Genomic DNA, 115,343 nt, shown 5'->3' on the forward strand with positions numbered 1-115,343 from the left:
TTCTCTGTTCGCAAGAATCCCCCAACTCAGCGCCATTTGCGCAGGTGGTGGGAGTGTTCAATGGTTTTCTTTGCCAGATTTCATTTGGGGGGGTAGAGTATAACAAGAGATGAGAAAATGACGGAAATTTGAAGTGTTTTGGTTTTTGCTTGGGGAGTATTCTAATAAAAATCTACTTCAAGGACGTATACAAAATGAAAAATAAAACAATTTCTATTGCTTCGATTCTATTTGTACTATTCATTTTATATTTTAACAAAGGTTGGATTCTAACAAATCTTTCAACACCAACGAACAACGAAGCTGAAAGTGCAGTTGTACTGAATTTTCCATCGGACCGTTATCCGGAGACTGCCGCCCACATAAAAGCGGCGATCGAGCATGGGAAATCCTCCATTTGTACAATCGATAGAAAAGGCGCTGAAGCCAATCGAAAAGAATCACTAAAAGGCGTGCCCGTAAAGCCTAATTTGGATCGAGACGAGTTTCCCATGGCCATGTGCGCAGAAGGCGGCAAAGGAGCCGATATCATGTATATTAGCCCTTCCGACAATCGAGGAGCCGGATCTTGGGTGAGCAATCAATTAGAAAAGTACCCCGATGGGACGCGAGTAAAGATTGTTGTGAAATGAAGTACTTCTATGGCGAAAGTGCCAATGGCTCAAGTCCATTGGCACCCGCATAAAAGAAACAAATGAATAGCAGCTCTTACTATTCGTTTATTTTGCTAATCGCTACTGTGTTTGTTAACTTATGAATAGAGTAACCATTCAACATAAATTGAACAATACTATCGTTAAATTTTACTTCGGAACCTTCTTCGAATGTAAACTTATAGGCTTCTACAGGATTATCGGTATGCTTAAGATTACGCATTAGTTCGAATATGGCATGAACCGGGTCAACAAATAAGTAGCCGCGATCAGGATGATGCAGTAAATAATTCACGCTTTGCTCAATAATCTTATGCATTTTTACTCACTCGCTCCAATCAATAAGCAATTTATTTTTTGCGGTAAGAATGAAAGCACAAAAAGTATATCACAATTTTTGGAATTGGTCATTAGACATTTTGATGATTATTACATTAGTACGCAATAAATTCATCTTTTCACGAAAAAAATATGAGTTTTTCTTGGCATCTGTAACAAACAAGCCGCAGTATTTTAATAAATTAATATTTTATTCGGTCATATATTCAATCAGACATTTTTCAATGTACTCCTTGTAATTGGGTAATTCTTCGCACAGCCACACTTTCCCTAATTCTGACGGCACGTACATGGCATTCTGAAGTTGGGCAAAATAAGCCGCCCAATTCAGGATCTCCTCCGAATTCTCGTATCCCAAGTAGTAAACCGGCTCAATTGCCTTCTTTAATAACGGTTCGATTAATGTTGGTTTGTATTTTGCAATCGATGAAAGAAACGAGAAGTACCCTTCTGCGGCTGATTCACAATTGTAGCTGGGATTCCAAGAATTAAATTTTTCAACAAGATCGGCATCAGCCACAGCCATAGAAGTATCTCCGTCTTCAATCCCTCGTTGAATCCGTTCCATTTCACGATATGTTGACATGAATTTATCTCTCCTAACAAAATTCCATTTATACCAATCGACGAATTTATCGTGCTATCTTTCGCCTCAAATCAACCTTCATTTCGATTTCCCTATCATTATAATCGACAAACCTCGATTCCGTTGACAACATAAAATGTTCATTTTTTGTTTAGATCGCCCTTGTATATTAACTTAAGTCTTAAATATACAGGAGGAGGAAAAAAGATGTATCCGTCACGGAAGAAATATGCGGCCGAATTCATTGGGACTTTGGTGCTCGTGCTGATTGGCTGCGGAAGTGCAGCTACGGCAGGGGGCGAGTTGGGTTATCTTGGAATCGCCTTCGCATTTGGTCTGTCCATCGTTGCGATGGCCTATGTGATCGGTCCAATCTCAGGATGCCATATTAATCCTGCCGTTTCGTTGGCAATGCTTATACGCGGGAGGATGCCCCGAAAGGAATTTCTGGGTTATGTGATTGCTCAGACAGCCGGAGCCGTTACGGGTTCGGCGCTGCTATACGCGATTATCCAATCAACAGGCAAGACCGTATCCAGCCTGGGACAGAACGGATTTGGCGAAGGGTACGGGATCGGGATAACCGGGACGATGGCATTCATTGTGGAAATCGTCTTGACGTTCATCTTCATTTACACCATTCTGGGAGTCACGTCGGATGCTGCTAATAGTCATGTTGCAGGTCTTGTTATCGGATTATCGCTAGTGCTGGTTCACATTCTGGGCATCGGCCTTACCGGCACTTCCGTTAATCCGGCCAGAAGCTTCGGACCGGCAGTCCTATTGGGCGGAGAAGCGTTAGCGGAACTATGGGTATTTATTGTGGCTCCTCTAATCGGAGCGGTACTGGCCGCCATTGTGTACAGGCGATTGAATGTCAACGTAGAGACGTGATTCGGGAGGTGCTGAGTAAAATCGGCGCCTCGGTTTCATTTATTGAGCTGAAGATTTTCTAACATCCCCCTTCCGATACAAGGCCGGGGGTATTTGGCGTTCCCTTTGTACCATTGACATTGTTGTGTATATTGTATATTCTGTGTATGTAATAGATGCACAGTTGTGATTTGTGGAGGCCACATGAAAATTATTATTTCCAACGCGTCCGACCCGCCGATCTATCAGCAAATCAAAGACCAAATCAAAGATGCCATTATTCGCGGTGAATTATCGGAAGGGGAAATGCTGCCTTCGATACGTGCCTTGGCCAACGATCTGCGCGTCAGCGTCCTTACAACCCGAAGAGTATACGACGAGCTTGAATCGGAAGGATTTATTACGACCAAAGCAGGCAAAGGGTCGTTTGTCGCCAAGGAAAACTTTGAGCTGCTAATGGAATCGAAACGGCATATGGTTGAAGTTAAGCTCACGGAAGCGTGGAAAACTGCCCGTTCGTTAGGCATCAGCAAAAGCGAGTTATATGCCATGATGGATTTGCTGTTTGAGGAGGAGGAAGAATGAAGCCCATTTTAGAGGTAGCAGGACTGAAAAAAGATTTGGGGAATTTCAGGCTGGACGATGTCGGTTTTTCTTTGATCGAGGGCTGTATTACAGGATTCATCGGGGTGAACGGCGCCGGAAAAACGACGACCATCAAACTGATTCTCGGATTAATGTTGAAGGACGAGGGAAAGATACAATTTTTCGGGAAAGATGTTCAAAAAAACGAGCGGGAATTCAAAGACCGTATTGGAATTGTTCTAGACGAAGGTTATTTCTATGACGAGTTAACCATGCTAGATATGAAAAACATTGTCGCCCCGGCCTATTCCAATTGGGATAACGCCTCGTTTAACCGGCATATGGAACGATTCGGGTTACCGCTGCATCAAAAAATAGGGACCCTTTCTAAAGGCATGCGCATGAAATATGCCATCGCATTGGCGATTTCCCATCAGGCGGACTTATTAATTATGGATGAGCCGACGAGCGGTCTCGATCCGCAGGTGAGATTGGAATTAATGGACATCCTGCTTGACTATGTGAAGGACGGAAAAAGCGTCTTTTTATCTTCGCACATCACTTCGGATTTGGATAAAGTTGCGGACGCGCTAATTTTAATTGATAACGGTCGAATCGTTTTCAGTGAAGAGAAAGATATCTTGTTGGACAGACATGGATTCGTGAAAGGCGATCCTAACGAGCTGAATGAGGCTACAAGAAAAATGTTTTTAACTTTGCACGAAACCGAGTACGGATTTTCCGGCGTGACGAACGATAAAGCGGCGGTGCGTCAGCACATGAAACATGCGCTCATTGAAAGGCCGACCATTGAAGATATTATGTTAGGCTACATTAGGAGGTGACCCTGATGCTTTTTCATCTTGTGAAAAAGGATTTCCTGCTCGCGAAAAAATATTGGATCATCATGCTGCTTGCAGCAATGGTGCTGCCGGTCTTTATGCATACGAAGCTCGACTTCATTGCAGGGGAGTTTCTGCCTTTTTTTCTGAGTACGCTGTATATTATTTTTTTGCTGTACAGTACGGTTTCCATGATGGAATATAAATATAAAGGCTCATCGCTTCTTTGTGCGACCCCGTATACAAGAAAGACGATCGTGATGTCAAAGTATTTTTTTGTCGTTGCCATTTTTATCGGTTGCTGCGGCTTGTACACCGTTGCGGCTCTGATCAGTCCGGTGAAAGTCGGGTTGCTTGCTCTATCTGAGGTAGGCCGAACATTCTTCTTGATCAGTGTCATTTTCGGAGTCATGATCCCGGTTCAATATCGTTTTGGTTACGAAAAATCAAGATATATATTCTTTTTTCTGATCTTCCTGACGCCTTTCGTATTGCCGAACCTCATGAAAGCATTACAACATAATGGAGCCGTGTTCCCGGTTTCGCTGCCTTTTTCACCATTCGTGCTGGATTTGCTCTTTGTTTTACTGGCGTTAGTTATCGGGGGAATATCAATGGTCCTATCCATTCGGATTTTTTCTAACAAAAATCTGTGATACTCTAGGGGAGCATAGCGATGAACTTCAACCGAAAAAAAATGGTTTACTGTTTGTTGGGGACTATTCTTGCGGCGAGCGCTTTGAGCCAAGTTATAAATAAGAGTTACCTTGCTATATTTCCAATCTTCGGTTCCGTTGCTTTTTATGTAAATGCCTGGCGAGCGAATAATAAGTAATTCATACTAATCAAATACGCATTGATATCATATACTTCGGAAGGGGAGTGTAGCTTGTGCGCGATACCTGTGTTCCGACTGGCGTGAAACTAAAAGACACCGGCTTTGGATATACGTTGTCCTTAATAGACGGTAAATATAAAATGATTATTATCTATTGGCTGGCTGAAAATAAGGTGATGCGGCATAACGAGCTGAAGCGAAGTATCGGTTCCATTTCCTTTAAAACGTTAAGCATCATGTTAAAAGAGCTGGAGACCGATGGCCTGATCATACGCAAGGAGTTTCCCCAAGTACCTCCAAAAGTGGAATATTCATTATCTGAACGCGGTCTTTCTCTCATTCCCTTGTTAAATATGATGTGCGAGTGGGGAGAGAAAAATTTTTTGTCGGCTCAGGAGGTTTAAAATCAAAAGAAGTATTTCCTAAACAAGGAAATACTTGAGCTTGTTGAGAAACCCGCTTCGCGTAGAAATTCTCTGCATACGCCGGTGGGGTATATCCCTCCAGCCGCTGCCCTCCCCCAGAAAGTGAAGTAACACTTGGAAGCTTATTCCGATTACTTTCCGGGGACCCCCAATCTACCCGTGAATTTGATTAGAATTAGCGGTATTTTCACGGGTTTCAAAGGCGGATCTTAACTCTTACGGGACATACCCATATTTATCTGAGATTTTCTACTTTTAGGGTTTCTCAACAGCCTGAAGTATCTCCGTAAAACAATGAAATACTTCTATTTTAGCTTAATAAAGCTGCCGCTTACAGGTTGTCGATAAAATTCACATAATCTTGCGCGCTCTTTTCTAATTCGCTTACAGAAGACTCGATTTCTTCACCAGGCACACTTTCGCCAGGCTCACTTTCCTTTCCGTAAAACGCAAAGAATGAACGATAATCTGCATTGCAGTATCGGAAAGTAGTTTCAAAAGGAGATAATAAATGGTCAAGCGTATAGCGATATCTACCCGCTTCACTATAATCTTCTTTTTTAATTCCGGCCGATACGGCTAAAGCAGCTTTGCGATGCTTTAATTTGTCGCCTTTCGAACCATAAGCCCAGCCATAAGTCAACACTTCGTCAAGCCATTTTTTCAGGAGAGGCGGGCAATTAAACCAATAAATGGGGAACTGTAAAACAAGATTGCCATGCGATTCGATGAGCTGCTGTTCTTTTTCCGCATCGATGTTTCCGTCAGGGTAAACCTTATGCAATTCGTGGACCGTATACTTTTCCGGATATTTTTTGAGTTCTTCGACCCATCGCTTATTGATAACGGATGTTTCTATGCTTGGGTGCGCTACGATAACAAGAGTTTTCACTGCTTTGTCCTCCTTGGTATGATTTACTTCTTGAGTATAAAGTGCACGTTGCAAATATGTAAGTATGCACTTTTAGTACAGGTACTTACCAAAAGGAGAGTGTCAGACGATAAAGTAGATTCTGTAGGTGAAACAGCGAAAAGAAAATTTGTTTATATCCAATAATTCTACGGATCATTGCGGCCTAGTACTATATAATGGAATTTAACTACTTATAGTGAATGGACTGATGCAAAGTGAATTACATCGTGTTTGATTTAGAGGCCACTTGTTGGGAAGATGATCGATCGAAACAAAACGAAATTATTGAAATCGGTGCCGTGAAAATCAATGATAAACTAGAAACTGTCGATGAATTTCAAACGTTTATTAAGCCGGTATTAAATCCTTGGTTATCTGATTTTTGCAAAAAACTAACTACCATTACACAAGAGGATGTTAATCAAGCGCAATACTTTCCGCAAGCTATTCAACAATTTCAAGATTGGATTGGCAAAGAAGATTATTTCTTATGTTCTTGGGGTTTTTATGATAAAAGTCAACTAACGAAGGATTGTGAACTAAACAGATTAGATACACATTGGCTTGCTAATCATATCAGCATTAAACATCAACATGGCAAGATGATTGGCAAAGAGCGGGGAGTAGGTATGGAAAGGGCGCTCGATATGCTTAAGCTGCCGCTGGAAGGTACTCACCATCGGGGAATTGACGATGCCCGGAATATTGCAAAGATCTTTGTAAGGATTTTTGACAAGCTGGAATTTCGGTAATAATCATCTTTGGGTTGGAAAAAAAGAGCCGTTTTTTCGGCTCTTGAAATCAATCGTTTATTACCAGTCAGCTTGTTTATAATCCTTTAAAAATACACCAGTCAATGGTCTTTCTACATCTTTTCCTTCATATATTGGATCGCAGATTCTAGCGGCAGCATCATCAAAATCCAATGGCAACTGAATCATTCGATTATTTTTTACTTGTTCCGGGAACTGGTTCGAGACCCAACCAGGATCTACACTAGTAATGAATATTCGATGTTTCTTATACTCTTTAGACATGGTTAGGGTCATCATATTGAGAGAAGCTTTTGCCATGTTGGTGTGGATATGATAGCCGCCCTTTCTTTTCATATTAAATCTACCTTCTGATGCGGATACATTTACGATAAAGCGATTCTGGCGCGGACTTCTCAACATAGCATCTTTCAACTTTGTATTTATCAAAAACGGAGCAGTAACGTTGATTAATTGTACTTCGAGCATTTCAACAACAGATATTTGATGAGATTGTGCTGTCCACGAATTTTGTAAAAGTGGATTGTGATTCATAACTACTTGAGTTATAAAATCTATAATTCATTTGTATCTGTAGAAGAAGGTAGCAAATATATCGATGTAACATCTAATCGCGACAGTGGTTATACTAAAGTTAAAGCAGTAAAACCAGGGAAGGCATTAATTCGTGATACCGACAATAATGTAATTTATGAATTTACGATTCTTAGGTAAGCATTTGGGGCAGACAAAAGTCTGTCCCTTCTTATGTACATTTTAAGCGAGTTATTCCAACAAGCCGCTATTAAATAGTGGTTATTTTGATTTTGTTTAATAAATATGAATCTTTTATCAGGCAAAAGGAGTATGTAATATTGTAATTGAATTTATTTTCCGAATTATCGTTTCGTATCCCGATGATTCCATTACCATTATGGCTGATGAAGCAAATATTGCAGTCAGAACTTATCAAGTCTTGTATAATAAATTGGTAATTGGCGGATAGAAGGGAGTTACATTATTGCGTTATGACACTGAAATTGCTTGCACATCTTATTTGACACTTCACGAACAAAAACTACGGGTCAAGTCGTTTTTGGTAGAGTATTTTGGCACAGCTCACTTCTTTCTTGTTGAAACGGGTTTTTCTATAACAGCTGTACAAGAGGAAACAGCTTTTTTCGAATGGATCAATGCAGGTAGACCTAACCGAACGACTAAAGAATTGTTTCTTTTTAAATGGATGGAGCAAGAGAGACGGAGTGGGCATTTTTTAGTGAAATGTAGCTTTTTTAATCGTTCGGAAGATAACAGCAGACAAAAGCAATTCGAGAAAATCGTCTTGCAAATGAAAGAGCACATGGAGCATCCGATTTTGACACTTGATATCACCCAAAAAGAAAAGATCATCGAGGTAAGGCAATTTCATCATCGTGCTGATGGGAAAATTGGTTATGGTTTGTACCCTTATGCCGAAGACGAGAATGGGCATTGGCGTGAAAATCTGGGTGTTGGCTTATGGATATATCGTGAGGATTTTCATCTTTTATACGAAGGAATCAAGGAGGTATATCCACGTAAAGAGTCAGGCTTTGAGGATTTTGATGATACTGGCATGAATTTCATTAGTAAGTCGGAATGGAAAGTGATCCTGAACCATTGGTCTAAACTAGCAATCAGTAACCCATCCAGCCTTGAATTTCTTGATTATGTCAGTCGCTGGGTGATAGCAGCACTAGAGCAGGTGGATGAAATTGCGATTGAAGGGAATTTGTAATTAGGTGAATTCCTGTTTCATCTAGTGGGAGAAGGAGGTACAATATATTCATGGATCTTTTCCAAGATTTATTTAGTACATCTGAAGTGGAAAGGAGTGTCCAAGTGGATTAAGGAGGCTATATAGAACAGAAGTTTTATTAAAGGAAAGTAAGGAGGCCTGTAATTGAGAAACCTACTCAACTTACTTGTTACATTTCTTGTTTTCTGGTGTGGGAATCATTACTTTAACCAGTATATATCCATATCAGATACCAAAACGTTAATAATTGCAACAGTGCTTATGTTTGTTATCAGTTTAATCTATGGCTTCCTATTGACGATTTCCTTCATTTCCATTGTAGTTGGGATTGGGTGTTTAACAACGCCATTATTAATCGTAGCTTCACTTGTGTTAACACCGATTAAGTTATGGTTGCTGGATAGATATCTCACCGGATTTGAAATTCATGGTTTTTGGACATATGTGATTCTAACCATCGTATTAAGCATTTTTACTGTGAAAGTAAGTGACAAAAAAAGGAATTGATTAAAAAAGATTGTATTATACTAGTGTCGGATAACGAGAATATAGGCCGATTTAAATGCCGCGTACATCGCGGTTTTTTTTATTTTATCGGAACAAATTTTTGTCAAAACGCTGTGTCAGGAACCTATCCGTGGGTTCTATTTTTTTTATAGTTTCATAGATCGCTAGCACGGTTTGGGGAGAGGGCGGGGGGCATTTGCGCCTATCCATATCCCGTTTCACTTCATCATGGCCAGCCACGTCGCCAAAAAAAGAAAGAAATGTTAACCATTTTGTGATATATTTCCTAATTTAATATCAAAAAATATGATAATATGTTAAATATATTCAAATATATTATTTAAATGAAAAAAACGGAGGTAATTATGAAAAAGTCGATTCCTGTACTTTCTTCTTTGGCTGCTGCGCTGCTGCTTTCCTCTCAAGTTGCTTTTGCCCATGAATCTCTTCCTGAAGCCTCAAGTCAGGTGCCTGTCAAAAATGCAGAGGTCAAGGTCACCAATCTACTCAGCCAAAACAAAAACGTAGATGGGAAAAATTCGCTTTCCACACCTCAGTCATTGGCAAGCCTTGTTCCTCCAGTGCTCCAAAAAGGCACTACATTCAACTTCTCGCAGCGCGATTTCGGCGAATCCGTCGTGCAGACAAGCGACGGCGGCTATGTGTTCGTAGGCTCTACCACGGTTAATGGAAACGAGGATATCCTGTTTGCCAAGACGGACGCATCTCTGGCGCTTCAATGGGCATATGCGCTGGGCGGGCCCGCAGAAGAAACGGGTGCCGAGGTTCGGCAAACGAGCGACGGCGGGTATATCATCGCCGGGACAAGCAATGCGAGTGGTTCTAAAGATATCTACTTGGCGAAGACAGATGCTAACGGAGCGATACAATGGGCAAAAACATATGGTGGACCAGGTCAAGAAGAGGCTGCAGCGATGGAAATCGGGCATGACGGCGGCTACGTCATTGTCGGCGCCAAAGGAGACAGCCAGTTTACGACTGATGCTTACATGCTTAAAGTGGATGCCAGCGGCAATGTTCAATGGAGCCGGACATACGGTCAGGAGAATCTGGAAGACCGCTTTTACGGCGTAAGCGTAACACCGGATGGCGGCTATGTGGGCGCCGGATATAAAACTATCAAGCAAACCATTCCAGGAGGAACGGAACAAGCGATGTACGGGCTGATGGCAAAAGTATCTGGTTCCGGAGCGCCGGTATTCGAATCTACGTTAGACAAATATTCCATGCTAAAAGGTGTTGCCGCAACGAGCAGCGGCTATGTGGCTGCAGGGTCCATCAACAACTTTGGTCAACCGAACAGTTCTCAGGGGTATAACATCTTTGTAACCAAGGTCGGCACTACGGGAGCCAAGTTGTGGACGAACCAGTTTCATTCAACGAATGGCGATTTTGCCAATGATGTCAAAGCGGCCAAGGACGGCAATTATATCGTGACCGGGTTGACGAGTCCGCAAGTGGGTAAAGAAGATTTGGTGCTGATGAAAATCAACAACGCGGGAAATGCATTATGGTCGAACACGTATGATTTTGGCAACACAGGCGAAATAGGCAAGCGTGTGGCAACGACCAATGACGGCGGTTATGTGGTTACGGGTTCGTTCCAAGCCGACAGCTCCAACGGAAATTATGACGTCCTTTTGGCGAAATTTGGTAGCGATTAAGCATCCGCGAGAAAGTTTTGGAGTAAAGGGGCTGTCCCAAACTAACATGGCCTGACGGCCACTATGAATGAAAATGTATTTGGCCTGTGAATCTGGATGTTCCTTACTGGAACTGCAGTTCACGGGCCAATGCTTTTTTTTGATAGGACAAATATTCTAAGTTCCCATCCTGAAAAGGTTACCGTAACTGAAAAAGTGGAAATTAGATCGAATTTTGTCGTATTATGAGATATGTAGTTCACTACTAAAGGAATAGAGTGTGATTCTCAATGAAAAAGAAAGTGTTGGCTTTATCTCTAGTCTTAATGCTTTCCGTAAGTCAAATGACTGCATTTGCCGCCACTACATCAGGTAGGAGTAGTACAAGTACGCCGTCATCTTCGACAAAGTCATCAACGAGCACGGCGCCGTCAACATCATCGCGGACAGGCTCATTCACAACTCCTTCGTCAGCAAATTCAAGCACCAATTCAAGTTCAAGCAAGCCATCAACCAGTACTTCAACCAGTACTTCAACCAGTCCATCAACTAGTCCATCAACCAGTCCTTCAAGCGGCTTTAGTGGGGGATCAAGCAGTAAACAGAGTCCGACGGGTACAAGTTCTCAGACGGGCACTTCAACGCCAGCACAAAGCAGTACATCGGGTTCCGGGTTCAGCGGAGGCGCCTCAAACAAAACCAATGTGCCGAGCACTCCAAGTACGTCCAATAGCACGGTTACAAAAGATGGAACAACCTACAGTACAGGGAATCAAAAACCATCTTCAAATGTTTCTGGAGCCTCGCAGACACCGCCAAGTAACGGCTCCATAACCAATCCAAACACAGGAAGAACGTATTATGGCGGAGGAACGTATTACAACTCTTTGCCGGCAGGCCAAAAACAAAACAGCAGCATTTGGCCTATGGTAGGAGCATTTGCAGCAGGAACATTCTTAGGATCGATGCTTCATCCATCAGGCGGTTACTATCCTTCCGCTGGCGGTGGATATGTGCATCAGCCGTTTTCATTTATGGCTCTAATCTTAGACTTGGCCATTGCAGCTTTGGTTATTTGGCTTGTGGTAATTATTTTTAGATCTCTGAGAGGAAGAAGAGCATGAGAATTCAATTTGACGAACAAGACATCATCGATTCCGTTTGTGTAGCCATTGCAGCCAGAGTCAATAGAGGGCAAGTTGAAGGTAGCGAGCCACAACATGTAAATGATATAAGTTTATTTTTTGAAGAGACAAAAGGCTTCTCTGCTCGCGGGAGATTGCATTATCAAGAGTACTTTTTGAACCAGCAAGAACTTATTGATGCGGTCGCACTTTATTTGTCTGCTTATTATTCATTTAATGCAGGAAGGCTACTCATTAATTTATCGTGGGATGAAGTTGCGAAAAAGTTTAGTGGAGAGATCACAGTAGAACGATAAATGGATTGTGGGCCAAAACCAAAGATAAGAGTAAGCCGTTATGCGTGAAAACGCGTAGCGGCTTATCTTTTCTAAGAAATAGAATTCATTTGGAGAAACCTTGACGTTTGGATCTCAAATATAGAGTCGACACCAATAATGAACAAATGATTAAAATAGATAAGCCAATAAATATGCTCTGAAATCTTACTTCTGGAAGATCGTGATCTCGCCATACGAGGACTGCCGCGGACAAAGCGATCCCAAAAGCACTTCCGGAAAGCTGGATTAATTGGCTTATTCCTAATCCCATGCCAACATCTTCTTTGTTGAAGATACCGGATATTTCATTGGCTATACTTGCAGTAAAAAAAGAGAAACCTATACTCATAAAAATATAAGAAATGACAATAGCTAACTGTGTAGTGGTAGCCAAAATAAAAAATAATAGGGTTGAAACAAGCAGCAGTAATTGTCCTAAAAGGATCAATCGAATATTCCCGACCCGATTCATGATCCGTCCAATAAACGGAGCTGCTATAGCCGAAAATATGGCTCCAGGAAATATTTTCATTCCTATGGTGGAAGCTTCGTTGTGAAACAAAGTAGAGAGCATGATCGGGATTAAGAAAAGAGTTGAAAAGTGAACAATAAATGCACAAAAACTCATAAATAATAATTTTGCAAATTTATCGTTTTTTAACAATATTGGTTTTATGAAAGGGTGACTGGCAGTACGAATATGTCTCCACCATAGGACCATCGATAAAATACTTAGAATTAAAATATAGGTAGAATGGGTGGAGATCAACAACAAAACTCCTGTAACAGATGCTCCTGTTAGAATGCCCCCCACCACATCAAATTTACCTGTTTTTAAATCTTCGGTTGTCAGCATTTTATGGAAAAGCGGTAAAAACAATATGATTGATCCTGCAATGGTGAACATGTAGCGCCAACCCAAAAACTCAGTGATGATACCTCCAAGTAACGGTCCAAGACCAAATCCAAATGAAGTGGCGGAAGCAATGAATGCCATGTATTTACCTTTTCTTGATTCCTCCACGTATCTTCCTGCATATACCATGGCAAGGCCGGGAACTGCTCCTGCACCTAAGGCTTGAAGTATTCTTGCTATAATTAATAGATAGAAATGATCGGCAATCATCATAATAAATGAGCCTAAGCTTAATAGGATTAAGCCGATCGTTAAAAGCCTTTTAATCGAGATGAAATCAGATAAACTACTATACGATAAGGTTGAAATGGCAAAGACAATGTTATAACTGGATAAAAGCCATGAAGCCTTTGCCGATGACAACATCATTTCACTAAGCAAACTGAGCAGAGCGACATTTAACATCGTTGCATTTACAACAACGATACATATCGACAAACTCCAAAGTAGAAGTATCTTATTCTCTTGCAGCATGCGACTTGGTCTATGAATTGTGATACTCTTATCGAGAGTTGACATGCTACCACTGCTTTCTCCCCGCAGAATCAAAAAGAGAATGATTCCCCATCGTTAGGTACTAGTATGCTGTTGGAGAGACCTTTTTCATCGATGAAAGCTTTTAATTCCTGTCTTGTTAATAAGCAGTGGTTGAGAGCCTCCATATGAGATACGATGATAGTCGACTGAGGGGCTTCCAAGTGTGTTTGATAGATGTCCTCTTTGTTCATAATAATCGCATCGCCTTGAAGAAACTGAGCAGCGCCTCCATTTACAACAATCACTTCAGGATTGTGCTGATTGAGGGCATCCTTAACGTCGCTACACCATATGGTATCTCCTGCAATATAGAGCGTCTTTTCATCCGGATGTTGAAAAACAACCCCTGAAACTTCACCCATAAATTCCCCAATTTCGCCTATTCCATGTTTCCCGTTTGTTCGAGTGATGCTAATGCCTTCAATATTTGGAACATTGGATAGAAAGTCTACATTTTGAAAACCTTCTTTTCGAATGACCGCTGCATCTTTTTCAGACTGAGCAATGATTCTAATATGTTTAGGCAATACTTCGATTGCAGCAGGATCAAAATGATCAGGGTGTAAATGAGTGACAATGACGACATCAGCCTCAATGATCTCTTCAACAGGGATGGGTAAATCAACGGTTGGATTAAATTGGTCCTGGTTTAAAGTATTTGGAAAAGGAGGATAAGCTCCCTTTTTCGCTAAGAAGGGATCAATTAAAAATCTCTTTTCCCCATAGTTCAAAGTTATCGTTGCGTTGCGTATTTGTCTGATATTCATTCTGTGTTTCCTCCTTTAATTATCTTCTCTTATACGATAATATTTAGGGGGGATACTGTACATAAATAAAATCAAGTGTATTTGGAATACGGCTTGATTTATGAAAGAGGTTGTTGTTTTGTTAGATCAAACGGATATAAGAATCCTTGAGGAATTAATAAATAATGGTCGGATCACCATGAAGGAATTAGGTAAGAAAGTTCATTTGACGGGTCAGGCAGCAGCATCCAGAGTGATTAAATTAGAGGAATATGGGGTAATCGAAGGATACACGATTAAACTAAACCAAGTAAAAGCAGGATATGCAATACACGCATTCATAAATATTTATACAAAAAGTATGGATCATAATCCCTTTCTAACCTTTTTAGAAAAACAACGACAATTCATCATGAACAATTATAAGATTAGTGGCGACGGCTGTTATCTTTTGGAATGCAGATTTCCATCTAATAATGAATTGGATGTATTCTTAACCCAATTAAACCAATACGTTAATTATAAGTTGACGATCGTCATTAAAAAATCAAACGAAGCATAAAAAAGGGAAATGATGCCCATGGTGACAAGCAATAAACCCAATAGATTAGCCAAGTAAAAATCGCCTTATTTGCTGCAACATGCTTATAACCCAGTCGACTAGTTTCCTTGGTGTGATGAGGCTTTCAACAAAGCAAGTAGCGAAAACAAGCCCATCTTCCTATCGATTGGCTATAGCACCTGCCATTGGTGGCAGGGAGTAATTATCACAAAGAAAAAATAATGAACAGGTTAGTTGAGGATAGCATTTACTCTTAACAGGGCGTTAGATCAAGAAGTTCATTAACGTGACCGTGGGGGGCAATAACCCCAAAATCCGGCGTCAATTTTTGACAGAAAATATAGCAAAATAAGAGAAATCACAGTTCATTTTGTATGTTATTCTATGTGTGCGATGACATCAATTAATTAGTTTGAAAGAGGTAATTTTTATGGAAAAACACATTTTTTTTGTCCATAGCGGTGGAGCACAAGGGAGCCCGGGTCAAGGAAGTTTTAACTTGGTTGAGTGGTTACGATGTTCACTTGAAGAGGAGTATAGAATACATTATCCGATCATTGAAAAGCCGGAAGAACCCACTTATGCTATGTGGAAAGCAATGTTTGACAAGGAGTTTCCAAATTTAGTGGGGGAAGTCATTCTAATCGGTCACTCTTTAGGTGGGTCTATGCTTTTGAAATATCTCTCCGAAGTAAAGATCGAGTTTCAGATAAAGGCGCTCTTTCTAATTGCTATTCCATTTTGGGGTGAAAGTGGCTGGAGTATGGACGATTTTGACTTGAAGAACCATTTTTCAAAACATCTGCCTGTGTTACCGACGGTTCACTTCTTTCATAGCTTTGACGATAAAATTGTCCCTTTTCAACACGTGGAATTATACAAAAGTCATTTTCCGAATGCTATCATTCATAAAATAAACGGTAATGACCACGCCTTTGTTGATGGATTACCAAAACTTGTTGAGCAAATCAATATAGTACATCTCAATTCTGAAATAATCGAGACAAAAAAAGAATTATTACAAGTCATATCATTGTTTAACGATTATGATATAAATACGATTCCTGCCTTTGGGGGGTGGAGTGCTGGGCAAATATTGGAACATATAACAAAAGCCGTTTCACCGGAAATACTGTATGGTATGGTGAAAAAATCCGATAGGCGGCATAACGAAAAACTAAAAGCTATTAAAAGAGATTTCTTAGATTTTAATTCGAAAATGAAATCCCCGGACTTTATTGAACCAACGGAGTCCATACACTATGTTGAAGATATGATTTTAAAAATTGAAAAGAAGTTTGAAACCCTTATTGAAGCTTCAAATACACTTGACTTGTCAGAAATCTGTATAGAGTTTACTTTACCAGTATACGGTGAATTTACCAGACTAGAATGGATATATTTTTTTATGTACCATATTCAACGTCATATATACCAATTAAAAAAAGTGTCAGAATTAAAAAGAAAATTTAATGGGAATCCATAAAGCGGAATACTATTTCAGTTGGCAAATGAAGAAACAAACAACCTAAGCCTGAAGGTTTTGATGGGCGTATGAACTGGAGCCTACACATAATGTGTAGGTTTTTACTTTTCTTTGGGTATGATAGGATGAATATAAAATATTCCAAAATACAAGGAGGTGGTGCCCCATGACAACGAACAGCAAGCCCAATAGATTAACCAACGAAAAGTCACCGTATTTGCTGCAACATGCTTACAATCCGGTCGACTGGTTCCCTTGGTCGGAAGAAGCTTTTAACAAAGCGAAACAGGAAAACAAACCTGTCTTCTTATCTATTGGGTATAGCTAACGATTTGTTACCTACACGTACTTGCCATTGGTGCCACGTGATGGAAAGAGAATCCTTCGAGGATGAAGAGGTCGCGGCGCTGCTGAACCGCGATTACATAGCGGTCAAGGTGGACCGCGAGGAGCGGCCGGACGTGGACAATCTGTACATGTCCGTCTGCCAGGCGATGACGGGGAGGGGCGGATGGCCGCTCACGGTCGTCATGACGCCCGAGAAGAAGCCGTTCTTCGCGGGGACGTATTTTCCGAAGGCGCGCAAGCATGGGCGGCACGGCCTCATGGATGTTTTACCGCAGCTTGCGGGCAAATGGCGGGAGGACCCGGCGAAGGTCGCGGAGATCGGAGAACAGATCGTCGAAGACACGCAGAGTCGGATGATCGCCAATATGGAAGGCGAGCTGTCGGACGATATATTGGCCCGCGCATACCGCTTTTACGAAGAGGTGTACGATCCGGCCCACGGCGGCTTCGGAGACGCGCCGAAATTCCCGACGAGCCACAACTTATCGTTTCTGCTATGGTATTGGAAGCGCACTGGGGAAGCGAAAGCATTGGATATGGTCGAGAATACGCTGGACTGGATGCACCGCGGCGGCTTGTACGATCATATCGGGTACGGTTTTGCGCGGTATTCGACAGACGAGCGGTGGTTGGTGCCGCATTTCGAGAAAATGCTCTACGACAATGCGCTGCTGACGATGACGTATATGGAAGCATACCAAGCGACCGGCAAGCGGAAGTACGCGGATATCGCCGAGCAGGTTATCGCCTATGTGCTGCGCGATATGACCGATCCGGAGGGAGGATTTTATTCGGCGGAGGATGCCGACTCCGAAGGCGAGGAAGGCAAATTTTATGTGTGGACGCCGGATGAGGTGGTGCAGTTGCTCGGCGAAGAAGAGGGCGAGCTGTACTGCCAGGTGTACGACATTACCGGTGCGGGCAATTTTGAAGGGCGCAGCATCCCGAATCTGATCGATGCAACGGTAGATACGTCCGCGCGGCGGATGCAATTGGACGTAACGGAGCTGAAGATGCGGCTCGAAGCGTCCCGCCGGAAGCTGTTCGACCACCGGGAACAGCGGATTCATCCGCATAAGGACGACAAGATTTTGACCTCCTGGAACGGGCTGATGATCATGGCGCTGGCGAAGGCGGCCAAGGCGCTGCATAAGCCGGAATATGCCCAGGCGGCACGCAAAGCGGCCGATTTCATCCTGACGAAGCTGCGCCGCGAAGATGGAAGGCTGCTGGCGCGCTACCGCGACGGCGAGGCGGCTTACCTCGGATACGTCGACGATTACGCGTTCCTCGTCTGGGGCCTGATCGAGCTGTACGAAGCTTCGTTCGATCATTCGCTGCTGCAGCAGGCGGTAGAGCTGAACAGGGATATGCTGCGCTTGTTTTGGGACGAGGAAAAGGGCGGCTTGTTCTTCTACGGAGAGGACGGGGAGCGATTGTTTATGCGCCCGAAGGAGATTTACGACGGCGCGATGCCATCGGGCAACTCCGCTGCGGCGCTTAACCTGCACAAGCTGGCACGCTACACGTACGACGCGGCTTTGTCTCAGAAAGCGGAGGAGCAGTTAAAAGCGTTCGCCGGATCGGTGGAAAGGTATCCGTCCGGGCACGCGTTGTTCTTGATGGCTGTCGACTTGGCATTCGGTGCGCCGTCGGAAATCGTCATTGCCGGGGACCCGGCGAAGGAAGAAACGCATGCGATGATCCGCGAGGTGCACCGCGCTTTTCTGCCGCATGCGCTGACGATTCTGCATCCGGTCGGCGGCGCCGGGGCGGAGGAGGTCGGGCGCTTGATCCCGCTCGTACAGGACAAGCGGCCGCTCGGTGGTCGTGCGACGGCTTACGTCTGCGAGAATTATGCCTGCCAGTCGCCCGTGAGCGACTTGGAGGAGCTGCGCGAGCTGCTGCAGGGCGGCAGCGATGAGAGTGATTTTTAATAAAGCAGAGAGGTGGTAAAATAGAGGTAACTGACAAAAAGGACTGACTCTCATGCAAGATCTGAAAAGGATTGTACACAAGCTTAACCAAGCGGTGGAACAAGACAAACATATTATAGGCGCAGCCGTCGGTTGTGGCCTTTTTGCCAAATATGCCGAAACGGGCGGCGCAGACCTTATCCTGGTCCTGAATGCGGGGCGGTTTCGCTTAATGGGGTACAGCTCGACGGCCAGCCTGCTTCCTTTCGGCAACAGTAACGAGATGGTCATGGAAACAGGCATCCAAGAGGTGCTTCGCAATGTAAGCTCCATTCCCTGTATTTTTGGCTTATGCGCCACCGATCCGGGGATTGTACTGGACGATTATTTGGACGAGATCCAAGACGCGGGATTTGCAGGAATTACCAATTATCCGACGGTCGGACTGATCGACGGCGTGTTTGGCGAAGCGCTGCAGGAAGCGGGCATATCCTTCGACATGGAAGTCGCCGCGATACGTAAAGCCAGCGAGAAGGGCCTGTTTACGATTGCGTTCGTTTTTAATGAAGAACAGGCTGCTCAGATGGCTGCCGCCGGGGCACATATCATTTGTGCACACCTTGGATTTACCAAAGGCGGAAGCTCGGGAGTCAAGCTCGCCATAAGCTTGGAAGAGAGTGCAGCTCTATCCGACAAAATCTTTAAAGCCGCCGAAACGGTCAATCCGGATATTTTCAAGCTGGTGTACGGAGGGCCTGTCAATTCACCGGAAAATGCGGAGTACATATACAACCATACGGAAGCGATGGGCTACATCGGCGGGTCCAGCTTCGAAAGAATTCCGACAGAGGCAAGCATCATCCGGGTGACGGAGCTGTTCAAAAAATACCAGGAAGTCAAGTCGGAAAACAAACAGCTCAGACAGCAGTTGGATCTGCACACGGCGATCAAGCAAGCCGACTATGTCCGCTATATCACCTCGTATGTGACCATGCACCTTCAAGAGCCGATCACATTCGATCATTTGTCCAAAGAGCTTCATCTAAACCGCAACTATTTGAGCCAGCTCTTCAGAAAGAAAATGGGGATCAGCTTCTCCGAATGGCTGATTCAGACGCGAATCGGCACCGCCAAAGATTTGCTGCAAAAGGAACACGGTAACATTCAAGACATCGCCCGGCAGGTCGGTTATGAGGACGCGTCTTATTTTAGCAGGCTGTTCAAAAAGGAAACCGGCATGACGCCAAGCGAATGGAAAGAAATCTCCCATAAAAATAACAATATCCCAAGGAGTTGATCCTTGGGATATTGCTGTTTCTTAATGTCTGCGCAAGCTGACAAAACGCTGCGTTTGTTCGCGGATCGCACGTTCGGTAGGCAAACGTTCCATGGAGCTTGCCCCGTAAAACCCGTGAATTTCCGGGCATCTTTCCAGCACGTAGGCGGCATCCTCCGGCTCGGCAATCGGACCGCCATGACACAGAATGAGAATGTCCGGTCTTACTTGGATAGCCGCAGCCGCAATGGAGCGAATCTCTTCGACACATTGGTCCAGCGTCTTGGCGGTTTGGGCCCCGATCGTTCCCGAGGTCGTCAAGCCTAAATGAATGACAAGAATATCCGCGCCGGCATTCGTCATTTTGACCGCATCCTGCTCAGAAAACACATAAGGCGTCGTGAGCAAATCCGCTTCATGCGCCAGACGGATCATCTCGACTTCTTTATCGTAGCCCATGTTCGTTTCTTCCAGATTCATGCGGAAGTTCCCATCGATCAATCCGACCGTAGGGAAGTTTTGGACGCCGACAAAGCCTTCGTCTTTGATCTGCTTCAAGAACCGGCTCATGACCCGCATCGGGTCCGTTCCGCATACTCCCGCAATAACCGGCGTTTTCTTCACAACCGGCAGCACTTCGCTTGCCATTTCCAATACGATTGAGTTGGCATCCCCATACGGCATAAGACCGGCTAAAGAACCGTGTCCGGCCATCCGGAACCTTCCCGAGTTATAAATGACGATCAGATCGATCCCGCCGTCTTCTTCGAACTTGGCGCTAATTCCGGTTCCGGCCCCGCCGCCGATGATGTAGCCGCCTTGCTTGACCTTTTCCTGCAGGTCCGCCAGTATACGTTGTCTTGTCGAAAGCATGATATCGTCTCCATTTCTCAAGATAAGTATGAGTCCGTACTGACAGTATGGCCGAATCCGCAGCGCGAAACCATAGATTATTGTAATTTCAATTAGTATTATGGTAGGGTCTAATCGAAAACCATATCATAATCCTACTTGATGTTACCTAAATCTATTCTTTTGTCCGCCCGATTCTGCGATAGTAGAGATATGAAAGCGTCGCCAATCACACAAATAATAATAGAGGAGGCACATCGATGAAAGGGAAAATTATCATTATCGGTACCCTCGATACGAAGGGAAAAGAAATTTTATTTATTAAAAATATTATCGAAGGCACGGGTGTATCCACGATTGTCATGAACACGGGAGTCATCGGCAGCGCAAGCTGGGATGCCGACATTTCGAACGAGACGGTCGCGCGTGCAGGAGGGGCGTCGCTTCAGGAACTGGTCGCGAAGGATGACCGGGGCTATGCGATGGATGTGATGATGAAAGGTGCTGCGGCTCTTGTGGCAGAGCTGTACCGGAACAAGGAAGTTGCCGGTGTGATCAGTCTGGGAGGATCGGCGGGTACGACGATCGGTACGTATGCGATGCAAGCGCTCCCGGTTGGCGTTCCAAAGCTGATGGTCTCCACGGTCGCATCCGGAAATACGAGACCCTATGTCGGGGAAAAAGATATTACGATGATGTATTCGGTCGTCGATATTTCGGGCATCAATCGGTTGTCCGCCAACATCCTTGCCAACGCTGCTTATGCCATTGCCGGAATGGCAAAGGGCGTTCCGCCGCAATTGGAAAACAAGCCTTTGATCGCGGCGACCATGTTCGGGGTGACGACGCCTTGCGTGAATAAAGCAAGAGAATACCTGGAGCAGCAAGGGTATGAAGTGCTAGTTTTCCACGCTACCGGCAGCGGCGGCATGGCGATGGAGACGTTGATTGAAAGCGGGTTTATCGAAGGAGTATTGGATGTCACCACAACGGAGTGGTGCGACGAGCTGGCCGGCGGAGTGCTTTCGGCCGGAGCAAGCCGTTTGGAGGCCGCCGCCAAGGCAGGCATTCCGCAGGTCGTATCGACCGGAGCTTTGGACATGGTGAATTTCGGTGCCATGGATACGGTTCCAGAGAAGTATGCAGGCCGAAATCTATACAAGCATAATGCGACCATAACGCTGATGAGAACAAATGTGGAAGAAAACCGGAAATTAGGCCAAATCATCGCCTCCAAACTGAACCGCTCGACAGGTCCTTGCGCGTTATTCCTGCCTCTAAAAGGGGTTTCGTTGATTGATGACGAGGGTCAGCCCTTTTATGGCCCGGAAGAGGACGCAGCGTTGTTTGATGCCCTAAGAACGAATCTTGACCGGGAACGTGTCGAATTGGTTGAACTGGAGCACAACATCAATGACGAAGCCTTTGCTCTGGCCATGGCGAAAAAACTGATAGAATTGATGAAACAATAAAGTCAGGTAAAATGAAAAAGACCAGAAGCGGCGTTTTCCGGAGGCTCCAGGCCCGGGAAAGGCCGCTTTTTAAATTGCGATCAACCGCAGCCGTTCGCTCGGATTGCAAGACATTGTTCCTTAGGACATGGTGCATGGGCATGGTACGGCTTCTTACTTTACTGTGACAGTTATCCAAAACTTGCTTGAAAGTCTGGACGGAAATGGATATTGCATGTATAATCATTTACTGATAATGATTATCAGTATCATGGCGCAGAGGCAACAACCTCTTCATTCCAGCAAAGATAAGGATGGTTTTCATGAGCGTACATACGGAGGCTGCGCCCCAATCCACACCGAAGCTGCGGTCCCGGCCGGTAACGGCAACGATTGTTTTGTTTGCGGGACTTGCTGTTTTGCTAGTGGGGCTGGCCTTATCGATTTCCGTCGGTGCGGCGGATATCCAGCTTTCCACCGTATGGGAAGCCGTGTTTCAGTTTAATCCGGACATTACCCAGCATCAGATCATTCAGGAGCTGCGCCTTCCGCGGGCGCTTGCCGGGGCGCTGGTCGGCGCCTGCTTCGCCGTGGCCGGAGCGATTATGCAGGGGATGACCCGCAATCCGCTTGCCGATTCGGGGCTGCTCGGCCTGAATGCGGGGGCGGGGTTCGTGCTTGCTCTCTGCTTCGCCTTTTTCCCAGGGATGCCGTTTATGCAGTTGATTCTGTACTCGTTCCTCGGTGCTGCGGTCGGGGCGATTATGGTGTACGGGGTCGGTTCCATGTCCAAAAACGGTCTGACGCCGGTCCGGCTTGCTCTGGCTGGCGCTGCTGTCACTGCCCTTCTTGTTGCGGTCAGCGAGGGCGTGGCGATTTATTTCAACATCGGGCAGGATCTCGCTTTCTGGTATGCCGGCGGGGTAGCCGGGACGAAGTGGTTCCAGCTCAAAATCATGACTCCATGGGTCGTTGCCGCCCTAATCGCAGCATTGCTGCTTTCCCGGTCCATTACGCTGTTGAGTCTTGGCGACGAGGTGGCGACGGGGCTGGGCCAGCGTACGGGCTGGGTGAAGCTGGCTTGCGCTATTGTCGTGCTGGTGCTCGCAGGTACGGCTGTTTCGGCGGTCGGCGCGATCGGCTTCGTGGGGCTCGTCATTCCGCATATTGCCCGGTCGCTGGTCGGCGTCGATTACCGCTGGATTATTCCTTGCTCCGCGGTGCTGGGCAGCTTGCTCATGGTCATTGCCGACATCGGGGCGAGAATGATCAATCCGCCCTATGAGACGCCGATCGGCACATTGATCGCCTTGATCGGGGTTCCGTTCTTCCTTTACTTGGCGCGCAAGCAGAGGAGGGAGCTGTAGATGGAAGCAGTGAAAATGGGAGCGACGGAACGCCGCAAAAAAATTCAAGCCGTCACGGTGATATCCATTCTGGGCGTATTGATTGTGCTTGCTTTTCTCATCAGCATGAACACCGGATACACCCGGCTGTCGCCGCTCGATGTTATCCGAACGCTGTTCGGTGGGGGGACGGCGAAGCAGGAGCTCATTTTGTTCGATTTCCGGCTGCCCCGCATCGTTATCTCGGTGCTGATCGGAGCGGGCTTGGCCGTTTCGGGGTGCATTTTGCAGGGGTTGTCCCGCAATCCACTGGCTGATCCGGGCATTCTGGGGATCAATGCCGGCGCAGGCTTGATGGTCGTGCTCTTCATCTCGTTTTTCCCGTCGAAGACGGCGGCGCCGGTTTTATTACTGCCCATTCTTGCCTTCGTCGGGGCGGGCGTCACCGCGGCCATCATCTACGGACTGGCTTACAAGAAGCACGAAGGCTTGTCGCCGACAAGTATGGTTCTTACCGGGATTGCCGTCGCAGCGGGCATCAGCGCTTTAATGGTAGTGCTAACGCTGCGGTTGAACCCGCAAAATTACCAGTTCGTCGCCGTCTGGCTGGCGGGAAGTATCTGGGGTTCGAACTGGAAATTTGTCATTTCTCTTCTGCCGTGGTTGATCGTGCTGCTGCCTTATGTGTTTTACAAAGCCCGAGTACTTAATGTAATCAATCTCGGAGAGCAGATGGCGACCGGCTTGGGCGCTCCCGTGGAAAAGGAACGGCTCGGTCTGCTTGCCGCCTCCGTCGGGATTGCGGGTGCTTGCGTCGCGGTAGGGGGAGGCATCGGTTTTGTAGGCTTGATCGGTCCGCATCTGGCCCGGCGTCTGATCGGTCCGAAGCACGAAATCCTGCTTCCGGCCTCGGCCTTGGTCGGCGGGCTGCTGATGATCGTCGCCGATACGATTGCCCGAGTCGTTATCCAGCCTACGGAGATTCCTACCGGAATTGTCGTCGCAATCATCGGCGCACCGTATTTTCTTTATTTGCTTGCCAGAGCGAGATAAATCAAGAGTATTCGAGTAATGGTTCGGAGGGGAGTCATTAAAATGAGAAAATCAAAGTTTACCTACATTGCCGTGTTTTTACTGATCCTGGTGATCGCAGGCTGCGGGGCCAATTCATCCGATTCCAAGCAGGCCGCTTCCGCCGATAGCACCGGCGCGAAGCCGGCGTCGGAGCGCGTCTACAAGCACGCGATGGGAGAGGCGAAAATTCCCGTCAAGCCGGAAAAGGTCGTCACGCTCCAATATGTCAGCCAGCTCCTGTCCATTGGCGTCAAGCCTCTCGGTGGCCCGTCCAATCTCCTTAAGGATCTGGCAGAGAAATCGGGGGGGATTGAAAATATCGGCGAAGCCGGGAGGTACAATTACGAAAAAATATTGGAGCTCCAGCCGGAGCTGATCATCACCGGGGATGTCGACCAGGAGACGTACGATAAATTATCCAAAATCGCTCCGACGGTCGTTATTCCGTGGAACGAATACGATGTGTTCGGTCATGTCAAGGTCATGGGCGACATCATGAACCGCCAGAGCGAAGCCGAAGCTTGGAGCACGGCGTTCCGGGCTAAATTCCAAGCGGCGCGGGAGCAGATTCAGAGCGTCATCGAACCGGGAAAAACAGCGGCGATCTATAACATTCGCCCGAAGGAAATTTATGTATACGGGGTGCGGAATTTCGGCTTTACCATCTACAAAGCGCTGGAGCTGACGCCTCCGGCACCGGTGAAGAAGGAAATTGAGAAGAATCTGAACTTCTGGGCTGTTCCGGTGTCCTTGGAGCTGCTTCCGGAATACGCTTCCGATTATTTGTTCGTGTCGGTATTCGGCGATGACGACTCCAAGAAGCGGCTGGATGAAATTTCGCAAACCGCGCTATGGGCGAACCTGCCTGCCGTCAAAAACAATCGGGTATACATGCTGAATCTCGATACATGGTTCGGCTACACGCCGCATGATATCGAGAAGCAGCTGCAGGAGATTGTGACTATGCTCAAGAAATCTTAAGTCTCATATCATAGAAAAGACCGCTGAATGATCAAGTTCAGCGGTCTTTTGCGTATTTATTTCTGCTGGATCATCGTATTCCATAATTCCTTCGTATCGTAACCGAGGCGCCAAGCGGACACGCCGGCCAATTCGTACTTTTTGGCGATGTCGATCCGCGCTTTGACGGTTTCTTCGTTTTCCAGCCAGAAGACGTTCTTGAAGCCGTCCTGCTCATACTCGACCTTGTACTGATTGAAGCGGCTGTCCCAGCTGAGATTCGCTTGCTTGGAGGAGATGAGGCCGGTCAAGTCCTTCATCAGCAGCGCGCGGTTGCTGTCCAGCTTGCCGGATTTGTCAACCTTCCACTCCCGTGCATAGAACGGAATCCCCATGATCAGCTTGTCGCGCGGAATGCCGTAGGCTAGAAATTCCTGCACGCCCTGTTCAACCCAAGGCAGACCGGCCACGGAACCCGGTTCGGTGCTGCCTTTCCAATATTGGTCGTAGGTCATCGTGATGACGTAGTCGACAATCTGGCCGAGCTTCTCGTGCTCAAACGCGGTTTTCGCATTCCATGCGGCGCTTCCTCTTGGCAGATCGACCGAGATGACAAGTCCTTTTTGATGGGCCGCATCTGTGATTTCCTTCATGAACGTCGTGAAGGCGGAGCGGTCCGTGCCTGCGACGCTCTCGAAGTCGATGTTCAGCCCGTCCGCACCGATGGCGACGGCTTTATCGACCAGCGCGGAAATGAACTTGCTGCGGGCTTGCGCCGAGGCGAGAAATTGCGTCGTCATTGCCGTATCGAACTGGTTGTTGACAAGCGGATGGACGGAATACCCCTGTTTTTTCAGCCAAGCGACGGTTTCTTTGTTCGAGCTGTCGGTCACATTGCCCGAGCCGTCGGCGAGCTGAAAGTAGGTGGGGGAGACGACATCCAGCCCCGAGGTGTTGCTCACCTGACTGCGGATTGTGGCGTCGCTGGAGCTTCCGTTCCAGCCCCAGAACTGCAGACCGCGAAGGTTGTTCCAGATGCTGGACCCGTCGTCGTACAGCCGAATGGAGGTGTTGGAATAACCCATGGCGTAGGATAACGCGCCGCCAATCGTAGAAAAGTCCGCAATCCATTTGTCTTTTTGAAACACTCGATAATAAGGATAATTATTCCATATGACGCGCGCGGTGCCGTCAAGTCCCGCCGCTTCATCATCGGTGATCCGGGTATGATCGAACTGCTTGGCGTAGGCTATCGCCTCGTCAATGCTAAGGAACGAATTCAGCAGCGTTTCGAACTGGTACACTTTATACGGTTTGACGTTGGAGTATACGACTTTGCCCGTTTCGGTGTTCACAATCTTCGAATTGCCCCAATTGAGCGATTCGTTCACGGCATCCTCTAAGTAAGCAAACTTCCAATTCTCAGCGGAATATGTACCTTGATAGATTTGATAAATTTTGCTGCCGCTGCGCAGCTCCGTCTTGCGGCTGGCCGGAATGTTGTCCCATACCCAGCGGTGCGTGCCGAGCTCGACGATATGGGCATTGCCCCATTTTTTCGCTTCGGCGATCGCTTGGTTCAACGTTTCGAAGTTCCAGGAATCCATCGTAATGTCGTCGCCTTGGTAGACGCGGTACTTCGGGTAATTACTCCACACCCAGCCGCCGGATTGCAGGTCGCGTACGCTGGCATGTCCCCAATTGGACGCTTCGCGTATCGCCTGATCCAAGCTGGCGTATTCCCATTTGGACGAGCTGTAGCCGTTCTGGAATACCTTGTAGCGGGGGTAATTATGCCATACCCATTTACGGGTACCGATCTCTTCGACGTGGCTGTCCGCGAACTGCTTGGCATAATTTTCGGCGGACTTGTAATCGGACGTCTCCAGCAGCATGGTGGTATCCTGATAGACGCGGAACTTGGATGTCTTGTCGGCTGCCATAACGGAGCCCGCGGAGGAGAGGAAGAGCGTCATAACGGACAACGTCAGCAGGGTGTTGCGCTTCAACATACATCAGCCTCTTTCTGGTCAGTCTACTCTATTAAACGTTAGAAGAGGCCTTGAAGTTGCGAGGAAAATAATAGAATCCTGAATGAGGCGGCCATTGGATGCAAAAAAATAACCCTCCAAGCCATCGCTTGAAGGGTCGTTCGGAAGGTCAGCCGATATCGGCGACGATTTCATCTTCCAGCACGAGCTGGATTTGATCCCGGAACACGCGGATATTTTGCTCCTTGAGCAGGTAACGCTCGATCGCTTCCAGCATGTTGGCGGCGATCAGGATCTGGCTGCGGCCTTCGGCGTGCACTTCGGCGGAGAAGCCATGGTCCTCGTCCCACATGAGCTCCACTTCGACCTGTGTCGGATGAATCTGCTTTCGTTCGGCGATATTCAGGCATATCGCATTGATAATATCTTGCTCCGATAGTCGCATATCCCGGTAACCTCTTTATCCTTAAATTTAGAAACGCTTCGGTTCATCGTTGAACTTCTTGCGGTCACGGAAGTAGACGAAAATTTTGCGGATGACGACGAACAATACGACAATCGCTAGCACGTTCACCATCAGACCCAGCAAGTCGCCGAGGAAGCCCATGCCACCGAACAGGCTTCCGAAGAGAAGACCCGCCAGACCGCCGATCATCAGGCCTTTCATCAGACCGCCGCTGAAAAAGCCGGGTTTCTTTGCCGGCGTTGCCGCCGTGCCTGTCGGCGATTTGGAAGCGGCAGGCTCGGTTTTATTGATGCCGTTGTTCGGCGTTTGCGTGGTGTTGGAACTGCTGGGCGTGTAGCTTTTTTTCGAGGACTTGTACCCTTTGGCGTCGACCATACCGGGTGCGGTGAACGAAAACACCAGCATACAAGCCATCAAAATGAGAGACAACTTTTTCAACATCTTTTTGCATCCTCCATCAAATAGAATAAACTTCCTGTCTTAGCTTACTACGTATAATGTGGGCGACGGTTTCAGAATTTAAACGAACTTGCTACAATAGAAGATGAAAAGATCATTTTTATGAACAGAGGGACGTTGTGATGCCTAACTATACCGAAGCGTATATCCAATATTTGATGCACTTCCATGCGGAGCGCGATTATTTCGAATGCCACGAGGTGATGGAAGAATACTGGAAGGAGCATCCGGAAGATCCTTGCAGCGAGGCTTGCGTCGGGCTGATCCAAGTGGCCGTATCGCTCTACCATCAGCGGCGGGGGAATCGGGCCGGGGCGGTCAAAATGCTTGCGAGCTCGCTCCAACGATTCAAAGACGAGCAGTTGGAGCAGCTCGGCATCGACGCGGCCGAATTCCGGCTGCGTTTGCAATCGCGTCTGCGTGAACTGGATAAGGACGATTTCGTCTATACCGATCTGGATATTCCGCTGCAGGACGAGGCACTGACCGCCTTATGCCGGGATGCCGCCGCTCAAGCGCAAGCCGAGTGGGGACAGCCGAGCAACTTGAACGATACGTATCTCATTCATAAGCATACGCTTCGCGATCGCAGCGGCGTCGTAGCGGAGCGTGAGCTGCAGAGGCAGCGCAGGATGGAGCGCAGGGCGACGGGGGACGGCGTATGAGCCGGATGTCCGTAAGCGGCGAGCCGCAAAAAATTATGGTTGTGGACGACGAGCCGCATATCGTCGAGGTCATTCGGCTTTATCTGGAGCATGCGGGCTATGTTCCCATTCTGCACTTCCGGGGCGGAGAGGTGCTGGAGCGGGTGAAGGCCGAAGCGCCCGACCTTGTGCTGCTTGACGTCATGCTGCCCGACGTATCGGGCTTCGAGCTATGCAGTCAGATTCGCAAGCTGCCGGGAGCGGAAGGCGCGACGCCGATTATTTTCCTGACCGCCAAGGGCGAGTCGATTGATAAGCTGCGCGGCTTTAACCTCGGGGTGGACGATTATATCGTCAAGCCGTTCGACCCGAACGAAATGGTGGCGCGGATCAAGGCTGTCCTGCGGCGGGCCGGGCAGCAGGGAACCGCGCCGGCGGTACCGGCAGAACATGCCTCGAAGCCGCTGGAAGTCGGTAATTTAAGCATCGACCTGGATCAGTACAAGGTAAGCTTAAATGGAAGCAGAGTCGACTTGACGCCCAAAGAGATTGAGCTGCTGCATTTTTTGGCCGCCAGCCCCGGCAGGGTGTATACCCGTGAGGATCTGCTCGGGTACGTGTGGAACTTCGATTTTAGCGGCGGCACCCGAACCGTGGACGCCCACGTGAAAAATTTGCGCAAGAAGCTCGGCTCCCACGAGGCCTGGACGATTCAGACGCTGTGGGGCATCGGGTACTCGTTCGAGGTGCGCGGCACATGATCAAGCGGTGGATGCGCAGCCTGTATATTCAAATCTTTCTGTCCTTTCTCGCCACCTGCGTGCTCGTGTTCGTAGGCTTGGCCGTATTTTGGAATTCTTACTTTACGGATTTTTTCTATAAGGACAAAAAAGAGCTGCTGCGCTCGCGTTCCGCCGAAGTCGTCAAGCTGCTGCCTACGGTTCAGGAAGGGGCGCTTTCCACAAGAGAACTGCGGCTCGGAAGCCGGATCATCGGCCGCAGCATCAACGGCTCGGTATGGTTGGTCGATGCGAAAGGCGTGGTGTTGAACGGCTCGTCGGACCGGGAGGGGACGACGATTCCGAAGCCGCTTGAGCTGCTGCTCGCAGAAGGACTGAAAGGCGGGAGCGGGTATTCGGCAGGGCAGTACAAGGTCGATCCGTACGGCGGGGAAGGGCTGCTGGCCTATTACACGCCAGCGGAGCTGAATGGTCAGCCGATCGTCATTATGATGCTTGTCCCTGCGCTGGAAAGCAGCGAAGCGCTAAAGGCCATCCGCTGGAATATTTTCGTTCCGCTGCTGTTCTCTTTGGTCGCCGTTGGGGTCATTCTTTTCATCTTGTCGCGCAAGCTGGCCGGTCCTCTTCAGCAGATGAACCATGCGGCGCTTGAAGTGGCGAACGGCGACTTTTCAACGAGAGTACCGGTCTCGTCCAACGACGAGATCGGCGAGCTGGCGCGAAGCTTTAACTTCATGGTCGATCAGCTGGAGCAGTGGGACGACAACCGTCAGGGGTTCCTGGCCAATGTATCGCATGAGCTGCGGTCGCCGCTGACGTCGCTGCGCGGACTGATCGTCGCGATGAACGACCGGGTCATTCCGCCCGAGAAATTCTCGCATTACTTGAAAATATGCGATCATGAAGTGCAGCGGCTGCAGCGGCTCGTAGACGACCTGCTCGACCTCGCCCGCATTCAGAACGGAACGGACGTATTCCGGACGCGTCCCATTGTACTGCCGGCCAAGGTGAGCGAGGTGCTGGAGCTGGTGCAGAGCGCCGCTTCCGACAAAGGGCTGCAGATGCGCTTGACCGGCCCCAGGCCGGGAACGCCGCCGCTGTGGTGCGAGCTTGATCCGGACCGGTTTGCGCAAATTTTGCTCAACCTGCTGTATAACGCGATCCGATTCACACCTTCCGGGGGGACGATTACCGTTGAACTTGCAGCTGAAGGAGGGGAGGCCGTCATCGTCGTGCGCGATACGGGGATCGGCATGAGCGAAAGCGAGCTGCTCCGGATCTGGGACCGGTTCTACAAGGCGGAGCCGTCGCGCTCCGGCAATTCGGACGGCACCGGGCTCGGTCTGACCATCGTCAAGCATCTTGTCACGGGGATGAAAGGGGCGATTGCGGTAGCAAGCGAGCTCGGGAAGGGCACGGAATTCCGGATCGCGTTCCCGCTCCTCGCCCCGGAGCGCTATGGAAGTTGATGGGACCGCTGGAAACCAGTCTCTTGTGAAATAGCGAAAAAAAAGATAAGATTTTAAAAAAACGTCAGCCTATTTTTAGAAACAGGAAGGATGAAGTGCGAATGCCGAATTTACTATCCCAGATCATGGAGTACAACCGCTCGTTTGTCGAGGAGCAAAAGTACGAGCCTTACTTAACGTCAAAATTTCCGGATCGGAAATTCGTCATTCTTACTTGCATGGATACGCGACTTATTGAGCTGCTCCCGGCTAGCATGAACATTAAGAACGGCGACGTGAAGATGATTAAAGCGGCCGGAGGTGTCGTCTCGACTCCGTTCGGCGGCATCATGCGCAGTATTATCGTGGCGATTTACGAGCTGGGCGCGGATGAAGTGCTGGTCATCGGCCATCACGATTGCGGGATGAGCCACTTGAACCCGGAGCGCGTGAAGGAGAAATTTGTGGCGCGGGGGATTAAAGAAGAGACGCTCAAAACGCTGGAATATTCGGGCCTGAACCTCGAACGGTGGCTGCGGGGCTTCGAAGATGTCAAGGAAAGCGTTAAAAGCAGCGTGAATATTATCAAGAACCATCCGCTCGTACCGGCCATCCCGGTTCACGGGCTGGTCATCGACCCTTCGACCGGCAAGCTGGATGTTATCGTCAACGGCTACTAAGCCGTTCCCGAAACGAAAAAGGTGAGAAGGCCATTATGCCTTCTCACCGGTTCGCGACGGCGTTTCGCTTATCGATCAGCCGCATGTTCGCATTGTAGATTTGTCCGCTGCTTTTCAAAATAAAGCAGTAGCCGCTCGATTGATAGTCGATCGTCATGTTTTCCTCGAAAAACACCTCGTGCTTCCGGTCCATCAGCACTTCGAACGGGTCCCCTGCCACGATAAAATCGTTCCGGTCCGGCTCGTCTGTGATCCACAGCGTCGGCACGCCGCTGACCGCGCATCCGCAGCCCTCCGCATCATAGACAAGCTTCAACCGTCCGCCCGCTTGCCGGTCCAGAATGCGCCGAATTTCCGCTACCGCACTATCCGTAAAGAGGATACGCATCGTTACGTCACACTCCTTTCCTTTTTATCATACCTCATTTCGGCGATATTTGCTTCTGCTCCGCGAACGAAGTATGATCAATGTATATCTTTGGAAAGGGGAATGCCCGTTGTCGACAGGAAATTTGGAAGCTAAATTGACGGATTTCAAGCAATATCTGAAAAAGATGAAAAGCTATGAGGAAGCTATCGGACTCATTTATTGGGACATGCGCACAGGCGCGCCGAAGAAAGGAATTGCGGCAAGATCCGAAGTCGTAGGCGAGTTGTCCGGCGAGTTGTTCAAAATGTCGGTGTCGGAAGAGATGGGCTCGTTTTTGGACCATTTCACTTCGTCCGGAGTACAGTCGGAGCTGTCGGATATCGACCGCAGAATTGTAAGCGAATGCAAGAAGGAGTACGACCGCAGCAAAAAAATTCCGCCGAAGCTGTATCAGGAATATGTGGTGCTCACCTCGCAGGCGGAATCGGCTTGGGAAGATGCAAAGGATCAGGCCGATTTTCCGGGCTTCCAGCCGTATCTGGAGAAAATCGTCGACATGAACCTGCAGTTCATCGACCTATGGGGCTACGAAGGACACAAGTACAACACGCTGCTTGACGCTTATGAGCCGGGCATGACCGTAGAGAAGCTTGATCAAGTGTTCGGCGCGCTGCGCGAGCAGGTCGTTCCCTTGCTGTCGGCGATCCAGGAGTCGGCTCATAAACCGGAAATCGGCTTCTTGAAGCAGACGTTCGACAAGGACAAGCAAAAGAAGTTCAGCTTATACATATTGGAGCAGATGGGCTACGATTTCGAAGCGGGACGCTTGGACGAAACCGTTCATCCGTTTGCGACCGGCCTGAACCCGGGCGACGTGCGGATTACGACGCGCTACCTCCTGAACGATGTGAACAGCGCGTTGTTCGGCACGATCCACGAGGGCGGGCATGCGCTCTACGAGCAGAACATTTCGATGGACCTGCTAGGCACGCCGCTGTGCTCGGGAACGTCGATGGGTATCCATGAATCGCAGTCGCGTTTCTGGGAAAATATGATCGGACGCAGCCGCCCGTTCTGGAACCGCTATTTCCCTGAGCTGCAGAAAAATTACGCCGGCCAGTTCGACAAGGTGGGCGTAGAAGATTTTTACCGCGCCACGAACGAGGTAAAGCCGTCCCTCATCCGCATCGAGGCCGACGAGTTGACGTACAACCTGCACATTATGGTGCGTTATGAAATCGAGAAGGCGCTCTTCAGCGGGGCTGTGAAAGTCGCCGACCTGCCTGAGGTATGGAACGAGAAATACCGGGAGTACCTCGGCATTGTGCCTTCCCATAACGGCGAGGGCGTGCTGCAGGACGTGCACTGGTCGGCCGGCATGTTCGGCTACTTCCCATCGTACGCGCTCGGCAACATGTACGCCGCGCAAATTAAGCGCACGTTGGAGCAAGAGCTCGGTAATGTGAACGAGCTGGTTCGCGAAGGCAATCTGATTCCGATCAAGGCTTGGCTGGCGGATAAAATTTATCAATACGGCAAAAGCCAGACGCCGACGGAAATCATTACCCGGGTGACGGGCGAGGAGCTGAACCCGTCCTACTTGGTCGATTATTTGCGCGTAAAATATTCCGATATTTATAAGCTTTAATTTTACCGCGGGGACCTGATCCCCGCTTTTTTTATTCCCTCCTATGTAACCTTTTGGGTGTTTTTCCAGTCTATTCTTATGTACGACGATTTTTGGTTTATCCGAAGGGAACAGACGACAAGGAGGCGACAGTGTATGCACAAGGAACTTCAAGCGGACATTGCCATTATCGGCGGAGGTGTCGGAGGCTGCGCGGCCGCATTGGCGGCAGCCCGAATGGGCAGACAGGTCATTTTGACCGAGGAGACGGATTGGATCGGCGGGCAGCTGACCAGTCAGGCCGTCCCGCCCGACGAGCACCGCTGGATCGAACAATTCGGCTGCACCCGCAGCTATCGCGAATTTCGCGACGGGGTGCGCGCCTATTATAAGACAAGGTTTCCGGCGACCGCAGAGGCGCGCGCGGTCTATTACTTAAACCCCGGCAACGGCGGTGTGAGCCGGCTTTGTGCGGAGCCGAGAGCCTATTTGGCCGTTCTGCAAGACATGCTGGCCCCTTACGTGCACAGCGGCAAGCTCGTCATCATGACCCGGCACCGGCCCGTTGCGGCCGAGACGGACGGCGACCGTGTCCGGTCGGTTACCGTGATCGGGGATTCGGGTCACCGGCATACGATTCATGCCGCGTATATTTTGGATGCGACCGAGACGGGAGAGCTGCTTCCGCTGACCTGCGCGGAATATGTGACGGGCGCCGAATCCAAGCGGCAGACGGAAGAGCCCCATGCGCTGGACGGCGCGCCCGATCCGCGGGACATCCAGGCGTTTACCCACTGCTTCGCCATGGATTACAAGGAAGGCGAAAACCATGTGATCGATAAACCGAAGGATTACGACTTCTGGCGAAACTACAAGGCGGATTTTTGGCCGGACAAGCAGTTAAGTTGGGTATCGCCCAATCCGGTGACCTTGGAGCCGGTGGAAGAAACGTTGTTTTGGGGTACGGATAAGTATCCGTTATTTTACTACCGGCGCATCGTCGACAGAGCGAATTTCGCGCCGGGCACGTTTCCGAGCGACATCACGCTGGTGAATTGGTCGCAGAACGATTATTGGCTCGGCAACGTGTACGACGTGAAACCGGAGGAAGCGCTGAAGCATGCGCGGCAGGCGAAGCAGCTCAGCTTGTCGCTCCTGTACTGGCTGCAGACGGAAGCTCCCCGCCCGGACGGAGGGGCAGGCTATCCCGGTCTTCGGCTGCGGCCGGATGTGGTCGGTACGGAGGACGGATTGGCAAAATATCCGTACATCCGGGAGTCCAGACGCATCCGCGCAGAGTTCACCGTACTGGAGCAGCATGTGAGTGCAGCCGTGCGCGGCGAGCAAGGGGCGGTGCCGTTCCCGGATTCCGTCGGAGTCGGTTGTTACCGGATCGATCTGCATCCAAGCATGACGGGCCGCAATTATCTCGACATCTCGTCGCTGCCGTTCCAGATCCCGCTCGGCAGCCTGATCCCGGTCCGGTTCGAAAACCTGCTGCCGGCCTGCAAAAATCTTGGCACGACGCATATTACGAATGGCTGCTTCCGGCTGCATCCCGTGGAGTGGAACATCGGAGAGGCTGCGGGGGCGCTGGCCGCGTTTTGCCTGCAGAACGGTTACCAGCCGCGCGAAGTGCGAAATACGCCGACCAAGCTCGAAGCGTTCCAGAACGCGATTGTCAACCAAGGCTTTGAATTGGCGTGGCCGAAAATAACCGCTGTTTAACGAACTTTATACGAATGGATTGTTACTTTGAGGCTGTTTCCGCGGATCGTCCGCGGAAACGGCTTTTTTTGGCTTCCGCAGACATCCGCTCTCACCATTTTCTAGGCGCGTTCATATGCTGTCGTATCTAAAGTTCGTCATGCGTTAAGACGCTGACAGGGAGGGACTGGCCTATGAATACAAGGCGTCTGGGGAGAGCGGCGGCGCTTATGCTTGTGCTGGTACTTGCGGCGTGCGCGACGCTCGCAGGCTGCGGTCCGAAGAAAAGCGGGGAGCGGATAAAGGTCCGGATCGGCGAGGTGACCCGGTCGATTTTCTATGCGCCGGAATACGTGGCGGTGGAGAAAGGATTTTTCAAAGAACAGGGGCTCGATATCGAGCTGACGACGACGTTCGGCGGCGATAAAACGATGACGACACTGCTCTCGGGCGGGATCGATGTCGCGCTGGTCGGCTCCGAGACGTCGATATACGTGCACCAGCAAGGTACGGGCGACCCTGTCGTCAACTTCTCGCAATTGACGCAAACCGACGGAACGTTTCTTGTGGCGCGCAAGCCGCCAGAAGGCTCGTTCGATTGGAACAAGCTGAAGGGCTCGACCTTCCTCGGTCAACGAAAAGGCGGGATGCCGCAGATGGCCGGCGAATTTACGCTGAAGAAGCACGGCATCCAGCCGCAGAACGATTTGAACCTACTTCAGAATGTGGAGTTCGCCAACATCCCGACCGCTTTCGCATCGGGCACGGGGGACTACGTGCAGTTGTTCGAGCCGCAGGCATCGATGTTCGAGAAGCAGGGCAAAGGCTACGTCGTCGCTTCCTTCGGGGTGGAGAGCGGCAAGCTGCCTTATACGGTGTTCATGGCGAAAAAGAGCTACATCGACAAGAACGCGGATACGGTCCAGAAATTCGCCAATGCCGTGCAAAAAGCGCAAAACTGGGTGCAGCAAAGCAGCGTGGACGACATTGCGGCGGCCATCACCCCCTACTTCCAGGACACGGATAAAGATATCGTCCGCAGCGTAATCAAGCGCTACAAAGACCAAGGCTCATTTGCCGCCGACGGAATCGTCGACGAACAGGAGTGGAACAACCTGCAGGATGTGATGGAAGCGGCTGGGGAGCTCAAGAAGCGCGCCGATTTCGACGCGCTCGTCAACAATCAATTTGCCGAAAAAGCGAAGCAATATGTGAAGTAGTGCCGGCAGCAGATAGGGTCAACGAGGACGCGAAGGCGCTTTGGGGATTACCGTTATAGAGGCTTCGCGAAAAAGTCTTGGACGGTGCTCCGGAGGCCCTTCAGGCGTCCTTCCGCTGTCACATACACAAGCGCACAAGGAGGGATGGCCGTATGTATGCCGTGGAGCTGGACGGCGTTTCACAAGTATATGTCAACCGCAAAGGCGCGTACGTCGCGCTGCAGGATGTGCAGCTCGCGATCGCTCCGGGCGAATTCGTCAGTCTCATCGGCCCGAGCGGCTGCGGGAAGACGACCGTGCTGTCGCTTATCAGCGGTTTGCTGACGCCGACTTCGGGAACGGTAAGGGTGTTCGGCGAACCGATTCAGAAACCGACTCCGAAAGTCGGATATATGCTTCAACAGGATTATTTATTCCCTTGGCGGACGATCTTCGAGAACGCTTCGATCGGACTTGAATTGCTCGGACGCTTGAATGCCGCCTCCCGCCAATATGTGCTGGATTTGCTGGAGGAAATGGGGCTTGGCGGGTATGCAGACCGTTATCCGCACCAGCTGTCGGGCGGCATGCGCCAACGGGTCGCGCTGGTGCGGACGCTTGCGGCGGAACCGGACATCCTGCTGCTGGATGAGCCGTTCTCGGCTCTGGACTACCAGACCAAGCTCCAACTGGAGGATCTGATTTCAGTAACCTTGAAGGCTCGCGGCAAGACCGCCGTGCTTGTCACCCACGACATCACCGAAGCGATTGCAATGAGCGACCGCATTGTGGTGCTTCAGCCGAATCCCGGACGCGTGCTGACTGAGGCCATTGTACCGGAGGATATTCGGGAAGCCCAGCCGCTGCATGCCCGCGAGATTGGGGGCTTTCACGAATTGTTCCGCGAGCTGTGGGGGCGGTTCGAGCAGATGGATGGGAAAGGAGGCGGGGGGCATGGTCCGGAGGAAATCTGAAGAGATAAAGGAAGACGAGAGTCTGTTGTATACGGCTGTTGAAGGAACCGGCGTACCGTTCGAGCGGTCGGAGGAGAAAGCTGCTGCAAAGGCCTATGGCTTAACGTCAGGGTCAGCACGATCCGAAAGCTTGGCCGGGCAAGTATACGCGCAGTTTCGCCGGAGCGAGCGCAAGCAGACGACGTCCGTTCGCCTGACCCAGTTGGCGCTGCTGATCTTGTTTTTTGCAGGTTGGGAAACGGCAAGCCGATTGCAGTGGATTGACGGGCTTCTCTTCAGCTCTCCGACGCGCGTGTGGGGGCTGCTGGTTGAGAAAACGGCAGACGGTACGCTGCTCGTGCATACATGGACGACCGTGTGGGAGACGATAATCGGCTTCGTGCTCGGTACGCTTATCGGTACCATAATTGCTGCGCTTATTTGGTATTCGCCGTTTCTCTCCCGCGTGCTCGATCCGTACATCGTGGTCCTGAACAGCCTGCCTAAGGTGGCGCTCGGACCTTTGTTTATCGTCGCGCTTGGCCCGGGCATGCTGTCGATCATCGCGACAACGCTGTCGATTACCGTAATCATTACGATTCTGGTCGTATATAACAGCTTTCGCGAGGTGGACCCGAATCTGCTCAAGGTGGTGCGGATTTTCGGGGGAAGCCGAAGCACGGTTTTCCGCAAAGTGATTTTGCCCGCCTCGTATCCGACCATCGTTTCCACGCTTAAAGTGAACGTGGGGCTTTCTTGGGTTGGCGTCATCGTCGGCGAGTTCCTCGTTTCCAAGGAAGGGCTTGGCTATCTGATCATCTATGGCTTTCAGGTGTTCAATTTTACGCTTGTGATCGGCAGCGTTCTTCTGATTGCCGTGGTCGCGACCTTAATGTATCAAGCCGTTGTCTATTTGGAAGGGAAGCTGACGGGGAGAAATGGAGGCAGCCGGGAATAAATGAAGGCGGAGGGTATAGATCCCCGTTTCGGGAAGCAGGGATCTGCCCTCCGGGTTTCGTCCCTTTTTGCAGCCCAAAAATTAAAAGATTATCGACAAACGAGCTTCACTCGTTGAGGATTTTGTCGAAAAACGGTAAGATGTGGGTACATTATTTTGTAGACGAATTCAACGACCAGTTGTCGAAGCGAGGAACGCAGCCTATGGGATTTCGAGTCATCAAAACCGCGCTGGCGGTTATCGTATCCATTTTCTTGGCGCAGACGCTCGGATTGCAGTCCCCCCTCTCGGCGGGACTGCTTGCGGTGTTAGGCGTCGACGTAACGAAAAAGAGAGGACTTCAGACATCGTTTCAGCGCATTGCGGCCTCGATTGTCGGTTTGTTTTTTGGCGCCGGGCTGTTTTGGGCGCTGGGCTTTCACGTGTGGGTGATCGGTGTGTTTATTTTGGTGCTGTACCCGATTTTGAGCCGGTTAAAGCTGAAGGAAGGCATTGTTACCGGCTCGGTCGTCATGTTCCATGTGTTCGCCTCCGGCCGGGTCAGCGCGGAGCTGCTGCTGAACGAGATCGCCCTGCTCCTTGTCGGGCTCGGTACGGCGACGCTGATCAACATAGGCTATATGCCCAGAGAGGACAAGCTGTTGCAGGAATACAAGCAGCGGGTGGAGCGGCTTTTCTCGCAAATATTTTTGGAACTCTCGTACCATCTGCGAGATAACGAATACATATGGAGCGGCGTGGAGCTGCTGGAGGCGGACGATACGATCTGCAAGGCGATTCAGGCCGCCCAGCGTGCGAACGAGAACAATTTGTTCGCCGGCGGACCTAATTGGTCGGTTTACTTTTACATGAGGGAACGGCAGCTGGACGCGATCCAGCGAATGGTGCAGCTCGTCGCCCGTATCTACCAGACGCTACCGCATGGCGAGCTGTTGGCCCTGGTGTTCGACGGGCTGACGGAGGATGTCAAGGTAGCCCATTATACGGGGCGGAGCGAGAAAAAGCTGAACGAGCTGGAGCAGCAATTCCGATACATGCCGCTGCCGGCCACGCGGGAGGAATTCGAGGTTCGCGCCGCGCTGCTGCAGCTGGTAGAAGAGCTGAAAGTGTACTTGTCCGTCGCCAAAAAGGAAAAGCGGCCCGTGGAGGAACCGCAGGGGAGGGCCTGATTCTGTTCATCCATCGGGCAAACTAAAAATACAAACCAAATCTCGACGGAGTGATTATCTAATCCGCTCTGGGAAAAACTCTCTTTTATACGTTGCCCGTATCTAACGTTTTCTGTTGCATTGCTATGGTTTGGCTTCTTTCACCTGAGAAATATTCGTCTACCATCTTCCGCAGGTGCTTATAGCTGGCGATAGCAGCCTTGACTGCGATCATTCCTTCGGTGTCGATCAGAACGACAGCAGGCACTTCCTTGATTTCATATAAGGTAAATGCATCCTTGGTATGAGCGTATTCAACCGTATCGTTATGATGTATATCCAGCTCTTTTTCATCAACTGTAGTAAAAACTACGATTCTTATCATTGGATACCGCTCCTGCATATCTGAGAGTTCGTCAAGTACCTTTGTGCAGAATGGACATCCTTCCGCTGTAAATAAAGCCAACGTAGGGGCAGTATCTCTTCTTGGAAACTCGATGCTGTCTCCATCTGCGCCAAGATATGTGAACAAGGGAGCTTTATCGCCTGCCTGAAGTTCCCTCTTGCTATCGCTTGTTTCTTTTATTTGTAATTTGTTTAAGAACTGAGCGACCAGTTTGGTCAGCATGAAAATAACAATAAATTGCAGGAGTACGAATACCCACAGGGCTATGATGGACCAGTACATGAAATTTTCCATTTTTTATCCCCTTTTTAACTTGATTGCTGACGCTCCTTCGCTAACAATTCTTGCATTTTCTTACGGATGACGAATAATTCGTTAAAGATCGAAAACAGGAGCGCCAATAACAGCGCCGTTCCAGCCATAATCCAATACTCTGTGCCGTATATGCGCGATATGCTTTCCCCGCCAATGACCGACAATAAACTCCCATACGAAGCGGTTACGTGATAGACACATAGACACATATCCATTAAAAAGAGGTTTCGCCAAACAAGCTTCCATGATATCGAATGGTTTCCCGCGAGCCCCCCGCATCCGCATGAGAGTTCTTTTCTGCCGCGAAGCAGGTTGATCGCAAGTGCGATACTGTACATCAGAAGTAGCCCGCTTCCGATTAATGCGGCTAGGGAACTGTATATCCCGAGAAGAAGAGAAATACCGGTCAGCCATTTTATGGTATGGTCAAGTATGGCAAAGCATCGAACCCATGGTTCAGGCAAAATCTTATAATCTTTAATAATTCCAATATGAACATGCCAATAACGAAGGGACGATGCCCCGGAACTGATAAATACGATTGCCAAAAAAATTCGGCAAATTACGGACAACGCTTCCATCAACATCACCAGCTTTCTAACGCTTACGCATACCATTGAGCTTGCGATTCATACATCCTTGCATACGTACCGTTCGATGCCATGAGTTCACCATGGGTTCCGGATTCTGCAATCCTGCCGTTCTCCATTACTATGATCCGGTCCGCCATTCTGGCGGCGGCCATCCGATGAGATATAAATATCGTCGTTTTGCTTTCCGTTAAGTCCCGGACCAGTTTATATACTTCCAATTCCGTTAACGGATCAAGCGCCGCTGTCGGCTCGTCTAAAATAATGATGGTGCCCTGCCGGAACAAGGCGCGAGCCAAGGCGATTTTTTGCCATTGTCCTCCGGAGAGGTCTTCCCCTTCCTGCAAAAAACGGCCGAGGAAGGTTGCGTAGCCTTCTCTTAAATTTTGAGCGATTTCGGCGACTCCCGTCGTTGCCGCCACTTCGTTCATCGCATCGATATCCTCCAAACGGGTGATATCCCCAAATCCGATGTTATCGCGCAGGGTGTACGCATATTTTAGAAAATCCTGAAAAATGACCGTCATATTTTTGTGCAATTGGTCCGGAGCCAATTGACGGATGCTGACATCGTCGAATCGGATGTCTCCTTTTGCCAGAGGGTACAATCCCATCAAACACTTCACCAGGGTAGACTTGCCGGAGCCGTTTTCTCCCACAATCGCGATTTTTTCCCCTGGCTTGATATGGAGCTGAATATTTTGCAAGACGGAAGTCGTTGTATCGACGTAGGAAAAAGTGACGTTTTCCAGCGTAATTCCTTTCTTTAATGCAGCCGGAAATGGCTCGGTTCCTTTCGCTTGGTTCTCCGACTCGGGATGTTTGTAATCCAGGAAACGGAAAAAGTCATTCGCATAAAGCATCTCCTCAAACACCTTTGCCAGCAAAGTCGATAGCTGGTTGGTCAGTCCTTGGGTTCCCTGTACTGCTTGTCCAATGGCGACGAATTGGCCGATTTGTATGGGGGTAGTCTGAATCAGCCAAATAATGATCATAGCGGCTCCGGAGTAGAATAAGGCTGTAAGCCCATCCATTCCGATTTCCGCCCGCTGCTGTTTTCGCAATATTTTTAAAATCTCCGTAAATTGATGTGAGAAAGCTTCCGACCACCTGTTCAGCAAGTAGGAACCAAGGCCAAATAAACGGATTTCTTTGGCGGAATGCCGATCCTTTAACAGAGAACGGGTATATTCCATGTCACGAACTAAAGGGGTTAAGCCAAACTTTAGCCAAAAATTCCTCTTTCCATACTTCATTTGAACTAAAAACATGGGGATAGCGGCTAACAAACTTAGAAGAACCAAGCTCCAGTGAACGGTGAGCAAAAATACCAGATAGCCGGAAATCGTAATAAAAATTCTGCCGATTTCAAAAGCTTGACGGAGCGGAGAGAGCAAGCGGTGGCCCGGGCTGTCGTTTACCCTCTCCAGATGGTTGTAAAAGTCAGGGAGATCGAAATAGAAAAGCGGCGCGGAGATCACCTTTTGAAGAACGGATGATTGCGCTGCGTGCTCTAACACGTTGGTGAGCTTTCCGTTCAAATATTCTTGGGTATTCATGAAAATGGATGTCAGCATGGTGACCATAAATTGAAGCAGCAGCAGTAAAAGGATTGTGGAATAATCCATTGCCGGGTGTTGAATTAAGCGGGCTACTTCATTGATGGTTTCCTTGGACAGCCAGAGCATGATGACCGGCATAACCCCTAATAAAACCGTTAATGTGGAGGTCAGAAAAAGCAAGCCCTTCCCATAGGTCCAAACAAACCGGATTAGATGTCCAAATGCTTTTGTCATCGTCAACCTGCACCTTCCGCTTATTTACTGGATGTGGTATCTCGCCATTTTCCGCCTATCCTGCAATACGCTTAGTATTTCTTTGAAAAAATGACCAGGATAACGAATAACGCCGTTAGAGTCTATGATAAAAAGGCTGGGAAAACTTGAAATTTGTAATTTTACCAGAGTTTCCTTATCGGCAGGGATTAGAGGGAGTTTATTGCCAAATTCCTGAATGAAGTTATCATAGTTACGATCCTCCCGTTCCACAAAACAGAGAATGGGAATGGAAAAGTCTGCTATTCGTTTTTGCGTAAGAATTTTTTCTAGTTCCAAATGGCAGACGTCGCAGGAGGGGGAAGCAAACATTACGATAGCCGGAACCTGGCTGAATCCAGCCGGAAACGGAAAGTAGCTTCTCAGGTTCACGCCAAGAAAAGTTTTCAATTTGAGAAATGTCATTGAAACGAATTGATCCGCGAAATGGGTTACTGCTTTTTTGCACTCCAGGTAGGAATAAAGTTGCAGAATAAATAGAAAGGTTGCTAAGGAAATGATAAGGGTAAATACCATAAAATACCACCTTTTATCAAATGAACTCAGTATACTAAATATAAAAATAAAATGCAAGCGTTTACAATAATGGAATATTATTATATGATTTAAATGTAATATAATCACTTTATTAGGAGGTATATTGAAATGATTGACAAATTTTCTAAACTCATCGGCGTGGACCCCAAAGCTGTCGAAGGACAGGCTGCACCGCAAGCGGCGAGCTCCGAAATTTGCTTTACTTTTTTGGGGTGTCTTCTTGAAGGAGTGACTAAAGCCAAATCAGATCCCTTGAGTCCGATAGGTGTTCGCTGCTGCAAATGATCGATTGCTGGGTGTAATTCTAAGAAAGCAGCAGCTAACCGGTGAAATGTGGTCACTGCAAAAAGGATTGAACTGTCGGTTCAATCCTTTTTGCAGTGGGCCTCTTTTCTACGACTTAATGAACGATTATTTAAGGAGTTCGCGTTCTATAACAGAATTTTAGGGCATTATAATTTTTCGTCCGCTCATTTAATCAACATTCGCCTATGTCCTGCATACAAATGTAATGAATGATTGTATGGAGGAGGTTAGAAGGATGTCATTAGATAAAGATTTGCAGTGCAGAGAGATCTATACGAAGGCTGTCTGTGGCAAAGGACGCAAATTTTCGCAAGTAACTAACACGGTCACTCCGCCTCATGCTCCGACCAGTATTCTGGGTGCTTGGATTATCAACAACCAATACGATGCGGTAAAGTCGGGGGAAAATGTGGAAGTGGTAGGTACTTACGACATCAACATTTGGTATTCATACGACCGGAATACCAAAACGGATGTCGCGAAAGAAACCGTTTCTTATGTGGAAGTGGTGCCGCTCCACTACCTCGATAAGAGGCATAAACCGTCGACGGCCGAAGTGGCGGCGGTCGCAACGCAAGAACCGAACTGCGTGGAAGCCAGCATCTCCTCGCACGGAGATAACGTGCTGATCCGCGTCGAGCGGGAGTTCAAGGTTGAAATGTTCGCCGAAACGAAGGTGTGCGTTGTCGTCTGCCCGAACGGCTGCGACGAATACGACGACAAGCATGTGGACTTCGGCGGTGTGGAAGACGGCGATTTTGAGGATCTCGATCCCGATCTGTTTGATGAGGAATTGAACTGATTTGATGTTAATATATGCTGAACGGTTGCACGTTGGAGAGGGCGTTTGCCCTCTTTTTTGTTGGTTGAACCTAATTATTTTTCGGCATAAGAACGGGCGGCATAAGCCTAGGATGGCGCTTAAATGTTGAAGGGAGGAATCAGAGATGCGCGCATTTTTGCTGCACTCCGGCGAGCCGACGCTCGATCTGCTGCTGGAGCGGCTTCGCATTCCGCACGGAACGAAAGCGCCGAAAGGTAGCGAAGAGCTGGGCGTTACGATCCATTGGGGCACCTATCATCCGGACCGCGGAGACAGAGAAGTGCTGCAGCCGGTGAAAAGCATGCTGCTAGCGACGAACGCACGACGTGCAGCGGAGCTTTTGGAGCTGCACGGGATCGATTGCGCCTTCGGGAAACAAGAGGGCGGCGACGCGAGACAAACAGGACGCGCCGGTGGCGGAGTGCGCCGTCAAGACAACCGTTGGTCGCACCGGTTCGTCGTACCGGTGTTTCATTTGCAGGCGCTCTCCCTGTTCCATAAGCCGCAGACCGTGTTTTACGGGGGTCGAGCTGGAGAGAGCCTTGCGGCGCGCGAAGAGGATGAAGCCGATTATGCAGAAATAGGGCGGGAGCAGCCGAGCTACTACGGCGTCAAAGCGATGCGCGAAGCGGTAAAAGCGGTCTATGCGCTCGGGCTCGATTACGGCGTCATACGGATCGGGGTCAGGCCGGACGGCAGCCTTGCGGTGCGCGGCGTGGAGGCGGTGCCGCACTTGACTCCGCGGCTAGCCGAGCTGTTCGCGGAAGCGATGAACCGATACGGCGAGCCGGCGGAAGAAGGGGCGGCCGCGAAACGCGGGGACGTCATGCTGGGCGCCGACCCGGAGTTTCTGCTGCTTAACCGGCAGGGGAAGGTGGCGTTCGCCTCCCGGTTCGCGGAGAAGGACGGGCCGTTCGGCTGCGATTCGATCGTCCTGCCCGGCCGAAGAAAAATATTCGCGCTCGCCGAGCTGCGTCCGCAGCCAAGCGCGGATGTGCGCGAGCTGATCATTCATTTGCATCGGACGATGCAGCTTGCGGCCAAGCGGATCTCCGATACCGAATTGATCTGGCTGGCGGGCGGCATGCCGGTCCGCGGTTTTCCGCTGGGCGGCCATATTCATTTCAGCGGCGTGGAGCTGAGCAGCCGGCTGCTGCGTGCGCTGGACAATTATGTGGCGCTGCCGCTGACGCTGCTGGAGGGGGAGACGACGGGGGCGCGCAAGCCGCGGTACGGATTTCTCGGTGACTTCCGCCGTCAGAAGCATGGCGGATTCGAGTATCGCGTGCTGCCGAGCTGGATGGTATCGCCTACGGTGACGAAGGGTGTGCTTGCGCTGGCAAAGCTTGTGGCCGGGAACGACCGCGCGCTGAAGCAGCGGCCTTTGTCCGATCCGGAAGTTGTGAAGGCGTATTACCGCGGCGACAAGGAACGTATCCGGCTGCTCCTGCCTTCGCTCTGGAGAGATTTGGAGAGACTACCGGAGTATGGGCGGTACGAGAGCTATTTGTTGCCGCTTCGGCGCATGATGCTCCGGATGAAATCATGGAACGAGCGCGAGGACATACGTCCCAAGTGGAAAATTGCTCCCTTCCGATAGAGGATGGGAGTTCTCTAGCAATTCGTGCTATAATGATGAAATGCTAGAATAGCATGATACATATGGCAGCGAAACGTGTCGGCCGCTTGGGGCCGGCATGTCGTAACTTCCGTTTTTCGTTCGGCCCGTTCAGGGGCCGGATTCGACGAAGCGGACGTGAAGACGCAAGCAGGCAGTTGGAGGATGAAGCATGGCCAAATATACGCCAATGATCGAACAATATCTTTCTGTAAAGGCGGAGGTGCCGGACGCCTTTTTGTTTTTCCGTTTGGGCGATTTCTATGAAATGTTCTTCGATGACGCGGTCATGGCCGCGCGGGAGCTCGAAATTACGCTGACGGGACGCGAAGGCGGTGGGGAAGAGCGTATCCCGATGTGCGGCGTGCCCTACCATTCGGCGGAAAATTATATTGCGCGTTTGGTTGAAAAAGGGTACAAAGTCGCCATTTGCGAGCAGGTCGAGGACCCTGCGGAAGCCAAAGGCGTCGTGCGCCGGGAAATTGTCCGGATCGTGACGCCGGGAACGGTGATGGATGCTCGCTCGCTCAGCGAGACGGTGAACAACTATATCGTCGCGGTCGTCTTTTCCGGCGGCGGGTACGGCTTTGCCGCGTGCGACATTTCCACCGGCGAGCTGTATGTGACGCGGCTTTCGGGTTCGTTCGAGCTGCTGCTCGACGAGTTGAACACTTACAGTCCGTCGGAGCTGCTCGGCAGCGAGGCGGTGCTGGAGCAAATCCGGGGCAGCGCGTCCGCTTGGCTGAAATCCGCGGTCATGACGCCGCGCGAGCCTGCTTCCGGAGGAGGAGGCCTGGCGCCGGAAGGACTGTTCTCGGAGAAGCAGCTGGCGTCCTTGCCGGAAAGCGGCCGGGAAACGCTCGCGCTTTTGATGGGTTACTTGCAAGAGACACAAAAACGCTCGTTATCGCATATCAAGCATATCCGGGTATACGAGCCGAATCAGTATATGGTGATGGACCCGTTCACCCGCCGCAATCTGGAGCTGGTGGAGACGGTCCGCGACCGCTCCAAGAAAGGGACGCTGCTTTGGCTGCTGGACAATACCGTCACGGCGATGGGTGGGCGGCTGCTCCGTCGCTGGATCGAGAAGCCGCTGATGAATGCGGCGCACATCAACGACCGGCTGGAAGCGGTGGATCGGCTGTACAATCACTTGATCGTGCGCGACGAGCTGAAGCAGGCGCTCAAGGAAGTATACGATCTTGAGCGCCTTACGGCGCGCATCGCATACGGCAGCGCCAACGCGCGCGACTTGGTCGCGCTCAAGGTGTCGCTGCAGCAGGTGCCTGCGCTCCGTGAGCAATGCGAAGCGAGCGGCTCCCGTACGCTTGCGGCTTTGGCGAAGCGTATCGACCCTTGTCAGGACTTGATGACGTGGATTGCGGAAGCGATTGTGGACGAGCCGCCCGTCTCCGTACGCGATGGAGGCATGATCCGGGCCGGGCTCAGCGCCCGCCTCGACCAATTGCGCGAAGCGAGCGCGAACGGCAAACAGTGGCTTGCCGAGCTGGAGAAGCAGGAGCGCGAGCGGACGGGCATCAAATCGCTGAAGATCGGCTTCAACAAAGTGTTCGGCTATTTTATCGAAGTGACCAAGTCCAATTTGTCCCAGCTTGAAGAAGGTCGGTACGAGCGGAAACAGACGCTGGCCAACGCCGAGCGGTTCGTGACGCCGGAGCTGAAAGAGAAGGAAGCGTTGATCCTCGAAGCGCAGGAAAGCATGGTCGATCTCGAGTACGAGTTATTCGTGGGTCTGCGGGACCAGCTCGCTTCGTATATTCCACGGCTGCAACAGCTGGCCGAGCTGATCGCGACGGTGGACGTGTACCAGTCGCTCGCACACGTGAGCGCTTCGAATCGGTTTACTCGCCCGGAAATCGGCGACTTTTACGCGCTGGAAATCGAAGAGGGACGGCACCCGGTTGTGGAAGCCGTGCTGGAGGACGGCGTATTTATTGCCAACGAGACGAAGCTGACCCGTGAAGACGGCAGCATGCTGCTGATCACCGGACCGAACATGGCCGGGAAAAGCACGTACATGCGTCAGGTGGCGATGATATGCCTGATGGCGCAGATCGGCTGCTTCGTTCCGGCGAAGCGGGCGAAAGTGCCGGTGATTGACCGGATTTTCACGCGCATCGGGGCGGCGGACGATCTGATCGGCGGCCAGAGCACGTTCATGGTCGAGATGATGGACATTCAAGTGATGACCGAAAAAGCGACGGAGCGAAGCTTGGTCATCATCGACGAGCTGGGCCGGGGCACCTCGACCGGAGAAGGGATGTCGATTGCGCAAGCGGTCATCGAATTTCTGCACGATAAAATCGGCTGCAAAACGCTCGTTTCGACGCATTTTCACGAGCTGGCGCATCTGGAGGAAAGCCTCGGCGGCCTGCGTAATTACTGCATGGCAGTCAAGGAAAGCGGCAAGCAGGTCACGTTCCTGCGCCGCTTGATCCGCGGGGCCGCAAGCACGAGCTACGGCATCTATTGCGCGCAAATCGCCGGCCTGCCCGCCAGCATCATCGATCGCTCTTACGAGCTGCTGAATTCGTTCGAAGCGCGGACGGAGCTGCTGCAAGGCCAGCTCCAACCGGCGGCCGGCAGCGAGCATAAACCGGCGGTACGGAACGCAAACGAGCAAGTTGCTGGGCAGCCCGAGACGGAGGCCCCAAACGGAGCGGAGACGATCGCGGAGGCTTCCGCGCCGGATGCGCAAGCGGCCGTCCGTTACGCCGTGGAAGCCGCCGTCCCGGCTACGGAGCTTCAGGCAGAGCGGCTGGACGCGGCAACGAAGGAGCCTGAGGTAGGGGACATCGTGCAGCTCAGCTTGTTCGCCGTCCATGAAGCGAAGCCGGAGAAGCCGTCCAAGCGCGACGCCAAAGCGGACAAAGTGCTGGAGCAGCTGCGCTCGGCCGATTTAATGAACATGACGCCGATGACGGCGATGAATTTTTTGTACGAGCTGAAGAAACAGCTGCCTAATTAAGTCATACTCATCACTTCGAGAAGAGGAACAATCGATGAATAAATTCAAGAAATTACCAAAGTGGCGCAAGCAAACCGTTTCGGCGATGCTAGCGTTAACCCTGCTGATTCCTGCCGCTTCGCCGGTGCTCGCCGCCGACGCGAAGTCGGCGGCGGCCGAACGGATCACCGAAGTGCTGGACGCGCTGGAGAAAAACCATGTAAGCGGGCCGAAGGCGGATAAGCTGTCCGAAACGGGCATCCGGGCGATGGTCGAGTCGCTGGGGGACCCTTATACGCAGTATTTTACGGCGGAGCAGCTGCAATCGTTCGAGGATGCGGTCCAAAATCAATATGTCGGCATTGGCGTGCGGGTAGGCATGGAGGAGGAAGGCGTATACGTTGCGGACGTATTCGCCGGTTCTCCGGCGAAGGAAGCCGGGATGCTCCGTGGCGACATCATCGTGAAGGTCGGTGACGCACCGGCGGCCGGCAAAAAGATCGACGAAGTGACGTCCAAAATTTTAGGCCCCGTCGATACGGAGGTCCGCTTGCAGGTATTGCGCGACGGGCAGACGAAAGAGCTGACCGTAAAACGGAAAAAGGTGCAGATTCCGACGGTCGTTGCCAAGCGGTTCCAAAATGTCGGATATATCGAAATCGCCAGCTTCTCCAGCGATGCCGTCGAGCTGGTCAGCAAAGAGCTGAGCGCGCTTAAAGCGCAAGGCATTCAAAGTCTGATCGTCGATCTTCGCGACAATCCGGGCGGTTTGCTCGAAACCGCGCAGCAGCTTGCCCGACTGTTCGTCAAGCAGGGAACGCTCATTCATACGCGGGACCGCAACGGCGTCGATCAACCGGTCGAGTTCGCGAACGGGACGACGCAGCCATTCCCTGTGTTTTTCCTGGTAAACGAGAACAGCGCAAGTGCCTCGGAGGTGCTGACGGGAGCGCTGCAGGACTACGGCGTGATTACGGCGATCGGTACGAAAACGTTCGGCAAAGGAAGCGTGCAAAACGTCATTCCGCTGAAATCGGGCGGTGCGATCAAAGTAACGATCGAGGAGTACTTGACGCCCAAGCTGCGCAAGGTAAACCAAGTCGGCCTTGAGCCGGACAAAAAGGTCGAAGGCGCAATGGCGCAGCTCCTGACGGCGATTCGCGCTGCGGGCGCCAGCCGGCTCGACTTGACGCTTGACCGGCACAGCGCGACGGTGAACGGTACGGAAGTGCAGGATTCGTTCGATGTTATCCGCGAGAACGGACAAACGTATGTTCCGGCTCGTGTGCTGGCCGCTCTTCTTGGCGCGAGCGTTGAGTGGAACGAAACCGCAAAGTCGGTGCAGCTCGTAGCAGGGGATGCCAAAACTTCGTACACGCCGGCAGCGGCCGATTTCGTGCTTAAGAACGGTACGGGTTACCTCAACGTAGCGCAGACGGCCGCAGCCTTTAACGGGCTGAGCTGGAAGGACGACGGCAAAACGTTGACGCTTGGCGCCAACTGATACATCGCTTTGCGGGATAGGCCGTGTTCGGAATCATGATCCGCACACGTATCGGCTTCGCTTGGCCGGACTTTTAAGGAGACCTGTTTATGGGTAAAATAAACATTTTAGACGAACATATTGCGAACCAGATCGCGGCGGGCGAGGTGGTCGAGCGTCCGTCCTCCGTCGTAAAGGAGTTAGTGGAGAACGCGATCGACGCCGGAAGCACGAGAATCGACGTCGCGATCGAGGAAGGCGGGCTGGAGCTGATTCGCGTGACCGATAACGGCTCCGGCATGGACCCGGACGATTGCGAGACGGCTTTCTTCCGTCATGCGACAAGCAAGATTGCGAGCACGCAGGATTTGTTCGCGATCCGTACGCTCGGCTTCCGGGGCGAGGCGCTGCCGAGTATCGCCGCGGTGTCGAAGGTGGAGTGCCTGACCGCGCCGGATACGAGCGGACTTGGCTGTCGTTTTGTCATCGAGGGCGGCGCCGTTCGCGCGAAGACGGAAGCGACGGCGCCCCGGGGAACGGATATTGCGGTGCGGGAGCTGTTTTACAACACGCCTGCACGTCTAAAATATATGAAGACGATCCAGACGGAGCTCGGACACGTCACCGATTATATTTACCGGCTCGCGCTCGCGCATCCCGGGATCGCCTTTACGCTGAAGCATAATGGACATACGCTGGTGCAAACGCTCGGCAATGGCGATTTGCTGCAGGCGATCGCGGCCATTTACGGCACGACCGTTGCGAAAAGCATGCTGCCGATCCGCGGAGAGACGCTCGACTACCGGCTGGACGGTTATATCGCCAAGCCGGAGCTGACTCGTGCCAACCGCGGCGGTATCTCGACGGTGATCAACGGCCGTTACATCCGCAACTACCCGCTGGTGCAGGCGCTGCTCCAGGGTTACCATACGCTGCTGCCGATCAACCGGTTCCCGGTTGCGGTTCTGCATGTGCAGATGGATCCGACGCTGATCGACGTCAACGTCCATCCGGCGAAGCTGGAGGTGCGTTTCAGCAAGGAGCCGGAGCTGATGCAGCTCGTCGAGCGCGAGGTGCGCGAGACGCTCGGGAAGCAGCGGCTGATCCCGGCCGCAAGCATGCCGGCGGCCAAACGGCCGCAGGAGGCGGTCGTGCAGGAGCAGCTGGAGCTGTACCGGCCGCAGGCGCCGCAAGCGCAAGCGTCGGCGGCCGGAGCGCGGCTGCCGGGCGCAGCCGCTCCCGCGGAGCGCTGGAGCGCGTCGGCGCCGGCCGCGGGCAGCGCCTCGCCGTGGGCGCAGCCGCCCGGCGGAGCGTCGCAGCGCAGCGGCGGTGCCGCAGGTGCGGGCGAGCCGCAGCTGCGCGCCGCGTCCGCGGGCCCCGCGGCGCAGCCGGGCGCGGAGCGCGAGCGGCTTGCGCCGCGCGAGACGGCGGCGGCTTCGGAGGCGCTGCTGCGCGCGATGACGCCGCAGGAGGAGCAGCCTCCGGCGCTGCCGGCCTTTCCGAAGCTGCACCCGATCGGGCAGCTTCACGGCACGTACATCGTCGCGCAGAACGAGGAAGGGCTGTTCCTAATCGACCAGCATGCGGCGCATGAGCGGATCAATTATGAGCATTATTACGACAAATTCGGCAATCCTGCGGAAGCGAGCCAGGAGTTGCTTGTGCCGCTGACGCTGGAATTCACCGCGATCGAAGCGGAGAAGCTGGCCGACCGCTTGCCGCAGCTTGAGCAAGCGGGTGTCTATCTGGAACCGTTTGGCGGGGCTTCGTTCCTCGTCCGCGCGTATCCGCATTGGCTGCCGGCGGGCGAGGAGCAGGCGCTTATCGAAGAAATGATCGAATGGCTGCTCGGCGAGAAGAAGCAGGTAGACATCGGTAAGCTGCGCGAAAAAGCGGCGATCATGTGCTCCTGCAAAGCTTCCATTAAAGCGAACCAAAGCATCGGTCTGTTGGAAATCGAGACGCTGCTCGACCGGCTGGCGGCCTGCCGCAATCCGTATACTTGTCCGCACGGAAGGCCTATTGTCGTGAGTTTTTCGACCTACGAGCTGGAAAAAATGTTTAAAAGGGTGATGTAGTTGTTCGTTACCACCTCCTATGACCCGAATCCCGCACAGCTGAGCGAGGCGGAGACGCTGGCGCGCACGCTTGGCGGGCACTGTATCCGGCGGCGGCGGATGACGCTGGCCCAGCTGCGGGAGCGGTACGGGGACGAGGATATTTTGCTGATCTCGAAAGAGCGGATCGAATACCATCACGAACAGCGGCTGCCGCTGTTTTTTCATCCCAGTACGGCAGCGGTCCGGATCAAAAGGCTGTTGAACGGCGAGACGGACCCGCTGCTGGCGCTCGCCGGCGTCCGTTACGGGGACCGGATTATCGATTGCACGGCGGGGCTAGGCTCGGACGCCATCGTTTTCTCGTTTGCAGCAGGACCCGAAGGAGCGGTGACGGCGCTGGAAACGGCGCGTATCCCGTGCTTTTTGTTGGAACAAGGTCTTAAGACCTACCATTCAGAGGTACTCGGGCTGAACGAAGCGATGCGCCGCATTGAGGTGATCCGTCATGATCATACCGATTATTTGCGTGCGATGCCACCGGACAGCGCCGATCTGGTATACTTCGATCCGATGTTCCGCAAGCCGATCACGGAATCGACCTCGATCAAGGCGATCCGAGGCATAGCCGACGACCGGGCGCTGACGGAAGAAGCGGTGGCGGAAGCACGGCGGATCGCTCGCCGGGCGGTCGTCATGAAGGAGCACCGGGACAGTCAGGAATTCGACCGGCTGGGCTTCGCGGAAGTGCACCGGTCTTCCACCAAAATAGCTTACGGAGTGATAAGATGCTGATAGAGACGGACCGGCATCGGCCGAAGCTGCTTGTGCTGGTCGGCCCGACCGCCGTCGGCAAAACCAAGCTGAGCTTGACGCTGGCCGAAGAATACAACGCCGAAATTATTTCCGGAGATTCGATGCAGGTGTACCGGGGGATGGATATCGGTACGGCCAAGGCTTCGCCGGAAGAGCTTGCCCGGGTCAAGCATCATATGATCGATATCCACGATCCGGATCATCCGTTTTCGGTTGCGGAATTTCAAGAACGGTGCGTATCGCTGATCCGGGATATCGATTCCCGCGGAAAGCTGCCGTTTATTGTCGGGGGAACGGGCCTTTATGTCGAATCGGTTTGCTACGACTTCCGGTTCAGCGAAGGGGGCTCGGACGAGGCTTTTCGCGCGGAGCAGGAGGCTTATGCCGAAGCTCACGGTGCGGAAGCGCTACACGAGCGGCTGCGCCAGATCGATCCGGAGTCGGCGCAGCGCCTGCATCCGAACGACAGGCGGCGCATTATCCGGGCCCTTGAGATTTTTCATATGACCGGAGAACGGCTTTCCGACCAGCTGAAAACGCAAAAAAAACAGAGCCCGTACGAATTGTGTATCGTCGGGTTGACAATGGATAGAGCTTTACTATATAAACGTATTGAAGAGCGAATCGATCTCATGCTCGAGCAAGGGCTGGTCGAAGAGGTTCGGGGGCTTCTGGCGAAAGGCTACGGACCGTCGCTCATTTCCATGCAGGGGCTCGGCTATAAGGAGATTGCGGCGTACTTGCAGGGAGAGTATTCCTTAGAAGGAGCCGTCGATTTATTGAAGAAGAACACGCGTCATTTTGCGAAACGTCAGCTTTCCTGGTTCCGGCATATGAAGGACATCGTTTGGGTGGATATGAGTGAATTGGAAGAATTTTCTACCCAACTGAACCGGATTCGTGCTATAATAGCAGACAAGCTAACATTTGGCGTTAACCATTTTTGAGGGGGCCCATTGATGAACAAGTCAATCAACATTCAGGACACGTTTTTGAACCAATTGCGCAAGGAGAACATTCCGGTCACCGTTTATTTGACCAATGGATTTCAAATTCGCGGCGTCATTCGCGCGTTCGATAACTTTACGATCATTATCGACAGCGAAGGACGCCAGCAGATGGTGTATAAGCATGCGATTTCGACCTTTACGCCGCAGCGTTCGGTGTCGCTCATGCAGCAGGAAAACAGCGCCGAATAGCGGATTTTTTGATTAGCGGCCAGAACTTGGAAGCCGGAGGAGCAACTTTTTCAGGCTTCCGTACGTCTAGATGGATATGAAACATAAGAGCAACCCGGCTCGTTAGGGTTGTTCTTTGTTTAGTAAGCCTTGATGCAGGTTCAATAGGCTGTGCATTGTACACAGACACAGAAAGGGAGTCGGGGCATGACGGGAAGAAACAGCAAAACACCGGGCCAAGCACCGAAGGAGAAGAAACCGACATCATCCGCAAAATCATCCGCAAAACCGAAGAAAAAGAAGAAAATCACCTTAGGCAAAGTTCTGGCATGGACGTTTGTCGCTGGGGCGCTCGCCGCCATTTGCGGGATGGGGGTATACATTTTCGTTCTGATTAACGGCGACAAGATCGTCGAGCAAAACATCGATAAGCTGAACTTTAGCGAAGCGTCTATCATTTATGACGCAGCCGGGCAGGAAGCCGGCATTTTGAAGGTGGAGAACCGGGAAAATGTCGATCCGACCGAGATTCCCGATTTGTTGAAGCAGGCGTTCATTGCCACGGAAGACCAACGCTTTGAGCAGCACCAGGGCGTCGATTTGTTTTCCGTCGGACGCGCCCTCGTGAAGGATGTTGTCGCGCGCAGCATGGTGGAGGGCGGGAGTACGATCACCCAGCAGCTCGCCAAAAACGTATTTTTAAGCTCGGACAAAACGTTTTTCCGCAAGGCGACGGAAATGTCCATTGCACTTGCGCTTGAGAAGAAGAAAACGAAGGACGAAATCATAACCTATTATTTAAACCGGATTTATTTCGGCAACCGGGCGTATGGCGTGAAGACCGCTTCCAAAGTGTACTTCGGCGTCTCCAATTTGAAGGACTTGAAGCTGTGGCAGATCGCTACGCTCGCGGCGATGCCGAAAGCGCCGAACACGTACAATCCGATCTCGAACCCGGATAAATCGAAGGACCGCCGCGCGGTTGTGCTTAAGCTGATGCAGGAGCAGGGCTACATTACGGAAGCCCAGCGCGCGGAGGCCGTCGCCGTAGACTACGCGCCTCCGGCGAATGCGGGCAAATCGCAGTACCAGACGTATATCGATTACGTCCTCAAGGAAGCGCAGGATATGTATAAGTTCGACGAGGACGATTTAATGCGGGGCGGGTACAAAATCTATACGACGCTTGACCCGAACGCCCAGCAAATTATGGAGCAGACGTACGCGAACGACAAGTTTTTTCAAAAGGATGGACCGGAGCAGAAAATGCAGAGCAGCATGGTCATCCTGAACAATGAGGACGGCGGCATCGTCGCGATGATCGGGGGCCGGGACTACGTAGTGCGCGGCTTGAATCGCGCAGTCGCCCAACCACGGCAGCCGGGCTCGTCCTTCAAAACGCTTGTCGCTTACGCGCCGGCTATCGAATCCGGCAAGTACAACCCGTACAGCAGGCTGCCCGACGTGCAGAAATCGTATAACGGCTATTCGCCCCGCAACTACGACGGGGTGTACCGAGGTGAAGTGAGCATGTTCGATGCGGTCAAGAAGTCGATGAATCTTCCGGCCGTCGACCTTTTGAGCCAAATCGGCGTCAAGACGGGAATTGATTTTGTCAAAAAACTGGGCATCGAGCTCGATGAAAAAAACGACCGAAACCTGGCGATTGCGCTTGGTGGATTGAACAAAGGCGTAACGACGCTGCAAATGGCACGGGCCTACAGCGCCTTCCCGAACAACGGGAATTTGCCGACCGCGCACGCCATTACCAAAATTGTTGGCGATGACGGCAAGGTCACTCCGTTTAAAGGTGAAACCAAGTCCGTCATGAGCGCCAAGACGGCTTGGTATATGACCCAGCTCATGCAGGGTGTCGTGGAGCCGGGAGGTACCGGAGCGGCGGCGAAATTCGATCGTCCGCTGGCGGGAAAGACAGGATCAACGCAGCTGGACATCAAAGGATTGGAGAAATACAACCGCGACCTGTGGTTCGTCGGCTACACGCCGGAATGGACGGCGGCCGTATGGATGGGCTTCGATAAAACGGATTCAAAGCATTATGTTTCGATGAGCAGCGGCAGCGCCGGCGTTATTTTCAAGGAGGTCATGCAAAAAGCGCTGGCCAAACGCCCGATGACCGCCTTCAAGCGCCCGGACGGCGTCCCGGATCTGACTGCGCCTCCGAAAGGGATCTCCGATTTGAAGGCCGAGCATGTCATGATGGGCGGCAATTCGAAGGTACAGCTCAATTGGAGCGGCGTTGGCGACAATATTACGTACCAGATCTTCCGCAAAGACAGCAAGATGGCAGACTTCCCGGCAGAGCCGACAGAAAGCACGACGATGACGGACTTTTCGGAGTACATTTCTCAGCCGGACACGTATGAATATGTCGTAGTGCCTTACAACGCCGAGAACAATACGACCGGCGCGCGCTCGAACGTGGCGACGGTCAAGGTTGATACGGTCGGTGGAAATCCGCTAGACCCGCTGCACCCGGGAACCGATCCGAACGGCAAGCTTGACCCGAATTCGCCGGGCGGAAAACCGGGAACGAATCCGCCGGGAACCGGACAACCGGGGAACGGCGGCCCGGGAACCGGTCTTCCGGACCAAGGGCAGCGCCCTGACCCGGAAGGCGGAAACGGAACGGACGGCCGCCCCGGCACGGAACAAGGTACGAAACCCGGAACAGGACAGGGCGGCGGCACACGGCCCGGTGGCGAGACTTCGCAGCCGGGAGGCAGTAATGGAGCCGGAGCGGGGACGGGACGCCCGGGAACGGAGAGCGGTACCGGAACCGATACAAGGACCGGAACGAATAGCACGAGCTCTACCGGTGGCACGAATTCGGGCACACAGACGAACGGTGGTAGAGGCCATGGAGCTTCCGGAACGAGCGGCGGCAAAAACGGCTCGGGAACCGGCAGCAGCACGGATGCGGGAGCCGGGGGCTCTCCCAGAGGCGGCAGCGGAGCAGCTGGAGGTACGACCGGCTCCGGTGCTTCGACAGGAACGACAGATGGAGCGGGCACAGATTCCGCTCCGTCAGGATCAACGACACAGCAGGGACGATAATGCGATCGCGTCGCCCCTCTGTGCGAGAGGATTTTTATTTTACGGAAGGCTCGTAGTATAATAAAGCAAGTGAAGTTGGTTTATACAAACTTTGACATAATTGGAGTTGAAATCGATCCGATGAATGCAGAAATGGTAAGAAAAACGGCAAAGTGGGCATGCGCCGCCGCGCTGCTCGCCATGATTACGACCGGCTGCGGGACGAAGCCCGCTCCGGAAGCTCAGAAGGAACCGGCGAAGAACGGCAGCCAGACTACCGGGCAGACGAATGGTCAGGCCGGAGGGAAAACAGGCACCGAACAGGCAGCCAAAAAATCTTGGTCGTCACCGCCTGCGATGTCCATTGATCCTAACAAAACTTACAAGGCGACGGTCACGACGTCCAAAGGCGCATTTACGATGGAGTTGTACACCAAGGAAGCGCCGAAAACCGTAAACAACTTCGTATTTCTGGCGAAGGAAGGCTTCTACGACAACATCACGTTCCACCGGATCATCAAGACATTTATGATCCAGACGGGTGACCCGCTCGGCAACGGTACGGGTGGCCCCGGCTATAAATTTGAGGACGAACTGAAAACGTCGCACAAATACGAGCCGGGAATCGTCGCGATGGCCAATTCGGGCAAAAATACGAATGGCAGCCAATTCTTCATCTGCACCGGCGATGATAGTAAGTCGTTGAACCAGCGTCCGAATTACACCATCTTCGGTAAGGTGGTTGAAGGCATGGACGTTATCCAAAAGATCGCCGAGACGCCTGTTAAGCAAGGTAGCGAACCGTCTCCGAGCGTTCCGACGGAGAAAGTGACGATCCAATCGGTTGCGATTACCGAGAAATAAGTTGAAAGCAGCGTGGCATGCCACGCTGCTTTTGCATTCATCGGGATTCGTCCGATAACCGGCGAAAAACCGGGATGTATTTGAAACGAAACTCCCCTGTCTTACGTCTACTAAGAAGAGAGTCCAAATGATGAAGCAGCGCTTGAATCGCTTGCCTAAGGAGAAATGTCGATCATGCCTAATCATGAACCGCGTGTTTGCTTGCTGCTGCATGGATTTACCGGCGGACCGTTTGAGCTGGAGCCACTCGCGGATTACTTGCGACAGCAGGGATATGATTGCATACTACCTACACTCCCGGGTCATGACGCAGGACCGCGGATGATGCACGGCGTTCAATGGCAGGATTGGCTGAATGCCGTTGCAGAAGAAGCGGACCGGCTAAGCCGAGAGTATGGCACGATCGATTTGGTCGGTTTTTCGATGGGCGGTCTGCTTTCCACTTATGTGGCTAACCGTTTTCCGGTCCGTCGTCTCGTGCTGCTTAACGCGGCGGTCATTTATGTGAGTCCGGGAAAGTTTATCCGCAATTTGGCGCAGCGTGTCCGCATCGGGCTGCGCGAGCCTTGGGAGCGTCCAAAAAGCGTATCGCTTTCGGCGCCTGTTCAGTTTATGAAGCTGGTTCGATATGTGAAGCAGCAGGAGCTGCCGCGAATTTCCGTGCCGACGCTCGTCGTCCAAGGGAAACAAGATCAGGTCATTCACCCCTATAGCGCCCGGTATATTTATGATCGTCTCCGGGGCGAGAAAGAGCTGCTCTATATGCCGCATTCCCGCCATATGATTTGCTTGGAGCCTGAAGCTCCACAGCTATTCGCGGCCGTTGCGCGTTTTTTGGACTCATCGAATGAACAGCATAGGGGAGTTTGAGTTGAAAGCTACAGGGTTCAATCATGTGACAATCCGCGTATCCGATTTGTCCCGATCGTTGTTATTTTACGAATCATTGCTGGGTATGAAGCTCGTTCATCGCGGGCGTCTCGACGTTTATTTGGAATGGGGAAGCGTCTGGATATGTTTAATCGAACGAAGCTGCGAGTCTTCGGAGAAGCCGAGTTATGGCGTTGACCATATTGCATTTTCCATAACGGAAGAAGATTTCCATGACGCGGCGGCCAAGCTGCAGGGGGCGGGTGTTCCCATTGTTAGGGGGCCGCTGGAGCGGGGAGGCGGGTACAGCATTAACTTTCTCGATCCGGACGGTACCGAGCTGGAGCTGTTTACGGGTAGTTTAGCGGAACGTATGAAGGGGTGGTCCTGATGGCCGGGGTGAGCTGCGTAAAGCCGATTGCGCCAGGGCTTCGCCGCACCGTTAGCAAGCTTTTTCGATTCATGTTAGCCGTGGGCGCTTTGGCGCTTTTATGGGTCGGCTTCATTCAATGGCGGATAGCTGCGCTGCCGGACGAGAAACTGCCACCGCACGACGTAGGAATCGTGCTCGGAGCGGCCTTATGGCAAACGACGCCGAGTCCGGCGTTAAAGGAACGGTTAGACCGTGCGGTCGAGCTGTACCAGGCCGGTGTCATCCCCCGCATCATCGTGTCCGGAGGCTACGACCGTACCGATTCGCTGCTTACGGAGGCGGAAGGGATGCGCAACTACTTGGTGGACAAAGGAGTACCGAACGAATCCATTTATTTGGAAAACGAAGCGCGCAGCACGCTGCAAAATATGCTGTTCAGCCAAACGATCATGCGGGAACACGGCTGGAGTTCGGCGGTTATTGTCACGCACCGCTATCATGCGGTGCGTGCGCTCGATATGGCGCGATTCCTGGGCTACGATTCTCCTTCCGTATCGCCGATGGAATCCAGCGTGCTTTCGATGGCTTGGCACAAGGGCAGGGAAACGCTCGCGTTGACGAAATGGCAGTGGGACAAGATGCGGGCCGCCTTTGGATACCGGCCAATCACCTGAGTTTGGAGGGGAATGTAAGGCGGAAGCGGTTTATTTTCCGGGGACAAGTTGGTATAATGAAGGTTACGATCTTCAGGCGCGAAGGAGTTGATTGCATTGCCTTTCGGAAACATCGGTATCGGAGGACTTCTTCTGATTGTCATCGTGCTGCTGCTGCTTTTCGGTCCGTCCAAGCTCCCTGAACTCGGAAGAGCCTTCGGTCGGACGCTTAGTGAATTCAAGGAATCGACCCGCGGACTCATGTCCGGGGATAAAGACGATAACAAGCCGCGGGACGATAAAAAAGCCTGAGTGCCGGCGCAAACTCCCTCTACCATATGCTCGTTCTGAGCCTGGAATAGAGGGAGTTTTTTCGTAGCCCTTTTACGCGCTAGTGGTTGTCCATTGGCTTCGTACGATAATGATAGGCGAAAAGCTTCTCATAGCCCGCTCCCGAGTAAAGCCGGATGGCCGGGGCATTGTCCGCGATCACCTGCAAATATAAGCGGTCCGCTCCTTGATCCCGGCTCCAACGCGCCAACTCGTGAACGATGCGCTTGCCGATGCCTTGACCGCGATGGTGCGGATGAACGACGATATTGATGAAGCCGGACCATCCGTCTTCAGCGACGGCCGTTCCCATCCCGACGTATTGGTCGCATTCCATAATGCTTACATAGGCGGTTGGGGCCTCGATTCGGGAGAAGAGGTTATCGTAAAATTCCGAGAGCTCGGGGGCGAAGCCTTCCAGTGCCAAAAAATGCTCAAGCCAAGAGGCGTCATGCGACGGTTGGATAACGGCGCGCAGCATTTTTTTACAACGGGAAAAGAAAGGGGCAGGACGATGATTAAAGCGGTTATTTTTGACTTTGACGGTCTCATTTTGGACACGGAGACTCCGGAATTTGAATCGTTCCGTGAGATGTACCGCATGCATGGAAGCGAGCTGACCTTGGAGGTGTGGGGAGCCTGTATCGGAACGGGGCCGGGGGCGTTCAATCCTTACGATGATCTGGAAAAGCGCCTCGGAACGGCGTACGATCGGGAAGTGGCCAGGGCCCAGCGTAAAGCGTTCTATGAGTTGAACATGCAAGGCGCCGATGTTCGACCCGGTGTTCGGGCGTACTTGAAGCAAGCGCAGCAGCTCGGGCTGCGGATTGGACTCGCTTCCAGCTCCTCCAGAGCATGGGTGACGGGACATTTGGAGCGGTTTGGTCTGTTGTCCTTCTTTGAATGTATTCGCACGTCCGATGACGTAGCGCAGGTGAAGCCTGATCCCGAGCTGTATCGGCTGGTGCTGAAGGAGCTGGGAGTAGCGCCGGAGGAAGCGGTAGCATTCGAGGATTCGCCGAACGGCCTTTTAGCTGCGAAACGGGCAGGAATGCACGGCGTCATCGTTCCGAATCCCGTGACGGTGCGGCTAGAGTTTGGCCCATATGATATGCGGCTGGATTCCATGGAGCAAATGGAATTAAAAGAGTTGATCGGACGGTTAAACGACCGCTCTTCGGATCGTCAGCAGCGGGCTTGACGGAATCGACTTTCAGCAAGCCGGCGGGTCCATATTCTGCACGATGAACATGACGTTGAAACGTTTCTGATCAAGGCTGCCGCTCTTCGAGAGACAGGTTGGCTCTAGCACGACATTAGTTTGCTTCAGGGAGTTATAAATTTTCCTCCGGCCGACTATTAATTAGGGTAGGGGAAGGTGATGAAATGACTCCAGAGACAAACAGGCTCATTACTACGAGAGACCGACAAATCAATGTTGTTTTCAAGTCAACTTCTCCTGAGCCGCTCGCCGTGCAGGAAAAAGTTGATTCAAAAGACGTCATGCAAGCCATGGAAGCATTTTCGGATATCTACAAAGAACTGGACAAGATGATCGGCTTGGACGAGATCAAAGAGCTTGTTTTTCAAATTTATGCGATTTTACAAATCAAGCAATTTCGCTCTCAAGAGGGGCTCCAGGTTAGCTCCAACGTATATCATATGATCTTCAAAGGAAACCCCGGTACGGGAAAGACAAGTGTAGCCAGAATTATCGGGAAGCTGTTCAGATCTATGGGGCTGCTCTCCAAAGGACATCTGATTGAAGTGGAAAGAGCGGACTTGGTTGGCGAATACATCGGCCATACTGCCTTGAAGACGAGAGAAATGGTCAAAAAAGCGCTCGGCGGCATCTTGTTCATTGACGAGGCATACAGTCTGGCTCGGGGCGGAGATAAAGACTTTGGCAAAGAAAGTATCGATTGCTTAGTAAAATCCATGGAGGATCATAAGAATGATTTTATTCTTATTTTGGCCGGTTACCCTAAAGAGATTGAGGATTTTTTAAAGACGAATCCCGGCCTGCCTTCCCGTTTTCCGATTCAGGTTAATTTTCCCGACTATACGATAGACCAATTGATCGAGATCGCGAAGCAAATGGCGGCCGAACGGGAATATGTTATTCTTCCTGAAGCAATCCATAAAATCAAGAACCATTTGATGCAAGAAAAGTTATTGAATCTGAACTTCAGCAACGCCCGTCACATTAGGAATCTGATTGAAAAAGCAATCAGGTTTCAGGCTGTAAGGCTAGTTCGAAGGGCAAGAAAACTAACAAAGCAGGACCTGATAAATCTGACGCATGAGGATTTTTATATTAACGGCAAAACAGAGGAAGAGTCCTATTTTAACCTGAAACCATCGTAGCGGAATGCTGCGCTTTCAAAGCAAAGGTGAGGCTTCATGCCTCTTTTTTTTGTGCTAAAAAGGGACCAGCTCTCCAATGAGTCAAAAAAGCTGAAGCGGTTCGTCAGGTGAATTGTGCGTTACATTTGTTTCTATGGTAAAATCGGGTTGATTCTTTTGAATAAGTGTAAATATATTTTGATTGGAAGGAACAGGGGAACTGAGTCGAAGGCCGGGTAATAAATAGGAATATGGTATACCTATTCGTTAAGGAGGAAGACGCAGGCATGGGAAAACAAGGTGCAGTCAAAATTTTGGATGGTAAACAAATTTACTTGAGGCCTATCGAAATAGATGATCTGGATGATTATTATGTTTACTTGTCCGATCCGACAACGAGCAGGTTTACGGGAAGCCAGAAAGTGTTTTCGAAACAAACGGCAGCCAGTTGGATTGAAAATATCTCAAAGCTTGATTCAAGCCGTGTGGACCTCATGATTATTTCCCAAGCGACAGATCGTCTTGTGGGAGAAGTAGTGCTGAATGACATTGATCCGATAAACCGGAGTGCGAACATCCGGATTGCCATAGCGGGCCAAGCCAATCAAGGGAAAGGCCACGGCACGGAAGCGATGCTTCTCATGCTGCATCATGCTTTCGGGACATTGAATTTGCATAGGGTCGAACTGAGTGTCTACGCTTTTAACGATAGAGCGATTCATGTCTACGAGAAGCTGGGCTTCAAAAGAGAAGGAGTTCAAAGGGACTGCTTATATTGGAATCATCAATATCACGATGCGATAACCATGAGCATATTGGATCACGAATTTCGGAAGCTGCATATGCCGGATCGATTCAACGACGGAGTCTAATTTACTACAGCTTTGGAGGTTTGGTTCATGAGATCCGAAGATCAAATTAAACGTATGATTATCCAATTGGAACAAATGATACAACGATTGGATAAAGCGCACAACGAAAATGAAATAAACGAAATTAAAGCAAAGATTGAAATTTTGGAATGGGTGCTTGATGCGCCTGCCGGTAAGTATCATGCTTAACTCTGGGAATCATCATGAAGAGCTATTATACAAGAGCGCAGGATACCACAAAAAAGCGGCAGCGGGAGAGCGTCTGAGTATAAAACCCCAAAAAGATCATTAGAATTAAAATGAAAGGGAAGGTAAGCCTTAAACTGGCTGCGCGCTTTTTTGAGAAGAACATTGTTCAAATATTAATAGAAAAAGTTTTATTCCTTGAAGATGAAATTGAAATTGGTTTAAAATTTGGTGGTCGAGAGGAAAAAGCCGACAAGGAGATGCGCAAGTAGCATGCGGTGCTTCACCTCGGCCAGTCCAATCCCCAGCCCTCGGAGGCTGGAGCGCAAAACCCCAAAGGAGATAACTAAACGTATATGAAAAAAACGATTCACGAAGTAACAGGAGAAATTCAAGACCGTGCGGTGCTGGTAAGTCTGGTCACGCCGCAGCTTAAAAAACAAGAGCTGTACGATCCCGACCATTCGCTCGCGGAACTGATCAGCTTGGCCGAAACGGCCCAGGTCGAGGTGCTCGGCACGCTGACGCAAAATAAGGAGTATACCGACTCCAAATGGTTCATTGGCAAAGGCAAAGCCGAAGAGCTGAAAGCGATGCTGGAGCAGACCGGCGGCAATACCGCCATTTTCGATCAGGAGCTGTCCGGCGCGCAGGTACGCAATCTCGAGCAGTTTTTGGATGTCAAAATTATCGACCGAACGCAGCTCATTCTGGACATTTTCGCGCAACGGGCGAAGACGCGGGAAGGGATCATTCAAGTCGAGCTTGCCCAGCTCAGCTACCTGCTGCCGAGGCTGTACGGACAAGGCAAAAACTTGTCCCGTCTCGGAGGCGGCATCGGGACGCGGGGGCCCGGGGAAACGAAGCTGGAGACGGACCGCCGTCATATCCGCGAGCGAATCGCAGAGCTGAAGCGGCAGCTGCAAGAGGTAGTCAGACACCGCAGCCTGCACCGGGAGCGCCGCAAAAAGACCGGCGTGTTTCAAGTGGCATTGGTCGGTTATACGAACGCCGGAAAATCCACTTTGCTGCGGCAATTGACCCATGCCGACGTTTATGTCGAGAACCAGCTGTTTGCGACCCTCGATCTGACTTCGCGCTCGCTTGAGCTGCCGGGCGGCATGGAGATCGTCGTCACCGATACGGTCGGGTTTATTCAAAATCTGCCTCACGATCTGGTCGCGGCCTTCAGGGCGACGCTGGAGGAGGCTTGCGAGGCGGATTTGATTCTCCAAGTCGTCGACAGCTCGTCCGAGATGATGGCCGCGCAAATGAAGGTCGTCGATCAAGTATTGGAAGAACTGGGGGCGCACGGCAAAGAACGTGTGACGGTGTTTAATAAAATCGACCTCTGTTCCCCTGAGCAGAAAGAGCTGCTGACGACCGACGGGCCGTTTGTCCGCATCTCGGCTTACCGGGAAGAAGACTTAAGCCTCCTCGTTGAGCTGATCGAATCCCGTTTCATGGGCACAAGCCGAACCTACCGCATACCGGCAGACAAAGGCGATCTGATCTCGCTCGTTTATCGGGTGGGCGAGGTGCTGGAAAATGAAGTGGATGGGGAAGATATGCGGTTTAAGGTCCGGGTGAACAACAAAGAATACGACAAAATTGGTTACCTGCTCGCCGCTTACGATGAAGCGCGCCCAACGCAAGAGGAACCTAAGGGAGAGACATGGGAGGATGTTTAAGGAGAAGGTACTTGGCCTGATGGAGCAGGCCGAGCTGCAAATCGAAGGGAAATTGAAAGAGATCGACCGCGTGATCGACCGGAACCAATGGAAGGTCATTCGCGCTTTTCAGAAGCATAAAGTGAGTGATTATCATTTTGCGGGCTCGACAGGCTACGGTTATAACGACCGGGGACGGGAAGTGCTCGATCTGGTGTACGCCGACGTGTTCGGCGCCGAGGCCGCGCTTGTCCGGCCGCATTTCGTTTCGGGAACGCATACGATCGGCACGGCGCTCTTCGGGGTGCTTCGTCCGGGAGACGAGCTGCTCATGATGACCGGACGGCCCTACGATACGCTGCATAAAGTGATCGGCAAGCCGGGAGACGGGCAAGGCTCGCTTCAGGATTGGGGCATTGCTTACCAGGAGGTCGCGTTGCTGGAGGACGGGTCCCCGGATTTTGCCGCGGTTGCGGAGCGTATTACACCTCGGACAAAGGTGATCGGCATTCAACGTTCCCGCGGATACGCTTGGCGTCCGTCGTTCACCATAGCCCAAATCGGAGAGATGGTGCGGTTCGTCAAAGAAATCAAGCCGGACGTCATTGTATTTGTCGACAACTGCTACGGGGAATTTACAGAGCTGACCGAACCGACAGAGGTCGGTGTCGACTTGATGGCTGGGTCGCTGATCAAAAATCCCGGCGGCGGCCTTGCGGCTACGGGAGGCTACATTGCGGGCAAGAGCCGTTACGTGGAGCTGGCTTCTTATCGCTTAACGGCACCCGGTATCGGTGGCGAGGTGGGCGCCATGCTGGGGACGACCCGGGCTATTTTCCAAGGGCTGTTTCTGGCGCCTCATCTGGTCGGGCAGGCCGTCAAGGGATCGGTATTCGCCGCATCGGTGTTCGAGCAGCTTGGGTTCACGACGCATCCGCGCTGGAACGATCCGCGAACGGATCTGATTCAGGCGGTTCAATTCACGGGGCCGGAGCATTTGATCGCTTTCGTACAGGGGATTCAACAGGCGGCTGCGGTCGATGCTCATGTCGTTCCGGAGCCTTGGGACATGCCGGGGTACGAGCATCCGGTCATTATGGCTGCAGGCACGTTCATCCAGGGAGGGAGTCTGGAGCTTTCGGCGGATGCGCCGATCCGGGAGCCGTACATCGCCTATATGCAAGGCGGGTTAACGTATTCGCATTGCAAAATGGGCGTGCTGACCGCGATCCAAAATATGATGGACCGCGGACTGCTGTCATAACATCGTTTGTCTGTAATTCGATGCGCGGGTGCAGGTCATCCGCGTGTTTTTTGTGAGAAAATATACTGTAATATGGGTTGACATAAGGCGAAAACCTTACATAACTTGACACGTTTTTTGAACGAGGTTACAATAGCGGTAAGGTTCTAAGTGCTTAGGAGTGATGGTCATGAGTGATGATATCCGCAGGAATATGGCGCTTTTTCCCATCGGCATCGTAATGAAGCTGACCGATTTAACCGCTCGGCAAATCCGGTACTACGAACAGCACGAGCTTGTAATTCCGGCCCGAACGGGAGGTAACCAGCGGTTGTATTCGTTCAACGACGTCGAGAGGCTGCTTGAGATTAAAGATTTGATCGAAAAGGGAGTCAACATTGCTGGAATTAAGCAGGTGCTGCTGCCGGTCGACAAAAACTCCGAGGAAGCGACCGTCTTGAACGAGCAGACCGAGGTTAAGCGCCGGGAGCTGACCGATACGCAGCTGCACAGAATGCTAAAGCAGCAGCTGTTGGGCGGCGGCAAGCGTCCGAATCAGGTATCGCTGATTCAGGGCGAATTATCCCGCTTTTTCCGCAAGTAATGCTGTGCCGGGGCCTGTTCCGGTAGCGCTTTCGCGATCCGGACATCGCTCCGTTAATTTGTCCCATAGTTTAAGGAGGAGATTGTACAGTGACGGATAAACAATACACCAAGGAAGACATTCTGCGCATCGCCAAGGAAGAAAATGTAAGATTCATCCGCCTGCAATTTACCGACCTGCTCGGTACGATCAAAAATGTGGAAATCCCTGTAAGTCAGCTGGAGAAAGCTCTCGACAACAAAATGATGTTCGACGGTTCTTCCATCGAAGGCTACGTTCGTATCGAAGAATCCGATATGTACTTATACCCGGATCTGAATACTTGGGTCGTTTTTCCATGGGTGACGGAAGACCGTGTTGCCCGTATGATTTGCGATGTGTACCTGCCGGACGGCCGGCCGTTCCCGGGCGATCCGCGCGGCATTCTGAAATCGATGCTGAAGGAAGCCGAGGAAATGGGCTTCAGTTCGATGAATGTCGGTCCGGAGCCAGAGTTTTTCTTGTTCAAAACCGATGAAAAAGGCAATCCGACGATGGAATTGAACGATCAAGGCGGTTATTTCGATCTCGCACCGACGGACTTGGGAGAAAACTGCCGCCGCGAAATCGTACTGACGCTGGAGGAGATGGGCTTCGAAATCGAGGCGTCTCACCACGAGGTGGCTCCGGGTCAGCACGAAATCGACTTTAAATATGCGGACGCCATCAAAGCGGCCGACCAGATTCAAACGTTCAAGCTCGTTGTCAAAACGATCGCAAGACAGCATGGCTTGCATGCCACCTTTATGCCGAAACCGCTGTTCGGCGTGAACGGCTCCGGAATGCACTGCCACCAATCGCTGTTCCGCGGCAAAGAGAATGCGTTCTACGAGGAAAGCGACAAGCTGGGTCTGAGCACGTTGGCCAGACAATACATGGCAGGAATTTTGCGTCATGCCCGCGCTTTTGCGGCCATTACGAATCCGACGGTCAACTCCTACAAACGTCTGGTGCCAGGCTATGAGGCGCCTTGCTACGTAGCGTGGTCGGCCAGCAACCGCAGCCCGATGATCCGCATTCCGGCTTCACGCGGTCTTAGCACGCGCGTGGAAGTGCGTAACCCGGACCCGGCGGCCAACCCATATCTTGCGCTCGCCGTTATGCTTAAAGCAGGGCTCGACGGCATCAAGAACAAAATGCAGCTGCCGCCTCCGACTGATCGGAACATCTATGTGATGTCTGATGAGGAGCGGGAAGAGCAGGGTATCCCAAGCTTGCCGGTTGACTTGAAGCAAGCGATTGATGAGCTGCTTCGCGACGATGTGATCTGCGATGCGCTCGGCGATCATGCTCTCGCGCACTTCGTCGAGCTCAAGGAAATCGAGTGGGACATCTACCGGACTCAAGTTCACGCTTGGGAACGCGACCAGTATTTGACCCTTTATTAATAATTAGCAGGCATTAGCAGCAGCCTCTCATGATGGTGAAGCCATGATGAGAGGCTTTTGTGCATGTAAAAGCTGACTTGGATTTGAAAGGAGATTTCAAGCTCGGACACTCAGAGGATGACAGCAAAAAAGACTCCTTCATCAGGAGTCTTGATTCTGGTTACATCGGAACGAAATTAATGAATATTGCGGAATACGCCGATGACTTTACCGAGGATCGATACGTTCTTCAGTCGGAGCGGCTCCATTGTCGGGTTTTCCGGTTGAAGACGGATATGGTCCTTTTCTTTATAGAACGTTTTGACTGTCGCTTCGTCGTCCTCGGTCATAGCGACCACAATCTCGCCGTTGTTAGCCGTTTGCTGCTGGCGAACGATGACAAAGTCTCCGTTGCGAATGCCCGCCTCGATCATACTCTCGCCGATGACGCTCAACATGAAGACGTTATGGTCCCCAACGTAGTTGCTCGGAAGCGGGAAGTAGTCTTCAATGTTCTCTGTCGCGGTAATCGGTACGCCGGCCGTAACCCGTCCGATCAACGGAACGCGGGAAACCGATACTGCGAATGCGCCGTCGCCGGTCGTACCGTCCAAAATCTCAATGGCTCTGGGCTTCGTAGGATCGCGCCGGATCAGCCCTTTCTTTTCCAGCCGCTCCAAATGACCGTGTACCGTCGAACTGGAAGCAAGACCGACCGCTTCGCCGATTTCCCGAACGGACGGAGGATACCCTTTATCTTTGACCTCGTTCTTGATGAACTCCAGAATAGCTTGCTGGCGAGTGGATATCTTGCCCATATGAATCACTCCATTTTTGGTAATCATTACTTAGGAGTATAACACAGAACCGGAGTTCGTACAAACATAAGTTCGAGAAATGGATTGACACAAACGTTTGTTCGTGTTAAATTCAGAACAGAACAAATGTTTGGGGGATGATATTCATGTATCAGAACAATCAAATGTTGGCACAATACAACCGTAATTCGGCTGCCGTCTCCATAGATCCCGCTTACAAAGTGAAAAAAAACCGAACATATGTACGAGTTATGATTTTTGTTATATCAGTACTGATGCTGCTCTTTGTCGGAGGTACCGTATCCGCTTGGGTAGGAAACGATGACGCTTATGCCAAAAGCACCGTATCCGCTCAAGCATACGTAGTTGTAGCCCACGGCGATACGTTGTGGAGTATTGCTTCTTCGCATGTGACAAAAGGACAAGATCTGAGAGAGTACGTCTTTCAGCTAAGGAAGTTGAACAATTTGAAGAACGTAACCATTCACGAAGGGCAAAAGCTGCTGCTTCCATAATACATAACCTTTTTAACTTTTCCTGAATTTCTTCCGCAAGGCTTCGGCTCAATCTCTTGACTTTCAAATCCGGTAATGTCAAAGTATAATTTGATATGAAGCCTTCTCGTTCGTGGATTAGCGAACGGAGACCTAACATTACCGGGAGGACAAGCATGATTGAATCGGAGCACGACATAACCGTTAAGCGGATCAACGAGTTGGCCCGCAAGGCGAAAGACGAAGGATTGACGGAAGAAGAAATGGATGAGCGCAACGCACTTAGGAAAAAGTATATCGATTCTTTTAAATCCTCCTTGCGTTCTCAACTGGACAACATTAAATTTGTAGATGAGGACGAGAAGAAGTAAGGAGGAGGGGACTTGCTTCACTGATACAGCGTTTCCGGGCGCCGGAACGACATAAACTGTTTCAGAGGTCAAGTCCGGGATTGGAGTTAAAATCCAATTGAGATACGCACTGTACGTTGGATGATCTAGTAGCCGCTGGAAAAGCGCGGTGTATTGGATGCTCCAACTTTTTGACGTATTTAGACGTATCGGTTGACGAAATCGATCGGGAACGGCGAGTTAACGGAAAGTAGAAAGAATGGACAAAGGGGCTCAGCTATGTCACGGAAATGGCAACGAATGGTTCGCAAAAATACGAAAGTAACTAACATTCAGCGCAAAAAGAACGGCAAGGAAACGATTGCAGAATCAAGCGCTTCCGACAATTCGGTCACCTTTAAAGGACGCAGCTGGTTCCTTCCAATGATATTGGTCGCCACCGGGATCTTCTGCTTCATTATATTCCGCGGTCAAGCGGGACAAGATCAGATGTACTGGTTCACGGGTGCGAGCTACATATTCCTTGCCCTGTTGATTTATTGGGTCCGTCGGCCGCTGTTGAAAATAGGCCAGGATTCGCTTACTTCCCGTCGTTTCGGCGGAGACCGGACCATGAGTGCGGATATGATCGACGAAATTTCCGTGACGAAGGATTCGATCTTTATTACCTTAAAGCCGAAAGGCGCCCGCTGGGGATACACGAAATTTTATCATCAATTCCCCGTAGATGCGGCGAGGGAGAAGCTTCAAGAGTTTGCTCAAAAAAATCAAGTGGCATTTAAGCAAGAATCTTAAGACAGAACCGACATCACAGTGGAGAAAGAGGAATCCGGCTTATGGCAATCAAAGCGGTGCTTTTTGATTTGGACGATACGCTGCTCTGGGACGAGCGCAGCGTGAAAGAAGCGTTTCAGGCGACTTGCAGCGAGGCCGCCAAGCATTACGAGATCGATCCTGCCCAGCTTGAGGAAGCGGTAAGACGCGAAGCCCGGACACTGTACGAATCGTTCGAGACGTTCCTGTTTACCAAAAAAATCGGAATTAACCCGTTTGAAGGGCTGTGGGCCCGGTTTGTCGAAGGCGAACAGGAAGAGTTCCGCAAGCTTCAATCGTTGGCCCCGGCCTATCAGCGGGATTCGTGGACCCGTGGCTTAAAGGCTCTCGGGATAGAAGATCCCGAGCTGGGACTGAAGCTAGCGGAGATGTTTCCGGCTGAGCGAAGAAACCGTCCGATCGTTTATGAAGAAACGTTCGAGGTGTTGGATCAACTGAAAGGGAAGTACAAGCTGCTCTTGCTTACGAACGGCTCGCCCGATCTGCAAAAAGAGAAATTGGCGGGCGTCCCGCAGCTTGCTCCTTATTTCGATCATATTATTATTTCTGGCGAGTTTGGCGAAGGAAAGCCTGCGGTATCGATTTTCGAGCATGCGATGCAGCTGCTCGGCATTTCGGCCGAGGAAGGCGTCATGATCGGCGACAAGCTGACGACGGATATTTTGGGCTCCAACTCGATCGGGATGCGAAATATGTGGATTAACCGCCATGGGCTCTCGGTATCGGACGAGATTACTCCGGCGCACGAAATTACGAGCCTCCGGGATATTCAGAAGATTATTGATTCCTTGGAAGCTTAGGATCTAAACGGAGTTGTACCTTTATCTATGAGCTTATGTGCAATCAGCACTCATTTTGCCTAGCCGAAAAACCCGTCATATATATGGCGGGTTTTTCATTGTAAATAATAAAGCAAGCCGCCTTGGACAAGGGGCCTGCTGCCTGAATGTTCATTTATTTAAAAGTTCCGCTTACGCTTTTTGGAAAGTCGGATCTTCGAACGGATGTGCGATCCAGCCCTCGGTTTCGATGAAAAGACGGACAGCTACGATTTGACGGTTTTCCATCAAGGTGAAGAAGTGCGGCTTATGCTCCGGAACCGAGATCACGTCGCCAGCTTCCAGTTCAACGTCAAAATAACCGACATCGTCTGTCCCTTTAATGATGAAAATTCCTTTGCCGGCCGTGATGGCGCGAACTTCGTCTTCCGTATGCGTGTGCACCTGTTCGAATTTTTTGAGCAGTTCATCCAAATTCGGGGTGGCGTCGGACAGCGCGACGATGTCCCAAGTCTGGTAACCGCGGCGGCTAGCCAGATCGCGGATTTCTTCATCGAAGGTAGCCAAAATCTGCGATTTTTCCTCGTCCGTCAACGAAAACTTCCCTTGAAGCTCTACAGGCAGCTTAGTGGCGTTCCAATGCTCATAAAGCACCTCTTGCTTATCTAAAAATGCTTTTACGTTGGCTTCGCCCGAGATGCGCTCGTTGGTGTTGCGAATGCGAATTTCTGCCATTGTTCTCCCTCTTCCATCTTGAATTCGTAACTTCTGCTTCTTATTATAGTGGAAGGGGACGCATCTGTCGATGTATAATGTATATAAATCCGATAGGATTCATTAGATAAGTGCTGAATTTTGTCACAATTGCTTTTCAACATGTATCGTTTCTGTTACACTTAAGGTTACATAATTTGTGAGTATCATGAGCAGTACGGTGCGAGAATCATAGATCGGCTGCATGAGTATCCGACCCCAATACACAACGGAGCGGGGCGGCAGGGTGAAAGGGGATCACGGATGAGCAAGCCTTTACTACAGGATCAATTACAGAAAAAAATTATGATTTTAGACGGTGCCATGGGAACGATGATCCAACAGGAGAATTTAACCGCAGACGATTTCGGCGGCGACGAATTGGATGGCTGCAACGAAATTTTGGTGGTAACCCGGCCTGACGTCATCCGTAAAATCCATGAAGCGTATTTTGCGGCCGGTGCCGATATGGTAGAGACGAATACGTTCGGCGCAACAAGCGTCGTACTGGCAGAATATGATCTGCAGGACCGCACGCGGGAGCTTAACCTTGCAGCGGCCAAGCTAGCCGTCGAAGCGGCTGAAAAATACAGTACGCCGGAATGGCCCAGATACGTTATCGGTGCGATGGGGCCGACGACGAAGACGCTTTCCGTAACCGGCGGAGTTACCTTCGACGAGCTCGTGGACAGCTACTACGAACAGGCGCTTGCGTTGATGGAGGCAGGCGTGGACGCGCTGCTGCTCGAAACGTCGCAGGATACGTTGAACGTCAAAGCCGGCAGCATAGGCATTCGCAAAGCGTTTGAGACGGAAGGCCGCAAGCTTCCGCTCATGATTTCCGGTACAATCGAGCCGATGGGCACGACGCTGGCAGGTCAAAATATCGAATCGTTCTATATATCGCTTGAGCATCTCGAACCGATTTCGGTCGGATTGAACTGCGCTACCGGACCGGAGTTTATGCGTGACCATATCCGAACGCTGGCCGATATTGCAGGGACGGCGGTAAGCTGCTATCCGAATGCCGGTCTTCCGGACGAGAACGGAGAGTACCACGAATCGCCGGAATCGCTCGCCAAGAAGCTGGCAGGCTTTGCCGAGCAGGGCTGGCTGAACATTGCCGGCGGCTGCTGCGGTACGACGCCGGATCATATCCGCGCAATGGCCGAAATGCTCGGCCAGTACCAACCGCGCGGTCACCGGGGAGAGCATCCGCCCGCGGTATCCGGTATCGAGACGGTTTACATTGAAGACGCGAACCGCCCTTACATGGTCGGAGAACGGACGAACGTTCTCGGATCGCGGAAGTTCAAGCGGCTTATTGCCGAAGGCAAGTATGAGGAAGCGTCCGAGATTGCCCGGGCACAGGTGAAAGGCGGCGCGCATGTCATCGACGTCTGTCTGCAGGACCCGGACCGCGACGAAACGAGCGATATGCAGCAGTTTCTGGAGCTTGTCGTTAAAAAAGTGAAAGTGCCACTTATGCTCGATTCCACGGATTATGGGGTCATTGAGCTGGGGCTCAAATATTCGCAGGGGAAAGCGATCATCAACTCGATCAACCTGGAGGACGGGGAAGAGAAGTTTGAGAAGGTCGTACCGCTTATTCATAAATACGGCGCGGCCGCTGTCGTCGGCACGATTGACGAGCGGGGGCAGGCCATTACGGCCGCAGACAAGCTTGAAGTAGCTAAGCGATCCCATGATTTGCTGGTGAACAAGTATGGCATGCATCCGAACGATATTATTTTTGACCCGCTTGTTTTTCCTGTTGGAACGGGGGATCAGCAATATATCGGCTCTGCTAAGGAGACAATCGAAGGAATTCGGTTAATTAAAGAAGCGATGCCTGAGACCGAGACGATACTTGGCCTAAGCAACGTGTCGTTCGGCTTGCCGGAAGCGGGCCGCGAGGTGTTAAACGCCGTCTTTTTGTATCATTGTACGAAAGCCGGATTGGACTATGCGATCGTTAATACGGAAAAGCTGGAGCGCTATGCATCCATACCGGAAGAGGAGCGCCGTCTTGCCGAAAGTCTGATTTACGATACGAACGACGAAACGCTGGCCGAATTCGTAGCGCATTTCCGCACGAAGAAGGTCGAAAAGAAGGAGAAAATTTCAAACCTAACGCTGGAAGAACGGTTGGCCTCTTACGTTGTCGAAGGAACGAAGGACGGACTGATCGCGGATTTGGACGTAGCGCTGCAAAAATACAAACCGCTCGATATTATTAACGGTCCGCTGATGAAAGGGATGGAGGAAGTCGGCAGGCTGTTCAACAATAACGAGCTGATCGTGGCGGAGGTGCTGCAAAGCGCCGAGGTCATGAAGGCATCCGTTGCTTATTTGGAGCCGTTCATGGAAAAATCGGAAAGTGCCGTGAAAGGAAAAATCATTTTGGCCACGGTCAAGGGCGACGTGCACGATATCGGCAAAAACTTGGTCGAAATCATTTTATCCAACAACGGCTATCGGATCATTAACCTGGGCATTAAAGTTCCGCCGGAGCAATTGATCGATGCTTACCGTAAGGAGCGGCCGGATGCGATCGGGCTGTCCGGGCTGCTCGTCAAATCGGCGCAGCAAATGATCATCACGGCGCAGGACTTGAAGACGGCCGGCATCGACGTGCCGATTATGGTGGGCGGCGCGGCGCTGACCCGGAAGTTCACAAAGACGCGGATTGCGCCGGAGTATGACGGTTTGGTACTATATGCCAAAGACGCGATGGACGGGCTGGATATTGCGAACAAGCTGAGCGACCCCGAGCAGCGGCAGCAGCTTGTACGGGAGCTTCGGGACAGTATGGAGTCCGACGTGAAGGAATCCGGCCGCAAAGAAGAGCAAATGCCGGCTTTGACCCGCGTCAGAACGTCTTCGGTGGACCGGACCGTTCCGGTGCAGGTGCCGCCGAGCTTGGATCGCCGCGTGCTGCGCGACTACCCGATAAGCCATCTGATCCCGTATATCAACATGCAGATGCTGCTTGGACATCATCTTGGTTTGAAGGGGAAAATCGACCAATTGCTGGCCGACAAAGATCCGAAGGCGATGCAGCTTAAAGAAACCGTTGACGAGCTGTTGGCGGAGGCACAGAAAAACGGCATCCTTCAAGCGCACGGCATGTACCGTTTCTTCCCGGCGCAGTCGGACGGCAACGATGTGCTCGTTTACGATCCCGAGGATCATACGAAGGTGCTTCAGAAGTTTACATTCCCGCGGCAGGAGAAGGAGCCGTACTTGTGCTTGGCCGACTACCTCAAGCCGGTAGACAGCGGAATCATGGATTACGTCGGCTTTCTCGTCGTGACGGCAGGACATGGTGTCAGTGATCTTGCAACCCAATGGCGGGATAAAGGCGACTACCTGCGGTCCCATGCGCTTCAAGCGGCGGCTCTCGAGGCTGCCGAAGGGTTCGCCGAGCGTATACACCAAATGATGCGTGACGTCTGGGGCTTCCCGGACCCGGCCGAAATGACGATGCAGGAGCGCTTCGGAGCCAAGTACCGCGGACAGCGGTTCTCATTCGGCTATCCGGCGTGTCCGAACCTCGACGATCAGCAGCAGCTGTTTGCTCTGATGAAGCCGGAGGATATCGGCGTTCAATTGACGGAAGGCAGCATGATGGAGCCGGAGGCATCCGTGTCGGCTATCGTGTTTGCGCATCCGCAGGCTCGTTATTTCAACGCATAACCGTTTTTTGGGTATGCTATAAAAGGAGTGGGGCCTTGGTCGCTCCACTCTTTTGTTTAAGAAGCAAGAAAAAGCTTGCTTTCACCGAAGTACGAAGGTGTGTGTGTTTTCTTACCAACCGGAACGATAGAAATGGGGTTGATGGAGCTTGGAGCTGTATTTTCTGGGGACAGGTGCCGGTATGCCTTCCAAAGAGCGAAATGTCACCTCCGTCATGTTAAATCTGCTTGCGGAACGGAACGTCTATTGGATGTTCGATTGCGGGGAAGGGACGCAGCATCAAATATTACGGGCGCCGGTCAAAATCAGCAAGCTGGAGAAGCTGTTTATTACCCATCTGCACGGTGATCACATTTACGGCCTTCCAGGGCTCATGTCGAGCCGTTCTTATCAAGGGGGGGATACGCCGTTTACGATTTACGGGCCGGTAGGCATCCGGGAGTTTGTCGAAACGGCGCTTCGGATCAGCGATTCCCATCTCGGCTACCAGACGAAAATCGTGGAGTTCGAAGAGAAGGCGGAATTCGTGCTGTACGAGGACGAGCAGTTCATCGTGAAAGCGGCTCCGCTGGTTCACCGGGTCGACAGCTACGGCTACCGGATCGAAGAAAAGCCGCAGAAGGGAAAGCTTGACGCGGCGAAGCTGAAGGAGCTCGGCATCGCTTCGGGACCGCTGTACGGCAAAATCAAAAAAGGCGAAGCCGTTACGCTGGAGGACGGCACCGTGCTTGAAGCCAGCCGTTTTATCGGTCCTCCGGTTCCCGGTCGGATCGCGACGATCCTTGGTGATACCCAGCCTTGCGAACATGCCATCACGCTTGCCCGCCAGGCGGATGTGTTGGTGCATGAAGCGACCTTTGCGGAGGATCGCAAGGAGCTTGCGATGCAATACGATCATTCCACAGCAATAGATGCGGCTCGTACTGCTCAAGAAGCAGGGGCCAAAATGTTGGTTTTGACCCATATCAGCTCCCGGTATCAGGACGCGGAGGTCGAGCGGCTGCGGGAAGAAGCGCGTACCATCCATGATGAAACTTATCTTGCGCACGATCATTTTCGTTTGGACATCCCGGCGCGAAAACCGTCGACGGCCGCAGATGAAGCGGCTCCGCTGTAAGTGCGGTCCGTATCGCATCGCCGCTATGACAAAAACCTCCGTTCCTTACAATAGGTCTGCAAGGAGCCGGAGGTTTTTGTATCATGCCCTCTTGAAGGGCTGCAATTATTGTTGATTTTCGGCCTCGTCCTTAATTTCCGAACGGAAGGCACCCAAGCTTTCACGGCGGCGTTCGTTTTTGGACTCGATTTGCTCCCGTTCCTGCGGGCTGATTTCATCGGCGTGCTCGCTCAAATAATCTTCGGCTTCATTCATGTTTTCAATCGTGTGGTCGATGCTGTTTTGCAAATGCTCCACATTGTCGGCACGGTTGTCCGGTTTAGCCATAATCCCATCCAACTCCTTTGTTGTAAAAGTATGGCGCTAGGATAGCGCACCATCTTTACGGTGCCACTGTCTGTGCCGGAATATGCATGAAAGCATCATATTTGGCATACTAGCGGATATGGGCTGATATTTTGGGGGAGAGGGGAGGCGGCTCCTGATGCGTGGTTTTGCCATCTTGCTCGGTTTTTATTTGCTGGGAACGATTCTGCAGCTCGGCTTAAAGCTTCCGCTTCCGGCTAACGTCATTGGTTTGATTTTGTTTACGGCCAGTCTGTTTCTTAAGTGGGTCAAGGTGGAATGGGTAGAGGAGGCCGGCAGCTTCTTGATCAAGCATATGCTGCTGCTCTTTGCGCCGATTGTCGTGGGGACGATGGTGTTTTTTTCTTGGATTGGGGAGCAGGCATTGACTATTCTGGTCAGCTTGTTTGCCAGCACGTTCGGGGTGCTGCTCGTGACAGGCTGGACGGCTAAGCTCTTTGGCGGCGGAGGCTCACAGAAGGAGGGGGATCGTCGTCATGACGTTCCGTGAATGGACGGAGCAGCCGCTGTTCGGCATCGCTTTGACGGTGCTGGCTTATGTGTTTGCGCTCGTTCTGCAGCAGCGTTGGAAAGCGCTTCATCCGCTGCTGACATGCTCGGCGCTTGTGATCGCCTTCCTGCTCTCCACGAATGTGCCTTACGAAGCCTATCGAAAAGGCGGAGACTATATTGTGTTTCTGCTCGGTCCCGCGACGGTAGCGCTCGGTATCCCACTGTACAAAAACGCGCAGCGCATCCGCAATGCCCTATTGCCGATTGCCGCGGGCATCACCGCGGGTTCAATCAGCGCGCTGCTGCTGGCTACCGGACTCGTCTGGGGGCTCGGAGGCAGCCGAGAGCTGCTTGTGACCATGATGCCCAAGTCGGTCACTTCGCCGATTGCGCTTGAGATTTCCCGGCAAGCGGGAGGGATTCCCGAGTTAACCGCCGTGCTGACCGTACTGACAGGCTTGATCGGAAGCATGTTCGGACCGGGGCTCTTGTGGCTGGCGGGCGTGCGCGACGACATCTCGATCGGGACCGCCATCGGCACCTCGTCGCACGGTATCGGCACGGCGCGGATCATCCGCGATTCGGAGCTGGCGGGCAGCGTCAGCGGCTTCGCGATGGGCGCTGCGGCGATTTTGACGTCGTTGCTGTTTATTCCGCTGTATTGGTGGTTGCGGTGACGTTTACACTTCATTATTGAAAGGAGCCGTTCTGCGAACGGCTTCTTTTTTGTGCCGGACAGCCGGACAAGCCGGGCGAAGCCTTACAAAAGCTTTACACCGCGAAAACGCTATCCTAATAATCGTCTGCTACCCTAAAGCTGTAACTTTCATCCCATCAACCTTTACTTGGAGAAAGGCGTGTTGACGATGATCCGACAAGCAGCAAGTCAAGTCGCAAGCGAGCCATCCATCTTAACCGTAAAGCTGGCAGAAACCGACTTTGAAGTGGAGCAGGCACTGCGTCTGAGGTATCAGGTTTTTGTGGAAGAAGAAAAGAACATGAGGATGCGAACCGAGAACGGATTGGAGCAGGATATCTACGATGCTTATTGCGACCATCTGATCGTCAAAGATGTAATCACGGGAGAGGTTGTCGGCACGTACCGGCTGCTGCCGGGAGAACGGGCGATCACAGGCATCGGATTCTACTCGGAAACCGAATTCGACCTGCATGCGTTCGATTCGCTGAAGCGCCAGACGCTGGAGCTCGGGAGAAGCTGCATCGCGCCGGCTTACCGCGGAAGCAGAGCGATCCAGATGTTGTGGGAGGGCATTGCCGCGTATATGACCGAGCTGGATTACCGCTATTTGATCGGCTGCGCCAGTTTGCGTCTCCCGAATTTGGAGGAGCTGAATCTGATCTATACGATGCTTCGCAGCAAGCAGGTCATTACGGAGCGGTACGGTATCCGTCCGTTGGAAACGCACCGGATTCGGGGGCTGAGCACGATCGAATCGGAGTTGACCGAGAAAGAAATTTTCCGCAGGCTGCCGCCGCTGATGAAGGGCTATCAATGGCTTGGGGCGGAGATTGGCGGCGACCCGGCGTACGACAGCCTGTTCGATACGGTAGACTTCTTTATCGTGCTGGAAAAGGACCGGATCACCCGCAGATATAAGAAGCATTTCTTAAACGGGTAGGGGGCTGGGAGCTTGTACGAATGGATTGCCAAAGTGACCGCGGACCGGCAAGCGTGCGAGCGTTGGGCGCGGCGGTGCGGTCTGCTGCCGAGAAGCGTAATGGCTGCGCTCTGTCGAATGGCGGCTCTGCTGTTGTATAGCTGCGCCGGTTCAGGCTTGAGACGCAAGGTGCAGGGCAACATGAAGGAGCTGTTGCCGGAGCGTTCGGCGCAGCAGATCAGGAAGGCCGGGTTTCGCTATACCGAAAATGTCATCTTTGCGCTTTATGAAATTTTGCTGGAATCGCATCGGCTGCCGGGCAGCGAGAAATGGCGGTTTCGGACGGAAGGGGAAGCGTACCTAGAAGAGGCGCTGCGTCTAGGCCGCGGTGCGATTGTATATACGCCGCATACGGGCAACTTTTTTTACTACTATTGGTATTTATGCCAGAAGTATTCGTGTCTTACCGTTGCCACAGGCGGCAGTCCGGAGCTGCGGCCGCTGTATTTGAAGTTTCTCGACATGGGCTGTCCGGGGCTCGACTATGATAGTACACCGCCGCTGGAGCTGCTTCGTAAGCTGCGGAAGCATTTGCAGGCGGGGGGCGTCGTCTTTTTGCTGGGGGATTTCTGGCGCCCGACGTTTCCGCCCGCACGTTTCTTCGGCCGGATGACGCGAACGCCCGAGGGCGCTTCGACGCTGTCGATCGAGCAGGGAGTGCCGATTATTCCGTTCAGCGGGTGGCGCGAGCGCGGATGGGTACACCGGATGCGGTTCGAAGCTCCGCTGTATCTTTCTTCTTCGTTCACGAAGGCGACGCGGACAGAGGCGACGAATGTGCTGAACCGTTTCATGGAGCGGGTCATTCGGGAGCGGCCCGAACAATGGTTCTATTGGTTTAATGCTGAGGAGCGCTGGGAAACCGAGCAAGATGGCGGGGCAGGGGTTCATACAGAGCGGGAGCGGCGGAAGACACATACGGCGTGACAAGCGAAGGAGGCGTATAGCAGCATGGATACCGGAAGTCATCTGTTGTTTGGCGCTACATTGGCCGGTCTGGCTATGCTTCAGCCTGAAGTGGCCCAAGAACCGGCGCTGCTGCATGCGGTGCTGGCAGCCGCGTTGATCGGTTCGCATGCGCCGGATTTCGATACGGTTGCCCGGGTTCGAGGCTATGCCGCTTACATTCAGGTGCATCGAGGAATTACGCATTCGCTTCCGGCTTTGCTTTTATGGCCGCTGGTGTTGTCCGTTCCGATCGCTTGGGGATTCGGGGTATGGGAGCATGAGCCGCTTGTTTTCGCTTGGACGATGGCGGCGGTCGTTTTCCACGTTTTTCTGGATTGGCTTAATGCTTACGGCGTTCAGTGCTTTCGGCCGTTCTCGCAGCGCTGGCATCACCTTGATGCGCTCCCGTTGTTCGAACCGGTGCTGTTTGTGACGCATGCGGCAGGCTTGATTGTATGGCTGGCGACGGGGATTAATCCGGGATGGATGTTTTTGTGGATTTATTTTTTTACTTTTGTATATATCGGCGGGCGGCTGCTTCATCACCGGAGCGTAGTCCGTTTTGTAAGAATGCGGCTTGGGTTGGAAGGGGTATGTCACGTCGTCCCGAGTCTGTACTGGTTCCGCTGGCAGTTTGTGCTTGAGAGCAGCGACGCTTTTTATACGGGAAACGTTTATAGCAAGGAGCTGACGGTCAAAGATATTTATGCCAAACATACCGAAGGCGGCATGGCCGTAGAGGCGACGCGTGCGGTTGATGGCGTGCGGGCGTTTTTGCATTTTGCGCAGCGGGTGCATGTCACTTGTACCGAGAGGCAGGACGGTTATGAGGTCCGATGGCGGGACATGCGGTTTTGGCACAATCATAAGCTGCCCTTCGGGGTGGACGTAACGCTCGACCGGGATCTTAAGGTCGTCAGTCAATCGCTCGGTTGGAGGAAAAAAGCGTGGGACCCGCCGTATGTGTAACTGGCCGGGCCACGGGTCTTCCAAAAAGCAAATATATGGATACATGAGCAATAATTGGAAATACGATTTTGTTCCGAGGTATGAATAAAAAACGATCGGGTTAGAATAGTTTCAGTAAACAACCAAGCATGGGGAGGTTGACGGAATGGATTTTACAAGCCAGGATATCGCCGTGATCGAGCAGGCGCTGCAGCTTGCCATTCGGTCGCAATCAAGCGGCGCCAAGGCGCAGCCGTTTCAGGAAGTGCTGGGCAAGCTCCAGGTGAGTGCAAACGCGGCCATGAACTCAGCTTCGTTGCATAAGGTGTCTATGCATGACGGCATAAGATTCGACTACGACGATTCCTCCGATGTGCTCTAAGTTGATTCATGCGTATAGAGCGATCGGGAACAGCCGGTCCGATGGGCGGCAGACCAAGGCTATTTTGCTCGACTGCCGCTTGCCGGTTTCATCAGAGATTATTCCCAATAGAATTTGCATCGCATCAAGCCAACCTTCATTGAAGTATCACTTTTTCCTTCAGAAATCGAACCACCCCCTTTTACAGACGACTCTACAACGAAAAACTTTCCCGGGAAAGCGCAGAATACGACATGCTTTCTTCAAGTTTCAACACCGTTTAGGCGCGTCATTCCGATCCCGTTCGACCGGCTCCGCTAAGAAAAGAGATTGTCACACGAACATGCATTCGATATAATGGAAGGAACGTTACCGTCAAAAGGAGCTGCATTTATGAACCGTTTGACTGGCAAGGTTTCTTCTATCGAAGAAATGATCGATTTGATCCGCTCGTCGTCCGAGCTGATGTCCCAGGTGACTTACTGGCATACGATTCCGCCGCGGGAAGGGCGGTACGAGTCATTCCCGGAAGGCTTGCACTCCGGGCTGCGGGAAGCATTGCTCGCCCGGGGCATCGGACAATTATATACGCATCAAGCCCAATCATTCCGCGAAGTAAGCGCGGGGCGGCACGTCGTGACCGTAACCCCGACCGCCTCGGGTAAGACGCTGTGCTACAACCTGTCGGTGCTGGAGGGCATATTGAAAGACGAGAGCGCGCGTGCGCTCTATTTGTTTCCGACCAAAGCGCTGGCGCAAGACCAGGTAGCCGAGCTCCAAGAGCTGGCGAATATCATGGGCGCCGATATCAAAACCCATACGTACGACGGGGATACGCCGCCGACCGTACGCCAAGCCATTCGCAATGCCGGGCACATTGTCGTTACGAACCCGGATATGCTGCACTCTGCGATTTTGCCGCATCACACGAAATGGGTGAAGTTGTTTGAGAATATAAAATTTATTGTCATTGACGAGGTTCACTCTTACCGCGGCGTGTTCGGCAGTCATGTGGCGAACGTAATCCGGCGGCTTAAGCGGATCTGCCGCTTTTACGGCTCGAATCCGCAGTTTATTTGCGCTTCGGCGACGATCGACAATCCGAAGGAGCATACGGAGCGGCTGATCGGGGAGAGCGTATCCCTTGTCAACGACAATGGCGCGCCCGCGGGAGAGAAGCATTTTGTCTTCTACAATCCTCCCGTCGTCAACCAGCAGCTTGGTATCCGTAAAAGCAGCGTGCTGGAGACGAGGAAAATCGCCGCGATGCTGCTGCGCCAAGGTATCCAAACGATCGTTTTCGCGCGAAGCCGCGTGCGGGTCGAAATCCTGCTTACGTATTTGCAGGAGCTGGTCGCTCACGAATTGGGCACGAAATCGATCCGCGGCTACCGCGGAGGGTATCTGCCCAAGCTGCGGCGCGAAATCGAACGGGGGCTGCGCAGTGGAGAGATCCGCGGCGTCGTCAGCACGAACGCGCTGGAGCTCGGGATCGATATCGGGCAGCTGCAGGCGTGCGTGCTGAACGGCTATCCCGGCACCATCGCAAGCACGTGGCAGCAGTCGGGCCGCGCTGGGAGGCGGCAGGAGAGCTCTGTCACGTTTCTCGTGGCGAGCAGCAATCCGCTGGATCAATATATGATCCAAAACCCCAGATTTTTTTTCGAGCGTCCGCCGGAGCGGGCGCTGATCGAGCCGGACAACCTCATTATCTTGGTTGACCATGTCAAATGCGCCGCCTACGAGCTGCCGTTCGAAGAGAACGAACAATTTGGCGGTGAGTCGCTGCACGATATTTTGGAGTTTTTGACAGACGAACGTATTTTGCACAGGGTCAAAAACAGGTGGCACTGGATGGAGCAGTCGTTTCCGGCGCATGACATCAGCTTGCGATCAGCCGCGCAGGAAAATTTCATCATCATCGATATGACGAACGGCGCCCGGGTCATCGGCGAGGTAGACCGATTCAGCGCTCCGACGATGATTCACGAGGAAGCGATCTATATCCACGAGGGCGTACAGTATCAGGTGGAGAAGCTCGATTACGAGGAGAAGAAGGCTTACATACGCGAGGTCGACGTCGATTATTTCACGGACGCCAGCCTGGCCGTCCAGTTAAAGGTGCTGCATGTGCACCGCGAGGCGATTGACCGGGGGCTCAAGCGGCAGTTCGGCGAAGTGACCGTGAACGCGAAGGCGACGATTTTCAAAAAAATCAAGCTGCGAACCCACGAGAATATCGGATCGGGACCAATTCATCTGCCCGAGGAGGAGCTGCATACGAGCTCTTACTGGTTCACGTTCGACGACGAGATTGCCGCGGGCATGACGGTGAACGATATGCAGTTTGCGCTGCTGGGGCTGGCGAACGTGCTCGTGCACATTGCGCCTCTTTATTTGATGTGCGACCCGCATGACATCCGCGTCGTTCCGCAAGTGAAGGCGGTGCATAACAAGCAGCCTACGATATTTTTCTACGACCGTTACCCGGGCGGCGTAGGGCTTAGCGAGCGACTGTACGAAGTGCACGGGGAACTGCTCGCCGAAGCGCAGCGCCTGATTTCGTCGTGTGGCTGCTTAAGCGGCTGCCCGGCCTGTGTCGGGCCGATTGAAGAGGTCGGGCTGACCGGGAAGCAGCTGTCGCTCGGGCTGCTGAAGCAGTTGGAGGCCTCGCGATGAGCTCGCTTAAGGAAAGGCTGCTGCGGCACAAAAAGTCGATAGCGGGTACGCAGGAACGCGAGGAAGAAGTCAAAATTCCCGTGGGAGAGGAGCCGCCTGGGTCGGCCGAAGAGGGCCAGGCGGCTCACGGTGAGAGTAAACCGGGGTCCGTGGTGGAGTTTGACGAATGGTCGGTTGTAGGCGCGGCCATGGAGCATACGGAATGGGGCGATTTCGTCATCCGCCGCCGCACGTACGAAGCGGGGGTTCGTCATGGGCAATATGAGCTGAGCCGATTATCGTCCTGCGCGGAGGAACTGTTCGCGCTGCTAGAGCCGGCGGCAGGCACTGCTGCGGCGAACCGTTCAGCTGCTCCATTCCACGAACGGCTGCTCTTTCTGGATACCGAGACGACAGGGTTGGGACATGGGGCAGGCAACGTGCCGTTTATGGTCGGAGTCGGATTTTACCAAGGCAATCAATATCATATCGAGCAGATGCTCATCCGGCACCCCGGCGAAGAGTCGGCGATGCTGGCCTATTTGGAGCAAAAGCTTGCTGCGCATCCGGTGTTGATCTCTTATAACGGCAAATCGTTCGATTGGCCGATTGTCAAAAACCGCTATATCATGAACCGGATGGAGCTGGCCGCCGAGCCCTCGGGGCACATCGATTTTTTACATCCGTCCCGCAGCTTATGGAAGCATACGCTGCCCTCCTGCCGACTAGGCAAAGTAGAGGAAGAGCGGCTTGGCGTCCGGCGCGAAGAAGACGTGCCGGGCTCGCTTGCGCCGACGCTTTATTTTCAATATTTGGCCCAGCGCGACCCTTCCGTTTTGGAAGGCGTGTTCGTGCATAATGAGCTGGACGTGCTGTCGCTGGCGGGCTTGGCCGTTCATTTTGCCTGCTTGCTGAACGGTTCCTATGATTGGTCCCGCGCGAGGTTATTCGGTTTAGAGGAGTGCTACCGGCTTGGCCTGTGGCTCGATAAAATCGGTCGAAGCGATATGGCTGACACGGTAATGAACGCGCTGGCCGAAGAGCTTCTCGCTGCGGACGAGCTTGCTTCCGAAGAACCGTGCCTGCTGCCGCTTGCGCAATTTTACAAGCGACGGGGACGCTATACGCAAGCCTGCCTGCTTTGGAGCCGTTATATTACCCTGAAGGGCGATCGTGCAACGGCTTCGCTGGAGCCATATATCGAACTGTCCATGTACTATGAGCATAAGGAAAAACAGTGGGAGCGCGCTCTCGGCTATGCTCAGGAAGCGCTTGACCATCTTTGGCGGCGAGATGCCTTGAAGCGGAGCGGGGAGCGCAAATCGATCGCACACGGCGGCAAGCGTTCGAGGGAAAAAGAGGAGCGGGAGGAGGATGCCGATGCCGTCAGCCTGCGCAAGCGAATCGAACGGCTGCGGCGGAAAGCGTCTTTTGCCGCTAGTGCGACACGTGCTGCAGGTGCTATGGACCAAGAAGCGTCCGATTCCCTACCGCCGCCGAAGTCAAGCGCAAAGCTATCCGCCGGATCAGCCGGTCAAGCCTCGGCATCAGCTCCGGTTCAGGGGGCAGCGTCTGCCGTATCCCGCGTTCCTCAATCAACAAGAAAAAGAAAGTCCGGCCTGTCTGTGGCGGAACAGCTTTCTATGCCACTGTAAGTATAATTTCGCTTTGGGGTGGAAATACATGGTAAGATCATGATCCGAAAGGAGCAATGACGATGCCTGAGCTGCCCGAAATGGAAAATTACCGTAAGCTGCTAAGCGAGCGAATCATAGGCCGGACTGTGACGGATACCGAAGTAACAAGAGAAAAATCGATTAACGTGACGCCCGAACGATGGACGCAGGAGCTTATCGGTCAGGCCGTTTCCCGCATTGACAGGAGAGCGAAGCATCTGCTGTTTCGTTTAACGACAGGCAACGTTCTGGTGCTTCATTTAATGCTCGGAGGCATGATGTTCTACGGCAAGGCAGAGGAAAAGCCCGACCGGTCCGTTCAAGTGCGGCTCGGCTTCGGAGATCATCATTTGTTTTTTATCGGGCTGAGGCTCGGTTATTTGCATCTCCATGATCCGTCTGAAGTCGATGAGCTAATGAATAAGCTTGGTCCCGAGCCTTTCGATCCTGGGCTCACGCCTGACCGGTTTGCCGAGCGTCTGCGCGTAAAAGCGGGCACGCTCAAAAGCAACCTCGTCGACCAAGGCGTCTTTGCGGGCATCGGCAACTGCTATAGCGATGAAATCTGCTATTATGCAGGTCTCTTGCCGTCCCGGCGTCCGAGCGCGCTCTCCGATGAAGAGCTTCACCGGTTATACTACTCCATGCACGAAGTGCTGACGGAGGCGACACAGGGCGGCGGGTACATGGAAATGCCGCTATTCGTTGGTGATTCGCTTACGGGCGGCTTTGACAGCCGCTGCCGGGTTTACGACCGCGAAGGAGAGCCGTGTTTGCGCTGCGGCAGCCCGATTGCAAGGCGTGACGTCTCGTCCAAGAAATCGTTTTGCTGTCTTGTTTGTCAGAGGTAGGGGGCGTTGACCATGCGTTTCGGCTGCCATATCAGTATTCGGGGCGGTTATGCGGAAGCGGCAAAGACGGCGGTAAAGCTAGGAGCTCAGTCGTTCCAATATTTCCCCAAAAATCCGCGAAGCCTGACCATAAAGTCGTTCAACCGCCAGGACGCCGAGCAGTGCGCTCAGTTTTGCCTTGAGCACAGCCTGCTCAGCATCGCTCACACTCCTTATCCGACGAATCTTGCCGTAGGCCCAGGCGAGCTTCGGCAGGCGACGATCGCTTCGCTTCGCAACGATCTTGAGATTGCTGACGCGTGCGGTTCGGTCGGCGTCGTGGTCCATTTTGGCAAATATAAAGGGGAAGACCCGTTACAAGGCTATAAAAATATTATACAATGTATGAATGAAGCGCTTGTCGGCTATACGGGCCGTTCGCTGCTGCTGATCGAGAATCAAGCGGGCGAAGGGACCTCCATGGGGACGACGCTTGAGGAGCTCGTGCAAGTACGGAATCTTTGCGCTTTTCCGGGGCTTGTCGGCTTTTGCCTCGACACGTGTCATGCTTTTGCCTCGGGCTTGTGGCCCTCCTCCAAAGACGGATGGCCGGAACTGGAGCGGCATGCGGCAGCGACCGGTTATTTGCAGCACCTCCGGGCCATTCATCTGAACGATTCCGTGTATCCGCGAGGCGCGCATAAAGATCGGCATGCCATGATCGGCCGGGGCGAAATTGGGGAAGCCAGGTTCGCTTCGCTGCTGCGCTCGACTGTGCTCAAGTCGATGCCCGACCTTCCGGCGGTGCTGGAAACGCCTGTCCTGCGGGGAAGCACACACGCTTCGGAAATTCAATACGTCAAGGAGCTGAGCGAAGGGTGATCCACGTTTATTTGGATGATTATCGCGCTTGTCCAAAAGGCTTCGTACCTGCCCGTACCGTGGACGAATGCTTACTGCTGCTGCAGGAGTGCGAAGTGGACGTGCTTTCGCTCGACTACGACTTGGGCTGGGGACAGCCTAACGGACTGGAATTGGTTCGGGCGATGGCAAGCGCGGGTTTATTTCCGCAGCGCATTTATTTGCATACGTCGAGCGATGCGGGCCGTCAGCAAATGTTTCAACTGCTATATGCGAGTAAGCCGGAGCACGTCCGGCTGACGAACGGTCCGATGCCTCACGGGCTGCTTATGGAAATTTCCGAAATTGTAAAAGAATAGGTTGTGGTTCAACATGACGATGGTCTTATCCTTGCAAGATATTCATTTTATCCGCGAAGACCGGCATATTTTGTCCGGGGTCAATATCGATATTCGTCAAGGGGAGCACTGGGTCGTGCTCGGCCGGAACGGTTCGGGCAAAACGACGGTTCTGGAGCTGATGAACGGCTACGAGTTCCCGACCCGAGGCAAAGTGCAAGTACTCGGCAATACATACGGGCAATGCGACGTCCGCGAAGTCCGCAAGCAGATCGGTTATATCAGCCAATCGCTGTATGAGAAATTAAATGCCGGGGACCCGGTGTGGGAAGTGATTGCCACCGGCGAATTCGGTTACTTGCGTTTTTACGAAGAAATTCCGCAGTCCGCCCGCGAGAAGGCGATCGCTATGCTGGACAAGGTGAAGCTTGCCCATTTGGCTAATCAGCCGCTTGGTACGCTGTCGCAAGGCGAGCGGAAAAAAGTGATGCTGGCGCGCGCTTTGATGACAAATCCGTCCATTCTCATTATGGACGAGCCTTGTTCGGGTCTCGACTTGTACGAGCGTGAGCGGCTGCTGGAAAATATCAACGTGCTCGGCGGCCAGCAAATGACAGTCATTTATGTCACGCATCACATCGAAGAGATTGTTCCGCTTTTCACGCACGTTGTGCTGATCGAGCAGGGGCGTATTATTGCTTCCGGCGCGAAGCGGGACGTGTTGACCGAGGAAAATCTGGCAAAGGCGTATCAAGTGCCGATTCGGATCGAATGGTCCGGAGACCGGCCTTGGATTAAGGTGCTGTGATGACTGTGATGAACGACTCGATATTTATTGGCACGTCCAACCGGGGATTTGCTCAACAGGCGCAAGAAGAGCTTCGGCGTCTGCTGGGTCAGTCGGTTAAATTCGAATGGCTGACTCCGGGCGAAGTGTTCGTATTTACATCCGAATTTGAGCGCAGCGATACGATTAGCCGCATCCTGGCGCAGGAGCCCGTGTTTCTGCGGCATATGCAGCCGGTCGATGCGACGCAACCGTGGGACGGTACTTTCGATCATGCGCTTCACCATATTCATGAGATGCTGGTCGCTGCGGAAGCATCGCTGAAGCAGATGAACGTTGCGGTACAAGTCAGAAAAGCGGAAATGGAAGCTTTAGCGAGCCTATCTCTGCCGTCGGTTCGCACTTCCGTTGAAGAGATGCTGAAAACAGTGTTCGAGGCGACTCCGGTATCTCGGGATGCAGACCTGATCCTTTCCCTGTATTTCACGGAAGCTAAGCTATATTTCGGCTTGTCCCGGCCGCAGGACAATTTGTCCGATTGGTCTGGCGGCGCCATTCGCTTCCGCAAGGAGGAGGGACAAGTATCGCGAGCCAAGTTCAAGCTGTTGGAGGCGGAGCAGGCCTTCGGCTTGGATTTGTCCCAGTACCGGTCGGCGCTCGATATCGGCGCGGCGCCGGGCGGGTGGACGTCGCTGCTGCTGGAGCGTGGACTTCGGGTAACTGCGGTTGACCCGGCCAAGCTCGATGCGACGCTGCTGCGTCATCCGCAGCTTACGTATTTTCAGAAAAAAGCGGATGAGGTTTCGTTCGCCGCAAATGCATTCGACCTGCTTGTTTGCGACATGAGCTGGAGTCACCGGCAAATGGCCAAGCTTGTCCGGGGGCTGTTGGATGCGCTGCAGCCGGGTGGAACGGCGGTTATCACGGTGAAGCTGATGCACAAGAAGGCGTTTCAAACGATTCGCGAAGTGGTGAGCGATCTGGCTCCGGAGCTGGAGCTTCAGCAAGCGAAGCAGCTTTTTCACAACCGCGAGGAGCTTACGCTGTTTTTGATGAAACAAGTGTGACGGGCTGTTCTGGCAATGCGAGCCGAAAGGAGTCTTGCGAATGTCTGATGTGATTTTTTGGAATGACTTGTTTTCCAAGCTGAGACCGGAGCAGGTCAAGTACGATATGTGGCTGGAGCCGTTCATCGGAGGCCTTGATCCGTCCGAGTCCGGTCCCATTCTGGATCTCGGCTGTGGCGCTGGGAACGATACGTTGTATTTGACGGAAAAAGGTTACTCCGTGATCGCTTGTGACCGTTCGGACGAAGCGCTAATGCTGGTGCAAGAGCTTGTTCCGCAGGTTAAAACGGAGCGGCTTGATTTGCTGCAGCCGCTGCCGTTTCCGGACGGTTCGGCGCGGGCTGTGGTGGCGGATTTAAGTCTCCATTACTTCTTATGGAGCGATACCGGGAGAATCGTCGCAGACATTTCCCGGGTACTTCGGCCGGGTGGGCAGCTTTGGTGTCGGGTCAATTCGACGAAGGACTTTGAATACGGCGCCGGACAAGGAACGCTGATCGAACCGAATTATTACGAATTGGACGAGAAGCGCAAGCGTTTTTTCGACCGTCCGGATCTGGAACGGCTGTTTCAGGAATGGCAAATCTCATTTTTGCAGGAGCAAACTATGGACCGCTATGACAAGCCGAAGGTTGTCTGGGTACTGGCCGCAACGAGGCCCGAGCTTCGTTAGACGGCCATACAACTGTGCGATGCGGAAGTTTAGATAGCGTGGCAGGTAAAGCCGAAACGTAATTTTTGCCCTGGACTCTTGCGCTTCCCATTTTTTATGCTATAATACGGTTAATTGCATATTCACAAAAGCGGAAGCACCGCTGACCAAGGAATGGATTTCCTGTCAGTGTGTGCTTTTTTTGTGTTTCTAAGGGGGAATTTGAGAGCGTGTGATCATATGAAGCACAGGGAAGAAGTATCGAGGTAAAAAGAGATACCATGGGAATAAGCTTGACGCACATATACAGTTACGAGGCAGGGGGTGTCGCCGGTGGCTAAAATTATGCTGTTATTGTTGGACGAGGATGCTTATTTTGGCGAGATGCTGTCCGCCTATGTCCGCTCGTCCGAATATGCGGAGCGGTTTAGTATACACGTGTTTACGTCGATGGACGAAGGAGTCCGGTTTGTAGAGCAAACCAAAGAACCGCTGATTATTATGGTGCACGAATCGCTGATGCCGCTGCCTGACGCTGTCTTCGGGCTTAAACCGGGGTGTGCGGTTGTAATCAGCGATTCGGCAAGAGAGGGCGGATTGCTCGAATATCCGGTTATGTTCAAATACCAGCCGCTGGACAGGCTGTTATCGGGCATTACCGCGCATTACAACGAATTTTGCGCAGGTGAGCCGCTGCGGGGGAACCGGGGAGCGAAGACAGTCGCGGTTTATTCGGCCGTCGGCGGAGCGGGCAAAACGGTAACGGCCGTTCATTTGGCGTACCAGCTTGCCCAGCAGGGGGAACGTGTCTTCTGTTTAGGACTGGAGCTGCTCCCGTCCCGGTCTTGGTATGTCCAGGATAGAGCGGAGGAAGCGGAATCGTTTTCCCAGCTTTTATACTATGCCAAGACGGCCCCGGCGCTCATTTCTTCCAAGCTGGAAGGGCTCAAAAGGAAGCATTCCGACTGCAAGTTCGATTACGTTCCTCCGTCGATGCATCTGAAAGAACTGGCGGAGATGGAGCTTTCCGATCTGAAGCACATTTTGCAAGGGATCGAAGCCACAGGAATGTACGATCGCATCGTTATCGATTTGGACTCGGCGCCGCATGCTGTGACAAGGGAGGCGATTCAAGGGGCGGACCTCGTTCTATGGTTGCTGCTGGACGATTGCGTACATTTGAGCAAAAACGCTGAACTGGTCCGAAGTTGGACTGCCGGGGAGCGAACGACAGACTGGCTTCATCGGGTGCAGTTCGTACATAACAAAAATGCCGGGCAGATGGCGAACCGATTCGAAACGTACGGATTTGCACATAGCAGCGAACTGCCTTACGTCCCCGAGTGGAAAGGCGTTGGGCGCGTGGAGGACATGATGTCGCCGGTCTTTGCCTTGGCGGCTGCCGGCTTGGTTCGATCCGGCGGGGAGGGATCGCGGTATCGATGAAGGATATTACGGTAAAGCAGCAGATCAAACAGCGAGTACAGGACAGCTTGGATTATGGAAACGCCTTGTCGGACGAGCAGCTCATGGAGCAGATTGAGCAAATCGTGTTTGCTTACTCCAGAGAATCGTTTTTGACCGCGGGGCAAAAGCGGAGGTTGGTGCAAGAGGTGTTTCACTCGTTCCGCGGTTTGGATGTGCTCCAGCCGCTCGTCGACGATCGGACGATTACTGAAATTATGATCAATTCCCATGACCAGATTTTCGTTGAAAAAGACGGGCGTGTGTTGGAGACGGAGATCCGTTTCGAAAGCAGGGAGAAGCTGGAAGATACGATTCAAGCGATCGTCGGCCGGGTCAACCGGATTGTGAACGAGTCGACTCCGATCGTCGACGCCCGGCTTGCGGACGGCTCCCGCGTCAATGTCGTCCTTCCGCCGATTGCGTTGAAAGGTCCGGCAATGACGATCCGTAAATTCCCGGAAAATCCAATGACGCTGGACGATTTGGTTGCACGTCAGGCGCTCTCGCGCGAAGCGGCGCAGCAGCTTATTCGCTTCGTCAAGGCTAAATACAATTTGTTTATCGGAGGGGGAACGGGCTCGGGGAAAACGACATTTCTCAACGCGCTGGGACAGTATACTCCGCCAGACGAGCGCGTCATCACGATCGAAGATTCGGCTGAACTGCAAATTCGCGGCGTTCCGAATCTAGTCAGTCTCGAAACCCGCAACGCCAATACGGAAGGAAAAGGCGGAATCACGATTCGCGACTTGATCCGGTCATCGCTGCGGATGCGGCCGAACCGCATCATTGTCGGGGAGGTTCGGGGCGCGGAAGCTTTGGATATGCTGCAGGCGATGAATACCGGCCATGACGGATCGTTATCCACGGGGCATGCCAATTCGGTTAAGGATATGCTGAGTCGTTTGGAGACGATGGTATTAAGCGGGGCCAACCTGCCGGTTGAAGTCGTGCGCAAACAAATCGCATCGGCGATCGATGTAATGGTCCACTTGACCCGTCTTCGCGATCGTTCCAGACGAGTGACGGAAATTACCGAAGTAATCGGGGTCGACGATGGGGAGGTGAAGCTTAATCCGCTTTATCGGTTCGTGGAGACGGGTGAAACGCCGGAAGGCAAAGTAATCGGGCAGCTTGAGCCTACCGGAAATGTGTTAGAGGGGATATGGAAGCTTGAGATGGCGGGTTTGATCTAATGGGACAGTAGCTGGAAAGGGGGAGGATATCAAACATGAACAAATCGGCCTTCGGCCGTTTGCGCGCCTTTGCGGGGCTGTCTTTCGGCACGAAGCCGGCGCCTGCGGCTTCCAAAGCAAAGCTTCCGGATTATAACGAATACCAACTAACGTGGGGACAAAAGGCAACTGCCGTCTTTTTCGGCGCAGCCGTCATGGCGGGTATTGCTATGGTTTTTTACAAGAACCCTTTGATTGCCGGGCTGCTTTCCTTAACCGGGTTTTATTACCCGATGATGCGGCGCAAGGCCATTATAGTTAAAAGGAAGGCACAGCTTAAACAGCAGTTTAAACAAATGCTTGCTTCGTTGGCCTCTTCCATGGGGGCGGGTCGCTCGATCGAATCGTCTTTTACTGAAGCGCTCGACGACTTGCGGCTGCTGTATCCCGATGCCGGAGCGATGATTGTGCGCGAGCTTGAGCTCATCATCTGGCGGCTGCAAAACGGAGAAACCGTCGAGGCATGCCTGCTCGACTTCAGCCGTCGGGCCCACATCGACGAGATCGGCCAGTTTGCGAACGTGTTCGTTATATGCAAGCGGACGGGCGGGAGCCTAGTTCAGGTGGTTCGGCGAACGGCCGTCATTATTCAGGAAAAATTGGATATCGAACAGGACATCCAGGTGGCATTGGCCCAAAAGAAATTCGAATCCAAAGTGCTCACGGTTGCGCCCGTCATTCTCATTGCAGCGCTAGCTTGGATGACGCCGGATTATATGGAACCGCTGTATGAAGGCGGCGGCCTGCTTATCATGACCGGTGCGCTTGGGGTATTGTTCGGCTGCTTTGCCTTGGCACAAAAAATTATGAATATAAAGGTGTGAAGCGGTTTGTGGATGCTCGCGCTATTGCTTTTGGAGCTGCTTGCCGTTGCCGGTGCGGCTTGGGCAGGATTTCCAAAGTATGCTCCATGGGTCCGCGACGAGCGAGGTCTTTCTCGGTCAGATGCGTTCTATTGGCTCGCCCCGGCAGGCTTATGGTTTATGGACCGGACGAAGCTAGCCGATCGATTATCCGAGCCGCTCGGCAAGGTGCATCGCGTCATGATAGGACTATATGGAGCGAAACCAGCGATCTCGGAAACGAAATGGTTTGCAGCCAAGACGCTTATTATTGCTTACGGCCTGCTTATTTTGAGCACCATGGCCGGTTTGGCTGCCGGAGAAGCCGAGATGCTGATTTACGGCCTGCCGTTGACGATTTTTGTTCCGTTTCTAATGTACAAACAAGCCGCCGGGGAGCTTAAGCGGAAGAAACAGTCCATTTTAATTGAGCTTCCGGAAATATTGAACCAGTTGATGCTTCTGGTAGGCGCAGGCGAAACGGTACCGCAGGCCCTGGTACGGATTGTAAATGGAAAAGAGGCTGTCAGCAGTCCGTTAATGGCCGAATTGAAGGAAACCGTTCACGCCCTTAAGGTGAACGTGTCCTTTTCCAAAGCGATGGAGGACTTCAGCAAGCGGTGCGCAATGCAGGAGGTTTCGCTGTTTACGACAACGTTGTTGTTAAACTACAAGCGGGGTGGCGACGAGTTGGTAATGGCCTTAAGGGAACTGTCCGTCAACCTGTGGGAGAAGCGCAAGGCGCTTGCCAAAACGCTAGGTGAAGAAGCGGCCTCCAAGCTGGTGTTTCCGATGGTCATGATATTTTTCGTTGTCATGGTTATGGTAGCGGCCCCTGCTTTAATGATGATGAACTAATCAAGTAACAGACATAGTTTTGCGACAATAGAGGAGGAAAAAGGAATGGAAGCATTGAAATCGGCGTGGCAGCGGTTTTGGCAAGAAGAAGACGGACTTGGTACGCTTGAGATTTTGTTAATCATTGCGGTACTGCTCATTATTGCAATTGCTTTCCGAAAGTGGATCACGAAGTGGATGGAAAGCTTATTTAACGATGCCAGTAAAGAAATAAAGGACTCCAAAAATGTAAATATCGATGATAGCAAGTTAGGCACGCCCTGACCTTGGCATGATGACATGACAGTGTTCATGAGATTTATCCATAAACGGCTGTTCGTTATAACGGTCCGCCGATTCTTTGTCGGTCATTCCGGTCAATTTACGATTGAGGCGTCCTTGACGCTGCCGGTCATTTTAATCGCGACCTTGCTGCTTATTTTTTTATCGCTGTTTGCCTATCAGCAAGCTTCCGTTCATTATACGGCGGCATTGACGGCGGACCGGACGGCTTATATTTGGGACAACAGCAGAAAAGATCCGGTCACTGGATCGGTTGGTTTAGGGCAAACGGATGGCATGTACTGGCGGCTGACGAACGACCACGTGATGAATTTGTTCAGCTTTTTGCTCCCTATCGCTCCGGTATCCGTTCAGCTTCCGGCATCCGGCCAAGCAGCCGGTCAAAGCGGTCCTACAGGCAAACTATCCCGAGCCGCTGGCAGCCTGCCGGGGCAGCTGCGTGGAGAGATCGATTATACGAATCATGGATTTCTGCGCTATGTTCGCGTCGCCTTGGAAAAAAAGTTTCACATTCCTTTCTTTGCACAGAAATTTTGGGGCAAAGAGGCTGATGTGGAGACTTCGTCCAAATCTTACGTCATTGACCCGATCGAAACGATCCGACTGACGGATCTGACGCGAACTTTTATTGGTGAAATCCAAGGGCGAATCAAGCCGAAGGATGCGCTGAAAACGATGGTCGACCCGAAGACCTCGGTCAAAGAACCGGTAAAAATCACCTCGGAAATTGAAGCTGCGGAACATTTACGTGGTTTGGTTGGCGGGATAAGCAAGAAATTTAATTTGACCCCAGAAACCGTACGGATTGTCGATGCTTTGGACTCTTCCGGTGTGGCGCATCAGGCTTATTACACCTTTAATGAAAAAAATTTGCGAGAGCAGATGGCAAAAGACGCAGAGCTGCTGAAGCAGGGTACTCAAATTAAAGGCGTGGTATGGCATTTTTTCAAGGTGTCGAAGAACGATAAAATGAAGCTAACTCAAGGGTTGAAACGTGAGCTGGAACAAAAAGGAATTGTTGTCGTGCTTCATGAGTAACGGATGGGGGAATCCGGAGGTGAATTTTTGAGGAGGTTGTTAAAGCTATGGAAGGAGCAAAGCGGTGCCGTATCGATCTATTTGATCATTATTCTTGTTCCTTTGTTTCTGCTTTGCGGGCTGCTAATCGATGTCGCAAGGTGGAAGACTGCGGATAAGGAAGCCGAGAATGCCGTGAAATCCGGGGTTCGCTCGACGCTTTCCGCTTTTTCTCCGGAGCTCTCGGCCTATGGATTGTTTGGTACAGACCTGAACGGCAGCAAGGGGGACGAGATTTTCAAGCAAACGGTAACCGGCAATTTGTCCGGCGCTGCGGAGCCTGGTCAATTTCGTTTTATTGATCAACGTTTGGAAGAGGATTCCGCAAAGGTAACACCGATCTTCACCTTATCCAGTCATACGATCTTTAAGCAGCAAATATTGGAGGAGATGAAATACCGGGCTCCGATGATTTACGCGCTTGAACTGACCGACAAATTCAAAAAAACAGGCCTTGACACCAAATTGAATCAGGCTTCGAAATTTGCCGAAAATGCGGTCAAAGTAGAAGAACTGCTGGAGGAACGCGATAGAAGACTGGATGAAGCTTGGGACGCCTTTCAAGCGATACGTCAAAAATCTGAAGTGCTGCATCCCCATCACGATACGCAGCTTCGCGATTTGAACGCACTAAGTGAGAAAATCGGCATCCATACGCTGGAAAATATAAGGGCCTCACTGCAGTCGGCGCAAGCTACGCTGAAGGCGCTAAACGACCAAATCAAGCAAATTGACGGTTCGATCATGTCTTTGATCCAAGGCGGCATAGGTGCCGCCGATTCGATCCGGCAGCTGAATCAGACGAAAAACGAATTGCAGCGTCAAGCGGCGGAAGCGGCGCAGAAAGTAGCAGAGTTCCAACAGCTATTGGACGATTTCACCAAATATGCCGCACTACTCGGATTGTTGAAAGGCGAGGTAGCGCTCGATGATGCGGCGCTCTCCAAACATAAGGATATGTTCTTGGAAGCGATGAAGCTGGCTAAAAAAGCAAACGATGAATTGAATGCCGAAATCAACAAGGTTCGGCAGCCAAATGGTTCGGGTTCACAGCTAAAGGCTGAGGATGTCTTCAACTTTGTGCATTTAATTGATCGCCAGGAATTGGAACAATGGGAAGCGGGAGTAGGAACGGCGGTGGCCCAGTTTTCCAGCGTACGGGTTCAATTTGAAGATAACCTTATGTTTACGAAGCAAAAATACTCTACGACTACAACGGCGTTGAATGGCTTCAAAACGAAAGTGGATGAATGGTACGCCAAACAGAATAAGGCGCAAACCGAGCGTCAGAGCAAAAATAAAGCGACGGCAGCGGCTAAGCGGGAGCAAAGGGCCAAAGCGCAGCCGATTTTGGACGAGTTTCGGCGAACGATCGGCAGTTGCTCTCTTGTATCGAATGTCGATCCGTATGAGGAGAGTTACCACAAGCTTCAGGGCGATCCGAAGACGGCTGGCAGCAAAGGTTTCTATCAGACGTATTTGGAAATGAACCAAGCTGCTGGAGCAATTTCTCCTGTGTCGACTGTTAATTTGAAAACTCCGGATCAGGCCGGGTCCAGTTCTTTGAAGCTGGTTTCTACACTGGAAGGGGTGTTGACGGATGTGCGGGACGAGTTTTATATCGATGAATTTGCAGTCAGCAAATTCAGCTATCGGACACTTGGAGTGGAAAAAGATGCTTCCGGCCGGCCCAAAACCTCCAAAGAGCTATCCAATCCCGCAGGCCATGAATTAACCAATCAGGAGGTTGAATATTTAATTTACGGTTCAACTACTTGTAGCAGCAATTATTCGTCGGCGTATGCGGAGATGTTCGCCATACGGCTGGCGGTCGGAACGACTGAAGCGCTGCTTGAGCCGCGCAACGAAGTGCTCGCCGCCGGTTCGCCGCTTCTTGTTTTGCTGGCTGCGGTGACGGAAGGCGCAATTCGGGCACAAGAGGACATGATGAAGCTCATTCAGGGCGAGCAGGTGCCACTATCCCAGAAACTGAGTGGAGTAATGACGCTAGGATATAAAGATTACTTGAGATTATTTCTGTTGCTTCATAGCCGTGAGTCGGTTCTGTTGTCCCGAATGCAGGCGCTGATCGAATTGAACACAAAACAGAAGCTTTATCAAATCACTACGTATGTTTCCGGTGGTGTTAAAACCTCATATCGGCTTTGGTTTTTACCTGCAATCATGAAGCTAGTGGGGAAAAGCGGGTTCTCCGGTTGCGAGGTAAGCGGTAACCGCTGCCGAATGACCAAAACGGCAGACTTTACATATTAGGAGGCCAGTATGTTGCGATGGACGAAAGAGCAGAGAGGAAGCATCACTCTTGAAGCGGCGCTCGTGATGCCCTTTTTTCTGGCATTTCTTCTGCTGCTGATTGCGTTTATTCGCGTATCTTTGGCCGAGATGGCACTGCAGTCTGCCGTCTCGGAATCGGCTAAAGTCATTGCTGCCAACATGTACCCGGTCGAGCTATTGTACCGACAGGGGCAAGCGCGATGGCAGAACAGCCGAGCCAGTGCTTGGCTGGGTAACGTAGTGACTCAACTGGAGACAGCCAGACAAACAGTCATCGATTCCGAACAATTCGTGGAGGACTACGGCAAATGGATTCCTGAGCCTATGGTTCGTTTGGTTGCTTGGGAAAAAGAGCGAAGAGAACAACTGGAAGCGCTCGGCAGCTCGGCAAAGGACGAAGCGAAGAAACAGGTAGAACAGAAGGTTGCGGAAGCCGCGACGCCAATTATTGCATCGTTTGCTGATATGGGAAGCCTTGATCGACGTAAATTCAAAGTTACCTCTCTTCATTTTCCAAACTTTGACGATCGTGAGAAGGCCTATGTTGTTATCGAAGCGCAGTATGAGTACACGTTCGCAGTCCCTTTTATTAAGAAAACCGTCATACTTCGAAAAAAAGCGCAGGAGCGCGCATGGATAGGGGGATAAGCATGCTCGGTATTTGGTTTGCTGCGGTAATGCTGGCCGTTGCGTTCGTGACGGACATCACGAAACAAAAAATTCCGAATTGGCTTACCGTGACGGGAGCAATCTCCGGATTGATTTTTCATTTAGCTACGACCGGTTGGAACGGGCTGGCGTTTTCAGCTGCGGGACTGGCTTGTGGCTTTGCTCCGATGCTCGCGTTATATGTGCTTCGTGCAGTGGGGGCCGGAGACGTCAAGCTTTTTGCTGCGCTGGGAGCCTTTACTGGGGCGGTGTTTTCTCTCTACGCTATGGCAGCCTCGCTCATATGCGCCGGTCTGATCGCGCTGCTTGTGTTGTTATGGCGCAGCGACGGCGTTCAACGGCTGACGCATGCGGGATTTTTGCTTATTCAGCTCGCCGCGTTCCGCAAGCTGTCTGTATTAATGTCCGACCCCGCATCCGACGGTCGGCTCCGTTTTCCATTCATGTGGGCAGTGCTGCCGGGCGTCATGATTACGATCATTCAATGGGAAGCATTAGGGGTTTAATGTGATGAATGGAAAATGAAAGGGAAGGAGAATGGCATTGGACCAGCAGCTATACGGCCTGAAAGTCGATTTCGACAACCGGAACGGTCATTTTATGGTACTTTCTTCACCGGCCGGGATGAGGCAGCAAGACCTCTCGAGCTTCCAAGTCAATATGCTGTCAGCTAACCGGATTCCGCGGCTGCTCGAAGTTCAAGTAGAGGCAAGGAACGGAGATGTTTGCTTGTATTATGCCATTACTGGCAAACGAATGCTCAGTCACTGGCTGCGAATGGAGAAGCTTTCGCTCGCTCAATATTATTCACTGCTGCTGCATATTGTCGAAGTACTCGATGACAGCAAGGTATATATGCTCCAACCCGGCAGATACATCCTAAAGGAGGAATATATTTATTGCGGAGCTGGTTTTCAAGATTTGTATTTAACTTATATCCCTAAGGAACATTTGGAGGGAAAGGGATCGGTTTCTTCGGATATCCAACAGCTGGCGTCGCGTTTGATTCACCGGGTAACCGAACTCCAGGGAAGCGGATTTCAAGAGCTGATGCGTTATTTGCAGGAGGAAGCTTTCAATTTACCCGAGCTTAAACAACTGCTCTTGAAGCAAATCGGTCTTTTGCAGCATGTATCTCCCGTAGGACCGGAACCGGCTGGGATGACGGCTTCGCCACAGCATGCTTTCAGAGCTTCCGTTCATCCGGAGTCTATGTTATTTCATAGTCCGGAGCAGCCGTTTAGCGATACCCCGAGAGCGGTACGCAACGAGTATTCGGTGTATGAGCCGATTGGCGGACAGATACCGGTATCATCCCCGTCACAGCATTCGACGGAGCCCGGAATGTACAGGACTGAAGCAGCACCCAAAGCGAAGTCTGAATCCCGTAGGAAGCAATTGTTCGTTATTTTACTTACCGTGCTCGCATGGTGCTTCATTTGGAAAATTTATTTTGATGATCCGAGCGACACGATGCTCTGGATGTGTATCGGTTTGACGCTGATCTTCACGGCGGGAGCATTGGTATTGTTTCTCAGAATTGCAAAGACTTCAACCGAGGCGCCGAAACAGGGTACGCCAGTTTTGTCCTTCGAGACCAACAACGAAAAATTACCCGAGCCGGATCGCGGGGACCAGGCAAGCTTTATGAGCCGCGTCGGTTTGGCGTCGCCATCGCCGATTAGCTTTGCCACTCTGGGAGATACGGTTATGCCAAACACGGGATACCCCAAGGAGCAGCCGGATCCTATTTCTTCTCCGGTAACCGGGTACAGCCAATTGTCGCTTGGAGAGACGCAGCCTTACGAGACACACCCCCAATCCTTGGATCTCGCGATGCGAACGACGCTGCTTGCGCCGCAGGATGCAACAGTCTTTCTAGGCAAAGTGCCGCGCCCTTCGGACCGTTCATGCGCATGCTTGGAGGTTTTTCGCAATGGCGTTAGGGAACGAATACAGCTTCATAAAAACAGCTTCGTTATCGGACGCGCTGGGGCGGGTGCGGATTGGGTGCACGAGGAAGCGGGCGTGTCTCGCTTGCATGCCGAATTTGTAAAGGATGATGAAGGCTATGCCGTCAAAGATTTAGGATCGCGAAACGGAACAACTGTCAATGGCGAATCTTTGGTGCCTTACCGGGTGCATCAGTTGAAGGAAGGTGATATAGTTAAGATCGTATCGACCGAATTTACGTTTAAAATGGGGTTTTGACGCGTGAAACCGACGATTGCCGTCCATTTTCAATATGGATCCGCCACGCATACGGGATGGTTCCGTACAATTAACGAAGATCGCTCGCTGCTGCGGGTGGGACAAACAGTGAAAGGCGTTCCGTATGCCGCCGCCGCGCTTGCTGACGGGATGGGCGGCTCGGAGGACGGCGCACAAGCCAGCGAGTTGGCCATTCGTCGGTTGAAAGAGTGGCTTGACGCCAAAGTTCCCGCTTTGCTTTCCGCCGGAGATAGTCTGGCAAGATTGGAACGCGAGGCGGAAGCATGGTTTTTTACCGTTCACCGGGAGCTGGTCGCAACGGGGCGGGGCAGCGGCGGCCGTCTCGGCACGACATTGACGCTCTTGCTATTGACGGATGCCGTTTACTTCATAGCACATGTCGGGGATTGCCGTATTTACCGGCTAACGCCGGCAGGCCGATGCAAGCGGTTGACCCGTGACCACACATGGGTATCCGCCCAAGTTCGACGGGGGCGAATGTCCGTACGGCGCGCACGAAGTCATCCCAAGCGCAATGTGCTGCTGCATTCGCTCGGCATGGGAGAACGACCTAACGTCTACATCCGCTCGGGCTACTACGCACCGGGAACTTTATTTTTGCTGAGCAGCGACGGTTTTCACGACCGCTTTCTACCCAGATCCATTGCCGCGCTGCTACGTACGGCCAACGGCAAGGGCAGTGACCTGCAGGAAATGTGTGACTTGCTGTTAACAAAGGCGTTGCAGCGAAGATCCGACGACAATATCAGCGTTGTTTTGCTCAAGCCCGTGACAGGGAGAAAGAATGCAAAAGAGCGGCTGCGATTACATTGCGGACTATGGCTCCGACGGATTTATCGCAGCGGCCGCAAGCTTCTGTCAAGTCTATCATCTGGATAACTTGCGCCTACTGATGTTATAATGAATTGTCGAGCGCGAATTATTTTCATAGACAGGAGATTCCGAAATTACATGAGCTTGTTGACGGTGGAAGAACTAAGCCACAGCTTTGGTGGCAGGGTACTGTTTAAAAATGTTTCGTTTCGTCTGCTTCCAGGAGAGCATGTTGGATTGGTAGGTGCCAACGGCGTCGGCAAATCGACGCTGATGAATATTTTGACTGGTAGTTTATTAAAGGATTCGGGGAAGGTCGAATGGACCCCCAAAGTAAATTATGGCTATTTGGACCAACATACGAAGCTGACACCGGGGAAAACGGTCCGCGAAGTGCTCAAGGACGCCTTTCTGCCTTTATTTGAACTGGAACAGGAGCTCAATGGGATTACCGAACAGATGGCCGACGCCGACCCGGACAAATTGGAGCTGCTGCTCGAGCAAATGGGCGAGATTCAAGACCGGTTGGAAAATAGCGGCTTTTATCTGCTTGACGTCAAAGTCGAGGAGATGGCGAACGGTTTGGGACTCGATGCGATCGGATTGGACCGCGACGTGGCTCAGCTTAGCGGAGGACAGCGGACGAAGGTACTGCTGGCCAAGCTGCTGTTGGAACAGCCGACGGTTCTTCTCCTTGACGAGCCGACCAACTATCTGGACGTTGAGCATATCGACTGGCTGACGGATTACTTGCAAAACTATCCGTACTCCTTCATGTTGATATCCCATGATACCGAGTTTATGAACAAGGTAGTAAACGTCATTTATCATTTGGAATTTGCCAAGCTGACGCGTTACACCGCTAACTACGAAAAATTTCTGCAAATGGCAGATATTAATAAACAACAGCATATCGATGCTTATGAGAAGCAGCAGGAGTTTATCAAGAAGCAGGAAGATTTCATTCAGCGCAACAAAGCCCGTTATTCGACGTCGGGCCGGGCAAAAAGCCGTCAAAAGCAGCTTGACCGCATCGATCGGATTGACCGTCCCGAGGAGGCGGTAAAACCGACCTTCGTGTTCAAGGAATCCCGGGCAAGCGGACGCATTGTTTTCGAGGGCAAAGATCTGGAAATCGGCTATTCCCATGCACTTCTGCCTAAAATGAATGTCACAATTGAACGCGGCGATAAAATAGCTGTCGTGGGATGTAACGGGGTCGGGAAGTCGACGCTGTTGAAGACGATTTTGGGCAAAATCCAGCCGTTTGACGGATCGACGTTTTTGGGCGACTTTCTGTACCCTTCTTACTTCGAGCAGGAAGTGAAAGCGCCGAATTTGACGCCGATCGATGATGTATGGAATGAATTCTCACATATGAATCAGCATGAGGTTCGGGCTGCCCTAGCCCGGTGCGGGCTTAAAAACGAGCACATCACCCGGCCGCTGAGCAGCTTGAGCGGGGGCGAGCAGGCGAAGGTTCGGCTGTGCAAGCTGTTGATGCACGATAGCAACTGGATTGCATTTGACGAGCCGACGAACCACTTGGATGTAGCGGCCAAGGACGAGTTGAAGCGAGCACTGAAGGAGTATAAAGGTACGATCGTACTTGTATGCCACGAGCCCGATTTTTATGAAGATTGGGTAACGAAGGTGTGGAATGTCGAGGAATGGTCCGCCGCCAAAGCAGGCAGATAAAGACAGAAGCGGCCGACAAACTCAATTTGAAAAGGGGACTGGAATCGATGATTACTCATATCGTATTGTTCAAATTAAAAGACCGCAGCCCGGAAGCGGTCAAGCGCACGTATGGCGTTCTGGCGAACATGGAAGGGAAAATCCCGGTGCTGCGCCATCTGGAAGTCGGAATGGACGTGCTTCACTTGGAACGTTCCTACGATATTGCGCTGATTACGAAATTCGATTCCCTCGAAGACTTGAAAACGTACGATACGCATCCGGTGCATGAAGAAGTGAAGGCGCATATGAAGCAGGTGCTTGACGGAACCAGCATTTGCGTCGATTTCCAAAGCTGATTCCGGACTAGCTTCCACAAGGTGTTACCATAACATCGGCTTCATGATCATGAGCCACAGCATGACGAACAATACGAACAAATATAAATATAGCGACCGGCTAAGCTTGCGGAGAAGCGCCTGTCGGTCGTGTTCCGGTTCGCGCAGCTTGCGGATCGTCGGGGAGAAGGCGCGGGCCATGAACAACAGCGACGCGAAGAGGACGACGAACGTGCCGAAAATCCATGGGGTCGTCCATGGCCAACTACCACGCCACATCAGAAGCAGTCCGGAAGCGACGAGCACGTGTCCGGCGTGCTTGGACAAACGAACGACGAAGCGGAAGGAATCGAGGTAGGAGTGCAGCAGATCGCCATCGGCGGTTTTTAACTTGCGAAGCATCGGTATCAGCACGAAAAACGGACCGATCGATACCATGGCACTGACGGCATGAATGAATACGAGCCAGGAATACATGGTCAACAACCTCCACAACGGTAGCTGAAAATCGTAAAGAAAAGAAACAGTGTAGCAAAGGCACCTGCAGCAAGCGGACCCGGCTTGGCCGGGGAGGCCGCGGCAAGTACCGAGGCTACACTGTTTTGCCGTATTACACGGCGCGGAATTCGTGAACCCACACTTTCATGTGCGGAAGCCACGGCATGCCCGCATGCATGGATAAAATATAATTCTTGTAGGCCTCGACCGATTCGTATCCTTCCGTCTTTGCGTGATCGTCGGTCAGCTCTCCGAGCGACTGTTGGTAGACATTCGTCACTTCAAAGCGGTGGCCGTTCAATTCCATGATTTCGCCGGGATCGGCGTAGCGTCCGTTGCGGCGGGTAGCCGTTTTTTCTCCGCGGAGCACTTTATCGATATCTTCTTGAACGGTGACCAGACGGTCGATACTACAGGTTTTTGGCGGCAATGGTTGAGACATGTATGTACCTCCTTGGTTATTAGATCCATTCCGTAGCTTACCTTAAAATGTTTTGAGAAGCAAACGAACGGAGGCAGATTTTATGAAATGGGATATCAACGAAACGTATATGATGCAGGTGCTGGACATGCTGCTCTCGACGCCGAGCCCGAGCGGTTTTTGCAGCAATATCATGGGCAAGCTGGCCGCCGAGGCGGAGAAGCTGGGGTACCCGATCAGCTTCACGCCCAAGGGCTGCGGGATTATAACGGTCGAAGGCCGGCAAAAGAACCGGGTGATCGGCCTGTTCGGCCATGTCGATACACTGGGAGCGATGGTACGTTCAATTAAGAGTAACGGCACACTGCGGTTTACGCTGATCGGCGGCTATATGATGGGTTCCGTCGAAAATGAATACTGCCGCGTGCATACCCGCGACGGACGAACCTACGACGGTACGATCCTGACGACCAAGCCTTCGGTGCATGTCTTTCCGGAAGCGCGAGATTTGAAGCGGGAAGAAGCAGTCATGGAGGTACGTCTGGACGAACCGGTCAAGTCAGCGGACGATGTCAAAGCGCTCGGTATTGGTACAGGAGATATCATTTCCTTTGACCCGCGCACCGAGTTTAAAACGAACGGCTTTATCAAATCCCGTCACCTGGATGATAAAGCGGGCGTTGCCGCTTTGTTCGGGCTGCTTGAACTGCTTAAGCGAGAGGCTATCGTACCATCCAGCACGTTGAAAATTATGATCAGTGTATATGAAGAGGTCGGTCATGGCTCGGCTTGGATTCCGGGAGACATCAGCGAGGTGCTCGCGGTCGATATGGGCGCAATGGGAGAAGACTTGAATTGTACGGAGTTCGATGTCTCGATCTGCGCCAAAGATTCGTCCGGGCCTTACGATTACGCGATGACGTCGAAGCTGATCGAGCTCGCGAAGCGCGACGGACTGAGCTACGTGGTCGATATTTACCCGCAGTACATGTCGGATGCTTCCGCTGCGCTTCGTGGAGGAAGTAACATTCGCGCCGCTTTGATCGGTCCGGGCGTTCACGCTTCCCACGCGATGGAGCGTACGCATAAGGACGCTGTGCGGCATACGGCTTCGCTGCTTGCCGCTTACGTGACGGAGCCCGCCGAACCTTACGGCAATTAATAAACGCAAGCAACGGCGAGGAGGCTTGAATCCGCTTGAACATCATGACGGTAGAAGATTTATATAAAAGCTACGGCGAGAAAGTTTTATTTGACGGCATTCACTTTCAGATCAACGAGAAAGAACGCATCGGGCTCGTCGGCGTGAACGGCACGGGAAAATCGACCCTGCTTAAAATTATGGCCGGACTCGAATCGATGGAAAGAGGAAAGCTCATTCATGCGAACCACTTCCATGTCGAGTATTTGCCGCAAAATCCGTCGTTCGATTCCGACTCGACCGTGCTTGAGCAGGTATTTTACGGCGATACGCCGATGATGCAAGCATTGCGGGAATACGAATGGGCGCTTGCCGAGCTGCAGCTTGCCCCCGAGGATGAAAAACGGCAGGCGAAGCTGTTCGGCGCACAGCAGCGTATGGATGCGACAGGGGCATGGGACGCCTCTACGACAGCTAAGACCGTGCTGACCCGGCTCGGCATCCGCGATTTTGGCCAAAAGGTCGGTACGCTTTCCGGGGGGCAGCGCAAGCGCGTTGCAATGGCCCGGGCGCTGATTCAACCGGCGGATCTGCTCATCTTGGACGAGCCGACCAACCATATTGACCATGAAACGGTGCAGTGGCTGGAAGAATTCCTTGCGAAGTGGCGGGGCGCGCTGCTGCTCGTGACGCATGACCGGTATTTTCTCGATCGGGTGACGAACCGGATCTTCGAGCTGGACCGCGGCATGCTGTACAGCTACGAGGGCAATTATGCGGCATTTCTGGAGAAAAAGGCCGATCGGCTGGAACGCGAAGCCGCCGAGGAAGACAAGCGGCAAAACCTGCTGCGCAGAGAGCTGGCTTGGCTTCGGCGAGGAGCCAAAGCCCGGACGACGAAACAGAAAGCGCGTGTGGAGCGTGTTATCGAGCTGCGCGATCGCAAGGTGGACGGACCCGCCGCACAGTTGGACATTTCGCTCGGTGCGAGCCGGCTCGGTAAAAAGATCATGGAGTTGGAAGATGTCAGCAAATCGTTCGAGCAGCGTAAAATCGTCGACAATTTCAGCTATATCGTTTTACCTGAAGATCGCATCGGCATTATCGGACCGAACGGGACGGGAAAATCGACGTTTTTGAACATGTTGGCCGGCCGACTGGAACCGGATGCGGGCTCCATCGTAACCGGACCGACCGTGAAGCTGGCTTACTACACGCAGGAAAGCGTCGAGATGGACGAGAAGCAGCGGGCGATCGATTATATTAAGGAAGCGGCCGAGGTGGTGCGAACCTCGAGCGGCGAATCGGTTACGGCGGCGCAAATGTTCGAACGCTTCCTGTTTACGCCTGCCCAGCAATGGACGCCGATCGGCAAGCTGTCCGGAGGCGAACGTCGCCGGCTGTACCTGCTGCGCACACTGATGGGCGAGCCGAACGTGCTTTTGCTGGACGAGCCGACGAACGATCTGGATATCCAAACGTTGACGATCTTGGAAGAGTACCTGGAAGATTTTCCGGGCGTAGTCATTACCGTATCCCATGACCGTTATTTTCTGGACCGGACGGCGGATCATCTGTTCGTGTTCGAAGGGGAGGGCCGCATCCGAAGATTTTTCGGCAATTATACGGAATTTTTGGAAACGTCCCGAAGCGAAAAGCAGGCGGCAGCAGAGGAGCGGCGCGAAACCAAAGCGGCTAGCGAAACGGCGCCGGCACAGCAGCGCGAATCGAATCGTCCCCGCAAGCTTTCCTACAAGGAACAGAAGGAATGGGACGAAATCGAGGATAAAATTGCCGGGCTCGAGGATCGCTTGGCGCAGGTCAAGCAAGATATCGAGAACGCAGGCAGCGATTATACGAAAGCGCAAGAGCTGTTCCAGGAAGAGCAGGAGCTGACGCGGCGGCTGGAGGAAGCGATGGAGCGCTGGACCGAGCTGTCCGAGCTGGTAGAGCGTATCGCACAGAACAAGTAACGAAGCGTTTCATCGGTGCGGCTGGCCAATTTGGGCGGAACAAAAAATAACATCCAGTGGGAAGACGCGCCAATTTATGCTATAATATACGTTTGGAAGCGGCTTTACACGGGCTGATCGCTTTATTCTATCGCGAAAGTAGGTTTTAAACAGATGATTACGGTAACAGGAGTCACCTTAAGATACGGTAAACGGGCACTGTTCGAGGATGTAAACATTAAGTTTACTCCCGGCAACTGCTACGGTTTGATCGGCGCGAACGGAGCGGGCAAATCGACATTCCTGAAAATTTTGTCCGGCGAAATGGAGCCGAATAAAGGCGAAGTCAGCATCACCCCGGGCGAGCGTATGGCGGTTCTGAAGCAGAACCATTTCGAATATGACGAAGTGGATGTGCTCAAAACGGTCATGATGGGACATGTGCGCTTGTTCCAAATTATGGAGGAGAAAGACGCGCTGTACGCAAAACCGGATTTCTCCGAAGAGGACGGCATGCGTGCGGCTGAGCTGGAAGGGGAATTCCAGGAGCTGGACGGCTGGCAGGCGGAATCGGACGCGGCGGAGCTGCTGATCGGTCTCGGCATTACCAAGGAACTGCACGATGTTAAAATGAAAGAACTCGACGGCAATCAAAAAGTCCGTGTCTTGCTAGCGCAGGCGTTGTTCGGCAACCCGAACATTTTGCTGCTCGACGAGCCTACAAACCATTTGAACATCGAATCGATCAGCTGGCTTGAAAATTTCCTTGCCAGATATGAAGGAACCGTCATTGTCGTATCCCATGACCGTCACTTCCTGAATCAGGTGTGCACGCACATTGCGGATATCGACTTCAGCAAAATCCAGATGTACGTCGGCAACTACGACTTCTGGTACGAGTCCAGTCAGCTGGCTTTGAAGCTACAGCGCGAGGCCAACAAGAAGGTCGAGGAGAAGCGTAAAGAGCTCGAAACGTTCATTCAGCGCTTTAGCGCGAACGCCTCCAAATCGAAGCAGGCGACTTCGCGTAAGAAGCTGCTGGAGAAGCTGACGCTCGATGATATCAAGCCGTCGACCCGGAAGTACCCGTTCATCAAATTTACTCCGGAGCGGGAAGCGGGTAAGCAATTGCTTCAAGTGGACCGGATCAGCAAAACGATCGACGGCCAGTTGATCTTGAACAATATCAGCTTTACCGTAAACAAAGGCGACAAAATCGCCCTCGTCGGCCCGAACGGGATCGCCAAATCGACGTTGTTCCAAGTGCTAACGGGCGAGCTTGAAGCCGATGCCGGCGAGTACAGCTGGGGCGTGACGACGACGCAGGCGTACTTCCCGAAAGACAACTCGGCTTATTTCGATACGGACATCAACCTGGTTGACTGGCTGCGTCAATATTCCAAGGATCAAGACGAGTCTTATATCCGCGGCTTCCTGGGCCGCATGCTGTTTTCGGGCGAAGAAGCACTTAAGAAAGCAAGCGTGCTGTCCGGGGGCGAAAAAGTACGCTGCATGCTGTCCAAAATGATGATGAGCGGCGCCAACGTACTGATTCTGGATGAGCCGACCAACCACTTGGATTTGGAATCGATCACGGCGCTGAACAACGGGATGATGGATTTCGATGGTACGATGTTATTCGTATCCCATGACCATCAATTCGTGCAAACCGTGGCTAACCGGATCATCGAAATTACGCCGAACGGCTTGATCGACAAGGTCATCACTTATGACGAATACTTGGAAAATGACGAGATTAAGAAGCAGCGCGATCTGCTGTACGCTTAAGTTCCATCCTTGATTTTACAGACACAGTTGTTCCGATAATTAAAAAAGGATGAGCCGCAGGCCTGAAAAGGCTGTGCTCATCCTTCTTTTCCAATCGCGGCCGGTTAGCTTCCGCCGGTACGCCGGCGTTGGTTGTTCGGCTTTTTGTTGTTTTGGCTTTTCATAACGGATGCGTTTCCGGCACGGAGTTGGCCGTTGGCTTTAGCGTCATGCTGAGCTTGCTTCTTTTGCGCGAGCTTGCTTTTAATCGCATCCGCCAAGCTGACTTTTTTAGGCTCGTCGGCGGATTGCGGTTGCTCATTCGAATTTTGGTTCGTTGTGTCCGACATTGTTTAACACCTGCCCTATACCCTGGATAGTACCATTCTACCGGATAGGTCCCTCTGGAAGCAATAAGCAAATATGTAGGGGAGGGATTGGAATCATGACGCTCATCGAATGGTCGGAAAAAGATCTGCTTGCATGGACGCTTGCTCCGTCCGAAGCCATAGAGCCCGAAATCCCGGAAAACGCGGCTGAAGGCCACTTAGCTCATTCGGAGCCCTGGTACGTATTCTTCTACACTCCGCTGTGCGGCACGTGCAAGATAGGCGAGAGGATGCTAGAGGTTGTACAGGCGTTGAATCCGCGGAATAACATTGGCCGCTGCAATATTAATTTCTCACCGCTGCTGGCTCGGAATTGGCAAATCGAAAGCGTGCCGTGTCTGGTGCGCTGGAATCGCGGGACGGTGGCGGATAAGAAATACCGGTTCGACGACGTGCAGGAACTGCACCGCTGGATGAACGTTACTACGAATGGCTGATGAGGCCTTTCAAACTTTTAACAAGGAAGGGAGTCGTATCTATACGATGCTGGAATCCATGCTAACTCCCGGAACAATGGTCCGGGCTTCCTACAAAACAGGCGAGTATATCGGCGAGGTTGTCGAGCTGTCGCCTACCGGTAAAGTTGCCGTCAAGATTGCCGCGGTCGTGAAACACCCGACGCAAGGAGATTTGCACAATCCGATGGACCCGGATGTGGCGTTTTTCCATCAGCGGCGCGCGCTGGCCTATCAGGAGATTGCGCTTATGCCGCCGAACACGGTCCGGGCGTACCAAGGGACGGTGCCGGATTACCGCGAATCGCTGAGGCAAGCCTTGGCGCGGGAGCGCGAGCAGCTGCAGCGGACGGTTCGCTGGGCCGAGCGATGTCTCGAAGAATTGGACCGACTCGAAGGAGAGTACGCTTAAGACGGAAGGGATCGGGTTGTCATGCTGTTTGTTTTTATCGGCCTATGGACGATCGGACTGCTCCTGATCGTCACCGATCCAAAGCGGGCGACGACACAATGGATCAGCAGCATCGCCTTTACAGGCGGCTGCGGCGGATTGTCGGCGGTGATTGCTGACGATCTCGTGCCTTATTTGTTTGACCGCGGCCTGTTGACGATGCCTGTTGCGGTGCTGCTGGCCAAAGCCGAGCTCGCCAGTTCACTAATGTGCTACTTCGGCTTGCCTTATACGTTTTTGATGTTCGCAATTGTTTACTACCCGGATTATCCGGTGTGGCCGTGGAAACGATGGATCCCGTGGGCGCTGGTGGTTCTTCCTGCTTTTTCCTTCGTGCTCGAACCGAAACCCGGCGATCCGATCCCGTATTACTTTGTCACCCCTTGGGCGGCGCCGTATATTGTGGCAGGCGCCGTTTTATTGATCATGGCGCTGCTGAAGGAGAAAAATTCGTTTCTCCGCCGGAGCCGGATGCTGACGACGCTAGCGGCTGCGCCGACGCTGGTATTCGCTTTGTTTACGCTTTATTTGCTGCCTTCCTTTTTCGGTTTGTACGAATGGTGGCGCTATAATACATGGGTGATCGCGCTCACCTTGGCAATCATTGTCGGATCGAGCTTCCGCTATGGATTCATGGGTCTGCAAATCTCTATACGAAACCAGAAGCTCGATTATACGCTGCGCGCAATTACGTCCGGGACCTCGATTTTGAACCATGCGATCAAGAACGATGTCGGCAAAATCCGGCTGTTCGGCGACAAAATCAAATCCGAGGTGGCAGCCGGACGAACGGACCCGGCTCAAGTGGTGCAGGATATGGAGGTCATTTTGTCCGCTTCGCAGCATATTTACGAGATGATCTACCGGATTCAAGGACAAACTCAGGAGATCAAGCTTCAACTGGAGGAACTGGACCCGCGCGAGCTGATGAGGGATTGCATCCGCACGCTGTCTCCGGAGCTGCATAAGGTCGAGGTTCGCGAGCAGTATTTGACGGAGGAGCGGATTGCCGCCGACCGGGTGCAGCTGACCGAAGTGTGGACCAACGTGCTGACGAATGCTATTGAAGCGATGCCGGACGGAGGTGTCCTGACCGTACGCTTGATGGAAACGAAGCGCAAAGTCGTTGTGGAAGTGAAGGACACGGGCCCCGGAATGGACAAGACGCAGCTGAAGCGCGTTTTCGATCCGTTCTACACGACGAAAAGCGGTAAGAAAATGAACTTCGGCTTGGGACTGTCTTATTGTTATACTATTGTTCAGAAGCACAAAGGCACCATGAACATGCACAGCAAGCCGGGCCAAGGAACGAGCGTCTTCATGCAGTTTCCGAAGCAGAAGCGGCTTCCAGCGGGAAGGGAGTTAATTTGAATGGAGCATCCTGTGATTCGCGTCGTCATTGTCGAGGACGATCCGGACTGGCTGCGCGGCCTGCACAGCTACTTGCAGAAGGAGCCGGATATCGAAGTGGTGGGTCAGGCTTCGTCCGGTGAAGCGGCTGTCGAGCTGCTGGAGAAGACCGAAGCGGATGTCGTTCTGATGGACGTCATGATGTCCGACAGTCCAGAGGGGCTGTGGGCCGCCGCGGAAATCGTCAAGTGCAGCGGGGCCCGCGTCGTGATGCTTTCTTCGATGGAGGAGAAAGAAATCATTTTCGAAGCGTTCAAGGCCGGCGCCGTCGATTATATGGTGAAGTCCAACTTCACGGAAATTCCGCAGACGATCCGCAGCGCGTACGCCAACCGGAGCTCCATCCATCCGAGCGTCGCTGCGCAGATGCGGGAAGAATTCCGCCGCCTGAAGCAGCTTGAGCATGAGGTGCGGGTGAGAGAGCTCAAAAATTTGTTGACGCCGACCGAAATTCAAGTGCTCGATCTGATCGAAAAAGGGCACACCCAAACGCAAATCGCCGACAAATTCGTTGTCTCGATCCGGACGATCAAAGTGCACGTTGGGAACATTTTGAAGAAATTGGGCGGAAAAAGCAGCAAGGAAGCAGCTCAAAAAGCAAAAGATATGGGCATTTTGTAAGCTGCCCGAAAAGCGGCTGCCACAGGCGTAAAAACCGGAAGGACGCCGCTTTTTTCCGTTACACCTTGCCCGAAGTTTGTGGTATAGTGAAACTGTTTGAGAACATAGAAAACCGTCAGCGAAGGAGCCTAACGCATGAGCGCAAACGACAAAATACAAATCGGCGTCATCGGCGCCGGCAACATCGGCAACGTACACATTCAGGAATTTTTGCAAATCCCGGACGCCATCGTAACGGCCGTGACAGACGTCTATCAGCCTATGGCTATCGCGCGGGCGAAGGAATACAATATTCCGAACGTTTACGCAACTTATCAGGAGCTGCTGCAGGATCCGAACGTGGATGCGGTAATCGTGGCCGTTCCGAACGATGCTCATGCACCCATTGCCATTGAAGCGCTTCAAGCCGGCAAGCACGTTCTGCTTGAAAAACCGATGGC

At 52.0% G+C, this 115,343-nt stretch carries 116 protein-coding genes and 2 pseudogenes (1 of these 118 running past the window's edge); 95 read left to right on the plus strand and 23 right to left on the minus strand.

From position 1 onward, the window contains the following. The first annotated feature begins 194 nt into the window (after window positions 1-194). Window positions 195-632 (plus strand): NucA/NucB deoxyribonuclease domain-containing protein, encoded by a 438-nt coding sequence (locus tag ET33_RS19030; protein WP_036685936.1) that lies wholly within the window; start codon window positions 195-197, stop codon window positions 630-632. A 79-nt stretch (window positions 633-711) separates the two neighbouring features. On the opposite strand, the gene ET33_RS19035 is transcribed toward ET33_RS19030, so the two are convergent. Both ET33_RS19035 and ET33_RS19040 read right to left on the minus strand, forming a co-directional pair. Next, window positions 712-972, minus strand: a complete 261-nt coding sequence (locus ET33_RS19035; RefSeq protein WP_036685276.1) for a hypothetical protein — start codon at window positions 970-972, stop codon at window positions 712-714. A 210-nt stretch (window positions 973-1,182) separates the two neighbouring features. Further along, the gene (locus tag ET33_RS19040; protein WP_036685278.1) at window positions 1,183-1,578 is read right to left on the minus strand and encodes a hypothetical protein; all 396 of its coding nucleotides are present in this window, start codon (window positions 1,576-1,578) and stop codon (window positions 1,183-1,185) included. Between the two features lie 207 nt (window positions 1,579-1,785). Here ET33_RS19040 and ET33_RS19045 point away from each other — a divergent pair, with 207 nt between their 5' ends. From ET33_RS19045 to ET33_RS19065, 5 genes are all read left to right on the plus strand, one after another. After that, window positions 1,786-2,472 (plus strand): MIP/aquaporin family protein, encoded by a 687-nt coding sequence (locus ET33_RS19045; RefSeq protein WP_036685282.1) that lies wholly within the window; start codon window positions 1,786-1,788, stop codon window positions 2,470-2,472. 183 nt (window positions 2,473-2,655) lie between these two features. Then, a complete protein-coding gene (locus ET33_RS19050) occupies window positions 2,656-3,036 on the plus strand; it encodes a GntR family transcriptional regulator (protein ID WP_036685284.1) in 381 nt (126 codons plus the stop codon). Next, window positions 3,033-3,881: an ABC transporter ATP-binding protein gene (locus tag ET33_RS19055; protein WP_036685287.1), complete on the plus strand. Its 849-nt coding sequence runs from the start codon at window positions 3,033-3,035 to the stop codon at window positions 3,879-3,881. Before ET33_RS19050 ends, ET33_RS19055 begins: the two co-directional genes overlap by 4 nt. Window positions 3,882-3,886: 5 nt before the next feature. Beyond that, on the plus strand, window positions 3,887-4,534 hold the full coding sequence (locus ET33_RS19060) for an ABC-2 transporter permease (protein ID WP_036685290.1): 648 nt from the start codon (window positions 3,887-3,889) through the stop codon (window positions 4,532-4,534). 235 nt (window positions 4,535-4,769) lie between these two features. Then, window positions 4,770-5,120, plus strand: coding sequence for a winged helix-turn-helix transcriptional regulator (locus tag ET33_RS19065; RefSeq protein ID WP_036685294.1), 351 nt, complete (start codon window positions 4,770-4,772; stop codon window positions 5,118-5,120). Between the two features lie 352 nt (window positions 5,121-5,472). On the opposite strand, the gene ET33_RS19070 is transcribed toward ET33_RS19065, so the two are convergent. After that, complete coding sequence (locus ET33_RS19070; protein ID WP_036685296.1) at window positions 5,473-6,033, minus strand: NAD(P)H-dependent oxidoreductase; 561 nt, start codon at window positions 6,031-6,033, stop codon at window positions 5,473-5,475. A 236-nt stretch (window positions 6,034-6,269) separates the two neighbouring features. Between ET33_RS19070 and ET33_RS19075 the strand changes: the two genes are divergently transcribed. After that, window positions 6,270-6,806, plus strand: coding sequence for a 3'-5' exonuclease (locus ET33_RS19075; RefSeq protein WP_036685298.1), 537 nt, complete (start codon window positions 6,270-6,272; stop codon window positions 6,804-6,806). 60 nt (window positions 6,807-6,866) lie between these two features. On the opposite strand, the gene ET33_RS19080 is transcribed toward ET33_RS19075, so the two are convergent. Beyond that, window positions 6,867-7,361 (minus strand): SDR family NAD(P)-dependent oxidoreductase, encoded by a 495-nt coding sequence (locus ET33_RS19080; RefSeq protein WP_268808328.1) that lies wholly within the window; start codon window positions 7,359-7,361, stop codon window positions 6,867-6,869. A 466-nt stretch (window positions 7,362-7,827) separates the two neighbouring features. On the opposite strand from ET33_RS19080, the gene ET33_RS19085 reads away from it, so the two are divergent. From ET33_RS19085 to ET33_RS19095, 3 genes are all read left to right on the plus strand, one after another. Further along, complete coding sequence (locus tag ET33_RS19085; RefSeq protein ID WP_036685301.1) at window positions 7,828-8,583, plus strand: hypothetical protein; 756 nt, start codon at window positions 7,828-7,830, stop codon at window positions 8,581-8,583. 165 nt (window positions 8,584-8,748) lie between these two features. After that, window positions 8,749-9,111: a phage holin family protein gene (locus tag ET33_RS40650; RefSeq protein ID WP_036685302.1), complete on the plus strand. Its 363-nt coding sequence runs from the start codon at window positions 8,749-8,751 to the stop codon at window positions 9,109-9,111. A 365-nt stretch (window positions 9,112-9,476) separates the two neighbouring features. Beyond that, on the plus strand, window positions 9,477-10,796 hold the full coding sequence (locus ET33_RS19095; RefSeq protein WP_036685304.1) for a hypothetical protein: 1,320 nt from the start codon (window positions 9,477-9,479) through the stop codon (window positions 10,794-10,796). A 319-nt stretch (window positions 10,797-11,115) separates the two neighbouring features. Here the strand turns inward: ET33_RS19095 and ET33_RS38965 are convergent, their stop codons facing one another. Beyond that, window positions 11,116-11,280, minus strand: coding sequence for a hypothetical protein (locus ET33_RS38965; protein ID WP_161783552.1), 165 nt, complete (start codon window positions 11,278-11,280; stop codon window positions 11,116-11,118). A 615-nt stretch (window positions 11,281-11,895) separates the two neighbouring features. Here ET33_RS38965 and ET33_RS19100 point away from each other — a divergent pair. Further along, on the plus strand, window positions 11,896-12,216 hold the full coding sequence (locus ET33_RS19100; RefSeq protein WP_036685308.1) for a DUF2653 family protein: 321 nt from the start codon (window positions 11,896-11,898) through the stop codon (window positions 12,214-12,216). Between the two features lie 85 nt (window positions 12,217-12,301). Here the strand turns inward: ET33_RS19100 and ET33_RS19105 are convergent, their stop codons facing one another. Both ET33_RS19105 and ET33_RS19110 read right to left on the minus strand, forming a co-directional pair. Beyond that, a complete protein-coding gene (locus ET33_RS19105; RefSeq protein WP_036685311.1) occupies window positions 12,302-13,672 on the minus strand; it encodes an MFS transporter in 1,371 nt (456 codons plus the stop codon). Between the two features lie 26 nt (window positions 13,673-13,698). Further along, window positions 13,699-14,457, minus strand: a complete 759-nt coding sequence (locus ET33_RS19110; protein WP_036685325.1) for an MBL fold metallo-hydrolase — start codon at window positions 14,455-14,457, stop codon at window positions 13,699-13,701. Window positions 14,458-14,575: 118 nt separating this feature from the next. Between ET33_RS19110 and ET33_RS19115 the strand changes: the two genes are divergently transcribed. From ET33_RS19115 to ET33_RS19140, 5 genes and pseudogenes are all read left to right on the plus strand, one after another. Next, window positions 14,576-14,998 carry an Lrp/AsnC family transcriptional regulator gene (locus tag ET33_RS19115; protein WP_036685328.1) on the plus strand — a complete coding sequence of 141 codons (423 nt, stop codon included), beginning with the start codon at window positions 14,576-14,578 and terminating at the stop codon, window positions 14,996-14,998. A 69-nt stretch (window positions 14,999-15,067) separates the two neighbouring features. Next, a pseudogene (locus ET33_RS40655) lies at window positions 15,068-15,187 on the plus strand (DUF255 domain-containing protein); the annotation flags it as partial. Between the two features lie 241 nt (window positions 15,188-15,428). Continuing rightward, the gene (locus ET33_RS37545) at window positions 15,429-16,484 is read left to right on the plus strand and encodes a DinB family protein (RefSeq protein WP_051775443.1); all 1,056 of its coding nucleotides are present in this window, start codon (window positions 15,429-15,431) and stop codon (window positions 16,482-16,484) included. Window positions 16,485-16,650: 166 nt separating this feature from the next. Next, window positions 16,651-18,769 (plus strand): annotated as a pseudogene (locus tag ET33_RS19135) (thioredoxin domain-containing protein). A gap of 52 nt (window positions 18,770-18,821) precedes the next feature. Further along, window positions 18,822-20,045 carry a phosphoenolpyruvate hydrolase family protein gene (locus ET33_RS19140; protein ID WP_036685338.1) on the plus strand — a complete coding sequence of 408 codons (1,224 nt, stop codon included), beginning with the start codon at window positions 18,822-18,824 and terminating at the stop codon, window positions 20,043-20,045. A 21-nt stretch (window positions 20,046-20,066) separates the two neighbouring features. On the opposite strand, the gene ET33_RS19145 is transcribed toward ET33_RS19140, so the two are convergent. Then, window positions 20,067-20,897, minus strand: coding sequence for a phosphoenolpyruvate hydrolase family protein (locus ET33_RS19145; protein ID WP_200879224.1), 831 nt, complete (start codon window positions 20,895-20,897; stop codon window positions 20,067-20,069). Between the two features lie 239 nt (window positions 20,898-21,136). Between ET33_RS19145 and ET33_RS19150 the strand changes: the two genes are divergently transcribed. The 4 genes from ET33_RS19150 to ET33_RS19165 all read left to right on the plus strand — a co-directional run bounded on the left by ET33_RS19150 (window position 21,137) and on the right by ET33_RS19165 (window position 25,728). Further along, complete coding sequence (locus ET33_RS19150) at window positions 21,137-22,348, plus strand: Tm-1-like ATP-binding domain-containing protein (protein WP_036685340.1); 1,212 nt, start codon at window positions 21,137-21,139, stop codon at window positions 22,346-22,348. Window positions 22,349-22,650: 302 nt separating this feature from the next. Then, window positions 22,651-23,694: a FecCD family ABC transporter permease gene (locus tag ET33_RS19155; RefSeq protein ID WP_036685343.1), complete on the plus strand. Its 1,044-nt coding sequence runs from the start codon at window positions 22,651-22,653 to the stop codon at window positions 23,692-23,694. Beyond that, window positions 23,695-24,726, plus strand: coding sequence for a FecCD family ABC transporter permease (locus ET33_RS19160; RefSeq protein WP_036685348.1), 1,032 nt, complete (start codon window positions 23,695-23,697; stop codon window positions 24,724-24,726). It abuts the gene before it with no gap. A 42-nt stretch (window positions 24,727-24,768) separates the two neighbouring features. After that, window positions 24,769-25,728, plus strand: a complete 960-nt coding sequence (locus ET33_RS19165; RefSeq protein WP_036685353.1) for an ABC transporter substrate-binding protein — start codon at window positions 24,769-24,771, stop codon at window positions 25,726-25,728. 56 nt (window positions 25,729-25,784) lie between these two features. Here ET33_RS19165 and ET33_RS19170 read toward each other — a convergent pair whose 3' ends face one another. The 3 genes from ET33_RS19170 to ET33_RS19180 all read right to left on the minus strand — a co-directional run bounded on the left by ET33_RS19170 (window position 25,785) and on the right by ET33_RS19180 (window position 28,605). Further along, window positions 25,785-27,719, minus strand: coding sequence for a glycosyl hydrolase family 18 protein (locus ET33_RS19170; RefSeq protein ID WP_179223712.1), 1,935 nt, complete (start codon window positions 27,717-27,719; stop codon window positions 25,785-25,787). Between the two features lie 148 nt (window positions 27,720-27,867). After that, window positions 27,868-28,143 carry a YxcD family protein gene (locus ET33_RS19175; RefSeq protein ID WP_036685355.1) on the minus strand — a complete coding sequence of 92 codons (276 nt, stop codon included), beginning with the start codon at window positions 28,141-28,143 and terminating at the stop codon, window positions 27,868-27,870. A gap of 27 nt (window positions 28,144-28,170) precedes the next feature. Further along, window positions 28,171-28,605 (minus strand): hypothetical protein, encoded by a 435-nt coding sequence (locus ET33_RS19180; protein ID WP_036685358.1) that lies wholly within the window; start codon window positions 28,603-28,605, stop codon window positions 28,171-28,173. Window positions 28,606-28,745: 140 nt separating this feature from the next. Between ET33_RS19180 and ET33_RS19185 the strand changes: the two genes are divergently transcribed. From ET33_RS19185 to ET33_RS19200, 4 genes are all read left to right on the plus strand, one after another. Next, window positions 28,746-29,288, plus strand: a complete 543-nt coding sequence (locus ET33_RS19185; protein WP_036685361.1) for a DUF309 domain-containing protein — start codon at window positions 28,746-28,748, stop codon at window positions 29,286-29,288. Continuing rightward, a complete protein-coding gene (locus ET33_RS19190) occupies window positions 29,285-30,028 on the plus strand; it encodes a response regulator transcription factor (RefSeq protein ID WP_407668107.1) in 744 nt (247 codons plus the stop codon). Before ET33_RS19185 ends, ET33_RS19190 begins: the two co-directional genes overlap by 4 nt. Continuing rightward, window positions 30,025-31,476, plus strand: coding sequence for a sensor histidine kinase (locus ET33_RS19195; protein WP_036685363.1), 1,452 nt, complete (start codon window positions 30,025-30,027; stop codon window positions 31,474-31,476). Before ET33_RS19190 ends, ET33_RS19195 begins: the two co-directional genes overlap by 4 nt. Before the next feature lie 101 nt (window positions 31,477-31,577). Beyond that, window positions 31,578-32,135, plus strand: a complete 558-nt coding sequence (locus ET33_RS19200) for a beta-class carbonic anhydrase (RefSeq protein ID WP_036685365.1) — start codon at window positions 31,578-31,580, stop codon at window positions 32,133-32,135. A 43-nt stretch (window positions 32,136-32,178) separates the two neighbouring features. Here ET33_RS19200 and ET33_RS19205 read toward each other — a convergent pair whose 3' ends face one another. After that, complete coding sequence (locus ET33_RS19205) at window positions 32,179-32,523, minus strand: iron-sulfur cluster biosynthesis family protein (RefSeq protein ID WP_036685368.1); 345 nt, start codon at window positions 32,521-32,523, stop codon at window positions 32,179-32,181. A gap of 109 nt (window positions 32,524-32,632) precedes the next feature. On the opposite strand from ET33_RS19205, the gene ET33_RS19210 reads away from it, so the two are divergent. From ET33_RS19210 to ET33_RS19235, 6 genes are all read left to right on the plus strand, one after another. Further along, entirely contained in the window at window positions 32,633-34,153 is a 1,521-nt protein-coding gene (locus ET33_RS19210; RefSeq protein ID WP_036685371.1) for a carboxypeptidase M32, read from the plus strand. A gap of 135 nt (window positions 34,154-34,288) precedes the next feature. Beyond that, window positions 34,289-35,860 carry an FAD-dependent oxidoreductase gene (locus ET33_RS19215; RefSeq protein ID WP_036685374.1) on the plus strand — a complete coding sequence of 524 codons (1,572 nt, stop codon included), beginning with the start codon at window positions 34,289-34,291 and terminating at the stop codon, window positions 35,858-35,860. A gap of 173 nt (window positions 35,861-36,033) precedes the next feature. Beyond that, on the plus strand, window positions 36,034-37,059 hold the full coding sequence (locus tag ET33_RS19220; protein ID WP_036685377.1) for an ABC transporter substrate-binding protein: 1,026 nt from the start codon (window positions 36,034-36,036) through the stop codon (window positions 37,057-37,059). A gap of 152 nt (window positions 37,060-37,211) precedes the next feature. Then, complete coding sequence (locus tag ET33_RS19225) at window positions 37,212-38,012, plus strand: ABC transporter ATP-binding protein (RefSeq protein WP_036685381.1); 801 nt, start codon at window positions 37,212-37,214, stop codon at window positions 38,010-38,012. Further along, a complete protein-coding gene (locus ET33_RS19230; RefSeq protein ID WP_036685384.1) occupies window positions 37,993-38,949 on the plus strand; it encodes an ABC transporter permease in 957 nt (318 codons plus the stop codon). Before ET33_RS19225 ends, ET33_RS19230 begins: the two co-directional genes overlap by 20 nt. A gap of 203 nt (window positions 38,950-39,152) precedes the next feature. Continuing rightward, window positions 39,153-40,118, plus strand: a complete 966-nt coding sequence (locus ET33_RS19235; protein ID WP_036685957.1) for an aromatic acid exporter family protein — start codon at window positions 39,153-39,155, stop codon at window positions 40,116-40,118. Between the two features lie 85 nt (window positions 40,119-40,203). Here ET33_RS19235 and ET33_RS19240 read toward each other — a convergent pair whose 3' ends face one another. From ET33_RS19240 to ET33_RS19255, 4 genes are read right to left on the minus strand one after another with little or no spacing between them, the layout of a single operon-like run. Continuing rightward, a complete protein-coding gene (locus tag ET33_RS19240) occupies window positions 40,204-40,797 on the minus strand; it encodes a thioredoxin fold domain-containing protein (protein ID WP_036685388.1) in 594 nt (197 codons plus the stop codon). Between the two features lie 14 nt (window positions 40,798-40,811). Further along, window positions 40,812-41,405: a MauE/DoxX family redox-associated membrane protein gene (locus tag ET33_RS19245; RefSeq protein ID WP_235206762.1), complete on the minus strand. Its 594-nt coding sequence runs from the start codon at window positions 41,403-41,405 to the stop codon at window positions 40,812-40,814. Between the two features lie 17 nt (window positions 41,406-41,422). Continuing rightward, window positions 41,423-43,204, minus strand: coding sequence for an ABC transporter ATP-binding protein (locus ET33_RS19250; protein WP_036685962.1), 1,782 nt, complete (start codon window positions 43,202-43,204; stop codon window positions 41,423-41,425). 24 nt (window positions 43,205-43,228) lie between these two features. Beyond that, window positions 43,229-43,759: a TlpA family protein disulfide reductase gene (locus ET33_RS19255; RefSeq protein WP_036685391.1), complete on the minus strand. Its 531-nt coding sequence runs from the start codon at window positions 43,757-43,759 to the stop codon at window positions 43,229-43,231. 129 nt (window positions 43,760-43,888) lie between these two features. Here ET33_RS19255 and ET33_RS38970 point away from each other — a divergent pair, with 129 nt between their 5' ends. The 15 genes from ET33_RS38970 to tatA all read left to right on the plus strand — a co-directional run bounded on the left by ET33_RS38970 (window position 43,889) and on the right by tatA (window position 61,161). Next, complete coding sequence (locus tag ET33_RS38970) at window positions 43,889-44,065, plus strand: hypothetical protein (protein ID WP_161783553.1); 177 nt, start codon at window positions 43,889-43,891, stop codon at window positions 44,063-44,065. Window positions 44,066-44,321: 256 nt separating this feature from the next. Continuing rightward, on the plus strand, window positions 44,322-44,888 hold the full coding sequence (locus tag ET33_RS19260) for an outer spore coat protein CotE (RefSeq protein ID WP_036685393.1): 567 nt from the start codon (window positions 44,322-44,324) through the stop codon (window positions 44,886-44,888). Window positions 44,889-45,033: 145 nt separating this feature from the next. Next, the gene (locus tag ET33_RS19265; protein WP_036685396.1) at window positions 45,034-46,509 is read left to right on the plus strand and encodes a putative amidoligase domain-containing protein; all 1,476 of its coding nucleotides are present in this window, start codon (window positions 45,034-45,036) and stop codon (window positions 46,507-46,509) included. A gap of 190 nt (window positions 46,510-46,699) precedes the next feature. After that, on the plus strand, window positions 46,700-49,519 hold the full coding sequence (mutS, locus tag ET33_RS19270; RefSeq protein WP_036685397.1) for a DNA mismatch repair protein MutS: 2,820 nt from the start codon (window positions 46,700-46,702) through the stop codon (window positions 49,517-49,519). 34 nt (window positions 49,520-49,553) lie between these two features. Then, window positions 49,554-51,002, plus strand: a complete 1,449-nt coding sequence (locus tag ET33_RS19275; protein WP_036685400.1) for a S41 family peptidase — start codon at window positions 49,554-49,556, stop codon at window positions 51,000-51,002. A gap of 89 nt (window positions 51,003-51,091) precedes the next feature. Further along, window positions 51,092-53,059, plus strand: a complete 1,968-nt coding sequence (gene mutL, locus ET33_RS19280; RefSeq protein WP_036685403.1) for a DNA mismatch repair endonuclease MutL — start codon at window positions 51,092-51,094, stop codon at window positions 53,057-53,059. Next, complete coding sequence (locus ET33_RS19285) at window positions 53,060-53,833, plus strand: class I SAM-dependent methyltransferase (protein ID WP_036685407.1); 774 nt, start codon at window positions 53,060-53,062, stop codon at window positions 53,831-53,833. Further along, entirely contained in the window at window positions 53,827-54,801 is a 975-nt protein-coding gene (miaA, locus tag ET33_RS19290) for a tRNA (adenosine(37)-N6)-dimethylallyltransferase MiaA (RefSeq protein ID WP_036685411.1), read from the plus strand. The genes ET33_RS19285 and miaA overlap by 7 nt, the downstream gene beginning before the upstream one ends. 12 nt (window positions 54,802-54,813) lie before the next feature. After that, the gene (gene hfq, locus ET33_RS19295) at window positions 54,814-55,053 is read left to right on the plus strand and encodes an RNA chaperone Hfq (protein WP_010494175.1); all 240 of its coding nucleotides are present in this window, start codon (window positions 54,814-54,816) and stop codon (window positions 55,051-55,053) included. 186 nt (window positions 55,054-55,239) lie between these two features. Further along, a complete protein-coding gene (locus ET33_RS40290; protein WP_036685414.1) occupies window positions 55,240-58,110 on the plus strand; it encodes a PBP1A family penicillin-binding protein in 2,871 nt (956 codons plus the stop codon). Between the two features lie 120 nt (window positions 58,111-58,230). Further along, a complete protein-coding gene (locus ET33_RS19305; protein ID WP_036685417.1) occupies window positions 58,231-58,953 on the plus strand; it encodes a peptidylprolyl isomerase in 723 nt (240 codons plus the stop codon). A gap of 174 nt (window positions 58,954-59,127) precedes the next feature. Continuing rightward, the gene (locus ET33_RS19310) at window positions 59,128-59,823 is read left to right on the plus strand and encodes an alpha/beta hydrolase (protein WP_235206763.1); all 696 of its coding nucleotides are present in this window, start codon (window positions 59,128-59,130) and stop codon (window positions 59,821-59,823) included. Window position 59,824: 1 nt separating this feature from the next. Next, the gene (locus ET33_RS19315) at window positions 59,825-60,214 is read left to right on the plus strand and encodes a Fos family putative thiol transferase (protein WP_036685422.1); all 390 of its coding nucleotides are present in this window, start codon (window positions 59,825-59,827) and stop codon (window positions 60,212-60,214) included. Next, entirely contained in the window at window positions 60,214-60,870 is a 657-nt protein-coding gene (locus ET33_RS19320) for a SanA/YdcF family protein (protein ID WP_036685425.1), read from the plus strand. The genes ET33_RS19315 and ET33_RS19320 overlap by 1 nt, the downstream gene beginning before the upstream one ends. Window positions 60,871-60,966: 96 nt before the next feature. Continuing rightward, on the plus strand, window positions 60,967-61,161 hold the full coding sequence (gene tatA, locus ET33_RS19325) for a twin-arginine translocase TatA/TatE family subunit (protein ID WP_036685429.1): 195 nt from the start codon (window positions 60,967-60,969) through the stop codon (window positions 61,159-61,161). A 79-nt stretch (window positions 61,162-61,240) separates the two neighbouring features. Here tatA and ET33_RS19330 read toward each other — a convergent pair whose 3' ends face one another. Further along, a complete protein-coding gene (locus tag ET33_RS19330; protein ID WP_161783554.1) occupies window positions 61,241-61,660 on the minus strand; it encodes a GNAT family N-acetyltransferase in 420 nt (139 codons plus the stop codon). 33 nt (window positions 61,661-61,693) lie between these two features. Between ET33_RS19330 and ET33_RS19335 the strand changes: the two genes are divergently transcribed. From ET33_RS19335 to glnA, 9 genes are all read left to right on the plus strand, one after another. Beyond that, window positions 61,694-62,380, plus strand: a complete 687-nt coding sequence (locus ET33_RS19335; RefSeq protein WP_036685966.1) for an HAD family hydrolase — start codon at window positions 61,694-61,696, stop codon at window positions 62,378-62,380. 185 nt (window positions 62,381-62,565) lie between these two features. After that, window positions 62,566-63,546 carry an AAA family ATPase gene (locus tag ET33_RS19340; RefSeq protein WP_036685432.1) on the plus strand — a complete coding sequence of 327 codons (981 nt, stop codon included), beginning with the start codon at window positions 62,566-62,568 and terminating at the stop codon, window positions 63,544-63,546. Window positions 63,547-63,812: 266 nt separating this feature from the next. Beyond that, the gene (locus ET33_RS19345) at window positions 63,813-64,397 is read left to right on the plus strand and encodes a GNAT family N-acetyltransferase (protein WP_036685436.1); all 585 of its coding nucleotides are present in this window, start codon (window positions 63,813-63,815) and stop codon (window positions 64,395-64,397) included. A gap of 27 nt (window positions 64,398-64,424) precedes the next feature. Beyond that, on the plus strand, window positions 64,425-64,586 hold the full coding sequence (locus ET33_RS38975) for a hypothetical protein (RefSeq protein WP_161783555.1): 162 nt from the start codon (window positions 64,425-64,427) through the stop codon (window positions 64,584-64,586). A 110-nt stretch (window positions 64,587-64,696) separates the two neighbouring features. After that, window positions 64,697-64,855, plus strand: coding sequence for a hypothetical protein (locus ET33_RS38980; RefSeq protein WP_161783556.1), 159 nt, complete (start codon window positions 64,697-64,699; stop codon window positions 64,853-64,855). A gap of 84 nt (window positions 64,856-64,939) precedes the next feature. Beyond that, on the plus strand, window positions 64,940-66,274 hold the full coding sequence (hflX, locus tag ET33_RS19350; protein ID WP_036685439.1) for a GTPase HflX: 1,335 nt from the start codon (window positions 64,940-64,942) through the stop codon (window positions 66,272-66,274). Continuing rightward, window positions 66,267-67,517, plus strand: a complete 1,251-nt coding sequence (locus tag ET33_RS19355) for a methionine gamma-lyase family protein (RefSeq protein WP_036685442.1) — start codon at window positions 66,267-66,269, stop codon at window positions 67,515-67,517. The genes hflX and ET33_RS19355 overlap by 8 nt, the downstream gene beginning before the upstream one ends. Window positions 67,518-67,686: 169 nt before the next feature. After that, window positions 67,687-68,100 carry a MerR family transcriptional regulator gene (locus ET33_RS19360; protein ID WP_010494149.1) on the plus strand — a complete coding sequence of 138 codons (414 nt, stop codon included), beginning with the start codon at window positions 67,687-67,689 and terminating at the stop codon, window positions 68,098-68,100. 89 nt (window positions 68,101-68,189) lie between these two features. Continuing rightward, on the plus strand, window positions 68,190-69,527 hold the full coding sequence (gene glnA, locus ET33_RS19365) for a type I glutamate--ammonia ligase (RefSeq protein WP_036685444.1): 1,338 nt from the start codon (window positions 68,190-68,192) through the stop codon (window positions 69,525-69,527). A 176-nt stretch (window positions 69,528-69,703) separates the two neighbouring features. Here glnA and lexA read toward each other — a convergent pair whose 3' ends face one another. Next, entirely contained in the window at window positions 69,704-70,324 is a 621-nt protein-coding gene (gene lexA, locus ET33_RS19370) for a transcriptional repressor LexA (RefSeq protein WP_036685446.1), read from the minus strand. A gap of 146 nt (window positions 70,325-70,470) precedes the next feature. On the opposite strand from lexA, the gene ET33_RS19375 reads away from it, so the two are divergent. The 4 genes from ET33_RS19375 to ET33_RS19390 all read left to right on the plus strand — a co-directional run bounded on the left by ET33_RS19375 (window position 70,471) and on the right by ET33_RS19390 (window position 72,802). Then, window positions 70,471-70,839 carry a LysM peptidoglycan-binding domain-containing protein gene (locus tag ET33_RS19375; protein ID WP_036685449.1) on the plus strand — a complete coding sequence of 123 codons (369 nt, stop codon included), beginning with the start codon at window positions 70,471-70,473 and terminating at the stop codon, window positions 70,837-70,839. Between the two features lie 155 nt (window positions 70,840-70,994). After that, window positions 70,995-71,189 carry a DUF896 domain-containing protein gene (locus tag ET33_RS19380; RefSeq protein ID WP_036685452.1) on the plus strand — a complete coding sequence of 65 codons (195 nt, stop codon included), beginning with the start codon at window positions 70,995-70,997 and terminating at the stop codon, window positions 71,187-71,189. A gap of 258 nt (window positions 71,190-71,447) precedes the next feature. Beyond that, entirely contained in the window at window positions 71,448-71,963 is a 516-nt protein-coding gene (locus ET33_RS19385; RefSeq protein ID WP_200879225.1) for a hypothetical protein, read from the plus strand. 41 nt (window positions 71,964-72,004) lie between these two features. Then, the gene (locus tag ET33_RS19390; RefSeq protein ID WP_036685459.1) at window positions 72,005-72,802 is read left to right on the plus strand and encodes an HAD family hydrolase; all 798 of its coding nucleotides are present in this window, start codon (window positions 72,005-72,007) and stop codon (window positions 72,800-72,802) included. A gap of 171 nt (window positions 72,803-72,973) precedes the next feature. Here ET33_RS19390 and ET33_RS19395 read toward each other — a convergent pair whose 3' ends face one another. Further along, window positions 72,974-73,516, minus strand: a complete 543-nt coding sequence (locus ET33_RS19395; protein ID WP_036685462.1) for a 1,2-dihydroxy-3-keto-5-methylthiopentene dioxygenase — start codon at window positions 73,514-73,516, stop codon at window positions 72,974-72,976. A 282-nt stretch (window positions 73,517-73,798) separates the two neighbouring features. Between ET33_RS19395 and metH the strand changes: the two genes are divergently transcribed. Both metH and rnz read left to right on the plus strand, forming a co-directional pair. After that, on the plus strand, window positions 73,799-77,233 hold the full coding sequence (metH, locus tag ET33_RS19400; RefSeq protein WP_036685464.1) for a methionine synthase: 3,435 nt from the start codon (window positions 73,799-73,801) through the stop codon (window positions 77,231-77,233). Window positions 77,234-77,381: 148 nt separating this feature from the next. After that, entirely contained in the window at window positions 77,382-78,350 is a 969-nt protein-coding gene (gene rnz / locus ET33_RS19405; RefSeq protein WP_036685466.1) for a ribonuclease Z, read from the plus strand. Between the two features lie 105 nt (window positions 78,351-78,455). Here the strand turns inward: rnz and tlp are convergent, their stop codons facing one another. Continuing rightward, window positions 78,456-78,677: a small acid-soluble spore protein Tlp gene (gene tlp, locus ET33_RS19410; protein WP_036685469.1), complete on the minus strand. Its 222-nt coding sequence runs from the start codon at window positions 78,675-78,677 to the stop codon at window positions 78,456-78,458. Between the two features lie 157 nt (window positions 78,678-78,834). On the opposite strand from tlp, the gene ET33_RS19415 reads away from it, so the two are divergent. The 27 genes from ET33_RS19415 (at window position 78,835) to ET33_RS19545 (ending at window position 105,819) form a co-directional block, all read left to right on the plus strand. Further along, complete coding sequence (locus ET33_RS19415) at window positions 78,835-79,206, plus strand: CidA/LrgA family protein (protein WP_036685472.1); 372 nt, start codon at window positions 78,835-78,837, stop codon at window positions 79,204-79,206. Beyond that, the gene (locus tag ET33_RS19420; protein ID WP_036685476.1) at window positions 79,193-79,885 is read left to right on the plus strand and encodes an LrgB family protein; all 693 of its coding nucleotides are present in this window, start codon (window positions 79,193-79,195) and stop codon (window positions 79,883-79,885) included. Before ET33_RS19415 ends, ET33_RS19420 begins: the two co-directional genes overlap by 14 nt. 189 nt (window positions 79,886-80,074) lie before the next feature. Further along, window positions 80,075-80,848 (plus strand): GNAT family N-acetyltransferase, encoded by a 774-nt coding sequence (locus ET33_RS19425; RefSeq protein WP_036685968.1) that lies wholly within the window; start codon window positions 80,075-80,077, stop codon window positions 80,846-80,848. A 12-nt stretch (window positions 80,849-80,860) separates the two neighbouring features. Then, window positions 80,861-81,814 carry a lysophospholipid acyltransferase family protein gene (locus ET33_RS19430; RefSeq protein ID WP_036685480.1) on the plus strand — a complete coding sequence of 318 codons (954 nt, stop codon included), beginning with the start codon at window positions 80,861-80,863 and terminating at the stop codon, window positions 81,812-81,814. Window positions 81,815-81,838: 24 nt separating this feature from the next. Next, on the plus strand, window positions 81,839-82,804 hold the full coding sequence (locus ET33_RS19435; RefSeq protein ID WP_036685484.1) for a metal-dependent hydrolase: 966 nt from the start codon (window positions 81,839-81,841) through the stop codon (window positions 82,802-82,804). 145 nt (window positions 82,805-82,949) lie between these two features. Further along, entirely contained in the window at window positions 82,950-83,165 is a 216-nt protein-coding gene (locus ET33_RS19440; protein ID WP_036685489.1) for a hypothetical protein, read from the plus strand. Between the two features lie 372 nt (window positions 83,166-83,537). Then, complete coding sequence (locus tag ET33_RS19445) at window positions 83,538-85,823, plus strand: DEAD/DEAH box helicase (protein WP_036685492.1); 2,286 nt, start codon at window positions 83,538-83,540, stop codon at window positions 85,821-85,823. Then, complete coding sequence (locus tag ET33_RS19450) at window positions 85,820-87,457, plus strand: ribonuclease H-like domain-containing protein (protein WP_051775445.1); 1,638 nt, start codon at window positions 85,820-85,822, stop codon at window positions 87,455-87,457. The genes ET33_RS19445 and ET33_RS19450 overlap by 4 nt, the downstream gene beginning before the upstream one ends. Window positions 87,458-87,519: 62 nt before the next feature. After that, window positions 87,520-88,329, plus strand: a complete 810-nt coding sequence (locus ET33_RS19455; protein ID WP_036685496.1) for an Fpg/Nei family DNA glycosylase — start codon at window positions 87,520-87,522, stop codon at window positions 88,327-88,329. A 12-nt stretch (window positions 88,330-88,341) separates the two neighbouring features. Continuing rightward, the gene (locus ET33_RS19460) at window positions 88,342-89,190 is read left to right on the plus strand and encodes a deoxyribonuclease IV (RefSeq protein ID WP_036685499.1); all 849 of its coding nucleotides are present in this window, start codon (window positions 88,342-88,344) and stop codon (window positions 89,188-89,190) included. Next, on the plus strand, window positions 89,187-89,528 hold the full coding sequence (locus tag ET33_RS19465) for a cyclic-phosphate processing receiver domain-containing protein (protein ID WP_036685503.1): 342 nt from the start codon (window positions 89,187-89,189) through the stop codon (window positions 89,526-89,528). The genes ET33_RS19460 and ET33_RS19465 overlap by 4 nt, the downstream gene beginning before the upstream one ends. Window positions 89,529-89,541: 13 nt before the next feature. Then, window positions 89,542-90,315 (plus strand): ABC transporter ATP-binding protein, encoded by a 774-nt coding sequence (locus ET33_RS19470; RefSeq protein ID WP_036685505.1) that lies wholly within the window; start codon window positions 89,542-89,544, stop codon window positions 90,313-90,315. After that, window positions 90,315-91,361 carry an SAM-dependent methyltransferase gene (locus ET33_RS19475; protein WP_036685507.1) on the plus strand — a complete coding sequence of 349 codons (1,047 nt, stop codon included), beginning with the start codon at window positions 90,315-90,317 and terminating at the stop codon, window positions 91,359-91,361. The genes ET33_RS19470 and ET33_RS19475 overlap by 1 nt, the downstream gene beginning before the upstream one ends. 40 nt (window positions 91,362-91,401) lie before the next feature. After that, entirely contained in the window at window positions 91,402-92,034 is a 633-nt protein-coding gene (locus ET33_RS19480; protein WP_036685510.1) for a class I SAM-dependent methyltransferase, read from the plus strand. Between the two features lie 312 nt (window positions 92,035-92,346). Next, window positions 92,347-93,459 carry an AAA family ATPase gene (locus ET33_RS19485; protein WP_051775446.1) on the plus strand — a complete coding sequence of 371 codons (1,113 nt, stop codon included), beginning with the start codon at window positions 92,347-92,349 and terminating at the stop codon, window positions 93,457-93,459. Then, window positions 93,456-94,676 carry a CpaF family protein gene (locus tag ET33_RS19490; protein ID WP_036685513.1) on the plus strand — a complete coding sequence of 407 codons (1,221 nt, stop codon included), beginning with the start codon at window positions 93,456-93,458 and terminating at the stop codon, window positions 94,674-94,676. The genes ET33_RS19485 and ET33_RS19490 overlap by 4 nt, the downstream gene beginning before the upstream one ends. Window positions 94,677-94,711: 35 nt before the next feature. Then, on the plus strand, window positions 94,712-95,539 hold the full coding sequence (locus tag ET33_RS19495) for a type II secretion system F family protein (RefSeq protein WP_036685515.1): 828 nt from the start codon (window positions 94,712-94,714) through the stop codon (window positions 95,537-95,539). 12 nt (window positions 95,540-95,551) lie between these two features. Beyond that, the gene (locus tag ET33_RS19500) at window positions 95,552-96,415 is read left to right on the plus strand and encodes a type II secretion system F family protein (protein ID WP_036685519.1); all 864 of its coding nucleotides are present in this window, start codon (window positions 95,552-95,554) and stop codon (window positions 96,413-96,415) included. A gap of 45 nt (window positions 96,416-96,460) precedes the next feature. Further along, a complete protein-coding gene (locus ET33_RS19505; protein ID WP_036685521.1) occupies window positions 96,461-96,679 on the plus strand; it encodes a Flp1 family type IVb pilin in 219 nt (72 codons plus the stop codon). Window positions 96,680-96,706: 27 nt separating this feature from the next. Next, a complete protein-coding gene (locus ET33_RS19510) occupies window positions 96,707-97,735 on the plus strand; it encodes a TadE/TadG family type IV pilus assembly protein (RefSeq protein ID WP_036685977.1) in 1,029 nt (342 codons plus the stop codon). Between the two features lie 27 nt (window positions 97,736-97,762). Next, window positions 97,763-100,048 carry a hypothetical protein gene (locus tag ET33_RS19515; RefSeq protein WP_235206764.1) on the plus strand — a complete coding sequence of 762 codons (2,286 nt, stop codon included), beginning with the start codon at window positions 97,763-97,765 and terminating at the stop codon, window positions 100,046-100,048. 9 nt (window positions 100,049-100,057) lie between these two features. Continuing rightward, window positions 100,058-100,717: a TadE/TadG family type IV pilus assembly protein gene (locus ET33_RS19520; RefSeq protein WP_036685527.1), complete on the plus strand. Its 660-nt coding sequence runs from the start codon at window positions 100,058-100,060 to the stop codon at window positions 100,715-100,717. Between the two features lie 2 nt (window positions 100,718-100,719). Then, the gene (locus tag ET33_RS19525) at window positions 100,720-101,244 is read left to right on the plus strand and encodes an A24 family peptidase (RefSeq protein WP_036685530.1); all 525 of its coding nucleotides are present in this window, start codon (window positions 100,720-100,722) and stop codon (window positions 101,242-101,244) included. A gap of 37 nt (window positions 101,245-101,281) precedes the next feature. After that, a complete protein-coding gene (locus tag ET33_RS37555; protein WP_036685533.1) occupies window positions 101,282-102,949 on the plus strand; it encodes a DUF6382 domain-containing protein in 1,668 nt (555 codons plus the stop codon). Between the two features lie 3 nt (window positions 102,950-102,952). Further along, a complete protein-coding gene (locus tag ET33_RS19535; protein ID WP_036685536.1) occupies window positions 102,953-103,849 on the plus strand; it encodes a PP2C family protein-serine/threonine phosphatase in 897 nt (298 codons plus the stop codon). A 72-nt stretch (window positions 103,850-103,921) separates the two neighbouring features. Further along, window positions 103,922-105,481: an ABC-F family ATP-binding cassette domain-containing protein gene (locus ET33_RS19540; protein WP_036685538.1), complete on the plus strand. Its 1,560-nt coding sequence runs from the start codon at window positions 103,922-103,924 to the stop codon at window positions 105,479-105,481. Window positions 105,482-105,528: 47 nt separating this feature from the next. Beyond that, a complete protein-coding gene (locus ET33_RS19545; RefSeq protein ID WP_036685979.1) occupies window positions 105,529-105,819 on the plus strand; it encodes a Dabb family protein in 291 nt (96 codons plus the stop codon). Window positions 105,820-105,843: 24 nt separating this feature from the next. On the opposite strand, the gene ET33_RS19550 is transcribed toward ET33_RS19545, so the two are convergent. After that, on the minus strand, window positions 105,844-106,275 hold the full coding sequence (locus tag ET33_RS19550; RefSeq protein ID WP_036685539.1) for a DUF2269 family protein: 432 nt from the start codon (window positions 106,273-106,275) through the stop codon (window positions 105,844-105,846). Window positions 106,276-106,408: 133 nt separating this feature from the next. Continuing rightward, the gene (locus ET33_RS19555) at window positions 106,409-106,738 is read right to left on the minus strand and encodes an ASCH domain-containing protein (RefSeq protein WP_036685542.1); all 330 of its coding nucleotides are present in this window, start codon (window positions 106,736-106,738) and stop codon (window positions 106,409-106,411) included. Window positions 106,739-106,820: 82 nt separating this feature from the next. Here ET33_RS19555 and ET33_RS19560 point away from each other — a divergent pair, with 82 nt between their 5' ends. The 3 genes from ET33_RS19560 (at window position 106,821) to ET33_RS19570 (ending at window position 111,598) form a co-directional block, all read left to right on the plus strand. Continuing rightward, entirely contained in the window at window positions 106,821-107,879 is a 1,059-nt protein-coding gene (locus ET33_RS19560; protein ID WP_036685543.1) for a M42 family metallopeptidase, read from the plus strand. A gap of 35 nt (window positions 107,880-107,914) precedes the next feature. Continuing rightward, window positions 107,915-109,831 carry an ABC-F family ATP-binding cassette domain-containing protein gene (locus ET33_RS19565; RefSeq protein ID WP_036685546.1) on the plus strand — a complete coding sequence of 639 codons (1,917 nt, stop codon included), beginning with the start codon at window positions 107,915-107,917 and terminating at the stop codon, window positions 109,829-109,831. A 153-nt stretch (window positions 109,832-109,984) separates the two neighbouring features. Beyond that, window positions 109,985-111,598 carry an ABC-F family ATP-binding cassette domain-containing protein gene (locus ET33_RS19570; protein ID WP_036685549.1) on the plus strand — a complete coding sequence of 538 codons (1,614 nt, stop codon included), beginning with the start codon at window positions 109,985-109,987 and terminating at the stop codon, window positions 111,596-111,598. Window positions 111,599-111,702: 104 nt separating this feature from the next. Here the strand turns inward: ET33_RS19570 and ET33_RS19575 are convergent, their stop codons facing one another. Further along, window positions 111,703-111,927, minus strand: a complete 225-nt coding sequence (locus tag ET33_RS19575; RefSeq protein ID WP_036685552.1) for a hypothetical protein — start codon at window positions 111,925-111,927, stop codon at window positions 111,703-111,705. Window positions 111,928-112,022: 95 nt separating this feature from the next. Between ET33_RS19575 and ET33_RS19580 the strand changes: the two genes are divergently transcribed. From ET33_RS19580 to ET33_RS19600, 5 genes are all read left to right on the plus strand, one after another. Continuing rightward, window positions 112,023-112,403, plus strand: coding sequence for a thioredoxin family protein (locus ET33_RS19580; RefSeq protein WP_081890391.1), 381 nt, complete (start codon window positions 112,023-112,025; stop codon window positions 112,401-112,403). A gap of 46 nt (window positions 112,404-112,449) precedes the next feature. Then, window positions 112,450-112,833 (plus strand): kinase-associated lipoprotein B, encoded by a 384-nt coding sequence (locus ET33_RS19585; protein ID WP_036685985.1) that lies wholly within the window; start codon window positions 112,450-112,452, stop codon window positions 112,831-112,833. A 21-nt stretch (window positions 112,834-112,854) separates the two neighbouring features. After that, window positions 112,855-114,243 (plus strand): sensor histidine kinase, encoded by a 1,389-nt coding sequence (locus ET33_RS19590; protein ID WP_152570671.1) that lies wholly within the window; start codon window positions 112,855-112,857, stop codon window positions 114,241-114,243. Further along, window positions 114,244-114,903 carry a response regulator transcription factor gene (locus ET33_RS19595; RefSeq protein ID WP_036685555.1) on the plus strand — a complete coding sequence of 220 codons (660 nt, stop codon included), beginning with the start codon at window positions 114,244-114,246 and terminating at the stop codon, window positions 114,901-114,903. Window positions 114,904-115,038: 135 nt separating this feature from the next. After that, on the plus strand, window positions 115,039-115,343 hold the beginning of the coding sequence (locus ET33_RS19600; RefSeq protein WP_036685558.1) for a Gfo/Idh/MocA family protein. The gene runs 775 nt beyond the window's last position; 305 of the gene's 1,080 nt are visible here — the first part of the coding sequence; its start codon is at window positions 115,039-115,041; its stop codon lies off the right edge, out of view.

It is taken from the genome of Paenibacillus tyrphae, assembly GCF_000722545.1.
GTDB lineage: Bacteria > Bacillota > Bacilli > Paenibacillales > NBRC-103111 > Paenibacillus_G > Paenibacillus_G tyrfis.

Coding starts and splice junctions, on each gene's coding strand:
- ET33_RS19030 (WP_036685936.1), top strand. CDS start 195: ATGAAAAATAAAACAATTTCTATTGCTTCGATTCTATTTGTACTATTC.
- ET33_RS19035 (WP_036685276.1), bottom strand. CDS start 972: ATGCATAAGATTATTGAGCAAAGCGTGAATTATTTACTGCATCATCCT.
- ET33_RS19040 (WP_036685278.1), bottom strand. CDS start 1,578: ATGTCAACATATCGTGAAATGGAACGGATTCAACGAGGGATTGAAGAC.
- ET33_RS19045 (WP_036685282.1), top strand. CDS start 1,786: ATGTATCCGTCACGGAAGAAATATGCGGCCGAATTCATTGGGACTTTG.
- ET33_RS19050 (WP_036685284.1), top strand. CDS start 2,656: ATGAAAATTATTATTTCCAACGCGTCCGACCCGCCGATCTATCAGCAA.
- ET33_RS19055 (WP_036685287.1), top strand. CDS start 3,033: ATGAAGCCCATTTTAGAGGTAGCAGGACTGAAAAAAGATTTGGGGAAT.
- ET33_RS19060 (WP_036685290.1), top strand. CDS start 3,887: ATGCTTTTTCATCTTGTGAAAAAGGATTTCCTGCTCGCGAAAAAATAT.
- ET33_RS19080 (WP_268808328.1), bottom strand. CDS start 7,361: ATGAATCACAATCCACTTTTACAAAATTCGTGGACAGCACAATCTCAT.
- ET33_RS19095 (WP_036685304.1), top strand. CDS start 9,477: ATGAAAAAGTCGATTCCTGTACTTTCTTCTTTGGCTGCTGCGCTGCTG.
- ET33_RS19100 (WP_036685308.1), top strand. CDS start 11,896: ATGAGAATTCAATTTGACGAACAAGACATCATCGATTCCGTTTGTGTA.
- ET33_RS19105 (WP_036685311.1), bottom strand. CDS start 13,672: ATGTCAACTCTCGATAAGAGTATCACAATTCATAGACCAAGTCGCATG.
- ET33_RS19110 (WP_036685325.1), bottom strand. CDS start 14,457: ATGAATATCAGACAAATACGCAACGCAACGATAACTTTGAACTATGGG.
- ET33_RS37545 (WP_051775443.1), top strand. CDS start 15,429: ATGGAAAAACACATTTTTTTTGTCCATAGCGGTGGAGCACAAGGGAGC.
- ET33_RS19140 (WP_036685338.1), top strand. CDS start 18,822: ATGCAAGATCTGAAAAGGATTGTACACAAGCTTAACCAAGCGGTGGAA.
- ET33_RS19145 (WP_200879224.1), bottom strand. CDS start 20,897: ATGCTTTCGACAAGACAACGTATACTGGCGGACCTGCAGGAAAAGGTC.
- ET33_RS19150 (WP_036685340.1), top strand. CDS start 21,137: ATGAAAGGGAAAATTATCATTATCGGTACCCTCGATACGAAGGGAAAA.
- ET33_RS19155 (WP_036685343.1), top strand. CDS start 22,651: ATGAGCGTACATACGGAGGCTGCGCCCCAATCCACACCGAAGCTGCGG.
- ET33_RS19160 (WP_036685348.1), top strand. CDS start 23,695: ATGGAAGCAGTGAAAATGGGAGCGACGGAACGCCGCAAAAAAATTCAA.
- ET33_RS19165 (WP_036685353.1), top strand. CDS start 24,769: ATGAGAAAATCAAAGTTTACCTACATTGCCGTGTTTTTACTGATCCTG.
- ET33_RS19170 (WP_179223712.1), bottom strand. CDS start 27,719: ATGTTGAAGCGCAACACCCTGCTGACGTTGTCCGTTATGACGCTCTTC.
- ET33_RS19175 (WP_036685355.1), bottom strand. CDS start 28,143: ATGCGACTATCGGAGCAAGATATTATCAATGCGATATGCCTGAATATC.
- ET33_RS19180 (WP_036685358.1), bottom strand. CDS start 28,605: ATGTTGAAAAAGTTGTCTCTCATTTTGATGGCTTGTATGCTGGTGTTT.
- ET33_RS19185 (WP_036685361.1), top strand. CDS start 28,746: ATGCCTAACTATACCGAAGCGTATATCCAATATTTGATGCACTTCCAT.
- ET33_RS19190 (WP_407668107.1), top strand. CDS start 29,285: ATGAGCCGGATGTCCGTAAGCGGCGAGCCGCAAAAAATTATGGTTGTG.
- ET33_RS19195 (WP_036685363.1), top strand. CDS start 30,025: ATGATCAAGCGGTGGATGCGCAGCCTGTATATTCAAATCTTTCTGTCC.
- ET33_RS19200 (WP_036685365.1), top strand. CDS start 31,578: ATGCCGAATTTACTATCCCAGATCATGGAGTACAACCGCTCGTTTGTC.
- ET33_RS19205 (WP_036685368.1), bottom strand. CDS start 32,523: ATGCGTATCCTCTTTACGGATAGTGCGGTAGCGGAAATTCGGCGCATT.
- ET33_RS19215 (WP_036685374.1), top strand. CDS start 34,289: ATGCACAAGGAACTTCAAGCGGACATTGCCATTATCGGCGGAGGTGTC.
- ET33_RS19220 (WP_036685377.1), top strand. CDS start 36,034: ATGAATACAAGGCGTCTGGGGAGAGCGGCGGCGCTTATGCTTGTGCTG.
- ET33_RS19225 (WP_036685381.1), top strand. CDS start 37,212: ATGTATGCCGTGGAGCTGGACGGCGTTTCACAAGTATATGTCAACCGC.
- ET33_RS19230 (WP_036685384.1), top strand. CDS start 37,993: ATGGTCCGGAGGAAATCTGAAGAGATAAAGGAAGACGAGAGTCTGTTG.
- ET33_RS19235 (WP_036685957.1), top strand. CDS start 39,153: ATGGGATTTCGAGTCATCAAAACCGCGCTGGCGGTTATCGTATCCATT.
- ET33_RS19240 (WP_036685388.1), bottom strand. CDS start 40,797: ATGGAAAATTTCATGTACTGGTCCATCATAGCCCTGTGGGTATTCGTA.
- ET33_RS19245 (WP_235206762.1), bottom strand. CDS start 41,405: ATGTTGATGGAAGCGTTGTCCGTAATTTGCCGAATTTTTTTGGCAATC.
- ET33_RS19250 (WP_036685962.1), bottom strand. CDS start 43,204: ATGACAAAAGCATTTGGACATCTAATCCGGTTTGTTTGGACCTATGGG.
- ET33_RS19255 (WP_036685391.1), bottom strand. CDS start 43,759: ATGGTATTTACCCTTATCATTTCCTTAGCAACCTTTCTATTTATTCTG.
- ET33_RS38970 (WP_161783553.1), top strand. CDS start 43,889: ATGATTGACAAATTTTCTAAACTCATCGGCGTGGACCCCAAAGCTGTC.
- ET33_RS19260 (WP_036685393.1), top strand. CDS start 44,322: ATGTCATTAGATAAAGATTTGCAGTGCAGAGAGATCTATACGAAGGCT.
- ET33_RS19265 (WP_036685396.1), top strand. CDS start 45,034: ATGCGCGCATTTTTGCTGCACTCCGGCGAGCCGACGCTCGATCTGCTG.
- mutS (WP_036685397.1), top strand. CDS start 46,700: ATGGCCAAATATACGCCAATGATCGAACAATATCTTTCTGTAAAGGCG.
- ET33_RS19275 (WP_036685400.1), top strand. CDS start 49,554: ATGAATAAATTCAAGAAATTACCAAAGTGGCGCAAGCAAACCGTTTCG.
- mutL (WP_036685403.1), top strand. CDS start 51,092: ATGGGTAAAATAAACATTTTAGACGAACATATTGCGAACCAGATCGCG.
- miaA (WP_036685411.1), top strand. CDS start 53,827: ATGCTGATAGAGACGGACCGGCATCGGCCGAAGCTGCTTGTGCTGGTC.
- hfq (WP_010494175.1), top strand. CDS start 54,814: ATGAACAAGTCAATCAACATTCAGGACACGTTTTTGAACCAATTGCGC.
- ET33_RS40290 (WP_036685414.1), top strand. CDS start 55,240: ATGACGGGAAGAAACAGCAAAACACCGGGCCAAGCACCGAAGGAGAAG.
- ET33_RS19305 (WP_036685417.1), top strand. CDS start 58,231: ATGAATGCAGAAATGGTAAGAAAAACGGCAAAGTGGGCATGCGCCGCC.
- ET33_RS19310 (WP_235206763.1), top strand. CDS start 59,128: ATGCCTAATCATGAACCGCGTGTTTGCTTGCTGCTGCATGGATTTACC.
- ET33_RS19320 (WP_036685425.1), top strand. CDS start 60,214: ATGGCCGGGGTGAGCTGCGTAAAGCCGATTGCGCCAGGGCTTCGCCGC.
- ET33_RS19330 (WP_161783554.1), bottom strand. CDS start 61,660: ATGCTGCGCGCCGTTATCCAACCGTCGCATGACGCCTCTTGGCTTGAG.
- ET33_RS19335 (WP_036685966.1), top strand. CDS start 61,694: ATGATTAAAGCGGTTATTTTTGACTTTGACGGTCTCATTTTGGACACG.
- ET33_RS19340 (WP_036685432.1), top strand. CDS start 62,566: ATGACTCCAGAGACAAACAGGCTCATTACTACGAGAGACCGACAAATC.
- ET33_RS19345 (WP_036685436.1), top strand. CDS start 63,813: ATGGGAAAACAAGGTGCAGTCAAAATTTTGGATGGTAAACAAATTTAC.
- ET33_RS38975 (WP_161783555.1), top strand. CDS start 64,425: ATGAGATCCGAAGATCAAATTAAACGTATGATTATCCAATTGGAACAA.
- ET33_RS38980 (WP_161783556.1), top strand. CDS start 64,697: ATGAAAGGGAAGGTAAGCCTTAAACTGGCTGCGCGCTTTTTTGAGAAG.
- hflX (WP_036685439.1), top strand. CDS start 64,940: ATGAAAAAAACGATTCACGAAGTAACAGGAGAAATTCAAGACCGTGCG.
- ET33_RS19355 (WP_036685442.1), top strand. CDS start 66,267: ATGTTTAAGGAGAAGGTACTTGGCCTGATGGAGCAGGCCGAGCTGCAA.
- ET33_RS19360 (WP_010494149.1), top strand. CDS start 67,687: ATGAGTGATGATATCCGCAGGAATATGGCGCTTTTTCCCATCGGCATC.
- lexA (WP_036685446.1), bottom strand. CDS start 70,324: ATGGGCAAGATATCCACTCGCCAGCAAGCTATTCTGGAGTTCATCAAG.
- ET33_RS19375 (WP_036685449.1), top strand. CDS start 70,471: ATGTATCAGAACAATCAAATGTTGGCACAATACAACCGTAATTCGGCT.
- ET33_RS19380 (WP_036685452.1), top strand. CDS start 70,995: ATGATTGAATCGGAGCACGACATAACCGTTAAGCGGATCAACGAGTTG.
- ET33_RS19385 (WP_200879225.1), top strand. CDS start 71,448: ATGTCACGGAAATGGCAACGAATGGTTCGCAAAAATACGAAAGTAACT.
- ET33_RS19390 (WP_036685459.1), top strand. CDS start 72,005: ATGGCAATCAAAGCGGTGCTTTTTGATTTGGACGATACGCTGCTCTGG.
- ET33_RS19395 (WP_036685462.1), bottom strand. CDS start 73,516: ATGGCAGAAATTCGCATTCGCAACACCAACGAGCGCATCTCGGGCGAA.
- metH (WP_036685464.1), top strand. CDS start 73,799: ATGAGCAAGCCTTTACTACAGGATCAATTACAGAAAAAAATTATGATT.
- tlp (WP_036685469.1), bottom strand. CDS start 78,677: ATGGCTAAACCGGACAACCGTGCCGACAATGTGGAGCATTTGCAAAAC.
- ET33_RS19415 (WP_036685472.1), top strand. CDS start 78,835: ATGCGTGGTTTTGCCATCTTGCTCGGTTTTTATTTGCTGGGAACGATT.
- ET33_RS19420 (WP_036685476.1), top strand. CDS start 79,193: ATGACGTTCCGTGAATGGACGGAGCAGCCGCTGTTCGGCATCGCTTTG.
- ET33_RS19425 (WP_036685968.1), top strand. CDS start 80,075: ATGATCCGACAAGCAGCAAGTCAAGTCGCAAGCGAGCCATCCATCTTA.
- ET33_RS19435 (WP_036685484.1), top strand. CDS start 81,839: ATGGATACCGGAAGTCATCTGTTGTTTGGCGCTACATTGGCCGGTCTG.
- ET33_RS19440 (WP_036685489.1), top strand. CDS start 82,950: ATGGATTTTACAAGCCAGGATATCGCCGTGATCGAGCAGGCGCTGCAG.
- ET33_RS19445 (WP_036685492.1), top strand. CDS start 83,538: ATGAACCGTTTGACTGGCAAGGTTTCTTCTATCGAAGAAATGATCGAT.
- ET33_RS19450 (WP_051775445.1), top strand. CDS start 85,820: ATGAGCTCGCTTAAGGAAAGGCTGCTGCGGCACAAAAAGTCGATAGCG.
- ET33_RS19455 (WP_036685496.1), top strand. CDS start 87,520: ATGCCTGAGCTGCCCGAAATGGAAAATTACCGTAAGCTGCTAAGCGAG.
- ET33_RS19460 (WP_036685499.1), top strand. CDS start 88,342: ATGCGTTTCGGCTGCCATATCAGTATTCGGGGCGGTTATGCGGAAGCG.
- ET33_RS19470 (WP_036685505.1), top strand. CDS start 89,542: ATGACGATGGTCTTATCCTTGCAAGATATTCATTTTATCCGCGAAGAC.
- ET33_RS19475 (WP_036685507.1), top strand. CDS start 90,315: ATGACTGTGATGAACGACTCGATATTTATTGGCACGTCCAACCGGGGA.
- ET33_RS19480 (WP_036685510.1), top strand. CDS start 91,402: ATGTCTGATGTGATTTTTTGGAATGACTTGTTTTCCAAGCTGAGACCG.
- ET33_RS19490 (WP_036685513.1), top strand. CDS start 93,456: ATGAAGGATATTACGGTAAAGCAGCAGATCAAACAGCGAGTACAGGAC.
- ET33_RS19495 (WP_036685515.1), top strand. CDS start 94,712: ATGAACAAATCGGCCTTCGGCCGTTTGCGCGCCTTTGCGGGGCTGTCT.
- ET33_RS19500 (WP_036685519.1), top strand. CDS start 95,552: ATGCTCGCGCTATTGCTTTTGGAGCTGCTTGCCGTTGCCGGTGCGGCT.
- ET33_RS19505 (WP_036685521.1), top strand. CDS start 96,461: ATGGAAGCATTGAAATCGGCGTGGCAGCGGTTTTGGCAAGAAGAAGAC.
- ET33_RS19510 (WP_036685977.1), top strand. CDS start 96,707: ATGAGATTTATCCATAAACGGCTGTTCGTTATAACGGTCCGCCGATTC.
- ET33_RS19520 (WP_036685527.1), top strand. CDS start 100,058: ATGTTGCGATGGACGAAAGAGCAGAGAGGAAGCATCACTCTTGAAGCG.
- ET33_RS19525 (WP_036685530.1), top strand. CDS start 100,720: ATGCTCGGTATTTGGTTTGCTGCGGTAATGCTGGCCGTTGCGTTCGTG.
- ET33_RS19540 (WP_036685538.1), top strand. CDS start 103,922: ATGAGCTTGTTGACGGTGGAAGAACTAAGCCACAGCTTTGGTGGCAGG.
- ET33_RS19545 (WP_036685979.1), top strand. CDS start 105,529: ATGATTACTCATATCGTATTGTTCAAATTAAAAGACCGCAGCCCGGAA.
- ET33_RS19550 (WP_036685539.1), bottom strand. CDS start 106,275: ATGTATTCCTGGCTCGTATTCATTCATGCCGTCAGTGCCATGGTATCG.
- ET33_RS19555 (WP_036685542.1), bottom strand. CDS start 106,738: ATGTCTCAACCATTGCCGCCAAAAACCTGTAGTATCGACCGTCTGGTC.
- ET33_RS19560 (WP_036685543.1), top strand. CDS start 106,821: ATGAAATGGGATATCAACGAAACGTATATGATGCAGGTGCTGGACATG.
- ET33_RS19570 (WP_036685549.1), top strand. CDS start 109,985: ATGATTACGGTAACAGGAGTCACCTTAAGATACGGTAAACGGGCACTG.
- ET33_RS19575 (WP_036685552.1), bottom strand. CDS start 111,927: ATGTCGGACACAACGAACCAAAATTCGAATGAGCAACCGCAATCCGCC.
- ET33_RS19580 (WP_081890391.1), top strand. CDS start 112,023: ATGACGCTCATCGAATGGTCGGAAAAAGATCTGCTTGCATGGACGCTT.
- ET33_RS19585 (WP_036685985.1), top strand. CDS start 112,450: ATGCTGGAATCCATGCTAACTCCCGGAACAATGGTCCGGGCTTCCTAC.
- ET33_RS19590 (WP_152570671.1), top strand. CDS start 112,855: ATGCTGTTTGTTTTTATCGGCCTATGGACGATCGGACTGCTCCTGATC.
- ET33_RS19595 (WP_036685555.1), top strand. CDS start 114,244: ATGGAGCATCCTGTGATTCGCGTCGTCATTGTCGAGGACGATCCGGAC.